The 115,343-nt window shown below is 39.8% G+C and carries 82 protein-coding genes; 33 read left to right on the top strand and 49 right to left on the bottom strand.

All coding sequences use genetic code 11. The features are described from left to right. The first annotated feature begins 328 nt into the window (after positions 1-328). The 6 genes from ACRRSQ_RS02705 to ACRRSQ_RS02680 all read left to right on the top strand — a co-directional run bounded on the left by ACRRSQ_RS02705 (position 329) and on the right by ACRRSQ_RS02680 (position 7,558). Entirely contained in the window at positions 329-1,516 is a 1,188-nt protein-coding gene (locus ACRRSQ_RS02705) for a glycoside hydrolase family 26 protein (protein WP_440874150.1), read from the top strand. A gap of 62 nt (positions 1,517-1,578) precedes the next feature. After that, entirely contained in the window at positions 1,579-3,204 is a 1,626-nt protein-coding gene (locus ACRRSQ_RS02700; protein ID WP_440874149.1) for a glycoside hydrolase family 43 protein, read from the top strand. 8 nt (positions 3,205-3,212) lie between these two features. After that, positions 3,213-4,007 (top strand): SDR family oxidoreductase, encoded by a 795-nt coding sequence (locus tag ACRRSQ_RS02695; protein ID WP_440874148.1) that lies wholly within the window; start codon positions 3,213-3,215, stop codon positions 4,005-4,007. A gap of 132 nt (positions 4,008-4,139) precedes the next feature. Further along, on the top strand, positions 4,140-5,747 hold the full coding sequence (locus tag ACRRSQ_RS02690) for an FAD-dependent oxidoreductase (RefSeq protein WP_440874147.1): 1,608 nt from the start codon (positions 4,140-4,142) through the stop codon (positions 5,745-5,747). Positions 5,748-5,805: 58 nt separating this feature from the next. Continuing rightward, entirely contained in the window at positions 5,806-6,864 is a 1,059-nt protein-coding gene (locus tag ACRRSQ_RS02685; protein WP_440874146.1) for an alkene reductase, read from the top strand. 37 nt (positions 6,865-6,901) lie between these two features. Then, on the top strand, positions 6,902-7,558 hold the full coding sequence (locus ACRRSQ_RS02680) for a ThuA domain-containing protein (protein WP_440874145.1): 657 nt from the start codon (positions 6,902-6,904) through the stop codon (positions 7,556-7,558). 82 nt (positions 7,559-7,640) lie between these two features. Here ACRRSQ_RS02680 and ACRRSQ_RS02675 read toward each other — a convergent pair whose 3' ends face one another. Next, a complete protein-coding gene (locus tag ACRRSQ_RS02675) occupies positions 7,641-8,813 on the bottom strand; it encodes an endo-1,4-beta-xylanase (protein WP_440874144.1) in 1,173 nt (390 codons plus the stop codon). A gap of 233 nt (positions 8,814-9,046) precedes the next feature. After that, entirely contained in the window at positions 9,047-10,255 is a 1,209-nt protein-coding gene (locus ACRRSQ_RS02670; protein WP_440874143.1) for an endo-1,4-beta-xylanase, read from the bottom strand. A gap of 194 nt (positions 10,256-10,449) precedes the next feature. Between ACRRSQ_RS02670 and ACRRSQ_RS02665 the strand changes: the two genes are divergently transcribed. Then, complete coding sequence (locus ACRRSQ_RS02665; protein ID WP_440874142.1) at positions 10,450-11,385, top strand: SMP-30/gluconolactonase/LRE family protein; 936 nt, start codon at positions 10,450-10,452, stop codon at positions 11,383-11,385. A gap of 86 nt (positions 11,386-11,471) precedes the next feature. Here ACRRSQ_RS02665 and ACRRSQ_RS02660 read toward each other — a convergent pair whose 3' ends face one another. The 10 genes from ACRRSQ_RS02660 to ACRRSQ_RS02615 form a co-directional block, all read right to left on the bottom strand. Continuing rightward, complete coding sequence (locus tag ACRRSQ_RS02660) at positions 11,472-12,344, bottom strand: ThuA domain-containing protein (RefSeq protein ID WP_440874141.1); 873 nt, start codon at positions 12,342-12,344, stop codon at positions 11,472-11,474. 30 nt (positions 12,345-12,374) lie between these two features. Next, on the bottom strand, positions 12,375-13,082 hold the full coding sequence (locus tag ACRRSQ_RS02655) for a DUF6445 family protein (protein WP_440874140.1): 708 nt from the start codon (positions 13,080-13,082) through the stop codon (positions 12,375-12,377). Continuing rightward, on the bottom strand, positions 13,082-14,602 hold the full coding sequence (locus ACRRSQ_RS02650; RefSeq protein ID WP_440874139.1) for a tryptophan halogenase family protein: 1,521 nt from the start codon (positions 14,600-14,602) through the stop codon (positions 13,082-13,084). Before ACRRSQ_RS02650 ends, ACRRSQ_RS02655 begins: the two co-directional genes overlap by 1 nt. 28 nt (positions 14,603-14,630) lie before the next feature. Beyond that, positions 14,631-15,650, bottom strand: a complete 1,020-nt coding sequence (locus tag ACRRSQ_RS02645; RefSeq protein WP_440874138.1) for a cupin-like domain-containing protein — start codon at positions 15,648-15,650, stop codon at positions 14,631-14,633. A gap of 9 nt (positions 15,651-15,659) precedes the next feature. After that, entirely contained in the window at positions 15,660-16,394 is a 735-nt protein-coding gene (locus ACRRSQ_RS02640) for a SapC family protein (protein WP_440874137.1), read from the bottom strand. Between the two features lie 29 nt (positions 16,395-16,423). Further along, entirely contained in the window at positions 16,424-18,046 is a 1,623-nt protein-coding gene (locus ACRRSQ_RS02635; protein ID WP_440874136.1) for a tryptophan halogenase family protein, read from the bottom strand. Between the two features lie 132 nt (positions 18,047-18,178). Beyond that, a complete protein-coding gene (locus ACRRSQ_RS02630) occupies positions 18,179-21,205 on the bottom strand; it encodes a TonB-dependent receptor (protein ID WP_440874135.1) in 3,027 nt (1,008 codons plus the stop codon). Positions 21,206-21,546: 341 nt separating this feature from the next. After that, positions 21,547-22,608, bottom strand: coding sequence for a glycoside hydrolase family 43 protein (locus ACRRSQ_RS02625; RefSeq protein WP_440874134.1), 1,062 nt, complete (start codon positions 22,606-22,608; stop codon positions 21,547-21,549). Positions 22,609-22,679: 71 nt separating this feature from the next. Next, positions 22,680-24,020, bottom strand: a complete 1,341-nt coding sequence (locus ACRRSQ_RS02620; RefSeq protein WP_440874133.1) for an MFS transporter — start codon at positions 24,018-24,020, stop codon at positions 22,680-22,682. A gap of 153 nt (positions 24,021-24,173) precedes the next feature. Beyond that, positions 24,174-24,905 (bottom strand): NUDIX hydrolase, encoded by a 732-nt coding sequence (locus tag ACRRSQ_RS02615; protein ID WP_440874256.1) that lies wholly within the window; start codon positions 24,903-24,905, stop codon positions 24,174-24,176. A 249-nt stretch (positions 24,906-25,154) separates the two neighbouring features. On the opposite strand from ACRRSQ_RS02615, the gene ACRRSQ_RS02610 reads away from it, so the two are divergent. Beyond that, a complete protein-coding gene (locus ACRRSQ_RS02610) occupies positions 25,155-25,928 on the top strand; it encodes an IclR family transcriptional regulator (RefSeq protein WP_440874132.1) in 774 nt (257 codons plus the stop codon). On the opposite strand, the gene ACRRSQ_RS02605 is transcribed toward ACRRSQ_RS02610, so the two are convergent. From ACRRSQ_RS02605 to ACRRSQ_RS02595, 3 genes are all read right to left on the bottom strand, one after another. Continuing rightward, entirely contained in the window at positions 25,925-26,056 is a 132-nt protein-coding gene (locus tag ACRRSQ_RS02605) for a hypothetical protein (RefSeq protein ID WP_440874131.1), read from the bottom strand. The two genes, ACRRSQ_RS02610 and ACRRSQ_RS02605, sit on opposite strands and share 4 nt — an antisense overlap. A gap of 160 nt (positions 26,057-26,216) precedes the next feature. Further along, a complete protein-coding gene (locus ACRRSQ_RS02600; protein ID WP_440874130.1) occupies positions 26,217-28,004 on the bottom strand; it encodes a glycoside hydrolase family 9 protein in 1,788 nt (595 codons plus the stop codon). A 15-nt stretch (positions 28,005-28,019) separates the two neighbouring features. Then, complete coding sequence (locus ACRRSQ_RS02595; protein WP_440874129.1) at positions 28,020-30,539, bottom strand: glycoside hydrolase family 3 N-terminal domain-containing protein; 2,520 nt, start codon at positions 30,537-30,539, stop codon at positions 28,020-28,022. A 211-nt stretch (positions 30,540-30,750) separates the two neighbouring features. Between ACRRSQ_RS02595 and ACRRSQ_RS02590 the strand changes: the two genes are divergently transcribed. Continuing rightward, positions 30,751-31,959 carry a helix-turn-helix domain-containing protein gene (locus ACRRSQ_RS02590; RefSeq protein WP_440874128.1) on the top strand — a complete coding sequence of 403 codons (1,209 nt, stop codon included), beginning with the start codon at positions 30,751-30,753 and terminating at the stop codon, positions 31,957-31,959. Positions 31,960-32,071: 112 nt separating this feature from the next. Here ACRRSQ_RS02590 and ACRRSQ_RS02585 read toward each other — a convergent pair whose 3' ends face one another. Both ACRRSQ_RS02585 and ACRRSQ_RS02580 read right to left on the bottom strand, forming a co-directional pair. Beyond that, on the bottom strand, positions 32,072-33,583 hold the full coding sequence (locus ACRRSQ_RS02585; RefSeq protein WP_440874255.1) for a tryptophan halogenase family protein: 1,512 nt from the start codon (positions 33,581-33,583) through the stop codon (positions 32,072-32,074). A gap of 61 nt (positions 33,584-33,644) precedes the next feature. Further along, positions 33,645-36,668: a TonB-dependent receptor gene (locus ACRRSQ_RS02580; protein WP_440874127.1), complete on the bottom strand. Its 3,024-nt coding sequence runs from the start codon at positions 36,666-36,668 to the stop codon at positions 33,645-33,647. Between the two features lie 557 nt (positions 36,669-37,225). On the opposite strand from ACRRSQ_RS02580, the gene ACRRSQ_RS02575 reads away from it, so the two are divergent. Both ACRRSQ_RS02575 and ACRRSQ_RS02570 read left to right on the top strand, forming a co-directional pair. Continuing rightward, positions 37,226-39,919, top strand: coding sequence for a glycoside hydrolase family 3 C-terminal domain-containing protein (locus tag ACRRSQ_RS02575; protein WP_440874126.1), 2,694 nt, complete (start codon positions 37,226-37,228; stop codon positions 39,917-39,919). A gap of 54 nt (positions 39,920-39,973) precedes the next feature. Beyond that, positions 39,974-41,425: a sugar porter family MFS transporter gene (locus ACRRSQ_RS02570; protein ID WP_440874125.1), complete on the top strand. Its 1,452-nt coding sequence runs from the start codon at positions 39,974-39,976 to the stop codon at positions 41,423-41,425. A 76-nt stretch (positions 41,426-41,501) separates the two neighbouring features. Here the strand turns inward: ACRRSQ_RS02570 and galE are convergent, their stop codons facing one another. The 5 genes from galE to ACRRSQ_RS02545 all read right to left on the bottom strand — a co-directional run bounded on the left by galE (position 41,502) and on the right by ACRRSQ_RS02545 (position 46,944). Continuing rightward, on the bottom strand, positions 41,502-42,521 hold the full coding sequence (galE, locus tag ACRRSQ_RS02565) for a UDP-glucose 4-epimerase GalE (RefSeq protein WP_440874124.1): 1,020 nt from the start codon (positions 42,519-42,521) through the stop codon (positions 41,502-41,504). Between the two features lie 32 nt (positions 42,522-42,553). Continuing rightward, positions 42,554-43,702, bottom strand: a complete 1,149-nt coding sequence (galK, locus tag ACRRSQ_RS02560) for a galactokinase (RefSeq protein WP_440874123.1) — start codon at positions 43,700-43,702, stop codon at positions 42,554-42,556. 8 nt (positions 43,703-43,710) lie between these two features. Then, positions 43,711-44,793, bottom strand: a complete 1,083-nt coding sequence (locus ACRRSQ_RS02555) for a UDP-glucose--hexose-1-phosphate uridylyltransferase (protein ID WP_440874122.1) — start codon at positions 44,791-44,793, stop codon at positions 43,711-43,713. Between the two features lie 106 nt (positions 44,794-44,899). Continuing rightward, positions 44,900-45,979, bottom strand: coding sequence for a glycoside hydrolase family 117 protein (locus ACRRSQ_RS02550; protein ID WP_440874121.1), 1,080 nt, complete (start codon positions 45,977-45,979; stop codon positions 44,900-44,902). Between the two features lie 17 nt (positions 45,980-45,996). Beyond that, positions 45,997-46,944, bottom strand: coding sequence for a sugar kinase (locus tag ACRRSQ_RS02545; RefSeq protein WP_440874120.1), 948 nt, complete (start codon positions 46,942-46,944; stop codon positions 45,997-45,999). A gap of 269 nt (positions 46,945-47,213) precedes the next feature. Here ACRRSQ_RS02545 and ACRRSQ_RS02540 point away from each other — a divergent pair, with 269 nt between their 5' ends. The 3 genes from ACRRSQ_RS02540 (at position 47,214) to ACRRSQ_RS02530 (ending at position 53,045) form a co-directional block, all read left to right on the top strand. Next, positions 47,214-49,553, top strand: a complete 2,340-nt coding sequence (locus ACRRSQ_RS02540; RefSeq protein ID WP_440874119.1) for an agarase — start codon at positions 47,214-47,216, stop codon at positions 49,551-49,553. Positions 49,554-49,786: 233 nt separating this feature from the next. Further along, positions 49,787-50,398 carry a GntR family transcriptional regulator gene (locus ACRRSQ_RS02535; RefSeq protein WP_440874118.1) on the top strand — a complete coding sequence of 204 codons (612 nt, stop codon included), beginning with the start codon at positions 49,787-49,789 and terminating at the stop codon, positions 50,396-50,398. A 286-nt stretch (positions 50,399-50,684) separates the two neighbouring features. Further along, on the top strand, positions 50,685-53,045 hold the full coding sequence (locus ACRRSQ_RS02530) for an alkaline phosphatase D family protein (RefSeq protein WP_440874117.1): 2,361 nt from the start codon (positions 50,685-50,687) through the stop codon (positions 53,043-53,045). Positions 53,046-53,049: 4 nt separating this feature from the next. Here the strand turns inward: ACRRSQ_RS02530 and ACRRSQ_RS02525 are convergent, their stop codons facing one another. The 5 genes from ACRRSQ_RS02525 to ACRRSQ_RS02505 form a co-directional block, all read right to left on the bottom strand. Beyond that, entirely contained in the window at positions 53,050-53,466 is a 417-nt protein-coding gene (locus tag ACRRSQ_RS02525) for a hypothetical protein (protein WP_440874116.1), read from the bottom strand. Between the two features lie 314 nt (positions 53,467-53,780). Beyond that, the gene (locus ACRRSQ_RS02520) at positions 53,781-56,855 is read right to left on the bottom strand and encodes an error-prone DNA polymerase (RefSeq protein WP_440874115.1); all 3,075 of its coding nucleotides are present in this window, start codon (positions 56,853-56,855) and stop codon (positions 53,781-53,783) included. 18 nt (positions 56,856-56,873) lie between these two features. Further along, entirely contained in the window at positions 56,874-58,280 is a 1,407-nt protein-coding gene (locus tag ACRRSQ_RS02515) for a Y-family DNA polymerase (RefSeq protein ID WP_440874114.1), read from the bottom strand. 1 nt (position 58,281) lies between these two features. Continuing rightward, a complete protein-coding gene (imuA, locus tag ACRRSQ_RS02510) occupies positions 58,282-58,962 on the bottom strand; it encodes a translesion DNA synthesis-associated protein ImuA (protein ID WP_440874113.1) in 681 nt (226 codons plus the stop codon). Between the two features lie 448 nt (positions 58,963-59,410). Next, positions 59,411-59,848 carry a DUF6491 family protein gene (locus tag ACRRSQ_RS02505; RefSeq protein ID WP_440874112.1) on the bottom strand — a complete coding sequence of 146 codons (438 nt, stop codon included), beginning with the start codon at positions 59,846-59,848 and terminating at the stop codon, positions 59,411-59,413. Positions 59,849-60,241: 393 nt separating this feature from the next. On the opposite strand from ACRRSQ_RS02505, the gene ACRRSQ_RS02500 reads away from it, so the two are divergent. Further along, complete coding sequence (locus ACRRSQ_RS02500; protein ID WP_440874111.1) at positions 60,242-61,504, top strand: ABC transporter substrate-binding protein; 1,263 nt, start codon at positions 60,242-60,244, stop codon at positions 61,502-61,504. A gap of 81 nt (positions 61,505-61,585) precedes the next feature. On the opposite strand, the gene ACRRSQ_RS02495 is transcribed toward ACRRSQ_RS02500, so the two are convergent. From ACRRSQ_RS02495 to ACRRSQ_RS02485, 3 genes are all read right to left on the bottom strand, one after another. Continuing rightward, positions 61,586-63,127, bottom strand: coding sequence for a glycosyl hydrolase (locus ACRRSQ_RS02495; RefSeq protein WP_440874110.1), 1,542 nt, complete (start codon positions 63,125-63,127; stop codon positions 61,586-61,588). A 393-nt stretch (positions 63,128-63,520) separates the two neighbouring features. After that, positions 63,521-64,888, bottom strand: coding sequence for a sulfatase-like hydrolase/transferase (locus ACRRSQ_RS02490; protein ID WP_440874109.1), 1,368 nt, complete (start codon positions 64,886-64,888; stop codon positions 63,521-63,523). A 144-nt stretch (positions 64,889-65,032) separates the two neighbouring features. Next, a complete protein-coding gene (locus ACRRSQ_RS02485) occupies positions 65,033-68,359 on the bottom strand; it encodes a glycoside hydrolase family 2 TIM barrel-domain containing protein (RefSeq protein ID WP_440874108.1) in 3,327 nt (1,108 codons plus the stop codon). Positions 68,360-68,603: 244 nt separating this feature from the next. Between ACRRSQ_RS02485 and ACRRSQ_RS02480 the strand changes: the two genes are divergently transcribed. Together ACRRSQ_RS02480 and ACRRSQ_RS02475 are read left to right on the top strand one after the other, a co-directional pair. Next, positions 68,604-70,073 carry a sulfatase family protein gene (locus ACRRSQ_RS02480; protein ID WP_440874107.1) on the top strand — a complete coding sequence of 490 codons (1,470 nt, stop codon included), beginning with the start codon at positions 68,604-68,606 and terminating at the stop codon, positions 70,071-70,073. Positions 70,074-70,273: 200 nt separating this feature from the next. After that, positions 70,274-71,143: a hypothetical protein gene (locus ACRRSQ_RS02475; protein ID WP_440874106.1), complete on the top strand. Its 870-nt coding sequence runs from the start codon at positions 70,274-70,276 to the stop codon at positions 71,141-71,143. 31 nt (positions 71,144-71,174) lie between these two features. Here the strand turns inward: ACRRSQ_RS02475 and ACRRSQ_RS02470 are convergent, their stop codons facing one another. Continuing rightward, positions 71,175-72,056: an aldose 1-epimerase gene (locus ACRRSQ_RS02470; protein ID WP_440874105.1), complete on the bottom strand. Its 882-nt coding sequence runs from the start codon at positions 72,054-72,056 to the stop codon at positions 71,175-71,177. 315 nt (positions 72,057-72,371) lie between these two features. Here ACRRSQ_RS02470 and ACRRSQ_RS02465 point away from each other — a divergent pair, with 315 nt between their 5' ends. Then, entirely contained in the window at positions 72,372-73,862 is a 1,491-nt protein-coding gene (locus ACRRSQ_RS02465; RefSeq protein WP_440874104.1) for a sulfatase, read from the top strand. Here ACRRSQ_RS02465 and ACRRSQ_RS02460 read toward each other — a convergent pair. The 4 genes from ACRRSQ_RS02460 to ACRRSQ_RS02445 form a co-directional block, all read right to left on the bottom strand. Continuing rightward, positions 73,852-74,781 carry an SMP-30/gluconolactonase/LRE family protein gene (locus tag ACRRSQ_RS02460; protein ID WP_440874103.1) on the bottom strand — a complete coding sequence of 310 codons (930 nt, stop codon included), beginning with the start codon at positions 74,779-74,781 and terminating at the stop codon, positions 73,852-73,854. The genes ACRRSQ_RS02465 and ACRRSQ_RS02460 overlap by 11 nt on opposite strands. Before the next feature lie 27 nt (positions 74,782-74,808). Beyond that, positions 74,809-76,380, bottom strand: a complete 1,572-nt coding sequence (locus ACRRSQ_RS02455) for a sodium/sugar symporter (protein ID WP_440874102.1) — start codon at positions 76,378-76,380, stop codon at positions 74,809-74,811. Between the two features lie 495 nt (positions 76,381-76,875). After that, positions 76,876-77,808 (bottom strand): 2-dehydro-3-deoxygalactonokinase, encoded by a 933-nt coding sequence (locus ACRRSQ_RS02450; protein ID WP_440874101.1) that lies wholly within the window; start codon positions 77,806-77,808, stop codon positions 76,876-76,878. Positions 77,809-77,816: 8 nt separating this feature from the next. Next, on the bottom strand, positions 77,817-78,572 hold the full coding sequence (locus ACRRSQ_RS02445; RefSeq protein ID WP_440874100.1) for an SDR family NAD(P)-dependent oxidoreductase: 756 nt from the start codon (positions 78,570-78,572) through the stop codon (positions 77,817-77,819). Positions 78,573-78,890: 318 nt separating this feature from the next. Between ACRRSQ_RS02445 and ACRRSQ_RS02440 the strand changes: the two genes are divergently transcribed. Next, complete coding sequence (locus ACRRSQ_RS02440; RefSeq protein WP_440874099.1) at positions 78,891-79,586, top strand: FadR/GntR family transcriptional regulator; 696 nt, start codon at positions 78,891-78,893, stop codon at positions 79,584-79,586. A gap of 122 nt (positions 79,587-79,708) precedes the next feature. On the opposite strand, the gene ACRRSQ_RS02435 is transcribed toward ACRRSQ_RS02440, so the two are convergent. The 5 genes from ACRRSQ_RS02435 to ACRRSQ_RS02415 form a co-directional block, all read right to left on the bottom strand. Next, positions 79,709-80,500: a DUF2189 domain-containing protein gene (locus ACRRSQ_RS02435; protein WP_440874098.1), complete on the bottom strand. Its 792-nt coding sequence runs from the start codon at positions 80,498-80,500 to the stop codon at positions 79,709-79,711. A 180-nt stretch (positions 80,501-80,680) separates the two neighbouring features. Continuing rightward, on the bottom strand, positions 80,681-81,190 hold the full coding sequence (locus ACRRSQ_RS02430) for a TlpA family protein disulfide reductase (RefSeq protein ID WP_440874097.1): 510 nt from the start codon (positions 81,188-81,190) through the stop codon (positions 80,681-80,683). A gap of 61 nt (positions 81,191-81,251) precedes the next feature. Then, positions 81,252-83,387, bottom strand: coding sequence for a TonB-dependent receptor plug domain-containing protein (locus ACRRSQ_RS02425; protein WP_440874096.1), 2,136 nt, complete (start codon positions 83,385-83,387; stop codon positions 81,252-81,254). A 145-nt stretch (positions 83,388-83,532) separates the two neighbouring features. Continuing rightward, positions 83,533-83,946 (bottom strand): hypothetical protein, encoded by a 414-nt coding sequence (locus tag ACRRSQ_RS02420; RefSeq protein ID WP_440874095.1) that lies wholly within the window; start codon positions 83,944-83,946, stop codon positions 83,533-83,535. A gap of 50 nt (positions 83,947-83,996) precedes the next feature. Next, positions 83,997-86,387: a reprolysin-like metallopeptidase gene (locus ACRRSQ_RS02415; RefSeq protein WP_440874094.1), complete on the bottom strand. Its 2,391-nt coding sequence runs from the start codon at positions 86,385-86,387 to the stop codon at positions 83,997-83,999. A 211-nt stretch (positions 86,388-86,598) separates the two neighbouring features. Between ACRRSQ_RS02415 and ACRRSQ_RS02410 the strand changes: the two genes are divergently transcribed. The 6 genes from ACRRSQ_RS02410 (at position 86,599) to ACRRSQ_RS02385 (ending at position 93,494) form a co-directional block, all read left to right on the top strand. Next, complete coding sequence (locus ACRRSQ_RS02410; protein WP_440874093.1) at positions 86,599-87,906, top strand: pepsin-like aspartic protease; 1,308 nt, start codon at positions 86,599-86,601, stop codon at positions 87,904-87,906. A gap of 6 nt (positions 87,907-87,912) precedes the next feature. After that, positions 87,913-88,461: a GNAT family N-acetyltransferase gene (locus ACRRSQ_RS02405; protein WP_440874092.1), complete on the top strand. Its 549-nt coding sequence runs from the start codon at positions 87,913-87,915 to the stop codon at positions 88,459-88,461. Positions 88,462-88,603: 142 nt separating this feature from the next. Further along, positions 88,604-89,425, top strand: a complete 822-nt coding sequence (locus ACRRSQ_RS02400; RefSeq protein ID WP_440874091.1) for an SAM-dependent methyltransferase — start codon at positions 88,604-88,606, stop codon at positions 89,423-89,425. Between the two features lie 49 nt (positions 89,426-89,474). Further along, a complete protein-coding gene (locus tag ACRRSQ_RS02395) occupies positions 89,475-89,735 on the top strand; it encodes a hypothetical protein (RefSeq protein ID WP_440874090.1) in 261 nt (86 codons plus the stop codon). Then, complete coding sequence (locus tag ACRRSQ_RS02390) at positions 89,736-91,514, top strand: GGDEF domain-containing protein (protein ID WP_440874089.1); 1,779 nt, start codon at positions 89,736-89,738, stop codon at positions 91,512-91,514. Between the two features lie 252 nt (positions 91,515-91,766). Beyond that, positions 91,767-93,494: a diguanylate cyclase gene (locus ACRRSQ_RS02385; RefSeq protein WP_440874088.1), complete on the top strand. Its 1,728-nt coding sequence runs from the start codon at positions 91,767-91,769 to the stop codon at positions 93,492-93,494. A 74-nt stretch (positions 93,495-93,568) separates the two neighbouring features. On the opposite strand, the gene ACRRSQ_RS02380 is transcribed toward ACRRSQ_RS02385, so the two are convergent. Together ACRRSQ_RS02380 and ACRRSQ_RS02375 are read right to left on the bottom strand one after the other, a co-directional pair. Continuing rightward, on the bottom strand, positions 93,569-95,428 hold the full coding sequence (locus ACRRSQ_RS02380) for a M1 family metallopeptidase (protein ID WP_440874087.1): 1,860 nt from the start codon (positions 95,426-95,428) through the stop codon (positions 93,569-93,571). Between the two features lie 171 nt (positions 95,429-95,599). After that, complete coding sequence (locus ACRRSQ_RS02375) at positions 95,600-96,463, bottom strand: flagellar protein MotY (protein WP_440874086.1); 864 nt, start codon at positions 96,461-96,463, stop codon at positions 95,600-95,602. Positions 96,464-96,642: 179 nt separating this feature from the next. Between ACRRSQ_RS02375 and rnt the strand changes: the two genes are divergently transcribed. After that, positions 96,643-97,329, top strand: a complete 687-nt coding sequence (gene rnt / locus ACRRSQ_RS02370) for a ribonuclease T (RefSeq protein ID WP_440874254.1) — start codon at positions 96,643-96,645, stop codon at positions 97,327-97,329. A 10-nt stretch (positions 97,330-97,339) separates the two neighbouring features. On the opposite strand, the gene ACRRSQ_RS02365 is transcribed toward rnt, so the two are convergent. The 3 genes from ACRRSQ_RS02365 to ACRRSQ_RS02355 all read right to left on the bottom strand — a co-directional run bounded on the left by ACRRSQ_RS02365 (position 97,340) and on the right by ACRRSQ_RS02355 (position 99,030). Continuing rightward, positions 97,340-97,720 carry a hypothetical protein gene (locus ACRRSQ_RS02365; RefSeq protein ID WP_440874085.1) on the bottom strand — a complete coding sequence of 127 codons (381 nt, stop codon included), beginning with the start codon at positions 97,718-97,720 and terminating at the stop codon, positions 97,340-97,342. A gap of 195 nt (positions 97,721-97,915) precedes the next feature. Beyond that, positions 97,916-98,521: a peroxiredoxin gene (locus ACRRSQ_RS02360; protein ID WP_440874084.1), complete on the bottom strand. Its 606-nt coding sequence runs from the start codon at positions 98,519-98,521 to the stop codon at positions 97,916-97,918. A gap of 170 nt (positions 98,522-98,691) precedes the next feature. Further along, entirely contained in the window at positions 98,692-99,030 is a 339-nt protein-coding gene (locus tag ACRRSQ_RS02355) for a Grx4 family monothiol glutaredoxin (RefSeq protein WP_440874083.1), read from the bottom strand. Positions 99,031-99,294: 264 nt separating this feature from the next. On the opposite strand from ACRRSQ_RS02355, the gene sodB reads away from it, so the two are divergent. From sodB to ACRRSQ_RS02330, 5 genes are all read left to right on the top strand, one after another. Beyond that, a complete protein-coding gene (sodB, locus tag ACRRSQ_RS02350; RefSeq protein ID WP_440874082.1) occupies positions 99,295-99,873 on the top strand; it encodes a superoxide dismutase [Fe] in 579 nt (192 codons plus the stop codon). A 212-nt stretch (positions 99,874-100,085) separates the two neighbouring features. Then, positions 100,086-101,339 (top strand): hypothetical protein, encoded by a 1,254-nt coding sequence (locus ACRRSQ_RS02345; RefSeq protein ID WP_440874081.1) that lies wholly within the window; start codon positions 100,086-100,088, stop codon positions 101,337-101,339. Between the two features lie 359 nt (positions 101,340-101,698). Next, positions 101,699-103,633, top strand: coding sequence for a PrkA family serine protein kinase (locus ACRRSQ_RS02340; protein ID WP_440874080.1), 1,935 nt, complete (start codon positions 101,699-101,701; stop codon positions 103,631-103,633). Positions 103,634-103,651: 18 nt separating this feature from the next. Beyond that, a complete protein-coding gene (locus tag ACRRSQ_RS02335; protein WP_440874079.1) occupies positions 103,652-104,929 on the top strand; it encodes a YeaH/YhbH family protein in 1,278 nt (425 codons plus the stop codon). A gap of 33 nt (positions 104,930-104,962) precedes the next feature. After that, positions 104,963-106,474 carry a SpoVR family protein gene (locus ACRRSQ_RS02330; protein ID WP_440874078.1) on the top strand — a complete coding sequence of 504 codons (1,512 nt, stop codon included), beginning with the start codon at positions 104,963-104,965 and terminating at the stop codon, positions 106,472-106,474. A gap of 41 nt (positions 106,475-106,515) precedes the next feature. On the opposite strand, the gene fadR is transcribed toward ACRRSQ_RS02330, so the two are convergent. Further along, the gene (gene fadR, locus ACRRSQ_RS02325) at positions 106,516-107,226 is read right to left on the bottom strand and encodes a fatty acid metabolism transcriptional regulator FadR (RefSeq protein ID WP_440874077.1); all 711 of its coding nucleotides are present in this window, start codon (positions 107,224-107,226) and stop codon (positions 106,516-106,518) included. A 214-nt stretch (positions 107,227-107,440) separates the two neighbouring features. On the opposite strand from fadR, the gene nhaB reads away from it, so the two are divergent. Both nhaB and dsbB read left to right on the top strand, forming a co-directional pair. Continuing rightward, positions 107,441-109,033: a sodium/proton antiporter NhaB gene (nhaB, locus tag ACRRSQ_RS02320; protein WP_440874076.1), complete on the top strand. Its 1,593-nt coding sequence runs from the start codon at positions 107,441-107,443 to the stop codon at positions 109,031-109,033. A 117-nt stretch (positions 109,034-109,150) separates the two neighbouring features. Next, positions 109,151-109,678: a disulfide bond formation protein DsbB gene (gene dsbB, locus ACRRSQ_RS02315; protein WP_440874075.1), complete on the top strand. Its 528-nt coding sequence runs from the start codon at positions 109,151-109,153 to the stop codon at positions 109,676-109,678. Between the two features lie 159 nt (positions 109,679-109,837). Here dsbB and ACRRSQ_RS02310 read toward each other — a convergent pair whose 3' ends face one another. The 3 genes from ACRRSQ_RS02310 to gltX all read right to left on the bottom strand — a co-directional run bounded on the left by ACRRSQ_RS02310 (position 109,838) and on the right by gltX (position 115,069). Continuing rightward, entirely contained in the window at positions 109,838-111,190 is a 1,353-nt protein-coding gene (locus ACRRSQ_RS02310) for a DEAD/DEAH box helicase (protein WP_440874074.1), read from the bottom strand. Positions 111,191-111,371: 181 nt separating this feature from the next. Then, a complete protein-coding gene (locus ACRRSQ_RS02305; RefSeq protein WP_440874073.1) occupies positions 111,372-113,393 on the bottom strand; it encodes a methyl-accepting chemotaxis protein in 2,022 nt (673 codons plus the stop codon). A 263-nt stretch (positions 113,394-113,656) separates the two neighbouring features. Beyond that, entirely contained in the window at positions 113,657-115,069 is a 1,413-nt protein-coding gene (gltX, locus tag ACRRSQ_RS02300) for a glutamate--tRNA ligase (protein ID WP_440874072.1), read from the bottom strand. Positions 115,070-115,343: the final 274 nt, after the last annotated feature.

The following is a 115,343-nucleotide window of genomic DNA, read 5'->3' as shown; positions in this document are numbered from 1 at the left end:
CTATCATTTAGCTTTTTTAAAAACAAGCAAATTAAACAATAAAACTTTTAAGCATGATAAATAAAACAGAAAACAAAAGTAAAAATATACATAAAATACAGCCACCTAGCGCACAAAAAAACAATATCATAAATTGTAAAAAGAATATCAAACCACGGTAAATATTCAGTAATAAATAAAGTATTTGCTTAACGTTCAATAATAGTCACAATTACACTATCTATTCTTATCTTTTGTTAATACTTTTAGTTTTTATCATTGACAAACGTTTTTTTTAATACGAATATGTTAGCGCTACCAAGAAGGATGTTTTATACAGGTGAAAATAATGAGATTGATATCAAATCTAACAATGCTTAGCCTTGCGGCCACACTCATTGCTTGCAATGGCTCATCATCAAATACTAACCAATTGACCGAGCAACCTAGCTCTACGAAAAAAATTATCAAGGGCAAGTTTACCCCTGACGGTGACAAAACCTTGCTTTTTATAGGTCAAGACTCTGACACTATCTCCGCCTATATTAATGAAGTCCCAGAAGACAGTATTGAAGGTGTTACGTTGTACACGCAACTTAAAAGCAATGACATCAATAAAACCTTGTTTGCTGTATTGTCGCCAGCTGACTGGCAATCGGGAGAAATGAATTTTCCAAAGACTTTGGCTGAATCTCCCAGAGCTTCCCTAGCCGTTGGTTTAGCACTAGATAACTGCAAACAAGAAAATCACGAAAGTAATATTGCCAATGGCGCATATGACGACACATTAAACTTTATGGTTGAACACTTTAAGTCATTGGCACCTCGTAAGGTATTTTTACGTATTGGTTATGAGTTTGACGGTCCTTGGAATTGTTATACGCCAGCCACATACAAGAAAGCATTTCGTAAAATAGCACTCGCGATAAAGGCACAACATGCCGACAATATAGTTACAGTTTGGCAAAGTGCGACTTGGCCTGACGGCTACGGTAATGCAATTTATGACTTTAACCAAACTAATCATTTAGAAAATTGGTATCCAGGCGATGACGTTGTTGACTGGGTAGCCATGTCAATATTCTATCGTGATTTATCCCAATGGAATTATGTGCCTCCAACAACACCAGCTCAATCACAAGAAAAGGTACTAAATTTTGCTATAAAGCATAATAAACCCGTGATGGTAGCTGAGTCAGCTCCCCAAGGTTACCGTACCGGAGCCCTTACCCATAGCTTTATTCAAGTAAACCAACAAACGCCTGTAACCGCTAAAGAAATATGGGAAAACTGGTACCAACCTTATTTTGGCTTTATTAATGAAAATAAAAATGTCATTCGCGCCGTCGCCTACATCAACACCCATTGGGAAACGCAAGCCATGTGGGAATGTCAGCCCGGTATACCAGCAGGTCAGGAAGGCTGTAACGGTGGTAATTGGGGCGACAGTCGCATACAAGCCAACGAATACATAAAAAACAAATGGTTGGAACAAGTAAATAATACTGAGCGCTGGTTGCAATCTAGCGACTATTAAAAAGCCAAACAATAAATCTTGCAACTAAATACACTTAAAAAGAACCAACAACAGAGCATATTATGAGTAAAATAATTAACCCAATTTTGAGAGGTTTTAATCCAGATCCAAGTATTTTAAGGGTTGAAGACGATTATTACATTGTAACCTCAACTTTTGAATGGTTTCCTGGTTATCAAATTCATCATTCAAGAGATTTAATTAATTGGCAGTTAATTAATCGCCCGCTAGATCGCGTCTCGCAACTCGATATGAAAGGTGTGCCCGACTCATGTGGCGTTTGGGCACCCTGTATTACGCACCATGATGGTATTTTTTATCTACTTTATACCAATGTAAAAAGCTTTGATGGTGAGTGGAAAGATACGCCTAATTATTTAGTAACCGCAACTGACATTAACGGCCCTTGGTCAGATCCCGTGTTTTTAAACGCCAGTGGCTTTGATTCTTCATTATTTCATGACGACGACGGTAAATCGTATTATGTGAATATGTTAATGGATCACCGCGACCGTAAATTTTTTGGTGGTGTTGTATTACAAGAGTTTGATAAAAAAACTAAAAAGCTAGTTGGGAAAATTCATTATATATTTGAAGGTACTGAGCACGGAAGAACTGAAGGACCACATATTTATAAACGCAATGGTTATTATTATTTAATGACCGCAGAAGGCGGTACTAGTTATGAGCACTGCATGACCTTAGCACGTTCAAAATCTATATTAGGTCCTTACGAAGTACACCCTGAAAACCCGATTATTACAGCTAAATATGACAGTGACAATTATCTTCAGAAAACCGGGCATGGCGACATTGTTGAAACACAAACTGGTGAATGGTATGCCGTATTTCTAACAGGTAGACCTTTAACCAAGTTAGGTCGATGTATTACAGGGCGTGAATCCGCCATTGAAAAAGTAGAATGGCGAGATGACGATTGGCTATATTTAGCCTGTGGCGGTAAAACAGCTCGAAAAGAAGTTGAAGCCCCGAGCTTACCTGAGCACACGTTTACCAAGACGCCCCAGCGTATTAAGTTTGATAGCGAAAAAATAGATATCAACTTTCAAGCATTACGTATTCCAATGAGCCAAGATTGGGTTAACCAAACTGACCGTCCGGGTAATTTACGTTTATACGGACGTGACTCTTTAAGCTCTTGTTTTAACCAAAGCATGGTTGCAAGGCGTGTACAAGCTCACCACACGACCGCCCATACAGTCATTGAGTTTTCACCTGAAAACTTCCAACAAATGGCGGGATTAGTGTGTTACTACAATACGATTCATTACCATTATCTTCATATTACTGGTGACGATTTTGGTGCCTATTCCGGTAAAAAGTTTATTAACATTCTGACCTGTGATGATCATAAAACAACTTGCCCAATTGGCAAACCGATTGAACTACCTAATGTTGATAGGATTTATTTAAAAGCTGACTTTAACGGTGCTGATTTGCAATTTTACTTTGCAACCGAGCACACTAATGGTGAGCCTAACTGGCAAGCACTAGGACCGGTTTTAAACGGTTCAATTTTATCTGATGATTATGTTGAGCATGCAGAACGCCATTTTCATCCATGTTTTACCGGCGCTTTTTATGGCTTAGCTTGTCAAGACTTGTCGGGCCAAAACTTACATGCTGATTTTGGCTACTTTGACTATCAAGAATTTGATCAAGACTAGGAATTGATATGCGCGGATTAAACAATAAAAAAGCGATAGTTACTGGTGGCGGTCAAGGCATTGGGAGGGCTACGGTTGAAGCACTATTAGCACAAGGTTGCAGTGTTACCTTTTGTGATATGGACGATATTGGCTTGGAATGCTTTACAGAGCTAAAAGCTAAGGGGGCGGATGTTCACTTTATCAAAGGAGACATGTCAGAAGAAAGCTTTTGTATTGAGCTTTGTCGCTTTGCAGTTAAACAAATGGGTGGTATAGATTTACTGGTTAATAACGCTTTTTCATTTATTGCAGAAGGCGTAAATGCCTCCAGAGAACAATGGCAGCGTTCACTTATTGTTGGCCCTGTCGCCTTTGCTACTATGATCCAACACAGCCAAAAACATATGGCAAAAAATGGCGGTAGCGTGGTTAATATCAGTAGTATTTCTGCGCATATTGCCCAACCCAATCGTTGGACCTACAACGCAGCTAAAGGCGCAGTGAACCAATTAACCAAGTGTGCCGCTTTAGATTTAGCTATTAATAATATTCGTATTAATAGTGTCAGCCCCGGTTGGATTTGGACAAACGCGGTTGATCAAGCCGCTGATTATAATAGAGAAAAATACGATCCTATTTGGGGAAAATACCACATGTTGCGCCGCTGCGGTCAGCCAGAAGAAGTAGCAAACGCCGTTGTCTTTCTATTAAGCGACGAAGCCAGCTTTATTACTGGTACTGATTTACCGGTTGATGGCGGTTACTTAGGGCTAGGCGGCGAAGGTTTAGGTGAGCAGTCAAATATCCCAAATATTGATTAATCGTTTAGTTCCACCCCGTTTACGTCTATGTGGCAGCATTGTTTGTTTGGTCTAACATATACCAGCTCATCATTGTCCCCGTGGCCACATAGACCTTTTTATTCATGCAAACTTCAATGTTGATTTAAAAAAATGAATGCTGTAACTAAAAGTGAAGTGCTTATTATTGGCGCAGGTTTAGCAGGTATTTGTGCCGCGTTAGAATTATTAAATGCCGGCAAAAGCGTGACCATGGTCGATGCTAATCCAAAAGAAAAATTTGGTGGGCTCGCCAACAATGCTTTTGGCGGCATGTTATTAAACCAAACTGCTGAGCAAAAGCGTTTATTTGTTAACGACTCACCGGAGTTAATGCTTAATGATTGGCTAAGAGCCGCAGAATTCTCCAAGCAACATGTTTGGCAAAAAGCTTGGGCGAAAGCCTATGTTGAACGCAGTAATGAAGAAGTCTATCTTTGGTTGAAGTCACTCGGCATTAGTTTTTTCCCTATTGTGCACTGGGTTGAACGCGGCGATTTTCAACCAGGAAATTCTGTGCCTCGCTATCATGTTGCTTGGGGCTGCGGCCAAGGGGTTGTGCAAACATTAATTGATAAACTTCAACATCACCAATACGCAAAAAATTTAACCCTATATTTTGACCATCGAGTTAATGAACTTACTAAAACAAACAACCATATTACCGGTTGCTCAGGTACAAATATCGGTGGAGAGTTTCAATTTCAAGCAGAGCACACCGTAGTTGCCTGTGGTGGTATTAATGGCAACCTAGCGCGTGTTCGCCAAGAGTGGGACCCAGTATATGGTACGCCACCTAACAATATGCTTAACGGCAGCGATCCAATTTGCGACGGAAGATTACATGACCAAGTTGATGAAGTCGGCGGCAAAGTGACTAACTTAAAATGGATGTGGAATTACGCCGCCGGCATTGCAAAACCCAATGCGCAATTTGACAATGAAGGCTTAGCGCTTATTCCGCCCCGCTCAGCATTATGGCTTGACTGTTACGGACGACGGGTTGGCCCAGATCCGATGATGGGCGCTTTTGATACCCATAGACTATGCAAACGCATGGGACATTTAGACCATCAATATGGTTGGATAGTACTTAATTGGCATGTTGCAATTCGTGAAATGGCCATTTCCGGTTCAGATATGAACGTTAACTTTCGCGATAAAAAGTTTCTTAAGGTTTTACTTGGCGTTATTCAAGGCTCGGGCAAACAAGTCCAATGGATGATAGACGAATGTCCTGACGTTGTATCTGCGCCAACGCTGGAATTATTGGCTAGGAAAATGGATGACGTGGTTGGTTGTCAACGTATTAATATACATGGCATGCGAGCTGATATTGAAAAATATGATCAGCTGATCGTCAAAGGTAAAACCTATTACGCTGATGACCAACTTAGGCGCATAAGCCAAGCCAAACGCTGGATTGGTGATTATGTTCGAACTGCAAGCTTTCGCCCAATATTAGATAAAAAATCCTTACCGCTTATCGCGATTAGGCTAAGGTTTTTAAGCCGAAAAAGCATGGGAGGAATCGAAACCAACCTAAGCTGCAAGGTATTAGATAAAAACAACAAAACCATTAATGGCTTATATGCGATAGGCGAAGCCGCAGGTTTTGGTGGTGGTGGCATTTGTGGCAAACGCTCACTCGAAGGCACCTTCCTTTCGAACTGCATTTTTAACGGACGCATTGTCGCCGATACAATCATTCAAGGTGCTTAGTTAACAATTCTCTGTGCAATTTACGCAACAAACGGTTTAAAAATTTATTGGAGTTCGCATGACAAATTTACTCTTTCAACCGATAACCTTAGGTCAAACAGTGCTGAAAAACCGTATCGTCATGGCACCGTTAACACGCTCATTTGCTGACGAACACTTAGTACCAACTAAACTAATGGCTGACTACTATGGCCGACGAGCCGATGCGGGCTTAATTATTTCTGAAGCAATACTCGTAAGTAAAGGTGGCCAAGGCTACCCTAATTCACCCGGGATTTATAACCAAGCTCAAATAGAGGGTTGGCAAAAAGTTACCAAAGAAGTACATAACAATGATGGGAAAATTTTTGCTCAGCTTTGGCATACGGGGCGATTATCACATTCAATCTACCGAGAGGGGCAGCCTCCTATTGCACCCTCTAATGTTGGTTGGACAGGGCGCGTACCACAAACCCAAGAGCTGTATTATCATGATGAAACACCAATACCTATGGACCAATTGGAAATCAATCGCGTAATAAATGCCTTTGCCCAAGCCGCTAAAAATGCAAGGCAAGCAGGTTTTGATGGTATAGAGGTTCATGGCGCCAATGGTTATTTAATTGATCAATTCTTACATTGTACGAGCAATACTCGTACCGATAACTATGGTGGAAACGCACAAAACATGTGCCGATTTCTATTTGAGATTATTGACGCTATCCAATTAAAAGTACCGAATTTTGACATAGCATTGCGATTATCTGTGCATACGGGTATCAATGAAGAGTGGCAAGTAATGAAACATGATGATCGTGATAGGCAGGTGTTTGAATATTTACTGTCCAAATTAAATAGCTATAACCTAGCCTATGTTCATAAAGGTATGTATGACGACTACTTTGTCGCTGAGCTGGGCGCAACATCAACAGAATTTATTGGTAAGCATTATCACGGAAAAGTAATGGCATGTGGTGGCTATTCACCAGAAAGCGCTAATGAGAGCATCAAACAAGGAACAGCTGATTTAGTTGCCTTTGGTCGTCCTTTTATCGCCAATCACGACTTTGTTAGTAGGGTTAAACAACAGCAAGCAATAAAGCCTTATGCTGTAGAGCAACTAGCCACACTGTATTAATTAAACACTTTGCATTATCTGGATAACTGGAGCAAAAATGAATGTTTTAGTATTGTCAGGCGACATATGGCACCCAAGTGAGATAATTAAAAAAAACTTTACCGATTTATTTGGCGCAGATGACTTTAAAAACAAAAACATAAAGGTTGATTATTTATCAAACCTAACAAATATCGCTTGGCAAGACATTGCCAAATATAAGCTGATTATATTAGCAAAATCTAATCACTGCTCAGAAACCAATCAGCAGCCTTGGCTAGAAAAAAACACTGCAATGCAATTAGTTAATCATATCAAACAAGGCAATAACTTGTTTGTAGTGCACTCGGGATTAGACGGCTATGATCAGCATGCTAATTTATCTAGCTTAATTGGTGCAAGCTTTGTACAACACCCTGAGCAATGTGAAGTTGAATTTAAGGTGACAAAGCAGCATGGTTTAGGTAAGAAAATTAAAAATTTCACAAGTACAGACGAGCACTACTTTCTTAATATTACCAATGATGATCTGTCGGTATTAGCTTATACCATTTCAACACATGGTAAACAATTAGGCGCGTGGACACGTAAACAAGGGCAAGGCAAAGTTGCGGTAATGGTGCCAAGCCATAATCAGCAAGCTTGGCACCAAGTAGCCTATCAGCAGAATTTAGCTCAGTTAATTCTCTGGCTTATGCAAACAAACGTTCACTAAGTTAGCGCCACGCGCTAATAGCTTTATCAAACACACCATAAGGCATGATGTGTTAAACGACTATAAGACTTAGCTAGAAGGGTTAAAGCTCGGTAACAAAACTTTTAACCTTCAACTCACGATCAAGTAATAAAGGGTAGTCAGTTCGACCTGTCATTGGCCAGTCGTTACGCCATGTTTGGCGATCTGAAACACCCCAAAATGTTACTCTCGAAAGTTTGTCGCTGTGTTGCTTTAAAATGGTAAATAGCTGTTTATATCGATCGGCTAATTGCTGTTCAACGGCTAACGGTAAGCCATTAACATAGGGGTTATATTTGGCTTGTAATTCGACATTTAACCCAACATCAGCGCCCTGCTCGCTATCTTCTGGAAACGGTAATACCGAAATATCAAGCTCGGTTATCATTACTTCAACACCCGTTTGTGCAAAAGCGATAATCGAGTCTTCCATTTGTGATAAATCGGGATAATCAAGTGCGTAATGCCCTTGCATGCCAATGCCGTCAATTCGCACACCGTTAGCTTTTAAATCATTAACCAGCTTGATAACGCCGGCTCTTTTTTCAGGTTTAAACAAGTTATAGTCATTGTAATAAAGCTTGGCATTAGGCGCTGCCTTTTGAGCCATGGTAAAAGCTTGCGCTAAAAAATCTGGGCCGATAATCTCTAACCATTTAGATTCACGCAACGTACCATCTTCATTAAATGCTTCGTTGACCACATCCCATGCAAAAATTTTATCTTTGTATCGGCCGGCAACTTTATTAATATGTTGCTCCATACGAGCCAATAACTGCTCGCGGGTTAACGGCTCGCCCGCGTCATTTTCAAATACCCAATCAGGTGTTTGAGAATGCCATACTAAGGTATGCCCAACTAATTCTTGATTATTTTCTTGTGCAAAAGCAACAAGCGCATCAGAGGCTAAAAAGTCATAAACTTCAGGCTCAGGATGAATTCGTTCCCATTTCATAGAATTTTCAGGCGTAAAAGTAGAAAAATGTGCTTTAGCCGCGACCAACTCTTGTGGGAATTCTTTCAAGATTTGTGCTCTGCTGAGCGCAGTACCTATTTTAAAATGCTCGGCAAAATGCTGTTGCAAGCTAACAATATCTTTGGTTTGGCTAATATTGGCAGCGCCAGTTGTAACCTTGCTTTTAGCTGCAGGCTCAGAAAGCAAAGCACTGTTATTACAACCTAAAAGCATTGCTGAAACTGATAATAAAGCTGATGTGGTAATTTTTTTATTCATGTTGTCTATCTATTCCTACTCGGTGTTTTTTCTACAATATCAAAAAAACACTAATTGTCAACTTGACTATTTCATATTTTATACGTTAAATTATAAAAACCTAATGGTGAAGTAACAAAGTGATTGCAAGTTTTGGTATCGAGAGCAGTTACGTCCCCCGATGAAACGATACGCTTTTTGATCCAACCAAGGCACATTTAATGTGCCTTTTTTTTCATTGTTAACATTCAGTATCAGTTAGCTACTTCACTAATTGCTTTAAGTGCCGGTTTTGGATGAAAATCTCTGTTCCAAAGCAAAGGGTAGTTGGTACGATTAGGAATAGGATAATTGTTTTTCCACGACATACTGTCTTCAACACCCCAAAAAGTCACACGGTCAATTTTTTCACGCAGCTGATAAAACAACGTAAATAATTCACGATACCTATCGCTTAGCTGTTGCTCTACATCTTGAGGAAGTTTTACTGGGTACGGGTCTAAGAACTTCTTAAATTCAGGCAGTTGAAACTGGCTATGCATAAAACCTTGTCCAATCACCTGTGCTTCTTTGGTAAGAGGTAAAACATCAACATCAAGTTCGGTGATCATCACTTTAATGCCCAGTGCACTGTAGGCATTAATAGCATCTGTAATATCTTGATTTGACGGAAAATTAAGTCCCCAGTGCGCTTGTATACCTACGCCATCAATACGAATTCCTGCTGCTTGTAACATTTTTACCATACGAACAATTCCATCACGTTTTTCGGGTCGCCAGGCATTAAAATCGTTGTAATAAAGTTCAGTATTCGGGGCATATTGCTGCGCATATTTAAAGGCCGCTTTTACTAAGGTATCTCCATCCCCTACCGCATTAACCCAATTGGTACTTCGATAGTTGCCGTCTTCTCCTATCACTTCGTTGACGACATCCCACGCATCAACTTTGCCAGCATAACGGCTTGCAACCACGTTAATATGTGCTTGTAAACGCGCTAATTGTTGCACTTTAGTGTTCGGCTTACCTTCGCTATTGACAAAAAACCAGTCTGGGGTTTGGTTATGCCATATGAGTGTATGACCGACAATAAACATGTTCTTTGCTTGGCCAAACGCTACAAAATCGTCAGCCGCTTGAAAATTAAATACATTTGGCGCTGGGTTCACTAACTCCGCTTTCATCGAATTTTCCAAGGTAATACTGTTAAAATGATGTTCGGTGATCGCTTTACCTTGTCGGCTTTTGCCGCTAACAATATCATCGTTTACCGCTACCCCCATTTTAAATGCAGCCTTAAAATGTGACTTTAGCGCAGTAGCGGAGGACGCTTTGGCGGTCGCATTGCTGCTAGCAGTTAACACGCCCAGCATCAGTAGCGTCAACATTGACAATGCAAACTGTAACCTGTTGCTTTTTATTTGATCAGATAAGCGTTTTTTCTTTATTTGAATCGTTTTCATAACTTCCCTCGTTTTATTGCTAGGCACTTTTATACCGAGACCAAACAAAATAGTCAAATTGACTATTACAATTTAATGTTCTACTATAGTCAACGTTAATCCCAATTAGCTCAAATAGGTCAGATAGCTCACAAAACTAATTAAACCCAGACAACAAACGGCAATAGTGAAATAACAATATGACTCACCTAAAAATGTCCTTAATAAAAACGTCTTTCGCACTAGGTACTCTTTGCGCTGCCTCACCAATATTAGCAAAGAATATTAGCTGTGATGCCTCGCTTACGCCGATAGTAGCTCAGGAAAAACCGCAGTTACTTAGTCAAGCATTCAAGTTTTTAGAAGGACCAACCTGGTCAGAGACTCAGCAAGCGTTTTACTTTTCTGAGATGGACTTTAGTGGACCACAAACGTTTGGACCCAAAGCAAATATTTATCAATTACAACTACCCAATGAAATTTCACTGATTTTCGAAAACAGCGGTAGTAATGGCTTGATAGCAACAGGTGATCAGTTAATCGCCATGACACACGATAACCGCGCCATTAGCACATTTAATTTACGCACTAAACAGCGAACCACCTTAGCGACTCACTTCAATAAAGTACCCTTTAATTCGCCAAACGATGTTGCTCTAGACAGTAATAACACACTTTATTTTACCGACCCTACATGGCAACTCGGCGCGAGAAAACAACAGTCTCCTTATACTGGGCTGTATCGGTATAACAACCAAGATAAAGTGACTTTATTAGACGCTAGCTTAGATAACCCAAATGGCGTGATATTTTCAAACGACTATAAAACCTTATTTGTCGGTGATTATAGCAATCGTGTTTTTTCTTATCAGGTCAGCAAAGAAGGTAAGCTAAGTAACAAAAGGGTTTTTGCTAATATTAATGTGCCTGATGGTATGGCCATTGATTGTGCCGACAACCTTTATGTTGCCAGCCATGGCGACGGCAAAGTGCTGATATTTAATCAGCAGGGTAAAAAACTAAGCAGTATCGATGTTGCGCCAAAAGTCACTAATATCGCTTTTGGCGGAGAGCAGCTAACCACATTGCTCATTACCACCGCCAATGGCTTGTATCGTTTAACAACGCAACTGCCGGGCAAAGCCTATTAATTTGATAGCAGTTACGTTTGAATGGGTGATTTCGTTACCTATTCAGGTACTGATTCAGGTACTTATTTAGGTACTTATTTAGGTACTTATTTAGATAAAAGCTCAGTAAAATTTTTCCCCGTAGCTGCCCAAAATATACCGCCATAGACATGTGCTAAAAATGCTTCATCTTGATAGACCGCAGGTAAATGCCCTAACGCCGTATAAAATGAACGACCACCAGCAAAGTTTTGATACCAAGCAATAGGGTGAAATTCGCCCATGCCCTTCCCGTTAACCTTGCCCCAATCAGATTTTGTATTGTAACTGCGCTCATCGACCGATAATAAATAGGTGAGATTTTCATTATGATTGGGTGAAAAGTCATACCATTCATCTGTCCATAGCATAGACTTTTTAAACGCTGACATACCGGGGAACTTATCGGTTTCAACCGTTAATAATGCAGTTTGCACTTCGGGGTGGATGACAAATGTATGCCCCACTAACTGCTGAAACCAAGGCCAGTTTTTTTCGGTATCCGACGCACTATGAATACCAACAAAGCCCCTACCTTTACTCATAAAACGTTGCAATGCTTGTTGTTCAGGCTCTGCCAATACATCACCTGTTGTCGACAAAAATACTACCACATCAACCGCACTTAAATAGTCATCATTAAAGTATCGACTTTCTTCGTGCCACACTAAATTAAAATAATGTTTATCTGCTAATTTTTGCAATGCCTGAACTGCTGTTGGAATTGATTTATGGTGCCACTCATTGGTTTTGGTAAATAACAACACGTTAAATTGTTTATTTGGCATATGCTTAAAATCTATCGCATAGGCATGATGATTAACATTGACAATCGTTAACCATAATAACGCAAGTGTTAGTGGCACTTTCTGCGTCAATATAGGCGACATATTTAGCAATGATAAGAATGCCTTTAGGCGAGTGTAGATATTAACGAACATTATGTTATTCCCTTATTTCTCTTATTTCTCTTATTTCTCTTCGCTAAATTGAATAAACATGTTGGCAGTTAGACGTCCATGCAAGGGATCAGTACTGATATCGGTTGTAACATCGACTAGGCTAGAATGTAATAATTGCCCCGGAAATATCACTAAACGATTTGGCTTATAGGCAATTTCTTCATAACAATGAAAAAGCGGATGCTCTTTCTCGCAATAGCTTTTGGTCTGATTATTTTGCTGAAAATATCGTTGCGTATTTTGATAGAAGTAGTCTTTACTGCTGTGGTCTATTTTCTCTAACCCTGAGGGTTTATGCTGATAAAATCCTAAACCGCCATGCGCCCCTTGGCCGATATAATGAATAACAGCAATAAGGTGCGAACTTGGCGTATCAAAATGCGGAATAGTTTGTAGCGATGATAGCTGCTCGGGCTGATGAGTTAATAATGAAAAATAATTATCTTTGGGTAATGGCCGATAATGTTGGGGGATATTAAATATGCCATAAAGCCCTTTCATCAAAGGCTGTAAATAGTCAACCACTAAGGGTTTTGGTAGTTTAGATCTAAGCCCCGGATAGCTAGTAAAATTGTCGGGTTCAAACTGCCCTTCTTGCTTGGCAAGCTCGCTTAAGCGCTCAAAGTTTTCAAAATAGTCGTCAATAATCACCACTGGCGTTTTATTTGCGCCAATGGTTTTATATTGTGGTGAAATGTGCGGATTAACAGCAAACATTACATCGGTTTTGCTAAACAATATTGACGAATAAAATCTAAGTGATGCGGTAGACTATCAACCCGTTTAGCGATTGAATTTTTTATCGTATCAAGGAAGTTTTTCAATTCTTGATCTGACATATTATCAACAATAGGATGATAACTTTGCGGCATTAACCCTTGGCCAATCATTACTTGGATCCACGAGGTTTCGCCAAATAGTTCACCGTCGGTTTTAAATGCCTGCGCCGACTCTTCAAATAAATCGATACGTGATTTAAGTCCCTGTGGAATTGGCATGGTTTTACAGTAACGCCAAAAAGCACTGTCGGTACGTTCGGTCACTTTATAGTGCATAACAATAAAGTCGCGGATATTGTCAATTTCAAAGCGCATTTTGGCATTAAAATCATCCGCTAGGCTTTGCTCCATTGCTTTGCTTGGCAGGTGTTGTAATAAACGAATAATACTTTGTTGAATAAGGTGAATACTCGTTGACTCTAGCGGCTCTAGAAAACCACTTGATAAGCCAACAGCTACGCAGTTTTTGTTCCAATGCTTACGACGAGTCCCCGTGCGATATTTAATAATTTTTGGTTCGTTCAGTAACTTACCTTCGATATTACCTAACAAGGTTGCTTTTGCTTCTTCGTCAGAAACATGTTTACTGCAAAATACCATGCCGTTACCCATTCGATTTTGCAGCGGAATTTTCCATTGCCAGCCAAAGGGGTGGGCAATAGAGCGCGTATACGGCAGTGCAGGTTTAACTTGCTCTGTTTGAACGGCAATAGCGCTATCACACGGTAACCAGTGGCTCCAGTCTTCATAACCTGTATGCAGTGCTTTTTCGATAAGCAAACCTACAAAACCCGTACAATCAATAAACAAATCACCTGCAACCGTTTTACCATTTTCCAATGAAAGCGACTCAATAAAGCCGTTTTGTGGTTCAAGGTTTACCTGTTCAATCTTACCTTCAATGCGCGTTGCGCCATGTTGCTCGGCAAATTGGCGTAAAAATTTGGCATACAAACCTGCATCCAAATGAAAAGCGTGGTTACGGTCTTGGTTCGATACCACGGCAAATTTTTGCTTTCGACATGCAAGGTGCTCAGGGCAGTAATCACCAATTTCACTGGCGATGTTTTGCTGTTGCCCTTTTAACCAAAAATGTTGAAAACCTGCCGCCCAACAACCTTGCCCTAAATAACCAAATGAGTGAATGTAGTCTTTATTTTGATCACGCCAATTTTCAAACGAAATACCGAGTTTAAACGACGCATTGGTTGCGGCCATAAACTCAGACTCTTTTATTTTCAGTAAGTCATGAAAAATATGTAAGGTAGGAATTGTTGCTTCGCCGACACCAACCGTTGGTATTTGGTCAGACTCAACCAAGGTCACATTAATATTTTTGCCAACAAGCTTGGCAAATGCAGCTGCGGCCATCCAGCCAGCAGTGCCACCACCGGCAATAACGACATTGTTAATTGCACCTGTTTTAGCGGTATTGTTTTTGGTTGATTGAGTGTTCATTGTTATTCCTACTTCATTTTTAAAATAATTATCGTCGTAACATATTTTGTAGCTGCGAGCGCAATTGTTTTGCTTTGGCTGCATCTAATGGTGTTGATAAAATAGACTTGGCTGTTTCTGGTATGTGGTCAAAATTTTCATCGTTGTGTTCAAACACATAAAAATTAAACAAGTTTTGCCACGCTTTTCGTTGTTCTACCGGCAAGTCTCGAATGGCTAAAATAGCATGCAATAATGCTGAATTAGCTTGCCCAGCATAAGGTTGCCCTTGTTGCCACCAATAATTAAGCAGCACATTAAAGCGATGATTTCCTTGTACTTGGTGCCACCACATACTTGGAATAATTAACGCATCGCCTGGGGCTAAAGTAACGCGCTTGGCGTGAGCTAGCGCAGTTTTAAAACGAGGAAAACGCTCAAAATCAGGCGCAGACATATCAACCAAAGAAATCGGCTGACCACCGGGTGCTTTGTCTAATGGACCAATGTATAAATTATCAATTTGATCGGGCGGAAATAAAGTAAAGGTTCGACTCCCCACCGCTGAACATGCGAGGTTTTGCGCCGCGTCAAAATGTGCCGCGACATTGGTTTTTCCGCCCAACCAAATATTAAATAAGGCCTGTTGCGGAATACCGGTAACCGACAAAGGTTCAACCAAGGTAGGAAAAAAATGTTTCATACTGGTTGAGCCAACATAGATGGTAGATTGTGGTGATGAACTCGCCTCAACCGATAGCAACTTTTGCAGTACGTCGGTTAAATTTGCACTTTCGCTACTAAAATTAAAACCGGTAAAGTCTTGGTTATAAAACACCCTACCTTGCTCGGCTTCGTCAAGTAGACACGCATTTACCGGCGCACCTTGGTAATGAGTTGCTAAATAGTGCGCCGCGTCATCAGCTGAGCTTAAACCTTGCTTTACTAACGCCCACTCAAGCGCAAAGCCTTTTAATAAAATCGGCGACGTGGCATTTAATATATCAGGGCTAATATTGTTTGGCGTTATACCTGTTAACGTGCGAACTGTCGATGTTTGCGTGTCCATTTTAAATGCTTACGCTTGTTCAAACATTTGGTTATTTTTACGTGCGATTAGCGCGTGAACACAACTTTGCGACGCTAATACCATATCGATAGCGCGCAGGTATCCTGCTTTATGTAGCTGAACAATTTGCTGCTCTGACAGTTGTTCAAGCTGCGGTTCATTAATGGTATAAAAACCAAGTAATTGATGTTTACTTTTGTCTTTTAACTCAATATCAAGGGTGACTGATTCAATTAAGTCAAACGCCACTAAGGTTTCAATAAAAGCGCCATCGTCTAAAATGCCATGATGCAAAGATTCTAATATACCCGCAATGTTTTCTAAGTAGTCACTGTTGCCGCCATAAGGTAGAAAAACATCTACGCCTTGGTCAAAACTCACTTTAGGTGAATCTAAATCAACCGTTAGTACGCGCTGAACTTCTTTTACGCCCTGATTGTTAACTTCTTGCTGACCAATATAAAATGGCATTCGTTGCACCGACATTGGAATATAATGCGCGTCCCAACGGTTATCGACCAAAAATAAGTTCTCTTGTTGTTTGAAACCAAATAATGCCACTGAGCAAAACTGCCCGGTTTGGCTATCTTTATGAAAAAATATGGGGTAATGAGCTTGAACACTTCTAAACTCTGCAGGAAATGTAGGCGAAAACCACAAATTGTCGCCTAACTGTTCTGAATGTGCAGGATTAATCTTTAACGATTGGTGCTCAATATTGTTTAGTAACACATGATTTGCCATTGTTAGTACCACTCTCTTTTATATTATCGTTATATTTTCGACAAACCATATTCGGCAACTTGCGACAGCAAGGCTCGGTTTGTAGGCATATGTTTGCTTAATTGGGTTTGTTTTTGTTGTATTTCTTGTAAATAAGCCTGTAGTTGGGGGCTTAAATTTTGCTGATTTTGATAGTGTATTTGCTTAACATGGCTTTGCTTGGCATAACTTTGGCTACTGCAATAGGTGTTATTTGCCATGCCATAAAGCACATATTGATAACTGGCCGCTGGAAATAACGGCGCAGCCAATTCAATATCATAAAAGCTTGGCGCATTTTGCTGCCATAACGCCAGTTTATCTTGTAAATTCTCTGGAATGGTTGCCTCATTGCGGTTGGCTTGCCAATAATCGCTGTCTCGCTTTGATAAGACATAATGTAATTTAAGGAATTCGACAATCTGCTGCCAATGCTGTGTTAAGCGTTGATTAAAACGTTTCGCCACAACTGCCATCACACTATGCTCAACAGGTAAATATTGCGCGATCATATTGGCTGACTGTTCGATTAAGGTTAACGCCGACGCCTCTAATGGCTCAATAAAACCCGCAGCCATACCAACAGCAACACAGTTTTTATGCCAAAAGGTTTTTCGATAGCCCGGTGAAAATTGAATTTTTTTATAGTGCAGTTTGGTTAAACACGCCTTACTGGTTTCGCTAATATAACGCTCAAGTACTTGCTGCGCTCTGGTATCGTCTAGGTAATCGCTCGCATAAACATAACCAATGCCACGCCGCGACTGTAACCCAATATCCCAGACCCAGCCGACATCTTGTGCGGTTGATACCGTATTAGAGGCAATTTCTTGCTGCGTATCGTAAGGCACTTGCACGGCAATCGCACTGTCATTAAATAATATCGGTTTTAACGACTGGCTTTCTATTTGATAATGTTGGCCCAGTAAAATCGCTTTACTGCCAGAGCAATCAACAAATAAATCCCCAGTAATGGTTTGATTATCACTTAAAGTGACCGCTTGGATATGACCATTTTGATGATTGATCACCGAATCAATGTGTCCAACAATATGGTGTACATTCAATGATTGAGTGCAGTGATTTTTTAGCAGTTGGGCAAATTTCCCTGCATCAAGATGATAACCATAGTTAGCGATAAATTGATACTGTGGTGTCGATACTTGTTTAGGTGCTAGGTTTTGTGCGCACACTGCCCACTGAGTACAAAACTGTGCGGCAAATTTATTGTCAGCAAAATCCTGTTTGGTAAAACCTTGCTCACTAAAAACATTAACCGGATCTTTGCCATGAAAAGGCTGTGGCAATGAAAATGGATGGAAATAGCAGTGCTGCTCTATCGCTGTGGGCTCATGGCCCCAATCGACAAATTTCGACGCTTGCTTAAAGCTGGCATCGCAGGTCATTAAAAATTCGGTTTCACTAATACCAAGGGTTTTTAACGTTTCACGCATTGACGGCCATGTACCCTCACCTACGCCTACCCTTGGTACTTGATCAGACTCGATTAAGGTGACATTCACCAAGGGACTTTTATTTTTAGCCGCAATTAAGCCAGCCGTTAACCAACCGGCACTTCCGCCACCAACAATCACGATGTTTTTAATTTTTTGATCAGTATTTTCTGACTGCATTTATCGACACCCTTGACCATTAAGTAAAACCAAAAACACTTAATGTAATATTGACCATAACAAACTTTATCGATAATGAAAAGTAAAAAAGCCGCTAAAAAGCGGCTTTTTGATTCGTATCACGTTAATTTTTTAGAAAACGTAACGTGCACCTAAGTTATATCTGGCACCTGTTTCGGTAATTTTATAAATTAAACGTTCATCGCGACCAAATTCTTCCACGTATTCTTCAGTGATGTTAATCCCTTCTAAGAACACGGTTAACCCTTGTACTGCTGGCACTTCGTAACTTACGTTAAAGTCAATTTGGAAGTACTCATCAGTAAAGATTGGCGCAGTTAAATCACCATTGGTGCGACGTTCATTTAAGAACTTGTCACGCCAGTTATAAGCAATACGTGCTTGTAAACCGTCTTTATCATAAAATAAGACTAAGTTGGCGGTATCACTTAAGCCTACTAACGCTTCGGTATCATCTAAAGAATTAATGTCGTATTCAAGGTCAGTATCGACCATAGTGTAGTTAAATACACCACCAAAACCTGACTCGCCTAGTACATGTTGAATGTTAAACTCTAAACCGTCGATAGTATGTTCGGTATCACCATTAACCGGCACGTTTAATCTAAAATTTACGGTATTATCAGAGCTTGGGTCACCAACAATTGAACCACCATCTAGCTCGCCGTCTTCATCAAAATTAGGCGTTACATTTGGATCGTCAGCGTAATTTTCAAAGATGTAGTTACGAATATCTTGATTCGAAGCATTAGCACCTAACGCGGCAACTGCTGCGTCAAATTTTGCACCGTCTAACGGGTTGGCAAGGTTGAAAATATCAGAGTCAACAGTACCGGTAGTGATCCAGTTGGTAACGTCTTTTCTAAAGTAACCTAACGACACATAACTTGCTTCGTCATAATACCATTCAGCAGATAAGTCATAGTTAATCGCTTCAAGCGGTTCTAAACCTGGGTTACCTGAATTACCTGAATAACCACTCAAGCTACCGCCTGTCCCTATAGTCGTGCCACCTTGAAGATCGTTGTAATGTGCACGAGAAATAGTTTTACCTGCAGCAAAACGTACAATAATGTCGTCAGTTGCTTCAAGGTTAACATTTAAACTAGGCAAGAATTGATCGTAACTCGCTGTCTGTCTTAAAGTTTCAATACCTGTTACACCCGTAACTGAAGTTGATGTATCTTCATTCCACTCAACTCTGCTGTAACCTGGCGCCGATGCTGTAGAGGTTACGTCAGTATCTTCATAACGTAGCCCTAAATGCACACTTAACGGCATTTCACCAATTTCACCTGTGTAGTTAATTTTGAAAAATGCTGCGCTAGTTTCTTCTTCGGTAAAGCGGTTAGTGTCTGAATCCCACTGCGTTGAAGCACAGAATTGACCTTCACCATTTGGACCTGCAGCAGCACCCGATGCGGCTTGACAATCACCCCATAAGCTATCAACAGAAGCGACAGGATCTGCTAATTCAGCTGCATGAACGATTTGGTCAAAATCAGCAAAGAAAATACGGTTAAATAAATCGTAATCGCCTTGTGTTTCTGTGCCCTCAAAGTTACCTGCGCTGCCAGAGAACTTATCTAAAATAGTATCTTCTTTCCAATCAATATCAGAAAAATCACCAACTTCACCAACACCGCCCCAATCAGAACGTTGAACTTGGGTATGACGATAATGGTTATTTACCGTATTAACCGATACACCAAAGTCGATGCTTACATCATCACTAATAAAGTATTCACCGCTGAACTGTGTTTGCGATACTTCTGATGTATACATATCGTTAGCAAACCAGCTGCCCGATAAACGCATAGTATCTGGGTTAAAGTTTTCAATATTACCTGTTGCAATCCCCGGTAAATCACCGGTTAAATCTAAACCAGTACGGGTACGAGTATACGACGGTAATTGCAGGTTATTTCGTGTACCATGGCGCGGATCTGACGCTTTCATCTCTGCTTCAGAGCTATGGTGGTCAAATTCAAATGATAAGTTATCATTAACTTGCCATGCGATATTAAGACCGATTGAGTCAGTAGTTTCTTCACGACCCCAAGCACCGACAGTTAGCGATGTATCACGCATATCGCCGTCACTGTTGATGTCATATATTTCTGAATAAATAAGCGGTACGGCATTTGGCTCGCCTGTCCAAACTGACTCACTGCGATCACCCGCGTAGTTAAACCACACCGACGCGTCGGTATGTTGCTCTTCGACATTGTTTGTGAAAGTGGTGTAATCAAGCGTTGCAGTAATATCTTCATGTGGACGATATTGTAGAACTAACTGACCATTAATACGTTCACGTTGACGCTCTTCAAAAATATAACGTGGTTGTTGTGGATTTGAATAAATACCACTGGTTGGTCTGTTAGTACCACCTTCTGCACCTGCCGGTACACCACCCCAACCTGTGTTGGTATGTTCGCTCGCACGATAACCTTGGTCTTGTAAAAACTGACGCATGCCACTTTCGCGCTCTTGATAACTACCAGAGATCGAAATACCAAAAGTTTCATCAGCAAAAGTTTGCGAATACAAACCGCTAATTTCAGGCGTAGTTCCACCCTCTTCGCTTGACTGGTCATTAACAACTTTTGCGCCAATGGTTGCTTTTAACCCTGGCGAATTAAACGGCTTATGAGTTTCTAAATCAATCGTTGCACCGATACCACCAGAGGTAACGCTCGCATCTGCTGTTTTAAAAACACGAACACCTGAAACACTTTCCGAGGCAACATTGGCAAAATCGAAGGTACGATCACCTGTTGTATTGGGTAATTGACGACCATTTAGCGTAATTAAGTTATTGGCCGCGCCAAAACCACGTACGGTAACTCGGCTACCTTCACCCGCTGAGCGATCAATAGATACACCCGTAATACGTTGTAGTGATTCAGCTAAGTTGGTATCTGGAAACTTACCAATATCTTCTGCAGAAATCGCATCAACGATACCTTCAGAATCTTTTTTGATATCCATGGCGCGTTGTAAACCACCACGAATACCCGTTACTGTGATCACTTCTACCGCATCGCTTTTTGCTTCTTCGGCAAAGCTATAACTGCTCACTGCAGTTGAACTTAAACCAGCAATAATCGCTGTGGTCAGTAATTTTTTATTAAACATTTATACTTCCCCTTCTCTCTTGTTTTTTATTATTGTCATTTTGACAATTACTTTTTTATCACGTTATATTCAAAATGACAAGAAGCTTATTTATTATTTTTCGATCAATTTGTTTGATTTTTGCCCGGTCAAATAATCAGCAGGTTACTCCAAGTAAACGCTAAAACCATTACTTAAAAAGCCAACACACTTTTCGACTAATCGCCTATTGATGTTCTGTTATTGCTTTCAAAAAAACACTGTTTGTCTTATTGACCATATCTGTTTTTAGCAAAAATAAAAAGCCCTAAGGCGCTAAAAACAATTACTATTTTTTGTCACTTTCTTAGCAAAGTGCACACTTATTCGTACGCATTTACTGTTTCAATTTTACCATCTTCATCATGAATAAATTCGGTCATTTTGACACAGCGTAAATGTGTTTGGCCGCCCGACAAGGTGCAATCATGATAAAAGAGGTACCATTTTCCTTGATAATTAGCGATGGAGTGATGATTGGTCCAACCTAATACAGGGTTTAAAATAACGCCTTGATAGGTAAATGGCCCGTAAGGTGAATCACCAACGGCATAAGCAATTTTATGGGTATCGCCCGTAGAGTACGAAAAATAATACTTACCGTTATGTTTGTGTACCCATGGCGCCTCAAAAAATCGACGATGGTTATCATCTACCGTGATCGGCTGACCATTTTCATCAAGAATAACGATATCTTGAACTTGTTCATCAAACTCAAGCATATTGTCAGATAACTTAGCCATTTTTGCAGGTAATGCCGCTTGGCCGTTGTCAGGATACTTTTCTTCGCTATTAAATTGACCTTGGTACCAATTTTGTAACTGCCCACCCCACAAGCCACCAAAGTATAAATAATAGCTGCCGTCATCGTCTTCAAATACGGCAGGATCAATACTAAAGCTGCCTTCAATATAACTTTCTTGCGCTTTAAATGGTCCCGTTGGCGAATCGCTACTGGCAACACCTATGCGAAAAATACCGTCGTTGTCGCGCGCTGGAAAATAAAAATAGTACTGCCCATCTTTATGCGCTGCATCTGGTGCCCACATTTGCTTGCTCGCCCATGGCACATCGTCAATCGACAACGCCACACCATGGTCTATTGCAGTGCCACTTTCTTTGTCTACCGACAACACGTGATAGTCTTCCATGGCAAAATGATCGCCATTGTCGTTAATAGGGTTGTCGGTTTCAATATCGTGTGACGGATAAATATAAATTGTGTCGTTAAATACGTGCGCTGATGGATCAGCCGTATAAATATGACTGACCAAGGGTTCACTTTTTGCTTTTAACGAGCTCGCGCGTTTGAGATCCTTACGCACTGTTTTTTCAGCATCACTTAATTGCTGATTCTCGTCTGTTTCCTTAGGACAACTAGCCACTGAGGTTTACCTCCGTATTCGGTTTTCGGTTATGTTTGTAGTTAAAAATTCGTTAATCTGGCTAAGGTTAGTTAATGACTGGGTAATTCGGCCTGTATGCTTTTCACCTCGATTTCGGTTAGGCGGTATCGCCAGACAAAAATAAGCGCCAAAATCGTACAAATAATAGGAACACCGGCAAAAGCGAATAAAATACCTGACAAGGTTTCTTCGCTTTGTTCAACATTCGGTTGATAGTTTGAAAATGCTAATAACCAACCTGCCAATGCACCACCAATTGCAAAACCAAATTTAATCGCTAACAGGTGTCCCGAAAAGGTGATTGCCGTTAGTTTTCTTCCCAATTTTTTAGTGCCATAGTCAACGGTGTCCGCCACCATAGAGAACATAATCGGCGTAATGATCATGTGAGCAAAGTTAGCGATAAAGTAGGTGATGAAAATCGCGGCCACTTGGTTACTGTCAAAAACATAAAATAAGCTATGCGATAAAATCACGACTACCAAAGCGATTTGAAACAGGATTTTTTTCTCAACAAACTTCGTTAAGAAGTTAGTCGATATTGCCCCTAACACAGAGCCAATTGCTGACAAGGTTAAAAAGCTCGATAACAATGAACTGTCACCGACATAGTATTTAATATAATGAGGCGCAACCGAGGCACGAATGCCGATCAGAATAAGAGTGACTAAGCTGATTAAGGAGACAATCAACCATTGATCATTTTTAAATAACACTAAAAAGTCCGCAAAAATGCCTTGTTGTGGCTTGCGCTCGACCGCTTGGCTTTCTTTGGTCATTTTAAAGCATAATAAGAAACACGCTGCCGCTAATGAACCCATAAAGACCATGGCTAATGGGTAACCTAGTTGGTTATTGTCTTTGCCAAAAAACTCTACCAATTTTGGAATTGACCAAACAATAACCACTAACGCCGCCATTGCCATAGCAAAACGGTATGATTGCAGTGAGGCGCGCTCTTTTGGGTCGTTAACCATAACAGCACCTAATGCACCGTATGGAATGTTGATTGCGGTGTAACAGGTCATTAATAATGCGTAGGTAATATAAGCGTAAATTAATTTACCGGTTTCATTAAAATCTGGGGTTATAAAGGCTAATACCGCAAATACACCATAAGGTACGGCAAGGAAAAGCAAATAGGGACGATACGAGCCCCACTTGGTACGGGTTCTATCGGCGATACCGCCCATTAATGGGTCAGTAAAACCATCGAATAATCTTACCGCAAGCAGCAAGGTACCTGCCGCTGCTGCCGAAATGCCATAAACATCGGTATAAAAAATTAGCATAAAGTTGGCGACCATTTGGAACACGATGTTACTTGCAGTATCACCTAAGCCGTAGCCAATTTTTTCTTTGATGGTTAATTTATTTTTATTATCTTGCACACATACTCCACTGTATTTTTTTGTATGACAATCTTTTATATAGTCACTTTTACCATATCCTATTTAAATAGCAAACCTTTTTCTTATGCAATAAAAAAGGCAACCTAAGGCTGCCTTTATTTTTTTCTTTATTATCAATAACTAATAAAACGGTTAGTATTCAAAAGTAAATCCAAACTCTTTTAATTTTTCATAAACATTCACATCAAACCGATACAGAGAAGCGGCGCGGTGAGCAACATTTTTCTGCTTTTCTTTACAGTCGATCAGCAAGTTCATTTTTAAAATTTTACGTCTAAAGTTTGGTTTATCAAGCGACTTATGCAAAATAGACTCGTAGATTTCTTGTAGTTGCAATAAGGTGAATTTTTCAGGTAGCAGATTAAATCCAACAGGCTCATGACGCACTTTGTATTGCAAATAATCTAAGCCATTTTGCAATATTTCACCATGGTCAAACATTAGCTCTGGCAGGGTTTTAACATCGAACCAACGACATTCAAAGTCGTCGTTCACTTGTACTACCTTAGTTTCATCAAAACGTACTAAAGAGTAATAAACTATGGTGATTATCCGGCGCAGCGGGTATCGGTCAATGTTGCCAAACGCACCCAACTGGTCTAAATACAAATTATCAACGCCAGTGATACTTTTAACAACACGAGAGGCGGCGGCATCAAGGTTTTCGTCATTTCTAACCCAGTGTCCAATTAAGCCCCACTTATCTGCCACTATGCCTTCGTTATATTTAACTAACAGCACTTTTAATTTCCCCTCATGCAAGGTGAAAATCAAATTATCCACGGTTAAGTTATTAATACAATCTTCAGGAATAGCATCTTCAGACGCTGCGGTATTCGAGATGTTTGAACTGTTATGATACATAGTATTTTTAATTTCGTTGTCTGGCTGGTGAATTATTAACATATTGTTTATTCGACTATATAGTCTAATGAACTGGCGCTTAAAATTCAAATGTGCATGAATTTTTAAATACACACTCATTCGATAAGAGCCCACAAAGCATTGGACTATTTTTCATTAACGAATTCGTATCAAATCAGCGCAAGCTATGGTTTAATTGCCAAGCGCTAAATTTAATTTACTAGCTAATAGTCTCTTCATAGGAAAATAATGACCACAGATAAAACCAACAAATATGCCGTTCCTGCGCTTGATAAAGGTTTAGACATTTTAGAATTCTTAGCTGCCTCCCCGATACCGTTATCTCAAACAGAAATAGCACATGCCATCGGGCGAGGAGCAAATGAGATTTATCGGGTTTTAATCGGTTTAGAAAACCGAGGTTACTTAACTAGAGATGAAAAATCTGGCAAATATAGTGTTTCGCTAAAGCTGTTTAGTTTGTCGCGAAAAATATCGCCCGTTGATCAATTACGTCAAACCGCTATACCTATTATGGAAGACTTTTCGGCGACTAGCGGTTATGCATCGCATTTAAGCTTGCTTTATCAAAGCAAAGTCATGGTTGTGGTGAATGCAAGAAGTCATGCCCCCATTTCGCTAGATATCGCTGAAGGTACCTTATTTCCAGCAGTACGCTCAACCGCAGGTAAACTGCTTATTGCCCATAGTAACGAAGCGGTTAAGCAGCTAATTTTAGCACGTGATGAAAATTACCAGCAATTTGATAAAAACGAAAAATCGGATTTTGAACAAGCGCTAAAAACAATGTTATCAAACGGCTACCTTGTGCAAGAAAATCAAATAACAGCAGGTGTTACCGATTGCGCAGCGATCATTGGTCAAGCAGAAGGCGCAATCATTGCGGTATTTGCAGTATCAACCTTAAGCTCGACACTTAACGATGAACACACCAAACAGCAGTTAACGGCTGCAGTAAAAGCAACTGCATTAAAAATTAGTGAACAGCTAAGCTTAACTTAGTGCTTACAGCCGCCGCTTTCCACTTGCAACTTGCCACTTGCCACTTGCCACTTGCCACTTGCAACTTTCCACTTGCAACTTTCCACTTGCAACTTTCCACTTACAACTTTCCACTTACAACTTTCCACTTACAACTTTCCACTTACAACTTGCCACTTTCAGCTTTTTACTTGCAGCTTTCCACTTGCAACTTGCCACTTTCAGCTTTTTACTTGCAACTATTCACTTGCAACTATTCACTTGCAACTATTCACTTGCAACTATTCACTTGCAGCTTGCCACTTTCAGCTAGTCACTTACCAAACTCGCTAATACATAAACTAACGGTGCATTCCAATTAATTGCCACTTCGTTTGATGCATAGCTACACCAATCGTCAAGGTAGGATTTAGCAGGCTCGTTGCTTAAGTACTGACATTGATCTTGTTGCTCAGCGTTTGGGCCGCCCACTAACATGCCGGGGATCGGCGCAGCAACATCATCACTTGCTGATATTCTATGATGCGGCGCAATCGGTGTCTTTGTGCCAAAACCGGTAACAAAGCTGTAATCGGTTGGGTTTTTGCCCAAGACGTAATCAAGCAAACCTAACGCGATTTGTTTATATTTTTCATCGTTAAGTACATGGTATGCCTGCATAGAGACCATAGCTTTATTCATTGCCACAGCATTTGAGCCCCAGACAAAATCGGTTGCCGTCATCGCCGTTAAATAAGCACTGTTATTATGCTGCTCTAAATAACCGTCAGCTTGCTGTTGAAGTTGCGTTTTCAACGTTTGATACTGACTTTCGCTTAGCAGAGCTTGGCCTTTATGTAACAATGAACTAGTCGCTAAATAGCCGACACTTTGCCAAAAAGGCGTACCTGTTTCTTGAGCATAGTTTTGATAATGCTGAAAATATTGCGCGTTTTCACTGCTAATAAAAAGCTCAGCTGCCGCCCAAGCAAATTCATCTATGACTGAATTATCACCATATTCACCACTGCTAACGTCGTCTGGTTGTTGATAATACACAGTAGGGTTTTGTAACGCCCACTGCCATGCAGATATTGCCATCGTCAGCCATTGTTCGCTTTTACCACTTAATTGATTGGGGTATTGCGCCGCAATTCGACTGGCTTGTGCAAATACCGCGGCAAAATTAAGCGCCGCCGCAGTAGATTTGCCAATAACATATCTATCGCGATTATCGGCAACAGGCGTTTCTATACCCGGCCAATCAAGTGTCGTTAATTTGTGAAAAACACCACCATCACTGTCTTGCATGTTTTCAAGCCAAGATAAATTCCACAGTATTTCGTTTAACATATCAGGGAGTTGATCAAACGACTCAGGAATAGCTAAGTCAGTTTGTTGGTACAAGTTGGTAAAGTGCTCAAATGCCGCTAACAAGGTATAAGTAGTTATGCCAGAATTCACCACATATTTTCCGTAATCACCTGCGTCGTACCAGCCTCGGCTTGCCGTTACAAAAGAGCCGGTTAGTGTTTGCGTGCTTCCCGCAGAGCTATGTACTTTCACGCTTTCATCAAGGTGACCTGCCAGTCGCGGCCAATTGTCGGCATAAGGGGCGCTAATATCGGTACTAGCTCGGTTATAATAATAAGCTTTGATCACGCCTTTATGCAGCGCTTGATAAACCTCATTGCCAATATCAAATGACACTGAGTCTTCAACACCTTGAACTTGCAAAAAATAACGACCTTGTTCGGTAAAGTCGCTAAAATCTGCCCGTTTATGTAGCTCGCTACCGGCAACCGACCAATTTAACGCTGATGATAAATTCCCTTGAAAAGCCACCTCACCGCTGCTTTCTGCCACTAGGGTAAAAATATCAACGTCAATGTTTGGCACAATGGCAACTTTTGGCGCGTCAGGCAAAAAGCCCAGTTGGTTAATTTTTATTTTTTGATCGCTTTTTGGCGCAGGGTCAACCACTGCTGGTGGCGTTGTATTACCTGAATTAGTCGGTATATCAGCACTGCTTCTCGCTTCACTTGAGCCCCCCGAACCACCACAGCCCACTAACACAACAAGTGATAACGCCATTGATGTCTGTTTAAACAAATGCATGGAAAATAGTCCTTATTATTGTGAACATTGAATGTTGGCAGTTTTTGCTTGCGCCGGCGTGTATTGCACATTGGCTAAGCGTAATTTAACGCTGTCTTTAGCTGAAATAATAAAAGGCGCGCTACTGCGTTCAAACTCAACCCCTGCATTAGCAAAGCACAGCAAATCAATCGACACTTTTTGCCAGCTATGCAGCGGGAACTTTTTCAACTGCTCACTAATATCAATAGCGCCACACTTTTTCGCGCCACAGCCCATATTAATTAACACAGGACCCTTTGGTTTTTGTTCGGTGCGAATATCAAAGGTCAGCGCGCTTTGGTTAGCTAAGTAGCCCGATAAATCTTCCCGATACCAAGACGAGCTAATCACTAAATCAACCGCTTGATTGCCATGCCAGGTAAACTCTTTAGCATCCCCTTGAATTTGATGATCGGCTTCAATCATCGTAAAGCCCTTAGTGGTAACCATTGGCGTGTGCACATCTAAGGTTTCCTGATTTGTCCGTACTTGATAATGCCAACTTTCATGGGTGCGCCCTTTCATCACCACATACGGGCTGTTATTACTTTGTGCAAAGGTAAAATCGTTTTCTTGGCTTAATTGACCAAGATTAACCTTATCTTGATAGGTTAAGCCAAAGCCGTATGCAAATAAGGGATCGTAATTACTGTCGCCACGATTTAATACCACTTGTGACGCATATTTAGGCCAAGAAAAGGATAACTTGCCGGTAAAGTCGTATTGAACGTCGCCTTGTTTATTGGTGAAAATAACATCGCTAACGCCAACACCTTCACTGCCGGGCAGCCACGCGGCAACAAACGCATCTGAAGCGTTAATCACGCGATTCATCCACAGCGGTCGACCTGATAAAAACAGCGCCACGACAGGAATATTTTGCGATTTGAGTGATTCAAGTAATTTGGCGTCACGTTGTGAGTGCTGCTGATAAGCAATCGATTTAATATCGCCTATCCATTCTGCGTAAGGGTTTTCACCAAAAACAACAATTGCAACGTCGGGCTTTTCCGTAAAACTACCATTTGGGCTTAATTGGGTTTTACCGCCAGCACTTTCAACCGCGCTTTTAATACCATCGTAAATTGAGCTGCCACCGGGGAAGTCTGATTTTTTATTGCCCTCACCTGTCCAGTTAATAGTCCAGCCACCGGTTTGTTTACTCATATTATCGGCGCCATCTCCGGCCACTAATATGTTGGCGTTAGGTGATAACGGCAGCAAGTTATTGTTGTTTTTCAACAGCACTAATGATTCACGCACCGCTTGTCTGGCAATGGCTTTGTGTTTTGGCGCACCTAAATATTGAGATTGATTGGCGTATTTACGTGTTGATGGCAGTCCTTTATCAAATAAACCTGAGCGCATTTTTACGCGTAAAATGCGGCGAACGGCATCGTCAATGCGCGCCATAGACACTTCACCACTTTCCACTTGTGCAATGGTATTGGTTATAAATGCTTGCCAGTCTTCAACGACCATAAACATATCAAGCCCGGCATTGATCGCTTGCGCGCAACTGTCATTGCGACAACCTTTAACTTTGCCGTGTGAATTCCAATCACCAACGATAAAACCGTCAAAATTGAGTTTGCCTTTTAAAACATCATTCAATAAGTAGTGACTGCCGTGCAAACGATCGCCATGCCACATGTTATGTGACGCCATGATGCTTTGAATACCTGATTTAATTGCCGGAAAATAACCACTGGCGTGATGCGCAATCAAGTCTTTTTCACTATCAAGATTATCGCCTTGGTCGATACCTTTGTCGGTACCACCGTCACCAACCCAATGTTTTGCAGTGGCATAAATATGGTCATCATCTAAAAACTGTTTAGTGCCTGCTTTTCCTTGTAAACCTTCGATCATTTCTTTGGCATATAAGGCGACAATGTCAGGATCTTCAGAGTAACTTTCATAAGTGCGTCCCCACCTGTCGTCACGAGCAACAGCAAGTGTTGGTGCAAAGGTCCAATCAATACCGGCTAATAACACTTCTTTTGCAGTAGCCTCACCAATTTTATAAATAAGCTCGGGATTGCGCGCCGCACCTAAACCAATATTATGTGGAAAAATTGTCGCGCCAATAAATTTATTATTACCATGCACCGCGTCAATTCCGTAGGTGACTGGAATGGCTAAGCCACCGTCTGAGGTATCCATAGAGGCAAGATATAGCTCATCCATAAAGCTCACCCAATCGCTAACACTGGCATTTCTATCACCATGTAAAAATGTGCCGCCGCCATTTAATACCGAGCCTAAATGATATTTTTTAACATCTTTCGGTGTTACCCAAGTAATTTCTGCCTGCACCATTTGCCCGACTTTTTGCGCCAGCGACATTTTTGCCATTAACGTATCCAGCTTTTTTTCAAGCACTGGATCAACAGCAATCGCTGCAGGAATTTCAGGCCACAAGTCGATATCGGTTTTTATCGACTCTGCACTTACCTGAGTCGACAGTGCGATAGCACCTATTACATTGAACAATTTATTGATTTTTTTCATTTATACTCTGCTCTACGTTTAACTTGTGTGTTACTTTATGAAAATAATGAAAAAAATTCGTTCAAGTACCGACGAATTACGTACAACTTTTGTTAAATACGCAAATTTGAACGGCAAAAAAACGTATGCGCATTGATTAACTTTAAGACTCAAGTACTCTAAAGCTAGCGTAAATAATAATTAAAATATCGATCTCCAAGGTTGTTGTGCAGTGAAAGAAGTTTTATTTAATACCCATGACGTAGCACTTATTCTGACAATGTTTATCTGCATTTTTTTTGCTATTTTTTTAATGCTGATAAAAAAAGGCAAAAAGCTCAGTAACTTTTTACTGGCGGCGTTTTTACTTACCCAAGCAGCAATACCACTTGATAACCTCATTAATTTTGGCGAAGCATTTAAACAAGTTGCCTTAGGTATTTCCCCTAAACTTTTTTATAGCTTTGGCTTAGCGTTTTGGATTGAAGCCCCTTTATTACTGCTTTATGTACGTTCACTGATCTATAAAGATTTTAAGCTGTCGAAAAAAGACATCTGGTATTTTGTGCCTTTTATTTTGTATGCGACACACTTTACCAATGACTGGATTTTACTCGACTACCATATTCAAATGGCGGCGCTACAAGGTGACGGTATTGCCAGTGCCAACGTTTTTGATCGATTAATTCATACCACCCGAGAAATACTGCGTTTTGGCTTTGGTGTATTGTGCTTAATTGAACTGCATAAATATCAAAAACATATTAAAAACGAAGTAGCCGAACTAGAAAGTGTCGATTTAACCTGGTTAAAAGTACTCGTTGTTGGCTTTTTGGTTATTCGTATTAATGCCATTTTTGTCGCGCTAGCCATTATTTTTTCCTATGAAATTGGCGTAACTGTTGACCACGAAACCCTTGGCTTAACCTCCAATTATGCGGTACTACTGCTAGTAACGGGGCTGATATTTTTTAGTGCTGGGCATTCAACCATATTTAAAGGTATCGACCGTAAGCTACAACCTGAAAAAGATAAAAGCGAAGACAGTTACGACCCAGAAGAAATTCGCACGATTGAAGCCTATATGGAGCAAAACAAACCTTACTTAAACCATTTATTAACCTTAGAGAATTTGGCTAATCAACTGTCGTTGTCGCCTCGGTATTTATCGACCTTGATCAACCGACATTTTGAAAAAAACTTTTTTGAATTTATTAATTTTTATCGTATTGAAGAAAGTAAAAAGTTACTTATTTCTGTCAGCAATAAAAAAACGACGATGTTAGATATTATGGACCGCGCTGGCTTTAATTCTAAAGCGACCTTTAATACGTTTTTCAAAAAACTAGTCGGTGATACGCCAACACAATATCGAAAAAACTATTGGCAAAACCAAAAAGAGAATGAGCAAAGCCCTGAGCAAAGAGAACAAACGTCATAACGCTCTAGGTGCTTATCAATAAAGCAATCAAGCAATAAAAAACCGCCAACAACATTATGTGTTATTGGCGGTTTTTAGTTTGAGCTAAAACCTTAAATCTAAAACTTATACCTTAAGACGATAACAGTTGCTCAATATAGCTTTGGTGATCAGGCATTACCTCAGCCGAGCGTTTAATCACATTTTCAATATTGTCTAACCGTCGTTTAGTTTCATCCGCGCTGAGTCTATCCACTAAAGGGTGATAACCATTAGGGCGAATGCCTTGTCCATTTAATACCGCCAACCATGACGTTTCATTAAACAGTTCGTTGTTTTGTCGAAATATACGCCCATTTTCACGGTACATCGCCAGTTTTTCTTGCAAACTTGCCGGTATTGGCATGTTTTTACAGTAGCGCCAGAATTCGCTATCTTCACGCTCAGTCACTTTATAATGCAAAATAATAAAGTCACGGATCCGTAAAAACTCTTCTTCCGTTTGCTGATTAAACATATCAATATCACATTGGTTAAACGCTTTGGTTGGAAACAAGGTCATTAATTTTGCAATAGCCGACTGAATAAGATGTAAACCTGTTGACTCGAGTGGTTCAACAAAGCCTGCAGACAAGCCGATGGCAATACAGTTTTTATTCCAGCTTTTTTTACGCATGCCCGTTACCCAGCGCAATTTATTCACCTTTGCTAGCGGCTCAGACTCAAGCTGAGAAAGCAGTAGATCTTCTGCGCGGTTATCATCAATAAACTCACTGGCATAGACATAACCGTTACCGACACGACTTTGCAGCGGAATACGCCAACGCCAACCAACCGATTGCGCAATAGATTGTGTATAAGGTTTAAGTGTTTGTGTTTCGCTACAAGGTACTGCGATGGCGCGATTACATGGCAAATAATGGCTCCAATCATCAAAGCCGGTTTTTAAGGTTTGTTCAATCAATAAACCTTTAAAACCCGAGCAGTCGATAAATAAGTCGCCTTGAATTCGCTGACCACCTTCTAAAAGTAATTCTTGAATATGACCATTATCGGCACGCAAACCAACATCAACCACTTTGCCATTTATCTTTTCAACACCACGCTTAATCGCATAGTCAGCAAGAAATTTGGCGTACAAGGTTGCATCAAAATGATAAGCGTAATTAATGCCCGCAAGCGGAGAATTAGCTTGGTTTTGTGGGTGCATAAACTTGTTATGCTTTGCAGCGACTGCCGCTAATGAATAGTGTTCTAGTTCGCTAACTTTGCCTTGTTGCGCCATTTTCAACCAAAAATGGTGAAATGGTAACGCCTCCATATTGGTGCCATAACTACCAAACGGATGAAAGTAACTGTGGCCTTGGTTGCGCCAGTTATCAAATGAAATACCTAACTTAAAGGTCGCTTGGGTCGCTTTAAGAAACTCGTTTTCATCAATTTCTAAAATACGGTTAAAAAGCTGAACTTGCGGAATGGTGGCTTCACCCACTGAAACGGTATTTATCTGATCCGACTCGATTAAGGTGACTTGACATTGGTCGGTACCTAGCACTTTCGAAAGTGTTGCCGCAGTCATCCAGCCTGCCGAACCACCACCAACAATTACAATCGATTTAATTAACGCCGAGTTGTCTTCATGCATCATTTATTACCTTATTAAACGCACAACGCCAACTGATGTTGGCGTTGTTAATAATGTCTTGTTAGAAACTGCCCTTAAGCACTAGGCTATAACGGCGGTCGCTGACAAACCACGATCTTGCGGCTTGATTACCCACTTCATCAATTTGCATTGATGTTCGTGTGACCTCGTCGGTTAAGTTAGTACCTTGTAAACCAATTTTCAGGTTTTCAGTCAGATCATAAAATACTGAACCGTCGAGTTGTCCACCTGCCTCGTTATAGATAGGTAGTTGAGTAATAACATCTTTTGTTGTTAAAAGATACTCAGAACGCCAGTTATAAGCCAAGCGCGCCATAATGCCATTTTTCTCATACATCGCGACTAGGTTTAAGTTATCTTTTGATAAACCTTCAAGCGGTAAATTCTCAAACGCGACCTCTTCACCTTCTTCAGAGTTTGGCTTATCAGGCGATAATTGTGAGTTAGGTGAACCTTCTTCATCGATATAGGTATAGTTAAACTGCACGCCAAAGCCATTCCAGATGCCAGGTAAGAAGTCGAAAAATTGCTGATACGCTAATTCAAAACCTTGTACCTTACCTTTTTCACCATTGGTTGCGCCGTCAACTTGTACCACTTGTGATACGCCATTATTGGTAAAGACGCGGTCAACAGAACCATTAATAAAGTAATTGCTTAAGTCTTTGTAAAATAATGACGTCGTTAATGAACCAACCCCTTCATTAAAGTACCACTCTAACGCTAAATCATAGTTATATGATTCCATCGGTTTTAAATAAGGGTTACCCGATTTAGCGGTATAGCGTGAAAACCTTGCCCCAGTAATCGTGCGGTCGTCACCCTCGCCTTCGTAGTCAATCATCATATCGTTTGCTTGAATTTCTACGTAGTTACGCAAGTTACCCAATTCAGGCAAGGCAATCGCTTCTGAAAAACCAAAACGTAATAATAGCTCGTCGGTTAAATCAAGTTTGATGTTAAAACTTGGTAAGACATTCGAGTAATCGCTTTCCCCTACTTGCTCATATGAGCCTGCATCACCAAATAATTGCTGATCTTGGGGTAAATAATTCTCAGGATCAGACGGGTCGCTGGCATCACCTATGGTATCTGGGAAAGTGACAAAACCTGTGGTTTCATTTTCTATTTTGACATAACGCAAACCAATATTACCACTGTAGTCCATGTCACCAATAGTGCCTTCGAAATTCGCTTTAATAAACGCCGCGTTGCTTGTTTCTATGGTTTCATTAACTTCGTTTGGTACAAAGTGACCATGCTGATCTGAACGACTTGCTAAATTGTTCCAGCCTGGGCTTAACGATGAAAATGTAGAAACGGCATTAGCGTAATCAGCGACAATTTCATGGGTTGGAAATAAAAACGCACTTTCGCCAGCAGTATTTAATACGCCGCCACGAGCAAAATCATCAAAATTTACTTTTTCATAATGCTCGCTCATGCTTGCACCTAGCTCGTCGCCACTTGCGTCAAACCAAGCGTTACCATTACCGGCCCATGCTTCAGATAACCAGCCCCAGTTGTACGTTGACTGGCGTGTTGTTTGCTCACGTTTTGCGTGACGAACACCCACTTTAATGGAGGTAATTAGCCCATCATCAAAGGTATATTGGCTATCAGCGGCAGCGGCAAATTCCTCGCCTTCGTTATCTGAAATATGATCCATCGCGCTACGCCAAAAGTAGTTATGCGGATTGGTAAAATAATCAGCATCGCCGGTATTTTCAGGCGTATAACTTGGGTCGTACAGAGAAATATTTGGCAGTGAGTTACCGTTTTGATTAATGCCTACCACTGCACGTGTTGCGCCCATCACTGAAAAATCTAATACTTCAGAAGTCGAGTCTACATATTGCACGTCGGCGCTAAATGCCCACGAATCGTTAGGACGGTATTTAAGGTTAAAACTATAGTCGTTTACTTCAGCTTCTTGACTACGTGAGCGCGTTACCATGGCATGTTGCGCACCAAATTCGCCGCCCGGTTGACGCTCAGCGTCATTACCACGCCAGCCGGCATTCGAGGTAATTAAACCTGACTCAAACAAACCTTGATCGGTAATATCAAACTCAGTACCTGAAACAGGAATAAGATCGTTAATTACCGCATCATCAGCCATTTCAATCGCGTTTTCGGTCCAAGCTAATGACGAATCTGAGCGAATAAATTCTGCCGTTGCCACTAAGGTATCATCAGCGCTTTCCCACTGCAGACTACCGGCAATACCTTCACGTTTACGGTCATCTTTCTTTTGCGTTAAACGGGTTGTACGCGGCACCATGACCGCTTGATCGTTAATTAAATTGTTTTGTAATTCATATCGACCAATTTGCGTACCGTCTGACTGCGCTTTTAGATCTGAGTTAGAATAATTAAGCAATAGCCCTAAACGTGAGCCGTTAATATCAAAAATATCACTGTATAAACCTGAAAATGAAGGTGTCGTTTCTTCAGCAAGGTCGCTGTATGTACCATCAACAGTAAACGCAAATACGCGCCCTTCCGCATCAAACGGTTTACGCGTCACTAAGTTAACCGTGCCGGCAATGCCGCCTTCTATCATATCGGCTGATTGGTTTTTATAAACTTCTACCGCGCCCATTAATTCTGGTGGTACATCTTGAAAGCTTAAGCCACGACCCGAATCAGCAGTAAAAGTATCACGGCCATTAAATTCACTTCGAGTATGCGTTAAGCCACGAACGACGACACCACTACCTTCAACGCCATAGTGATCAGGATCGTTTGCGCCAGCAAAACGTTCGATTGAAACACCAGGTAAACGCACAATAGCTTCTAATACACTTCTATCTGGCAGTGAGCCAATATCTTTAGCAGAAATTGCATCAAGTACGGTTTCACCTTCACGCTTTAGGTTTTGTGCATTAATTAAATTTGAGCGTGTGCCACGTACTTCAATGACTTCTACATCGCCAGCTTCACTGTCTTTTATATTTTCTTCTGCTGCATGAAGATAATTAGGCACAGATAACGCCATAATCGTCGACGCTAACAGGCTTAATTTAAATTGAGGTTTATTATTCGTTTTATTCACCGTCATTATTTGTCCCCTTGGTACGTAGTTGCAAGCGGTGTTTTTATATATTTGGGTTGCTTGACTACATGGTTATTGTTGTTTGCTTTTTTCCTCAATCCTATCTTCTTGCAGACGGTCAATTTAATCGTCCTAGTATCGGTTAAAACAGTAACTTGAACGTTCAAACTTTAATTTTAACGTTTCAAACCTTAACAAGTAACACGTTAAACTATTAATAAATAAATAAAAAATTAAATATATAAAGGAAAACTAATAACGTTTAAATAGTCGTTTAAAAGTAAGCACAGTTCACTTGTTTGAACGTTTATTCAGTAAAATTTTGCTTGATGTCTACAGTGACGTTGCGATATTTGCGCTTATTGAACTTGCCAATTTTATGCTTTATTTTTATCAGCTGTTCTGTCAAATAATTGTCTGAATTTCATCAAAAACACAGGTTTAAATTTCGTCAATTACCGATAATTGAACGTTCAAATGTCGGTGTTGGTAATCAATTAGACGATAGCTTTTGTGTGCGGTGATAACTTGAAGCTTTTCCACCTATTAAGAAAGCGAATCCGATGAAAATAAGCGCTATTAACATAAAAAACAAACGCTCACTATTAAGCTTAACTGTGGCAACAGCATTGTTATCTTCTGGCTGTAGTGTAGACGTTGAAGAGCAAGGCAGTACTATTCAAAGCAGTACTAAGCAAGTCAGTACTAAGCAAGCAGCACATTCTGCAAAACTGCCAGCATTTAAAGATGAAAGCCTGCCGATTGAGCAACGTGTTGCCCATTTAATCAAGCAGATGACGTTGGAAGAAAAAGTCTCGCAACTTTTTGATAAAGCACCTGAGATAAAACGCTTAGGTGTTGATAAATATTATTGGTGGAATGAAGCTTTGCATGGCGTTGCACGTGCAGGCTCGGCAACCGTTTTTCCACAAGCCATTGGTTTAGCGGCCACTTTTGATGAAGCGCTAATATTAAAGGTCGGCACGGCAATATCAGATGAAGGCAGAGCCAAGCACCACGCATTTTTAACCGAAGGCAACCGTTCTATGTATACCGGGCTCACTTATTGGTCGCCTAATATCAATATTTTTAGAGATCCACGCTGGGGACGAGGCCAAGAAACCTACGGCGAAGACCCACTGCTTACCACACGCATTGCCACCAATTTCATTCATGGTTTACAAGGCGATGACGACAAATACTTAAAATCGGTAGCAACCTTAAAACATTACGCCGTACATAGCGGCCCTGAGGTTTCTCGCCATAGCGACGATTATACTGCGTCAGCAAAAGATCTGGCTGAAACCTATTTACCGGCATTTAAAGATACCATTGCCGCCACCAATGTAGCTTCAATAATGTGCGCTTATAATAGCGTAAATGGCGAACCCGCCTGTGGTAATAGTGAATTGATGGATACCAAGCTTCGCGGCGAATTTAACTTTAACGGTTATATCGTTTCTGACTGCGGCGCAATTGCTGATTTTTATGATAAAAACTCACACCACATTGTTAAAAATGAAGTAGAAGCTGCGGCAAAAGCGTTAAAAACCGGCACAGATTTAAACTGTGGTGATCATCATGGCAATACCTTTAGTTATTTAGTGCAAGCGGTTGAACAAGGCTTAGTGAGTGAAAACGACGTTGATTTAGCATTAACACGTTTGCTGTCAGCACGTTTTAAATTAGGTATGTTTGACTCCCCCGAAAATGTACCTTTTGCTCACTTAGGTCTTGACACCGTTGGCACTAAAGCCCATTTAGCATTAACCCAAGAAGCTGCGGAAAAATCGTTAGTCTTACTTAAAAACGATAATTTATTGCCGTTATCTGGTAAAGAAAAAGTCGCCTTAATTGGTCCTAACGCAGACAATTTAGCAGTACTTGTCGGTAATTATCATGGCACACCTGTTAACCCTATTACTGTTAAACAAGCCTTGGCAGAAAAACTTGGCGACAAGCTTGTTGGCTATCAAGTGGGTAGTAGTTTAACTGGCGATGTTTATAGCCATTATCAAAGCATTTCAGCTGATAACTTTTTCCATACAGATCACCAAGGAAATATTCAACCAGGATTAATTACTGAATACTTTGCAGATGCCCATTTTGGCAACCAACCTAGCTTTCGCCAAATTGAAAAAAACATTGATAAACATTGGTTACGCTCACCGATTGATGGCAGCGTTGAGCAAGAGTTTGCCATAAAATGGCGTGGCATATTAACGCCAGAACACAGTGGTAGTTACCGATTTAACAGCAAAAATGTTGAATTTACCCTTGACGGAAAAAGCGTACATGGTGCGATAACGTTAGAAGAAGGCAGACAATATCAGTTTAGCGCAGAGGCCAAACTGCACCATTATTGGCACAGCAATGTGATCGAGCCGCAAGTGCAACTTGCTTGGCTAAATGAAGCGCAAGATATAAACGGGCAAGCATTAGCGGCGAGTAAAGATGCTGATGTAATTATTTTTGTAGGCGGCATCACAGCAAATCTTGAAGGTGAAGAAATGCCACTTGAACTGGATGGTTTTTCTCACGGTGATAGAACTCATATTCAGCTACCAAAATCGCAAGAGCGCTTACTTAAACAATTGGCGGCAACAGGCAAGCCGATCGTTTTTGTTAATATGAGCGGCAGCGCGATGGCGTTAAATTGGCAAGAGCAAAATGTCGAGGCGATTATTCAAGGTTTTTATCCAGGCGAAGCAACCGGCAGCGCTTTAGCTCGTCTACTTTATGGTGAAGCAAATCCTTCTGGTAAGTTACCGATCACTTTTTATCAATCGGTGGCAGACTTACCAGACTTTAAAGACTATTCAATGAATAATCGTACCTATAAGTATTATCAAGGCGATGTGCTGTATCCATTTGGATATGGTTTAAGTTATGCCGATGTTAACTACAGCCAAGGTGAACACAGCTTTAACAAAACTAACAATAACTTAACGCTAGCGGCGACATTAACCAATCACAGTAAATTTGCCAGTGAAGAAGTGGTACAAGTGTATTTAACCTTAGTTGATACACCGATTACCACGCCGCAAAAACAACTTATCGATTTTAAACGTGTCCAGGTTGCCGCCAATGGCAGTGCTCAGGTGTCATTTACCATTGACCGCGAGCTATTAAGTTACATCGATGAACAAGGTCAACGCCAACAACATCAAGGTAAAGCTATTTTGACGCTTGGCGCAGGACAAGGTATAAAAATACCGCAGCATCAAGTCGTTACCTTTGATGTTAATGTGCCATAAACCACACCATGGTTTTTAATAACAATAAGAACTATCCATTACATGGAGTAAAACATGAAAGACTTAGTTGTCGATAATGACAATATTCAAGAGCGTCCTCCCCTTGAGCAAATAGGTAATGAAAATTTAGTATTAATCGTGCTGATCGCCTGCGTTGCTACTATAGGTGGTTTTTTATTTGGCTTTGACAGCGGCGTTATTAACGGCACCGTTGACGGCATTCAAAATGCGTTTAATTCTAACAGTATGGGCACAGGTTTTAATGTGGCTAGCATGTTGTTAGGTTGCGCGGTAGGTGCTTTTGCAGCAGGAAAATCGGCGGATATTTATGGTCGAAAAACGTTATTAATAATGTGCGCAGTATTATTTATTATTAGCGCTTGGGGCTCTGGAATTGCAACCAGCTCGACTGAGTTTGTCGTTTATCGACTTATTGGCGGTATTGCCGTTGGTGCCGCGTCTGTACTGGCACCCGCCTACATTAGCGAAATAGCACCTGCTCGCTTAAGAGGTCTACTAACATCAATTCAACAAGTAGCGATAATTTTAGGGCTATTTTGTTCGTTCTTAAGCAACTATTTATTAGCCAAATACGCCGGTTCATCAACCACAGAGCTATGGTTAGGGTTTTCTGCGTGGCGCTGGATGTTTTGGGTCGAGTTATTACCGGCTTGTTTATTTTTTATTACCTTATTATTTATCCCTGAAAGCCCACGTTTTCATGCGATAAAAAACAATAAAACCAAAGGCATTGCCGTGCTAAGTCGTTTGTTTGGCAGCAATACGGCACAAGCTTCTTGGCAACAAATACGTAATAGTTTAGATCAAAGCCATCAGCCAAAATTTAGCGATGTTTTTTATCACAACACCTTTAAATTCAAACCAATTATTTGGGTGGGTATTGGTTTAGCCACATTGCAGCAGTTAGTTGGCATTAATGTCGTCTTTTATTATGGCGCGGTGCTTTGGCAAGCCGTTGGTTTTTCAGAGTCGGATGCGTTACTCATTAATGTTATTAGCGGCGCGGTCAGTATTTTGGCCTGTTTTACCACCTTATTTTTAATTGATAAAGTCGGGCGAAAACCCTTTTTATTGATAGGCTCTCTTGGTATGAGTTTATCGCTGATGGGGTTAGTGTACGCTTTTGCGAATGGCACTATCGATACGAACGGACAATTGCAACTGGGCGAATATGGTTTTATGGCCTTAGTGCAAGCCAATATTTATGTGTTCTTTTTTAATTTGTCTTGGGGACCGGTAATGTGGGTGATGTTGGGTGAAATGTTTCCCAATCAAATTCGTGGCTCGGGGCTGGCAATTGCTGGGCTCGCGCAGTGGCTAGCCAATTTTGCAATTACCATGAGTTTTCCAATTATGCTGGCGGGTATTGGTTTAGCGATCACCTACTCGTTTTATGCGCTATGTGCCTTGTTATCGATTATCTTTATTTTAAAAGTTGTGCAAGAAACTAAAGGTAAGTCGTTAGAGCAAATGCAAGAAAGTTAGCGAAAATAGTTAATTCTGAAACGGTTAACGCTTGTGCCATGATTACTTATTCATGGTACAAGCGTTTTTCACCTGCCTAATAACCGTTCGGGTTTTTAGACTGCCAACGCCAAGTATCAACCATCATATCTTGTAAAGTTTTTACTGGTGTCCACTGCAACTGGCTGCGCGCTTTATCGCTATCGGCCCAAAATGCCGGTAAATCACCACTTCGACGTGGTGCTATTTCAAAGGCAATTTTTTGCTCAGAGTATTGTTCAAAACCACGTACAATGTCCAGTACTGACAAGGGGTCACCCGTGCCTAAATTAAACGCTTCACAACAACCCTCTTGCTGATTGAATAGCCAATTTAGCGCATCAACATGACCTTGTGCCAAATCACTAACGTGAATATAGTCGCGCAGGCACGTACCGTCTTTAGTTGGATAATCATCGCCAAATATGGCTAATTTTTCCCGTTTTCCAACCGCAACTTGCGCGACAAATGGCATAAGATTATTAGGGATGCCATTTGGATCTTCGCCAATATCGCCACTGATATCTGCGCCGATCGGGTTGAAATATCGTAAGTTAGTGATTTTAAACCGCTGATCACTTGCCGCCACATCCATTAATATTTGCTCAACCATGGCTTTGGTTTTGCCATAAGGGCTTGTCGGATTTCCCAATGGCTGGGTTTCAATATAAGGTGGCTGATTAGCTTCGCCATAAACGGTTGCCGACGAGCTAAAGACTAAGTGGTAACATTGATGCTGTTTCATCACTTCAACTAAGGTTAAAGTACCTTCGACATTGTTCTGATAATACGCCAGCGGCTTTTGCACCGACTCACCAACCGCTTTTAAACCAGCAAAATGTATTACTGCATCGACGCTTTCCTGTGCAAATACTTGGCTAAGCGCCGCTTTGTCACGAATATCAACTTCAGCAAATGTCAGTGATTTATTTGCTAACTTTTGTACACGAACAAGAGATTCATATGACGCATTAAATAAGTTATCAACCACAACAACCTGATGACCTTTATTTAACAGCGCTAACACTGTGTGACTGCCAATGTAGCCTGCACCACCTGTGACTAAAATTTTTGCCATTAACGTTTTCTCCTTTTAATGCGCAAATTAAGCTAAATAACAGCAACACCTTTAACCGGTTGGCTAATGTATACCGACTCTTTTAGCCCGGTTTCCGATTGGTAAGTATTTTCAACTTCACTAATAATCACGTCGACCAAATTATCTGGCACAAGGGCAACAATACAGCCACCAAAACCACCGCCCGTCATACGAACGCCACCTTTGTCGCCAAGCACTTTGGCAATGGTATCAACCATAAAGTCTATTTCAGGGCAGGTAATTTCAAATAACGTTTTCATTGACTGATGACTGCCGGCCATCAATTGGCTAATTTTGGTAATATCACTGGCATTAAATGCCTGCATTGCCGCTAGCGTGCGTTCATTTTCATACACTACATGTTCTGCGCGTTTAGCAACAAGCGCTGACAAGCCTTGCTTATCACGCTCAAAGGTTTCAATCGCAACATCACGTAAATGACTGACATTAAAATGCTTTGCAGCTGCTTCACATTGCTCGCGGCGAAGGTTGTATTCACTGTCTACCAAGCCACGCTTTACATTAGAATTGAACATTAAAATACGCATGCCATCAGGAATAGTCACTTCGGTTAAGTCAAGGCTTCGACAATCAATACCTAAGGCCATGTTATCTTTACCGCAAGCTGAGATCAGCTGATCCATAATGCCGCAAGCACAACCGACAAAGTTGTTTTCTGCCGCTTGGCTGATCAGCGCTATGTCTTGTTTGCTGATAGATAAATTGCACAGTTGGTCAAAAGCATAAGCAATACCAACTTCTAACGCCGCAGACGAACTAAGCCCTGCCCCTTGTGGTACATTGCCTGTAATGGCGATATTACAGCCACTCAGCACGTGACCTCTTTTTTGTAGCTCAACCACAACGCCGCGAACATAATTTGCCCATAATTTATTTTCAACAAAGCTGATTTCTTCATTTAAGCTAAATTGATCTTGCTGGCATTGGTAATCAAGTGATACCAAATGAACTTGCCCGTCATCTCGCGCAGAAACGGCGACTAAGGTGGCATAGTCGATAGCACATGGCATAACAAAACCGTCGTTATAATCCGTATGTTCACCAATAAGATTCACTCGGCCCGGTGCTTTTACAACAAAATCAGCTGCCGCAGAAAAGGTTTGTTCAAACCCTTGTTTTACTTTATTAACCAGTTCCATATCGTTCTCTACTTTTTGCTCTTAGCTACATTGTCGGCTTGGTTTTTAGCTTGGTTTTCTACTAGGTAATGTATCGTTGATAAATCCGCTAAACGCTGAGCCGCTTGCTCGGCGGTTAAATCGCGCTGAGCTTCTGCCATCATTTCATATCCGACCATAAATTTTTTCACCGTTGCAGATCGTAATAATGGCGGAAAAAAATGTGCATGTAATTGCCATTCATCATGTTCTTGCCCATCGTAAGGCGCGCCATGCCAGCCCATCGAATATGGAAATGAACATTGGAACAAGTTGTCGTATTTAGCAGTGATTTTGCGCAATATGTCCGCTAAAGACACCTTTTGCTCGGCGCTAAGTTCAGTCATGCGTTTCACTGAAAATTTAGGTAACAGCAAGGTTTCAAATGGCCAAGCCGCCCAAAATGGTACACAGACTAACCAGTCATCGTTTTCAACAACAACACGCGTTTGTTCTTGTTGTTCACGCGCAACATAATCAAGCAACATGTTGCTTTGATGGTTTTGTTGATATTCACTAAAGCTACGTTGTTTCTTTTCAACCAAACTCGGCAATTGATTTTGTGCCCAAATTTGCCCATGCGGGTGCGGGTTTGAACAGCCCATTACCGCGCCTTTATTTTCAAACACCTGTAACCATTGATACTTTTCACTTAGTTGTGCACATTCGCGTTGCCAAGTATTCACTACATCGGTGACTTCATTTAATGACAGTTCAGGCAGGGATTTACCGTGATCAGGTGAAAAACAAATCACCCGACTTTCACCTTGCTCAGCTGACAATTTAAACAAGGGATCGTTTTGCTCAAATTCTGGCGTGGTATCATTTAACGCCGCAAAGTCGTTAGTAAATACAAAAGTGCCGCTATAGTCAGGGTTAACTTCACCGTTAATACGAGTATTGCCTTTACATAGGTAACAGCTTTCATCGTAAGCAAGTTTTTCACTGGTATCGCTTGTTTCTTGTTGCCCTTGCCATGGTCGTTTAGCGCGGTGTGGCGAGACTAAAACCCACTCTTGAATTAAGGGGTTAAAACGACGATGAGGATGTTCAGTTGGGTCAAAATCAACCATAATATTCTCTCAAACACTAATCGTTAAATGTTAACAATTACTTTATAAAAAATGAAAAGGCGAATCTTTTCGCCCTTTAATTACAATACTGTTATCTAGCGCTTTACTAAGCAGTATTTTGAAATGTTCCTAAGTCCAACACCTGTTTTCTTGGTGTGAATCGACAGATGTAATTCCAATTCCAGCTGGCATCATATTTGTGACATAAACCCCAACCAATTCCCGGTTCTGGTAACTCTTTACCTTCTGGATCACGGAATAAACCTATCGCTTCTGGTCCGCCTTTAATATGAGCTTTAATTTCAAAGTTAATACCATCTGGCGCAAATTGAATGGTATTTTTTTCAGGGCCATCGGTAGTTAACATCGAAGCAATTCCGCCCTGATAATTCCAAACGACCACTTCGTGGCCACTATTAGAAATAGGGTTGTATTCCGATTTGATATACGGGCCTTCAACACTGTCAGCAATTGCGACGCCATGTTTTATTTCCCTGCCACCAAAGTTCATGCTCTCGCCCATAGTTTCACCTTTATAATAAAGATAAAATTTGTCATTAAAGACCAATAAACAAGGATCGTGTACTTTGTGGCTATCGAAACTGCCTTTGCTAAGCACATGGAAACGGTTATCTTCATCTCCGCGCCACTGTCCATCTTTTGATGGGCTTAGAATCGGCTCCGCACTTTTTTGCCAAGGGCCAAACGGGCTATCAGCAATTGCCAGTGCAATTTGCTCATATTGACGGTTGGTATACGGATATTGCACTGACTGATAAACCAAGTAGTATTTGCCATTGTGCGCTAATACTTCTGGCGTAAATACCGCTCTATCGTCATAAGCACCAGCTTCGCCACGACTAATGGCAACCCCCTGCTCTTGCCAATATTCGCCGTCGGTTGAGGTTGCGTGCCAAACTTCGGTTAAATCCCAAGGAAAGACTTTCTCGTCAGGGCTTGCTGCGCCAAAACCGACTGTTTCACCTTCCCCTTTGGTATACCAAACATGATAAACATTATCGACTTGAATAACAGAAGATGGATCTCGGCGAATAACGCCTTCTTCAAACGCGAAGTCACCTTTTAGTTCATGGACATCAAACTCGGTTAACCATCGGGCATCATTTTCATCATAGCCACGTTCAATGGCACGTTTGCTTGCCAAACTTAATTTTTTATTTGTCATTTTTACCTCAACATTGCTTATTCAACAGCGCTAAATTCAACAGCCGCTTGCTGATAAATAGGTTTTGCTAAAATAGCACCCTTGTGTTGTACAACTTTGCCGGCAATAAAGCAGGCTTTTTTAATGGATAACTCGATTGAATCACCTGATAACCGAGCAGCTAAATAAGTACCGGCAAACGAATCACCCGCAGCCGTACTGTCAACTTGCACCGGCGCAGGCTCAAAGGGTTGATGATGCTGTAACTGGCCATTTTTATAGCCATAAACGCCATTTTCACCACACTTTATCACCACTTCACAGTCGCCAAAACTGCAACAATAATCAAGAATGTCTTGCTGAGTTTTATGTCCTAATAATTGCTCGTGCTCTTCAATGCCCGGCATAATAATATCACTGACTTGATAAGCTGCCGCTAACCACTGTATCGCATGCGCACTATTGTTCCACATTTTAGGTCGGTAATTGGGATCAAAAGCAATTTTACAGCCGTTTTGTTTGAGCTTTGCCATTAACTCAATCAGTTTGCTTTTATCTTGATCCGTTAATATGGATAAAGAAATACCGCTAAAAAACACCAAATCTGCGTCGGCATTGAGTTGTGCAAGTTCATCAACCGATTTATAAGTCATCATCTGGCTAGCGGCAGAGCCTGCACGCCAGTAACTAAAACTGCGCTCACCTAAACTATCGGTAGAAATTGCATATAAACCAATTGTCGCTTGGTTGGTGATCAGCGTACTCGAGTTATCGATACCTTCTTGTGCCCAACGCGTTAACATTTCTTGGCTAGGAATATCGTCACCAACGGCGGTTAACATACTGGTGGTTAATGTTTGATTAAGCCGTTTTGCATATACCAAAGCATTATAGGTATCGCCGGCAAAGCCTTTAGCAAACATATCCTTGCTTGACGGTGTTAATTCCATCATACATTCGCCTACCGCTAAAAATTTACCTGTCATTATAAAAACTTACCTTATCGAGATTGTTTTTACTTCATTTTAAATTAGCGCTTAATTTAACAAACAAACAACATAGCGCTTTGTAATTAATTTTAATCATGTTAACTTATATCGATGGAATTGTTAACAATTAAATATATACATTTAAGAGCGGTTCACTATATAACAAATAAAAAGCAACGGTTAAAGTCACTTGGCTTGGTGTTAAGCATACCCATAGTTAGCCGTTATAAAGTAAACTTTGACGTATGTTGAGGGAAGGAGAAAAAATGAAAAAAATAAATAAACTGCTAATACTTTCAAGTGTTGCCTTAGCACTTGGTTGTCAATCAGAGTCAACGCCACCTAACATTGACCTACAAACTCAACAAGTGGTTAACCAAGCAAATAAAACCTTGGTTAATATTGCCAACTTTAATGACAGCAGCGATAACGTCAAGCTTTCATACGTCGATGCGCAAGGTGAAGTTAACAATGGTCAACTCAATGTCGTCTTTAATAACCAAGAAAGCACGTATGCTAGCTTAACCATTGAGCCAAAAACACATTGGGATTGGAGCCAGTTTTCTGATTTTAACTTAGCATTCGATATTGCCAATCATGGTCAGCGTTCTACGCAAATTTACTTAGACATTACCGATGGTAACGGCGACAACTATACCCGTTCAGTGAGTATTCCTACCGGTGGTTTTAATACCTATTACGCTAAAATGAAAGGACACGACTTAGCAACGCCAAAAGGTGAAGACGGCGTTGAGCTTAACTTTACCTCGGGTTTACGTTCAAACCCTGATACTTGGCAAAGTAACGAGGTGCAATTTATTTCATTATGGGGTAAGAAAAACCTCGACCTTTCCTCAATTAAACGCATCAATATTAGTGTGCAAAGCGCTTTATTTGATAAAGAAATTCAGCTTAAAAATGTTCGTTTAAGAGCAAACCCTAAAATGGATAAGCAGTTTTTAACAAATATTGTTGATAAATACGGACAAAACGCAAAACAAGACTTTGTTGGCAAAGCTCACAGCGATGAGCAAATTCAGCAAGAAAAACGCGCTGAAGCTAAGCTTTTTGCCAGCCAAACTATTGCAGATCGTTCTAAATTTAGTGGTTGGGCATCTGGGCCTAAATTTAAAGCCACCGGCTATTTTCGTACGGAAAAAACTAATGGCAAATGGTCGTTAATTGACCCTGAAGGTTATATTTATTTTGCCTCAGGCATTGCCAATATTCGCTTATCAAATACATCAACCATGACAGGTTATGACTTTCCTAAATCTGCAATTGAACAGCAAAGCGATAACGATGTAACTCCTGAAGATTCACAAGGGTTAAACCGCGCACCAAATTCAGCTGTTCCACAACGCTTTAACGCCTCTTCTGTTCGCAGTGATATGTTTACGTGGTTACCTGAATATAAAGAAACCTTAGGCAAACACTATGGGTATCGTCGCAGCGCACATTCAGGGCCGCTTAAAAAAGGTGAAACCTTTAGCTTTTATTCCGCTAACTTAGAGCGTAAATATAGCAACGACAATCCAGATTTTATGCAACAGTGGCAAGATGTTACCCTTAAGCGCATGAAAAACTGGGGCTTTACATCACTAGGCAATTGGGCCGATCCTGAATTTTATGACAATACTCAAGTACCTTATTTTGCCAACGGTTGGATCCGCGGTAATTATAAAACCGTATCAAGCGGTAATGATTTTTGGGCGCCAATGCCTGATGTGTTTGACCCTGTTTTTGCTGAGCGTGCTGATCATAGCGCCAAAGTTGTCGCACAAGAGGTTAACAATAGTCCTTGGTGCGTGGGGGTGTTTATTGATAACGAGAAAAGCTTTGGTCGCCCTGAAACGAAAGAGTCACAATATGGCATCGTATTACATACATTGCAGCGCGATGGCAAAACCGTACCAACTAAAGCTGAATTTACTCGTTTAATGAAAATTAAATACGGCAACATTAGTAAACTTAATAAGGCTTGGGATAAAAACATTGCCAGTTGGGCTGCATTTGATAAAGGCTTTGATTCTCGCTTTAACACCGAGCAACAAGTGAGCGACTATTCAGAGCTATTAACCGCTTATGCTGACAAATATTTTGAAATCGTTGACCAAGCCGTAGCAAAGCATTTACCGAATCATATGTATATGGGCGCACGTTTCCCTGACTGGGGCATGCCGTTGGAAGTGGTAAAAGCGTCAGCTAAATATGTGGATGTGGTTAGCTACAACGCGTACAAAGAAGGTTTACATAAGAAAAAATGGGGCTTTCTTGAAGAAATAGATATGCCAGCCATTATTGGTGAATACCATGTTGGCGCTAAAGACAGTGGCTTATTCCATCCTGGGTTAATTCATGCATCTGACCAGCAAGATCGCGCAAATATGTTTGAAGACTACATGAACTCAGTAATTGATAATCCCTACTTTGTTGGTGCACATTGGTTTCAATATATCGACTCACCTATAACAGGTCGAGCGTATGATGGCGAAAACTATAATGTTGGCTTTGTCTCAGTTACCGACCTGCCGTATCAACCACTTATCGAGTCGTCGCGTAAAATTAACAGCAGCTTATATCAGCGTCGTTATCAATCAAAATAGGTAATCTTTCGCTAGAGTAAGGCATTGCGTTTAACGGCAATATTGTTAACAATATTTGTCGTTAAATGCACATAATTCTCATTTTGATAAAGCATTTAGACAAAATTCGTCTACACCCCATTAAAATTGTCTAAACCCAGGTAAGATTCCCTGTATTTTGTAGACAATATTCTAATTGCAATCTAGCTTAAACAGGTTATCATAGTTGTAACATATTCATTTAAGGAGTCATTATGGTTGGCGCTAGAAAAAAAATCCTTACCATAAAAGATCAAATTGCTAACGAGTTACGCTCTGATATTATTTCAGGTGAATTAGCACCGGAAACAAAATTAAAAGAGCAAGAATTAGCAGCGCGTTTTGGTTTATCTCGCGGCCCTATTCGTGATGTGATATTACAACTAACCAAAGAAGGGTTGTTAGTATCGAAGAATAACTGCGGGGCCTCTGTTAATAGCGTATTAGACCCTAAAATGCAGAAGTTAATGATTAACTTACGTCGAAATATTGAAGCCTTTGCTATTGAGCAACTCAAAGGTAAGTTAAGCGATAAAGACTTTGCAGACCTAGAAGCTATTCTTGATGATTTGCAAACCGCCTTTGAAGCGGAAGATTTTACCGAAGTAACCACGATTGATATATCATTTCATAACTACCTCATTCATAAAGCTGGCGGTGATGAATTAGTCAACATTTGGTACCCGTACGTTATGCGTATGCGTCTTAATTACAAACGAATTCAGTCAAGTGAAGCCTGTGTTGACGAGCACAGAGAAATTTTGAATGCCTTAAAAGATGACGATACTGCAAAAGCTATTAAAGCCGTAAAAGCAAATATTAAATAGCTTGTTAACACCCATAAAAAAACACGAGATTTACTCGTGTTTTTTTTATACTCAACTAAAATTGTAAACAATTTAATATCTACAATAAAATCAAGTTTGATTAAATTGAAGTCTATTCAATAAACGTATAATTACTGCACAATAAAAATAAATTACCACTGTTATCTTGGTGACACTAACAAGTCAGTTCCCTCGATTAGAATTAGACTATGAAGGTGTTGATAAAACTGCAAAAGAAAGGCTTGTGGGCAATATCGAGTACAGCTAAATTAAAGCGAGCAAAATAATGAAACGTAGAGAATTTGTAAAATTAGTTGGCGGCGCAATTGGCTGCTCAACCCTGTCGCCTTTATCGGTATTGGCGGCGAGCAAAAGGCAAAACCTAGTTGCCGTGAAACCGTTATTGCCTTTACCACAAGATCAAACCAGTCATTGGTTAGGTAAAGAATTCTGGGGTAATCGCCTGCAAGATTGGCGCATGCACAAAGGCGCACTTGAATGTTTGCAAGGTGACAAATCGTTTGAAATGCGCACGGTGTCATTATTAACACGTACACTTGTTCAAAATCATCAACCGGGCAGGATCCAAGCGACTTTTGAAAATATCACTCCTAAAAAGTCGGGTTATTGCGGCTTTCTTTTAGGTATTGGACAAGGCCAACTTGATTATCGCGGCGCAGCCCTAGCGCAGCGAGCTGGTGGTAAATACGGCGGTTTTATGGCGGTAATGAACGAGCAAGGTGAGTTAAGTTTTCGTGACTTTTCAAATCAAGATCAGCCGCTAGCATTCGAATCACTTACCACCAAAAAACAGCCTATTAGCCAAAAAGTATTATCAACACCAATTTTATTGGATTGTCATTTTGATCCAACCACCAATAACCGCTTTGACATTCGCTTGTTTGCCTACCATGGAGAAACCGGCAAACAACTTGGTTTTGCCTTAAGAACAGGTGTTAACGCTGATGAATTAATCGGTGGCATTTCACTAATTTCTAGCCCGAACACCGGTGAAAGTGGCGCTAAATGGCGTATTAAAGATGTGGCAACAGGTGGTGAAAAAATTAGCGTACAGCCAACACACCAACTTGGCCCGGTAATGGGTTGCATGCATTCAGTCAACCAAACCTCGCTTAAAATGACCGCTCAATTTATGCCGGTTGATTTAGCACACTATTCAAGTGCTACGTTATCAGTTAAAGCACCAGGCAGTGAGCAATGGCAAGTCATGCAAACCAGTGATATTGAAGAAGGTTATGTCGCGTTATTTAGCATCAACAATTGGCAGTCAGCTAAAAGCCTTGAGTACCGTATATCTTCAAATAATCAGCCTAACGAAAGCTTGTACACCGGCATCATTAAAGCAGACCCTGGCACAAGTAAGCCACTTAATATCGCTCTTTATTCGTGCATTATCCCAACATCTAAATCCCTAGATGATATCAATTTTAAAAAGTTTATTCCTCAAGAGCGAATTTTATCCCGTTATGGTAAAGATAACATTCTCTTCCCGCACAATGAATTAGTCAAAAACTGCGATACACACCAGCCAGATTTATATGTATTTTGTGGTGATCAATACTACGAAACTTACCCAACTCGCTATGGTCGTGAAGGTAAATACGCGCAAATTGACACCTTGTATCGTTGGTATTTATGGTACTGGACCTTCAAAGAGTCGGTACGAAATACCCCTGCCATTGTGCTGGCTGATGACCACGACGTTTTACAAGGTAATTTATGGGGTGCCGCCGGCAAAAACTCAGAAAAACCAAAAGAAGAAGATGGTGGTTTTAAATGGGACAAAAAGTTAGTGCGTATGGTGTACCGCATTCAGCATGGTCATAACCCAGAGCCATACGACCCAACCCCGATCAAATTTGGTATTCCTGTTGCTTATGCAGAGTTTATTTATGGTGGAGTAAGTTTTGCCTTAGTAGAAGATAGAAAGTTTAAAACCCCACCAAATTATAAAACACCGCCAACTGAAACTCGTGGCGAATTATTAGGGAAACGCCAAGAAGCATTTTTAGCTAATTGGGCACAAACGAATACCCATTTACCAAAAATTTGTTTAACCGCATCCATTTGGGGTGGACCTCAAACAACAGAAAATTTTTCTGCGTTACGCGATTACGACTCTAATGGCTATCCGCCAGATGGTAGAACAAGAGCGGTAAACTTAGTATCGACTGCCAATGCCCTTGTATTAGCTGGCGATCAACACTTGGGTATGGTCACTCAACAAGGCATAGATGATTATGACGACGGCACTGTATTTTTTGCCGGTCCAGCGGCGGCGGCCTTTTGGCAACGTTGGTTTGAAGGAAATAACCAACTAGAAAAACAATTTAAAGGCAATAAAAACTCTGGAAATTTCATTGACTCTTTTGGTAATAAAATGCGTGTACTAGCGGTAGCAAACCCTAAAGTTAGCCATCAAGAGTTTCATGATGGCAATACCAGTTGGGGTAAATTTTTAGCTGACAATCGCATTAAAACCGAAGGTTACGGCATTGTTAAAGTTGACCATCACCAGAAAAAGTATCGTCTTGAATGTTGGTCTTGGGATACCAATCCAGCAACAGGTCAACAATTTGAAGGCTGGCCTATCGATGTTTCTTTTAAAGGCAAACTAATACCATAACCGCTCATGATAATATAACGGCAATCGAATCGATAAACCCTAAAGCATTACGATTGATTGCCTCTTCTCGCTCAGCTTCGGTCAGTATGCCAACAAACGGCGTATTGCGCCGTAAGCGCCTCATTTTTGGTGTATCTTCTATCATCGCCTTGGTAAAGACACTCGGTTGGTCGATAAGTTCTAAGATACTGTACCAATTAATAAATTGTCCGTAACCGATTTTCCCTTGCTCGCGCTGCGCTTCTAATCGCCTTTTTATTTGTTCAACTAAAGCTAAATCGGCGAGTAATTTCTCAGCAATAGCTTGATGAATGGCGATAATTTGCCGATCAATATTCTCATCTTTAATCGATGTTTTCTTAATAGAATAACGGCGACTTTTTTGCTGCCGATGTTGTGAGCCACGTTGTCGATGATACATTAGAGCGTGTTGACCTTTGGTGTATGTTTTTGCAGCGAATTATTTACCATTTATACAAGGCAGAGCGATTGTCGTGTAGTTATTCTACATAAATGAGTGATAAAGACTTTATGCTCCTGCAAAGTCACCTTACCCCACATCCATGTGGGGCAACGCAGTAGAAATGGCAAACAAACGCTGTCCCAAGGATCCATTTAAACGCTTCCTGCTCTTTGTTACTAACTTTAGACGTAGAACCACTATGCCTCAAGTTAGTGCCGCGATCAGAAAGCGTTTAAATTGGACTAAATTCATACCACAAAGATCAACACGCTCTAGTGAAAGTCTCTTGATTTTGTGTTTAGCGTCGCAAGCTGATCCGTTAAATCAATCAGCTTACCGGCAATGACATGGGTAACATCGCCTTCTCGCTCTAATATGCCGGTCACTTTTAATACTTTAGCGGTCATATAGGCTTGTTTTTGCGCTCTTGAAGTTGCCGCCCATACAACGACATTAATATTGCCGGTATCATCTTCTAAGGTCATAAAGGTAACTCCAGATGCAGTTCCTGGTGCTTGTTTACCGGTCACAATACCAACCACAGACACCAGCGATTTATGCGCGAGGTTTTTCAACGCCATCATACGGGTAAAGCCATTTAACTTGCCTGCTTCATCCATAATAGTTATAGGGTGTTTTCCTAAGCTTAGCCCAGTTGCGGCATAATCTTCGGTTAAATTTTCCATCTCGTTTGGCATAAATTCAAATGAGGTTTGTGTGCTCTGGTTATGTGGTGAAAATAACGGTAAGTCGTTTTCATTATTCATGATCTGCCAACGCGTCGCGTATCTATCACCTGATATGGCATGAAAGGCATCAGCACTGGCTAATTGCTCAATAACATAACGGTTTATTGCTAAACGTTTTACTTCACTAACCGATTGAAATCCGGCTTTAGGTCGATGTTTGACTAACAGCTCTGCCGCCTGTTTTGAGCAGCCTTTGATCAAACGAAAACCTAAACGTAATGCTAAGCCGCCCTGCACTTTGACTACCTGATGATCATAAACTGACTGATTAATGCAAATCGGTAATATGCTGATATGGTGCCGTTTAGCGTCTTGTATTAATTGCGATGGCGAATAAAAACCCATCGGTAAACTGTTTAAAATTGCCGTATAAAATAGCGTTGGATAATAATATTTAAGCCAAGCTGACACATAAGCGAGTACCGCAAAAGACGCCGAGTGACTTTCAGGAAAACCGTATTCACCAAAGCCAAGTATTTGGCTAAAAATTTGCTCGGCAAACGCTACCTTATAACCTCTTGCTTTCATGCCACTAATTAATTTAGCTTTAAACTGAAACAGCTTGCCGTTTTTTTTCCAACTCGCCATTGCTCGGCGTAATTGATCCGCCTCACCGCCGGTAAAACCCGCTGCAACCATGGCAAGTTTTATCACCTGCTCTTGAAAAATAGGCACACCTAAGGTGCGAGATAATACCTCTTTCACCGCTTGAGAGGGGTATTCAATTGGCTCAATACCGTCACGACGCTTTAAAAAAGGATGCACCATATCCCCTTGTATTGGCCCGGGTCGTACAATGGCAATTTGAATGACAAGATCGTAATAATTGGCAGGTTTTAGCCGAGGTAACATGCTCATTTGCGCCCGCGATTCAATTTGAAATAACCCCACGGTATCTGCCTGTTGTATCATCTGATAAACCTTAGCATCGTCTTGCTCTCGAGTAATACTGGCGATAGTTAATTCCCGTTGATGAAATTGTTTAACCAGCTGAAAACACTTACGAATAGCGCTAAGCATGCCTAACGCTAGCACATCAACTTTCAGTAAACCGAGTGATTCTAAATCGTCTTTATCCCATTGAATTACAGTACGTTCATCCATGCTGGCATTTTCAACCGGTACTAATTCGTATAACGGCCCGGCTGAGATAACAAAGCCACCAACGTGTTGCGATAAATGCCGCGGAAAACCTTTGATTTCATTCACCAACTGAATAAATTGTTGCCCTTTATTTGACTGCGGATCTAGCCCTAATTCAATCACCTGTGACTGCCAATCAAGTGAGCTGTCGCGTCGGTTAATATTTTTAATAAAAAATTCAAGTTGTGTCAGGTTAATACCAAGCGCTTTGCCAACTTCACGTATCGCACTTTTTAGCCGATAAGTGATCACCGTAGCGGCAATAGCAGTACGCTCTCGGCCATATTTTTGGTAAATATATTGAATAACTTCTTCACGGCGTTCATGTTCAAAGTCAACATCAATATCGGGCGGCTCGTCACGCTCTTTGCTAATAAAGCGTTCAAACAATACGTTAATTTGCCTTGGGTCTACCGAAGTTATTTCTAAGCAGTAACACACAATCGAATTTGCCGCAGAGCCTCGACCTTGAAATAAAATCCCGGCATGTTTGGCAAACATCACCACATCACGAATGGTTAAAAAATAATAAGGATAATTAAGCTCTTCAATTAATGTCAGCTCTTTTTCAATAGTTTGTGCAAGCTCGGTTTGAATACCTTCTGGAAAACGAAATTCAATGCCTTTAGCCACCAATTCACGCAGATGTGCCATTGGCGTTTTACCTTTAGGTACTAATTCTGCTGGATATTCATAGCGCAGCTCTTGCAAATTAAACTGGCAACGTTTGGCGATCACTTGCGACTCTGCCAACCATTGGGCTTCAAATAATTTACTGAGCTTAGTCACAGATCTCAGTGCCCGTTCAGCGTTCGATAAACGTTGGTGACCAAGCGAACTTACGCTAGTGCCCGCTTTAATAGCTGTTAAAGTATGTTGTAATTCAATGCGGTTAGCATTATGAAACAGTACGCCGCCACATGCGGTAATGGGCAATTCAAGGTGTTGCGCCAACAATTGGCAATGCTGCAAATAGTCTTGGTCATTACTTAATAAACGCCGCTGCGCGCCAAGCCAAAGTCGGCTTTGATGATATTGGCTCAGCCAATGCCCCCAATGTTGATCGCATGTTTTTCCTGTCGGGAGCCAAATCAGTAAACAATGCTTCACTGACATTAAATCCCATTCTTGTAGCTGATAACTGCCCTTTTCACTACGTCGCCGAGCATTGGTGATCACCCGACAAAGCTCGGCATACGCTTTACGATTGGGAGACAACAAGATCACTTGTAACTCGTCATTGAGCCAAAACATGCTGCCAACAATGAGCTTAATCGCCAATTGGTGTTCTTTAATCGCACTATAGGCACGCACAACTCCTGCCACTGAACATTCATCGGTGATCGCCAGCGCTTGATAACCTAAAAAATTCGCTTGAATAATCAACTCTTCAGGATGAGAAGCCCCTTGCAAAAAGGAAAAATTACTTTGGCAAAACAGTTCGTTATATGTCATTAACCACAAAGCTCCCCATTAACTAAAAACGCCGTGTACAAACCAACGTTGATGATTATCTCGAAATAACCATAACCAACGCCCCTGTTGACTACGGGCAATAAAATAATCGCGTGCTACTTGATGGTTATCCCACCAACCAGTGACGATGCGTTCAGGGTACGGAATAACCTGCACTTGTTCATTTAATGGCAGTGGTGATGGCAGTAAAACGCTGGGTCGCAGCTTTTGCTCAACGCGGCTGGTTATTTCAGTCGAAAAAGGCGTGCACAACTGATTAGCAAATTCTGGTCGATCGTCTTGTACGGTAGTAATGCCTTTTACGCGCTCTTCTCCGAGTTTTGCACTGAGTATCGAGATAAGTCCTTTCGCCGAAACGCTGCCTTGTGCTCCTTGAAATAAATCACGCCGCTGCGCGTATTTACTCATTAAGCGTTTCACTTTTAATGTTAAACCGGTCACAGGTGCAGTTAAGGTAACCGACTCTAATGCCAGTTGACTAAGCTGCAACCATTTTTCTGCTTGATATTCTCCTTCTGCGGCGCTAACCACCAGCACAAAGTCATCCGCATCACGTTGGTGAAAAACAATATCAAGCGCTGCCGCTAATTTATCTTTCAACCTTAAATATTGCTCTAATAATCGATACTGTTTCAACAACGGTTTTTCGATATGTTGCAGGTTAACCACTTCGTAATATAGCTCTAAATAGTGCTCAAAATGTTCAGGGGGTATATAAGCAGTAACGGGGTGCTGTATTTGCCCAGTTAAACGGCCAATATAATTAACCACCTCCACGTCAAAACGCGCCGCAAGCTCGGTAAATGACAACACCAGTAAATCTGCAAAGTGGCGCACACCCACTTTATGTAAACGTGTGATCACTTGACTGGCTAAGTCTGAACAAGCTAAAGGCTGCAGCTTAATTTGGCGCAGTAATGCTTGCTCATCGTCAGAAATGCCATTAAGCCCTTGTCTGGCTAAAATGCGCGCCGCATATGGCGAATACCCTGTCGCGTATTGATAGTGAAGATTTAACGGCTGTAAATGCTGTGATAACTGCTGCCAGTAATGGGCTAAATCTTGATATAAGGTCAGCATGCTAGTGACTTTAAGCAGTAAACCATTCGGTGGATATAAAGTAATATCTGCCGTAATTGAATATAACCAATGGGCGATGCGTTTTAGCGCGCGATTTTCTGTGCTTTGCTGATAAGGTTTAACCTGCAATGAGCGGCATAACGATGAGGCAGTGCCTAAACCCATGCCTAGTTTTACCCCTTCGCTTAATGCGGGGGCATTAAGTTGCACCACTTCATTTATTTTGTCATCAAAAATAACCAGTGGTTGCATTTCCTTCCCGGCTTGTTGGTACATAACATCAAGCTGCAAGGCTGGAAAATGAAGATAGAGCCACAAGGTCATGCTAACCTGCTTGCGCCTTAGAAAACTGCACGACATTATCAGGTAGAGGTGCTTGAGTAAGCCTCGGCCAATGTTTTGCCATATTGATAATAAAATGGTCTGTGCGCCAGCCGCGTTTGCGTTTATTAATGCTGGCAGAAACACCTTGGGCGTGCGGCTGTAATGACAGACTTAAATCAAAAGGGAGCGACAGCGATTCCGCTTTATTGGTGCGTAAAATAAACTGTCGGCTGTTGCCGGTTTCGCTGGCCACCTGCAGCCGTTTCACTTGGTGAACTTCAAGCGCTTGATGGGTCCACATGATAACGCTATGACAAGCACCACTGCGTAAACACTGCTCTGCCGCCCATAAGCTTTCTTGCTGCTTTTCAGGATACACCAATAAAACTTTACTTAAATCAAAACCTTGCGCCGACAACACTTGTGCACTAATAATGCCAAGTGGCGCGATAAACACAATCAAGCGTTGCTCTTCAATGGCGCGAGTTAACATCGGCAGCAGTAAGCGCAACTCGCCAATGCCAGCAGCGCTTTGTATTTCAGTAACGCCTTGTTGAAAGCCACCATCAAGATATTGATCAAGTTCAGCGTAACCTGTCGACTCACCTGTCGCTAAAGGGGCTTTGCTACGACCTTGCCAAACTAAATGTCGATGCTGGAGTTGTTCGATTAAATTATTCATAAAAACACCTGTATTTATATACAGTATAATTTAAAAATAATAATTTTCTAGTGCCTATGTTTAATAAATTTTAATTCAACGTATTAACAATTAGTTAGCAAAATTGACTGTTGGTAAAAGCGGTTCAAATTAAGCAGGATAAAAAAGTCCGAGGTTATTACTAACCTCGGACTTTAATTATTTATCTGGTTAATGGTGATTAAGGGCAATTGGCGCAGTGCATTTCCAGTTACCATGACCTAGCGATAGGGTTAACGCTCTTTTCAATAGGAAGCTATACGATAAAATTTGTTATAAAAAATAAAGGCCTAACCGATACATTCAGTTAAGCCTTTACAGTTAAAGTATATAATTTAAAAAACAGTTAAAACAATATTTAAAACAATACTCTAGCCTTGATATTAGTCACATGAAAGTGATGCTAATTTTAGTTTTAACGCAACAATAATTACTTGCTTTGCTCAGTTTCTTGTTGCTCTTTATTCATTTCTTCGAGCTTTTCAGGGTGCCATTCGTTGATGCTTGTGATCATACAGCTTAAACCGCGCATCGTGTCTGCGTCAGTTTTTACGCGGTCGCCACGTTGAATACACGATGAGCCAGTTTTACCGATAATAGCAATGCGGTACATCGCCCAGTTTGCATCACACGGGCCTGATAAATTCAGCTTAAACTGATTTCTTCGACTCAGTGTCACAATCAGCGCTTTGTCGTCGTTATCGACATTACTCCAGCCATTAATACTGCGAATAAAACAAGCCTGATTCACTTCTTCACCAATTCTAGGATCGTTTTCGACACTCACCATAGGTTCGTCAGCATCGGTAGATGCACAAGAAAATAGTGTTATTGAAGATAAAACTAAGATAGCTCTAAGCCATTGCATATTCATTTCCTTAAACTTGTAAAACTTAATAAATACTAGGGTCTGTTACTCTTCCAGTTTAGAACTGTGTTGCACTTAAAAATATGGTGATAACGGCACTTAATGTAAAATTTAGTTATTCCAAATGCACATTGAATACCGATTATTAGTTCCAAGCATAACCTAAGCACTTACCCCCTGTTGGCAACACCGAGAGACTATTTTTCAAGGCACCTTTTTGCCTTGTTATCTTTAAAATTAGTCTCTAGCAGAAAACAAAAGATCAACAGACCCTAACCAAAATAGATCGGGTGATTGTTCTCAATTGTAGCAATAATAAGCTATTTTTTATAATAAGCAGCATATAAATGGATTTTTTTGCCGTATTTTTCCCTTACATTTTAGGCAAATAATATGAATAAAATTAAGCGTTATATCATCGCTTTATTCACATACGCTTATTTGGTTTTATTTTCATTACTAGCACTTGCGCAGCCCTCAGATAATAGCGTTAACGACAACAATACGATTAGCCTTTCTGTTCATATTAGTCCTGCAGCAAAAGCAGCGTTCTTCCCACTTATTCAACAATTTGAACAACAATCAAGTATAAAAGTTAAAATCGTAAAATACACCAAAGATGATGAATTTGAGCAATTGAATAATCGCTGGCTTGTTGATGGTATCGACAGCCCTGATATTTTATACGCACACGCCTCACATCGCTTCCATCAGCAAATAAAAGCTGGCTATGCTCATTCCATTTCTCATTTATGGCAAAAACACCAATGGGAGGAACAATTTTCCACCAAATTGATTGATTGGGTTTCATACCAAGGACAAATTTATGGCTTGCCTTATGTGAAAGCAACTTGGGGATTTTTTTATAAAACATCATTAACTGAGCGTTTTGGTGAAGTGCCGCAGCAATGGCAGGAATTTATAACGTATTGCCAAACTCTCAAAGAAGCGGGCATTACCCCTTTTAATGCATCAAAAAAGCAACCTTGGATCGCAACCGCGTGGTTTGAATACTTTATTTTACGCCAGTACGGCATTGGCTTGTTTAATGAAATTATTGCAGGTGGAATTAATTATCACGACCCGCGTATTCAACATGTATTGAATTTATGGGCGGATTTAATTGCGCGTGGCTTTTTTAATTATGATTATAACAAAATGCGCTGGTCAGACAGTTTGCCGCTTTTTCATCGCCAACGGTTTGCGTTTTTCTTTATGAGCCAACGCTTATCAAGTGACTTAGTGTCACAAGCTTTAATCGATAATACCCAGTACATGGCATTTCCAAAAATGGCCGATATACCACGTTATGAAAGCACACCCACGCTGGTATTTTTTATTAGTAAGCACAGTAAAAACAAACTAAAGGCCGAGCGGTTTTTAACATTTTTAGCAACAAGCGAGGCACAAAAGCACATTGCCGAGCAATATCATATGTTGCCCGCCAATAATAAAAGTAGCGAGTTTAACAATAAGTTTTCAATAAAAGGTTTTGAAATTGCTAGCCATGCCGCCGATGTATCGCCCTTTTTTGATCGGGCAACAGCGCCTGAGTTTGAAAAAATCGCAGTTAAGGCGTTCGGACAGTTTTTACAAGACGGTAATGTTTATCAGCTAACGGAAACACTCGAACAAGCCAGAAAGTCTCTATTTTAGACAACTATATTTTAGACGAAAAAAAACGAGCATTGCTGGGGGAATGCTCGTTTTGATTAGGTAAGAAGAATAACTAGTTAATTATTCTGCGCCGCCCTCTTCTGTTTCATCAGTAACTTCCACTAACGAAACACTGTCTAAATAGAAATAGTGGGTTTCTTTACCATGCCAGAAACTCAATTTGTAATTACCCGTTAGGCTCGCCTCGAAAATAAATTCATTTTCACTCCACTCACCGTCAACTAATACAATTGGCGCTTTCAAAACATTGGCCGTTTTGCCGCTTTCGTTTTCTTTAACTACAACATTCATAGTATTTTTACCAACGCCACTATGAAATCTTGCATTAAAGTTAAGCTTGTACGATTTGCCTTCTTCTAGGTCGACCAATTGAAGAAAAGAACCATCTGAGTTGTTATTAATACGACCATAAAAAACACCGTCGGTTGCAGGAATGGCTTCCGTTCCTAAAACAACTTCACGTAAATAACCAAGCCAAGGTGCATCAGTTGCATTTTCAAAGTGACCATTAACAATTAAGTTGCCAGGAATTTCATCAATCAAAGCAGGCGTTTTACCAAAACCCGCATAACCATTAGGAGTGTGAAATGCATAAGCTTCTGCAACTATGGTTGGTGTTGTTTTACCGGTATCCATGTCACGTGCATCAAATAAACGCGAAGAAGAAAAATTAATAAAGTTTTCAGCTTCTGGCTCTACACTAAACCAGCTATAACGAAATACGTTAGTGTGTTCATCAAGAGCCGGTAATGCAGTCTTAATAAAGTCAACAACTTCTTGTTCTGTATATTTATTTTCAATCGCTGGAATAGCGTCAATGGCAGGCGTATCACCTTCGGCTTCAACACCTTCAACGGCTGGCATAGCGTCCATATCAGCAACGGCAAACTCTGTGATCCAAACCGGTTTTCCGTACGCTGCATAGGTTTCATCAACTTTTGCCATTAACGCGTCAACATCGGGAGCACCAAACCATTGTAATGCCACATAACTCACCGTATCACCTTGCTGTTGCATGAACTCGGTCATCCAAGGGTTTAGTGGGTCTTCTGTGGCAGGGCTCACCATAGGTGCACCAATTTCCACGAGCTTTTCCCAAGCTGCTAGCAAACCATCAATATTAACCGTTGCTTCGATGCCCTCTTCTAATGGGTTCACTACAACGTCTTCATGCTCGTACGAAGTTAACACATAATGAAATTTTTCTTCTGCCAAAATTTCTTCAACTTCATCACCATTTTCACCTACTTCTATCTCAGTAGGGATGTAATCGATGTAATATTTTTTGAGCTCAGCAACTTGCTCGTCGGTTAATACCGTATCCGTTGCAAAAGTTGGTACAAACTCAATACTGCTTGGTTGAAAAGTTTTATTACGCGTACTTGACCAGTCATGATTCCAATGGGGTTTGATCTCTGCTAGTTGATTTGACCAAATAAGATCTTGGTTGTTAAATACAGAGCCTTTTTTAACTTCAGGTATTTGGTGAGAATAATCGTCTTCATTTGAGATGATCTCCTCTTTTGAGCCATCACTATCACAGCCGGAGAGAAGTGCTGTTATTGCGAGCATGCTCAATGATGATATTGCCTTAATATTCATAGCGTCACGTCCTATCGATCTTGTCGTTTTTCAATTTATAATATTTATAAGACCCATCATATTAAAATATAATACAGATAGATAACATCAATATACTTAATTAGCTCATTTTTATCTAGTGAATTTAGGAAAAAAGTACAATTAAGTTACCTTATGTAACCAACAAGAACAGTGATGAGATGACCACCACAACCACTTGAATAATAAACACTTAAAATTCAACAGGTAACGCATTCAATATTGTAAAATAAATTAGAGTTTAACGAATGATTTTGTAAAGGTACGCTACATTATCTTATTGATTGTATTGCATTAACAAAATAACGTGATGAATTAACGAGGCGGATAAAAGAAAAAGCCACTATTGGCGAATGCTTATAGTGGCTTGGTAAATTACTTTTTATTGCTATGTGCTTTTAGCGGTTTAAAGATTGGGTCAATTAATTCCTTTTCCCATTCTTTAAGCTCTTGATAATATTTGTTATGCAATTTCTTATTTTCTTTATAAAGATTTGATTTTTCACTGATATCTTTATCTAAATTAAATAACAAGTTACCTTCTTTTTTCCCTGCGATAACTTTGGCGTTATGATGGCGAAGGGCCAAGGTCCCTTTATCAAAACTACGCCAATACAAAACATCGTGCGGTATTTCGTCAGTTTTACCGGTAATAAATGGCATTAAATTAACCCCATCTAACGGACGTTCTTTTGCGATAGGTGCTTGAGTAATACCTGCTAATGTACCTAAAATATCCATTGAACTTATTGGGTTATTGTAGTCAACGCCAGCAGGAATGCGGTTAGGCCAGCGTACTGCAAATGGCACACGCACACCGCCTTCAAAGTACTCACTTTTATGGCCTCTTAATTCACCATTTTCTGAAAAGCCTTTATTAACACCGCCATTGTCTGATAAAAAGAAAACCATGGTATTGTCATCAATACCTAATTCATCTAGCTTCGCTAAAATACGGCCAACACCATCGTCAACGGCGGTGATCATTGCTGCATAAGTGCGGCGCTTTTTATCTTTAATGTGTTTATTGCGATCTAAATACTCTTTGGTGGCTTGCAAAGGCGTATGTGGTGCGTTGTAAGCAAGGTATAAGAAAAAGGGATCGTCTTTTTTCTCTTCGATAAAGCCGATCGCTTCACGTGACAACTCATCGGTTAAATATTCAGTAATATCAACACGCTTGTCATTTCTTAATAATTTAGTGCGGTACCAATCAAACGGTTTCTTCCCTTCGGCGATACTGTTAAAGATTAAATCTTCAGGCATGTATTTATGCCCGCCAGATAAAAAGCCATAAAAGTGATCAAACCCACGATTATTAGGACGGAATTTTGGATGCGTCCCCATGTGCCATTTACCTATAATGCTCGAGCTATAACCGACCGGCTTTAACACTTCAGAGATCATTTGTTCAGATAAAGGTAAACCCGAATTTTCATCACTAGGGTCAATATAAGGGTTGCGACCAAAACCAAATCGCCCTTGATAACGACCTGTTAATAGCCCTGCTCTACTTGGGCCACATACCGCGTAAGTTACATAACCATTGGTAAAACGTGTACCTTCATTGGCTATGCGATCAATATTAGGGGTTTTAATATCGGTACTACCATTAAAACCTACGTCGCTATAACCTAAGTCGTCGGTTAAAATAACAATGAAATTAGGTTTTTCCGCCGCAGCATTGGCAAACCCAGTTACCAAGATTAAGGCAAAACAAACCAAACGATTAATGTACTTCATACATATTACCTATATTATCGACGCTGCTTAAAACAGCTGATTTCGTTATTTGATATGAGTTTCAACATAGAGTCACTCATCTTAGCCCACTCCCTTTCGATAAAATTAAAAGGAGGTGGGCATTTAAATAATTAAATATTGTTATTAACGACTTACCGGTTTAATTGAAAAGCTAAACTGATAATTGTTTGCTGGGATCATAAACTCTGGATAAGGAGTGGCCCCCCAACTGTCGTCACCACCTACACCCATTTGCTTATAATCAAGACGAAGTGATGTCGTGTTTTTAAATGGCGCATCTACGCTATGCCCAGGTACAGAGCCTATTTTATAAAAGTCATACTTTTCATAAGGCACTGCCGAGAAACCAAATAATTTATCTGAGGTCACTTCAAAGCCTAGACCGTTGTTATTGGTTAACGTTAACCAACGTACGTCAGTTTTATTACCGGTTTCTTGAGGTACAACATAATCATGTACTTGTTGATCAACACTGCTATGGTATTGACCAACAGCAGCACTTTCTTTACGGTCAACATAACTTTCATGTGGGCCACGACCAAACCAGGTTAGCTCACTAAATTCACCCGGTAATTGCATATGAATACCAACACGCGGCATGGTTGGTAATTTTCCACGTGATAAGTTTAACGACGAGTCAATATCAATATGTCCGTCACCTTTAACTGTATACGACATAGTAAAGTTTGCCGCTTTATTTGCTAACACATGCGTGGTAGTAATTTTTAATTGCTGCTCGTTAACTTTTTGCACATCAAAACTTGATAAGGTTTGTTTTAATGTGGCGTTATTCCATACACGCGTTTTATGTTTAATTCCCCAACCGTTGTCATTATCCGTTGGAATACGCCAGAAGTTACCGGTAAAGCCAGCTTCAACTAACTCTGTGCCTTGATATTGATAAGAGCTTAACTCGCCCGTTGTTTTATCAAACATCACCTTAAAGTCGTCACCCGAAATAAGTACACCTTGAGCACTTTCTTGGCTATTTAGCTCGCCAATTGTCTTGGATGTTGCCGCAGGCACTGGTTCAGTTAACGCAAACTGCTGCCATGCAATTTCATGCCCTGCTGGCAAAAGAACGTCACCACCCTCTTTTAAACGTGCGCTAATCGTAATGTGATACTCGGCATCAGACTTTTGCGTAAATGTTGGCAAGTTTATCGCTAGCTTTTTGCTTGAACCTGCAGCAAGATTAATATCGGCAAGCGGTGCATTAGCAATAACAACCCCGTTTTCGGTCACTGATACTGCAAAGTCTAAATGAGCAAGATCAATATAGTTGTAGTGATTGCTAATGGTGACTTGCGATGTGGCTACATCGAAATCATCAAAATATACCGGTTGATAAATTTTCTTCACTTCGGCTAAATGTGGATTTGGCGTGCGATCAGGTTGTATTAAACCATTGGCCAAGAAATGACGATTACTTTTGCCATCGTTAAAGTCGCCACCATACGCCCAGAATTTTTGTCCTTTATCGTTGGTTTCAATAAAGGTTTGGTCGACCCAATCCCAAATATAGCCACCTTGTAACTGCTCATGCGCATAAATGGTGTTCCAATACAGGTTTAAATTACCAACACTGTTGCCCATTGCATGTGCATATTCCGCTTGAATTAACGGCTGCTTACGTTTTTTCTTGGCGTAATCTTTAAGCTCAGACACGCTATCGTACATTGGCGTGTAAATATCAACATAATCCAATGGCGTATGACCATTTACCGTACCCCAGCCACCATAAGTTACCGGGCGGTTAGACGCATCGTTAGCTTTGATCCACTCGGTTGCACGTTCAAAAGACGTACCTAAGCCCGCTTCATTGCCTAACGACCAATAGATAATAGATGCATGGTTTTTATCACGCTCAACCATACGTGCAACACGGTCAACGTGGGCAGCTTCCCATTCAGGTTTGTAACCTAAATGATGTTTGCGCTGACTAGCCGGTCGGTCAAATTTCTTTTTCTGGTTTTGCTTTTTAATTACCTTAGCATCAGGATCGTCTTGTTGCTGACGCTTTTCTGGGCGGTTACCGGTTTGCATGTATTTATGGGTTTCAATATTCGCTTCATCCATAACATACAGGCCGTATTTGTCGGCTAACTCGTAAAAGTAAGAGTCATTCGGGAAATGCGCAGTACGTACCGAGTTGATGTTATTTTCTTTCATCATCAAGATGTCTTTTTCCATCGACTCACGTGTTAATGTACGACCGCCTTCTGGATGATGCTCTACACGGTTAACACCACGAATGGTAATAGCTTTGCCGTTAACTAAAAACAAACCGTTTTCCATTTTAATGTTTCTAAAACCAACGGTTTGGTTAATCGCCTCTAAAGTTTTACCTGAACTGTCTTTAACGATCATTTTTAAGGTGTATAAGTGAGGCGTTTCTGCACTCCACGCTTTTACATCGCTGACTTTTGCTTTAACGTTAACTTGCTTTTTACCATCAACAACAACAGCTTTGTCTTGTCTAAAAACTTGAGTTTCACCGTCGTACAATGTGGTGATAACAGTCAAGTCTTTCGCTTTATTTTGATTCTCTAAATCAATATTGACGCTTAACAAGCCGTCTTGATAATCATTGCTCAGATCAGATACAACAGTAAAGTCTTCAACACGCGTTTGTGGTGTGGCGTATAAATAGGCGTCGCGCTCAATACCACTTAAACTCCAACCGTCTTGGTCTTCTAAATAGCTACCGTCAGACCAACGATACACCTCAAGGGCAATTTTATTTTTACCCGCATGTAGATACTTGGTTAAATCAAATTCTGCTGGTAATTTTGAACCTTGGCTATAACCGACTTTTTCACCATTCACCCAAATAAACATGGCTGAATTTACCGCACCTAAATGAATAAAGACTTTTTTATCTTGCCAGTTTTTTGGTAAATCAATTTCTTTAATGTAAGAGCTTACTGGGTTGTAGTCATGCGGAATATACGGCTGATTTGCTGGAAATGGGTATTCAATATTTAAATAGTGCGGCACGCCGTAACCTTGACGTTCAACATTTCCAGGTACGGTAATTTTGTCCCACGTTGAGCTGTCGAAATCGGTCTTATAAAAATTGCTTGGGCGCTCAGCAGGTGTTTTTACCCAATTAAATTGCCAGCTGCCATTTAACGAAAGGAAATTCTCAGACGATGTTCTATCATTAATATCTGCAAGTGCTGACGACTCAAAAGAGAAAAAATGCGCTCTAGCCGGCATTTTATTCTCGGCAAACATTTCAGGGTTTTCCCAGTATGGGTTAGCAACTTTACCTGAAACGGTTTTTTGAGGCTTTGCTGTTTGTTCAACACCATTATTAGCACCACAAGATGCTACGGCTAATGACAACAAAGGAATGACTGCGAGCTTGGTTACTTGATTTAATTGAAACGACTGTCTTGTGTGGTTACAAGAAAACCTAGAGTAAGTGGCTGACATTTTTTTCATAAAATTTCCAAAGGTTGAATATAGCTATTACGATAACTCGAAATATAGTATTTATATTACAAATGTTCAATATATATAACAGAATAATAGGCTAGCGAAAAGTAAACAAGCTAAATGAAAGTAAAGCTATGTAAAGAAAAACAGTAATAGTTAGATTACGTAAACTTTACACTTATCTACATTGAATAATATTACAAGTATGATAAGTTAGCGGCAATTTTTAACGACTTCAATTAGGTAGCCTATGAAACTGACAATCAAGTTCATACTTTTACTCACCACTATTGTTGCTAGCCATAGTGTTTTTGCACAAGGTAGCAAAGATAGCCCCAATGTTATTGTTATCATCAGTGACGACCAAGGTTACGCGGATATCGGCGCAACGGGTTTAGCCAAAGACGACGTACATACGCCAAGTTTAGACCGTCTAGCTAAAAGTGGTACTCGCTTTACCGATGCTTATGTAACTGCACCAATTTGCAATGTTTCTCGTTTAGGTTTAATTACAGGTACTTATAACCAACGCCAAGGCGCATATTGGTATGGTAATAAAGCTGCAATTCATCCAAAACTAACCACAATTCCAGAATTACTAAAAACACGTGATTACAATACTGGCTATGTTGGTAAATTTCATTATGGATTTCATACAAAAGATGTACGCGATTTTCCCTTAAATCATGGCTTTGATTACTTTTATGGTTACGGTGGTAACGGTCGTCAGCATTTTATGATCCACAACGATGAATACGACCAAAACGAAAGAAAGAAATTAAGAGCCTATAACAAACGTGGCGGAAAACATGGTCAAGCACTTGAGTATGGCGCGTTTTGGGATGGCTACGAACGTGACGATCGCACCGGTTTTACAACTGAAATCTATGGTGAAAAAGCACGTGAATTTGTTAAAAAGAATAAAAATGACAAGTTCTACCTACAATTAGCTTTTAATGCGGTGCACAACTTTACGCACCAATTACCAGAAGATTATTTAGAAGCGAATAACTTAAAAGGCTACCATGATTGGGATCCAGATACCGAAGATTACTACACTTGGTACAAAAATGGTCGCTACCCAAACAACCCTGAAGGTCGTGCTCACTACTTAGCGCAACTAGAGTATATGGATACGGAAATTGGTAAGCTACTTGATACCTTGGAACAAGAAGGTTTAACCGAAAACACGGTAGTTATTTTCTTAAGTGACAATGGTGGCTCAACGCCAATTTACGCTGACAATGGACCATTTAGAGGTAGTAAGTATTTGTTATATGAAGGTGGTGTGCGTATTCCAATGATAGTTTCATGGCCTGGTACCTTTACTGAAGGTGTGGTTAGCGACAACGTGATAAGCACGATGGATATTTTGCCAACCCTAACAAACCTTGCTGGCGCTAACACGCCAGATCATGTTGACGGTATCGATATAACCAACCTATTAACCGGTAAAGACAAATCGTTAGAGCACAAAGTGCTTGTATGGGACACGGGTCACGAAACTGCAGTGCGTATGGGTAAATGGAAATTTAAAACCGCCACCACCGATAAATACGCAAAATATGAAATGGTTGATCTTGAGCTAGGTCGCTTTTTATATAACTTAGAAGACGATCCTTCTGAAACGACTAATGTCGCTAAACAGCATCCTGAAGTTGTTAAACAGTTAACGACTTATTATAAAAAGTGGAAAAAAGACATTAAAAAAGGTTTATAACGAATAACCTTCACTAGTACACTTTAGCCAAGGAGCCCTATGCTCCTTGGTTTTACCAATGATTCCTTTAGTCACTATTTGTCTTTACTTACTATCAGCTTTTACACATTGGTTACACAGTAAGCTCACCTTCCCTAGCACACTAGTTTATAATTTTTGTTTTTTATAATATTGTTATTTTCACTCCTTTAGGAAATCACGTGAAAAAATATTGGCTAATTCTTTCTAGCTTTGCCCTTTATCTTGTTTCATACAAAACCTTATCAACGCCTTTAATTATTAACGTCGGCATTAGTCACCATCAACAAGTTGAACAGCAACTGAAAAAAATAACGGAAAAGGTAAGCTGCGACGCCCTTGCAAATTATAAGTTCACTAACCCCTCGCGCTCGCTAATTGAAAGTATATTAGTGTGCCAAGCCCTAAGGTTAGGAGGTATTGAGCCTATTTTTAATTTTGTCGCCATTAGCAATATTCCACGCTTGTTAAGACTTGTCACTAATCGCCATATCGATTTAATGCTAGACAGTGTTTGGCTAAACTTAGCCGATCAAAATAAAGTTTATGTTTCTGCGCCACTGATCCGCGACGGAGAGTATTTTAAAGGCGTTTATACCAATCGACTCAACATTGCCTTGCTTAAGGCGAAATCGGCAAAAGATCTTAAAAATTTTCACGCAGTATCAAGCAAACACTGGCATGCAGATTGGCAAGCTTTACAGCGACTTAATATTGCCACACACAGTGTGCCTAGGTATCAATTCATGTTGAAAATGGTCCATGCCAAACGTGCCGATTTTTTATTGGATGACTTTAGCAATAATGACGACCTAAGCCATAACTATGAAAATATCCATTTAGTGCCAGTGCCCAATATGAAAGTCGCGATTAAAGGCTCAAGACACATATTGGTCAATAAAGAAAATGAACACGGAACGCGAATATTTACCGCATTACAAACGGGGCTAAAAAAGCTACGTGAACAAGGAAAAATAGTGCAAGCCTATCAAGAAGGTGGCTTTTTTAATGCGCAAGTCAATGACTGGCAAGTGATTTGCTGCAACGACTAAGTGTTGCAGCATAATTTGGCAGACGTTCAGCTTAGATTGAGCTAGGTTTTATTTTCATCCAAATGGTCATGGACTCTTTGGCTTTTATTATACGAAAACCTGTATTTTTTTGCCCTGTAGATACCCTATTAAATGCATCCGTGAGATGTGTTACTGGTTCAACACAGCTAAAGTTTTCCTCGTTAGGGCTATATACCACTAAAAAATCACAGTTATCTGAAGTGGTCATTTCAGCTTTAGCTTGCCATTCAGGCCATGTAATAACCGCTTTATGCGGGAAGTTAGCAAAAGCATTGTCAAGGTCTGAGCCTTCAAACTTCATGCCTTGCGCTGACATTAAACTTGCCGGCGCCTCGCTCTGATGTGTCGGCAAACATTGGCTATCAACTTGCCACATTTGTGTTATTTGGCTATGCAGTGCACTTTCTGCGGTACGGGTAAAATATGGATGAAAGCCCAAACCTGCCGGCATTTCCTGATCGCTATTATTTGTTAAGGTTAACGACATCATTAACATACCGTTATCTAAACTAATTTGCTGCTTAGCTGTGTATGCATAAGGCCATGCATCTGGTTGGTAATGATATGAAAGCGTTATCGACGTTTCTTGCACGTTGTCAACCTGCCATGAAGTTTGCCAACCATGACCGTGATGAGCGTGAACCTCAGGTAAGGCGTTTAATGGCAATGAAATGGCTTTATCGTGAAACAAAAACTTGCCATGTTTAATTCGATTCGAAAACGGTACCAATGGAAAGCAACAAGTATCTGTTACCTGCTCAGGATTGATTTCTGTACGAAATACTTCGCGTTTTTGCCCATTAATTTCGCTAGTATAAGCTAAAACGCTACCGCCAAGTTCAGGGGCGATGATAACTTCACTAAACGCATCTTTAATATAAAAAAGTTCCAACGTAGTTTACTGCCTATTCACAAAATATCTTCATTACAAGGTGCTATATAGCTCAAGTAAGTAAACAGTATTACTGTCTGTCACTCGTTTATTTCATAGCGGCTAATTTAATTAAACAGTATTATTTATCACATTTATTATCAAGAATTTATTGATTAATCTCCTAAATTCCGCTATGCATATAACTAATACACTAATAAAGCATTACTCATGCCTGTATCAACATTCACATAAGGTATTCACCAAAACGCTATGCCGCATTTACCGACATTATATTTACCTTTTTTTAAGGCTCGAATAAACAGTTTCAAGTCGTTGTCACAATTGCTTTTATTTACCATTATTTTAGTGAGCTTATCCGTTCAAGCTGTGGCGAAAGCAAAATCTAATGCTGCTAACAACGCGCCCTGGAACTTTTTAGTGATTATTGTCGATGATTTAGGTTTCATGGATATTACACCGAATAATCCCAACAGCTTTTACCAAACGCCTGCGCTTGAAAAGTTTGCTAAACAAAGCGTAAATTTCAGTAATAGTTATGCCGCTAATCCTGTCTGTAGCCCGTCACGCGCGGCATTAATGACGGGCATCAATCCTGCTAAATTACATGCGACGGATTGGTTTCATCATCAAAAAAGTAAACGTCGCAATGGGTCCTTTAAGCCCGCGAATAGCATTGATTATTTACCTGCCAGCACCCTAACCCTTGCCGAAGCATTGCCAAAACATTATCAAACAAGCTTCATTGGCAAATGGCATTTAGGTGAAGATCCAAAATATTGGCCTGAAAACCAAGGCTTTGATGTCAATATTGGTGGTTGGAGTGCCGGCTCACCAGCGGGCGGATATTTTGCCCCTTATAAAAACCCGCGATTAACGCAAGGCCCTGATGGTGAATATTTAACAGAGCGACTCACTAACGAAGCTATTGAATTACTAAAACAACAAACGCAAAAACAAACAGCTAACGCGCCTTTTTTGATGGTGCTGTCTTACTACTCTGTTCACAACCCATTGCAAGCACCTAAGGGCACCATTGCAAAGTATCAAAACCATAAAAAGCCGCTGTCAAGGCAAGAAGAATTTGCAACTGAGCAACAAATTTGGCCCTATGCCAAACAGGCACGCAAAGTACGAATACAGCAAAACCATCCAATTTATGCTGCGATGGTTGAAGAAATGGACCACAATATTGGCCGGATACTGCAACACCTTGAAGATTCCGGTTTAGCCGAAAATACGGTGGTGTTTTTTACCTCAGATAATGGTGGCGTATCAACATCAGAAGGTCACCCAACCAGTAATTTACCGTTAAGAGGCGGCAAAGGTTGGGCCTATGAAGGTGGTATAAAAGTGCCTCTACTCGTTAGAGCACCAGGTTTACATCAAGTAAATATCAAGCAATCAACACCTGTTATTGGTATGGATATTCCGGCAACCATTTATGAGCTAGCCAATGTCGACGTTAAAAATATCGATGGTGTGAGTTTATTACCGCTGTTAAAAAACACGCCGCAAATCCAAAATCGTGCCCTTTATTGGAATTACCCGCATTACAGTAATCAAGGCGGAATACCTGCTGCCGCTATTCGCTTAGGTGACTATAAATTAATTCAAAATTTAGAGGATGGCTCCGTGAGTTTGTACAACCTAAACAAGGATATTGGTGAACTACATGATGTTAGCAAGCAGTTACCTGAACGCACACAGAAAATGCTGAAAATGCTGAAAAAGTGGATGGTGGAAAATAAGGTACAATTTTTACAAGCGAAAAAAAATCAACAACCTTGGTCAATTAATCAATAACAGCAAAGTTGGTCTGACATTGAGACTCTTCAACGCCTTTAACGTGATTTAATTGATAAACAAACAGATTACCTGCTTGCGGCTCTTTGGCTAATTGTTTGGTTGTTAAACCTTGCTTGGCTGACGTCACTATTAACCAGTCCATATTAGGTCCGCCAATCGCGACACAGCTTGGTTGGCTTACTAGTAAGCTTTGAATAAGGTTTATCTCACCATTTGGCGCATAACGCACCACTTTTGAACCGCCCCATTGCGCATTCCATAAATAGCCGTCAGCGTCAATGCAAGAGCCATCAGGAAAGCTATTTTCAGACGTTTTAGCAAAGAGCTGCTTATCGGTTAACAAGCCAGAATCGCTCTTCATTTGATATTGATAAATACACTGCGTCGGTGAGTCCGCATGATATAAAATGTTGCCATCTAAACTCCAACACAAACCATTGGATATTTCGATATTAGCAAGCATGTTATGGCATTCTTGTTGATGGTCTAGCATATATAAACTCGCTAACTCGCCCGTATTTGGCGCTTCACCTTCGTACAAGGTTCCTGCCCAAAAACGGCCTTGGCGATCGACTCGACCGTCATTAAAGCGATGATGTTGTAGATGTTTTTCCGGTTGAGCTAACCAAGAAAGTTGTTTGCTCGCCAGATGGTAAAGGGCGATACCAGAAGAAAAGGCGATAACCAACCGGTCATCGCCTTTAATAAATGCAAAGCAGCCAACACGCTCAGGCATTGCATACTTTGTTAATGGATTGCTTGAATCTTTTGTTAAGGTTGAATAACGCCACAAACACGATGACTCTATATCGGTCCACCAAATAGACTGAGTTTCTTTGTGCCATTGCACGCCTTCACCTAATTGGTTACTAACATCAACAGAAAAAAGCAACTCACCTACTTGTGCGTTATTCATTTAATTACCTAGACAAAATGTTCGCTATTACCACCAAGTAATATAAAAGGCAGTTAAAATTAATACAATCGCAACAGTTGAAATATTAAAGCCTTTCGATGTAGCAAAAGAAATACCTTTAACGTCAACAGCATTTTCATCGTCTCCTTTGTTTTCCATTAACGAAACAACTACCGCTACTAGAACACATAAAATAAAGACAATACCAACACGGTCCATAAATGGGATCTCAGGGTATAAGAACTTAAAGGCTACAGAGAATACCGCCGAACCTAATGCTGCATATAAACCTGCATTTGCTGTCGTTCTTTTCCAGAACATACCTAAGAAGAATAATACCACGATACCCGGAGTAAAGAAGCCGGTAAATTCTTGAATGTATTGGAATGCTTGGTCGAATTGACCTAATAATGGCTTAGCAACAAACATGGCAACAATAAGCGCAACTAAACTAACAATACGACCCACTTTTACATAATGCTCTTCACTTTTTGGATTTTTATCATTTTTGTATAAATCCATCGTAAAAATAGTTGCAACACTGTTGGTCATTGACGCTAGTGACGAAACAATCGCTGCAACTAATGCTGCAAATACTAAACCTTTAAGGCCAGATGGCATTAAGTTCATAAGCTCTGGGTAAGCTTGGTCAGCTTTGCCTAAATCAGGCACTAATAACACCGCTGCAATACCTGGTAAAACAACGATAATTGGCATTAGAAGTTTTAAGAAGGCTGCAAATGCAATACCTTTTTGGCCTTCACGTAAGCTTTTAGCGGCAAGCGTACGTTGAATAATATATTGGTTAAAACCCCAGTAAGAAAGGTTCATGATCCACATACCACCAACCAGTACAGAAATACCCGGTAAGTCAGCATAATGCTCACTTTCTGGCGATAAAATCATGTCAAATTTTTCAGGCGCTTGAGTCGCTAGAATATTAAAACCATCAATAATGCCTTGACCACCGTTATTTACCGCAATTAAATCTAACGCGATATACGATAAGAATAAGCCACCAAAAGTTAACAATACAACTTGAATAATGTCAGTAAAAGCAACCGCTTTTAAACCGCCATATAAAGAGTAAGCAACTGAGAATAAGCCAAGGAAAATCATGCCGTAAACAATATCAACACCGGTAATGGTATTAATTGCCAACGCTCCCAACCATAAAATAGCGGTTAAGTTAACAAATACATATACACCTAACCAGAATATCGCCATTACCGTACGTACGCGGTGATCAAAACGATTTTCTAAAAACTGCGGCATAGTGTAGATTTTTTTCTCAAGGAAAATAGGTAAAAAGTATTTACCAACAATCATTAAGGTTAATGCTGCCATCCACTCGTATGATGCGATTGCTAAACCAATTTTATAGCCAGCACCCGACATACCAATAATTTGCTCTGCTGAAATATTGGCAGCAATTAACGATGCACCAATTGCCCACCAAGGTAAGCTATTACCAGCAAGGAAATAATCGCCCGCGTCTTTTTCGTGACCGGCTTTTTCTCGCGATACAAAATATGCAATGCCAATAAGTGCAATTACATAAATGACAAAGACAGAAATGTCTAGTGTCGATAAACTCATAATGTTCCCCATAGTCACTTGAGTGTGACTTTTTTTGGTTTATAACAATGCAGTAAAATTACTGCGTTTACTTATTAATTAGCATAACAAACACAGTTAAAAACAATGTTTGCTACTTGCGTCAGTTTTTCCAAACCCGCTAATGAATTTCTTAAAGTAACATGAGTGAAGACAATAAACTGAAAATAAAAATATTTTCCACTCGAACTAACATGCGCATTACTTTAAAAGTAAAATATTAGTGCCAGCTGAAAATACTTCATTTATTTTCATTGGTTTATTTTTAGCTCAATCACGTATTAAGGAATAAATCAGACTGGAGTTCCTCATAGGTCAAACCTGAAGCAGTTTTGCAAAATCATTGCTGCGAGTCTATCTAAATTTGACCTAACTACATTTATAATACATATAGGATTTATTATAAAGCATTATTTTTACAATTAACTACATTTTCCAAGTAAAAAAAAGCAATAAAAAAGCAGGCTCAAGCCGAGTTTAGTTGATGGATTGTCGGTACACAGCGTAAAAACCGGCCAAAGTGGTTTCACATTCGCCAAAACACTTGCTATTTATGCTTTGCAAAGCAAAAACATCAGCAAAATTCTGACTTAACCTTTTATCGCCAATAATATTGACTAAGCTATTACGCGTTAATGACCATTGCTTAGCATGAATTGCAGCACGAACATCGCTACCGATTAAAAAGCCTGAAAGATAAGAGCGCCCTTGCTCGTTAGAAATGTCGCCAAATAACTGCTGACTACGTACAGCGATTAAACCATGTGAAAAGTTGTCATGCTCACTGTCTAAGGTAAATTTAGCACCTTTGATAAACGCACTTTTATCGATAGTAGATTTTTGTTGTTGTACCAAAACACTTTGACTACTTAACAAGTCAAACAGCTCGCCGGTAATGGCGGTTTTAAATAAAACCACTTTGCCATCTTCGATCAGTACCCATTTTGTATGTGTGCCCGGTAAGCACAATAAATGTTGACCTTGGCGATGAGCACTATCAAGCGATAACCAGCCCAATATTTGAATTTCTTCACCGCGCATTACGTCATAATATTGCTGTTCAAGAAAACAACTAAGGCCAGGAACAACCGATATTTGATGTTGTTGACTATTAAATTTAACGCAGGAATGAGCAATGTTATTGAGAGTTGTCGGACATGGTAAATATTGCGTTTCTTTCCAGCCGATACTTGAGCCAATTTGACCCGCAAGGTAAATTGGCAACTTACCAAATATATCAACCCAAGGCTGTATGCGAGTCATTAACTCTTGTTGAAAATTTGGGCCACACTTACTTACACCTAAACCATATATTGATGAAATATGCTCAAATTCATCTTGGTCAGTATATTGACACAAATAGGCTCTTAGTTGGCTTGTTCCCCAATCGACAAAAATTATATGACTCATTAATTCCCTTATGTTTTCCCACCATCTATGGCAATGCTTTGCCCGGTGATCATAGCGCTATCGCTTGAGGCCAAAAATAGTGCTAATTTCGCGACATCACTTGGCTGGATGCGTTTTTTAATCGCCATCGTTTGCGTCCATTGCTTTTCTTCCTTAGCTGTTAACCAAGTCTCTAATTGACGGTCTGTCGCTATCCAACCAGGAACAATCGCATTTACACGAATGTTATCATCGCCAAAGTCATGAGCTAATGCCTTTGTCATGCCAATAAGGCCAGCTTTTGCAGTGATGTATGGTGCTAACTTTTCTAAACCAAATAACACGCTTAGCGAGCTAAAATTAATAATGCTGCCAGTATCGTTGCCTTTCATTAGCTGATGCGCTGTTTGCGAAGCAAAAAATGCTGGATCTAAGTTCACTTTCATATTTTGTCGCCAGGTATCGACCGAGATATCTTCTGGTCGATAACGCATATCGTCGGCAACATTGTTGATTAATATATCTAAGCTACCAAGCTCTGCTGCTGCATCAACAATTGACTGCTGCAAAGCATTTATATCGGTAACATCGACTTTGCGATACCAGACGTTTATATGGCTTTGAGCTAAAAGTTTATTTGAGGCGGTTTCATCAATATCAATAAAAGCGACTTTTGCCTGTTGTTGGAGAAACAGCTCAACCATCGCGGCACCAATACCGCTTGCCCCGCCAGTAATAAAAACGACTTTGTCTTTAAGATCTGAATATTGAGTAGAAGAATGCATCTAAAAGTCTCCAAAAAAATACGAAGGTGACAAAATACTAATCAACTTACCTATTGCCACCCAACTAATTGTGGAAGAACTTTCACATTTTTCGATCAATTTAGCAAACTCACAAATTCAAAATAATATAATATATATATGACTTTAATCACATATACGAAATATACAACAAAATAAGCTTGTAATAAAGCAACAAATTCATCAAAATAATTTACGTATCGTTACCAAACATTGCATTTATGCGGTTTTGTCGAAATTTAACTGGCTTTTCATTAGGAAGTTATTCGATAAGCAACAAATGCTACGGGGAAATAAAACATGAATCCAAGCCCAAAACACAATTTAACTTACCAGCTAGCTCACGATTTGGGCACCGCCATTGTTATTGGAAAATACAAAATTGGTGACAGCTTACCCACAGAAGCCGAACTATGTATCGAGTACGATGTAAGCCGAAGCGCAACCCGTGAAGCGGTAAAAATGCTCTCGGCCAAAGGATTAATCGCCTCACGACCAAAAAAAGGTATTCGTGTTTTACCTGAAAGCAATTGGAACATGTTTGATACTGACGTACTGGGCTGGATTTTAAGCAGTAACCCTTCTCTTTCGTTACTAAAATCGTTCACCGAAGTGCGCGCAGCCATTGAACCGCAAGCAGCAGCATTAGCCGCAGTAAATGCAACTTATGATGACTTAGAAGCTATTGAGCATGCCTTGTCTCGAATGGAAGCCGCAGAAAAAGGTTTAGATGATTCGCTCGACTCAGATATTGCATTTCACACCAGTATTTTACAAGCCAGTGGCAATCCATTTATTGTACAGCTAACTGACTTTATCAGTACTGCCCTGCGCGTCAGTATTCGCTACACCAATAAAACCAAAGGCGTAGAAGGCGATGTACAAAAACATGCTGATATTTTAAATACGATAAAATCAAGAAATCCTGAAAAAGCGCGCGAAGCGGTTAAAGAAATTCTTGATGAAGCACTTGAGCTAATTAATAGTAATTTGTAAATAGCTAACTTACGCTGCTCAATTTGTGTTTGTTGATTTAAGCAAAAAACAAAAAGCAAGTTGAGCACGCGTTAAAACATATTCCCACCCGCAATGTTTGCCCTTCATTATTGCCTTTAATTTTAGTTTTCTTGGCTTTTTTGAGCTTGGTTTTCTTGAGCTTGGTTTTCTCGAACTTGTACTTTGACAATTAAGTCATGATATACCGCGTAACTTGCATAGCCTAAAACGGGTAAGACAATTACCAACAGCGGCACCGCAACCACTAAAGTCAATGACGTTAATATCACCAAAGTACTCGCCCACTTAGTCATCAACCATTTATTGGCCATCACGGTTTTAATACTAATATGAATAGCGGCAACAAAATCGACATTTTGGTGAATGATGAGTGGTATTGCAAATACGCCTAATAAGAAACCAATAATTGCAGTAACAAGCCCCATCAAGCCACTATAAAAAATATATAAAAATAATGACTCTCTCAGGGTTTCGTCGGTAATTAATTTACTGTCGAACGCTAACGGCTCTATACCAAAATATAAACCGTAGATAACTAACGCATCGGTTAGCCAAATAAAATAACAAAAACACAAAATAAAAACTAAAAACCAAATACCTCTATTGCTGTGATGGGTTTTATTTTTATACAAATCTGAAAAAGTGACTGGCTGACCATGGTAAATTTTAGCGGCAACACGTTGATAACCAATAATAAGTAAAGGAGCGACCAAGAAAAAACCCGCAATAAATGGGTACAATATTAGCTCAGCATCGAGTTTCACAAATAGCGCATAAAGCACCACCGCAAACACACAAAACGCTAAACTAAATAACATACTCATTGCTTTGGTGGCCGTAAACATTTGCCAGCCGAATTTTAACCAGCTGCGTACTGAAACAGATCCAGACATTATACTCACTTTATTTACATCGATTATTCTTAGAACAAGTATATCGTTTCATTTACCAAATATTGACCGCTAAGCGCCACTAACTCGCCTTTTATTGATTTAGGTTAGCAAAACACAGCCAAAGTATTTGCTCGCTATTCGCTTTGGTATGGCAAATAGCTAAACACAGCTTAGTTAGCGTTAAATTTGCCATTGGCATTGCTGCTCAGTAAGTTGACTTAATGCCGCTTGCAATACTTCAGGGGTAATATAGCCTCTTTTTTTAGCCAGTAATTGACCTTGTTTATCATAAAAGAGTGTCGTTGGTGACGCTTTAACGCCGCCTATTTGGCGTAAAAAGCTCTGCCGAGCTTTATACGCTGGTAAGCTTTTATCAAAATGTTTTAGTTCGCGCTTTAATGCTGCAGTACTGCCTTTATAGCCTAACAAGGACAAATTAACGCGTTGCTGGCATTGGCTTTTAACCGATGCCAGCAATTTGCCTTGTTTTTTACACCACGCACAATCAGGTTGAAAAATCATCACGACACTGGCGACATTAGTATTGGCAACTAATTGCTCGTGTTTACCTGTCGCTAAGTTCTTAAACTCGCTCGACAGCGGAACAACACTATTGGTTGATTTAGCATTCGCTGTATTAACGCCGACAAGGCTTAGCATCAATAAGCTCACTATTAAAAAGGTCAACATAAAAAAGGAAGCTGCCCTATTCACACACATTGGCATCACTAATATCACCTGCTTCTTCATTTTATAACCCTATTTCAATACCCGCGTAGAATTCACGCCCGTGCAGTGGGCCAAAAATGTAGGCAACATCGTAGCCACCGTCTTGGTCAAAAAATAGTGGCGACTCACCTTCTTCAATTTGCGTGTATTCGAAGATATTAGAAATACCCGCGTATAGTTTGGTATTGCTTGAAAGTTTATATTGAATTTTTAGATCTGAACTTGAAAATGCCGGTGCATTCGTTGGCTTTATCGAGCTTAAATCACCTTTAATATTGTAGCCCTCATAACCGTATTCCGTTAAGTCACGCGCGCCAAACCAGGTAGTAGACCAAAATACTTTTAAGTCGTCGAGCTGCCACTCAATATCAAAACTTGCACGGGTTTCTACCGGTACAATTGCGTATGAAGACTTAAACTGAACGTCGTATAAAAACTGTTCCGCGCTCACATTAATCAGTAAATTTTCAGTAATGTTATAACCCGATGAAATATCAATAGTAGTTACTGCTGCTGTTTCATCTAACTGAGTTAATACAGGTACGCCTTCACTGGTTTCTTCTAAGCTTGCTAAGTTATCGACACGTGAGTGAGCAAGTGAGAGCGTTGCTGCTAATTTATCGGTATCGTAGTTAAGTGAGTAGCTTGCTGAAATCGACTCTTCTAATGAGTCAATGTCAATTTGGTAACCTTTTTCTGAGTCTAAAATACCGTGATCGGTCTCAAAAAATGACAATGGTGCACGATACCCACGACCTGTTGAAAAGCGCGATGTTAACTGCTCATTGTGGAAATAACGTAAGTCTAAACGCGGGGCAAAAAAAGTTTCATCAATTTCAGTGCCGACTTTAGCCGGGTCGATAAAATCCGCGGTTACTTTGTCAATTCTAAGCGCTAAAGCAACTTCAAGTTTATCTGAGGGTACCCAAGTGTCTTGAATAAAAATACCGAGCGTATCGTAATCAAAAGCATCACTTTCGTATGCTTCGACCCCCTCTAATGCTTTAGTGCTAGAACGCATTTCTTCCGTGCGAGCATCAACACCATAAGTAATAAAATGTTCATCAGTTAATTCGGTATCAAACTTCGCACGAAAATAATTCATCACATCGTCAGCTTGATAGTCAATACCTTCATAAAATGAGTCTTGCACATGTTTGGCATAACTTACCGCAAATTCTGCCGTGGTATAATCACTAAGCTCTGTTAATAATTTTACGTAAGCTTCATCACGCGAGGTATCGATCCATTCGGTGGTTTCCCACGCTTTACCAATAAACTGGTTACGAACATCATCACCTTCAAATAATTGTGGTGAATCAATACCATCATAACCAGAAATCGCTTCACCAATGGAATAAGTATTATGGCCAATAACAGGGCCGCCAAATACTTCTGATTGCACTTTTGAAATACGTACTTGCAAGTTATACGTATCATTAATATCTTGGCTAATTAACGCGGTTATTGATTGATTTTCTTGAAATGGTGCTTCACTGACGCCATTGTCGTCGTGATCTTCTTGATCTTGCTTATCGTATTGGGCAATTAAGGTAATGCCAGTTTTACCATCTTCAGATACGCCTGTAGCCATGCCTTTCATCGCAGTAAAGTCATGCGAGCCTTTTGCTACATCAAAAGAAACTTCATTTTCGTACGCCTGTTTAGTAACAATATTAACAGTGCCACCAATTGCCTCTGGTGCAATTAACGATGCACCAGCACCACGTGCAACTTCAATGCGATCGACTCCTGTGGTTGCAATTGCATCAACTGCGTAAAAACCCGATATCAAGGTATGTGTAGGTAAACCGTCAACTAAAATGGTGGTATGTTCACCTTTCATACCGTTAAGCATTATGCGTTTAACGCCACACATAGAACATTCATTCGAAACATTAACGCCAGGTTCGTTGTTAATTGCGTCAGATAAACTCAAGGCATTTTTATTATCGATCATCACTTTATCAAGCACTTCGGTTTGCTGAATAACGTCTTTTAAACGACCAGCTTGTTCGAGCTTTTGACGAATACTTCTAACTTCAATAATTTCAATATCATCTGATTGTTGTGCGCTCGATACTTGCGCTTGAACAACAGCAGGAAGGAAAAGGTTGCTAGTGCAAAACATAGCAAAATACAGCGGAGTCAATTTCATCAATGGTTAGCCTTTAATTATTTAATTGGCGCCATTCTATACAAATGAAAACAAATAAATACAAATGATAACGATTATCATTTGTATTTTTGATTTAGATCATTTTTTGATTACACTTAGTTACAATGTGTGATTTTTGTCACGGTTAAAGTTTGATATTTCGCTTACAAATCAACAGCATTTTTTCATTATACAAGCGCATATATTCAATTTGCTGCACACGTTGATTACGTTGTTTGGTTGAGGTAATCGCATCACCTGTGGTTGACATAAACTTTCGGCCGCAATATTTATGGACCCAATCGTACTTTTCAAGGGCAATGCCTGGATAGGTTACGCGTCTGCCTGAAGTGGCAAGAATACGGTAGTCTTTATTTTCTTCTGCCAGTAAAACATCGTTATTTGCTTCACTTGGTGATTTTATTACCGAGGGAGATGTTTTAACTTGAACCACTTGCTCTGTATTTTTTATTTGATTTTCAGTATCTAAGCGGACATTACTTTGTTGGCTACAACCACTTACTGCAAGTAGTAACACAAGGCATGGAAAATATTTCATTTTAGCTAAAATCTCCTTCAAGTATTGGCAATATTGTTAAACAACACGCTCTAAATATTCCTATCGAACTTTCGCACGATTACCGCACACGATAACAATAAAAACAACCACATACCAGCCCCAGAAGAGCTTTCGTTTGTTGTGGTATTTGCGGTGGTATTAGTTTGAGTAACCGTTGGGGTCGGCGTCGTTGGCGTGGTTGTTACAGGCGCTTCGGTAACGCTTATTTGCGCGACAAATACGTCGCTTTGATCACTGCCATTTACGCCAACAACAGCTACCGATAACGTACCGCTAAAACTTGCATCAGGTGTTACGGTTGTATTTGATACGGTATAATTATCACCTGCTGATACCAATAAACTGAGCGCGGATAAATCTTGGTAGCTAAACATTGCTGGCGTTAATGTAATGCTTTCGCCTTGCTCTATTGAAAGCGTTTCTTGGCTGGTAATGGCTAAAATAGCGGCAACATCAATACTAAATGCACCATTGTTAACAGCAAAAAAGATATTGTCGCTACAACTTATTTTTACGCGTGCTTGACTGGTGGTGACTCCTGAAAGACTTATTTCGTGACTACCGTCGTTGGGCGTTTGCAGTGCTAAACTATGCGTAAAATTATCGCCATTATCGCTTGATAACCTAATATCAACAAAACCGCAGTCAATGGTATTGCCGTCAGTACCGGCAACATTCCAAGTAATCGTTTGCTCATTCGTTTGCCAATTACTGCCGACACTTGGCTCAGTAAGTTCAAATACCTCATTGGTATTGACAACATTTACCGCCATATCATCGTAATTTACACCGCCCTCGCTGTCTCGTACTAGCAGGCGAAAATTTAACGTACGATCAGTAGTGGCATAGCTTTCACCTTTAGTGGTTGTTCCTGCTAATACGTCAGTCAATTTTGGCAATGTACGCGTAGGTTCAGACACTGGATTAAAAGCACGAAATATCGGTCGCGTACCATCATCAATCATAGAGTTCGCAGAAAAGCTCGCCAAACCTAAATCATATTGCTCCCAACTGTACGATAAATTGCTAGAGTCACTATCTGTTGCACTGCCGGTTAAGGTAAACGCGCTATTAGCAGGAATTGTATAGTTATCGCCGGCTTCAACTACTGGGTGGTTATTCGTTTCACTACCAACAGTGCCACAATTAGCGCCCCTGCCCGACTCAATAAATGTTTCAATAACACTAATCGAGCTTGAATGAAAATATTCATCCGAGCTAGTTTGCAAGTTTTCGCTACCACAAATGCCGGCATAAGCCATTATCGTCGACCCACTACCGGGTTCGTATGCATGGCTAGAAATTCTATTGCCGCTACAACCACCGCCAGTACCGTTAAAGCTGTGATTAGCGTTAAATTGGTGACCAACTTCATGGGCAACATAGTCAATATAAAAGCTATCGTTTGTTGGTGATGCCGAGCCCGTTACGCCGTTTCCCTTACGGCTATCTAAACATACACCACCAACAGTCGCTAAACCGCCACCACCTGTACCAACAACATGACCAATGTCGTAACTATCAACACCAATAATATCGCTGATAACTTCAGTATTAATAGCTTCATCGTTGTCACTGTTGCTAAATGGGTCAGTCATTGCATCAACAAATATAAGTTCGTCGTTATCAGCAACCAGCTGTAGATTAACCGATAGATCACGCTCAAAAATTTGATTTAAACGATTAACCATAGTCACAATTTCAGCCAAGGCGCTGCTTTTTGTACCGCCATGAAATTGGGTATATTCCGCGGCTGCCGATACGGCAAAACGATAGGTTCGAATACCTGTTTGAGCGGATTTTTTTGCCGTGTTTTCTATTTGCGCTAATACGTCATCAGGAATACTTTTAGGTGCTTTTTCAATGAGGTTTTTATTCGTTATATTCGCTTGGGCGTTTGAACGGAAATAACTGATGTATTGATGATCTTCACCGTCAGGCGAAGGTTCAACAAATGCCGTATCGCCTTGGTAAGAGAACATGCCATGAAAGCCATTTGGCGTAATATCAAAACGCCCAGTGATCAGCTCATTATTGTCGTTTGAATTTAAGGCAATGCCTTGGAAGGTTTTAATCGCAGGGTATTTTTGCGCCAACGCAGGCGCCATGCTATTAGAGTTTGATAATTCAAAATCAAGTAAGCTAGCGTCAGGCAACGGCAAACTTATGACTATGCTTTGCTCAACACCAAGTAACAAGGCTCTTAGTTCAGCCAAATCAACGCTAAAATGAGTGGCAATATCAACAATACTTGCTTCACTTGTTTGCCTCGTAACAGCCAAGACGTCTTGTGTATTTTTTTCAGCGCTTAACTGCCAAGCACTGAACTCACTCTCTTGATTTGCTTGCAGCTTAGCGACTAAACCTATCGCGAAACAACTGAATAAACAAATGCGAAACAACAAGATATTTCTTTTCATATTCATCAACACAAACTCAATTTGAGCAATGGTAAAATTAAGTATAAGCCAATAAAACCCAGCTTGCTTTTGAGCCAGTGTCTTTCTGCGCACGTCTAATTCAGTTAGCCATAAAACCAAATAATCACCAACACAAAAAAACTGAATTGACTCAATAATTAAAGCAACTGTATGCTATTAAAAATTAAAGGAATAAATAATTAAAAAACATATGCAGCAGGAAAAGATTCTAAAAATCCCTATCACCAACGTTTATGCCAAAGGCGATTACAGCGCAGAAATTTTTATTGGTGAGAATAAACAAGCAGTTAACTTAATACTAGACACGGGTAGCAGCACATTAGTGGTTGAACCGCCTGCGTATAACGCATCATCGGATAAGGCATTAAATGTAACAAGCTATGCACAAGAGGTAAATTATGGCATTGGTGGTTGGGACGGACCCGTAGTTTTAACAAAAGTACTTATTGGTAATGACGGTGAAAACGAACAGCAATTGCTTTTAGAACAATGCCACGTCGCAATTGCCCAAAATGAGAAAGGAAAAAGCACCTTTGGTGATGCTGATGGCATATTAGGTTTAGCGTATCACCACCTAAATAAAGGCTTCGATCTTCGTCAGTATTTAACGGCTGCTAACATTTCGCCTGCGGTAACCTTTCCGTGGCCTTTTGACCAAGCAAGCAAACAGCAATTAATCGATTCAACCGACCTACCCAGTTTTAAACATTTTTTGTGGCAACAACCCGAACAGGATATTGAACCCTATTTTACGCAATTAGAAACCCAAGGTTTAGCTGCCAATAAATTTGCTTTTTATAGCCATCGTTCAAGCACTTTTGTTGATGATGAAAAAAGTACAACTAAAGAGCTTAGCCAATTAAGTCAAAACCAAGGTTTTATTGTACTCGGTGGCGGCGAAGAGCAAACAGAGTATTATCAAGGTGACTTTAAAACGGTTGCTATTAGCCACGACATTTATTACAACGCAAAGCTAATCTCGATTCAAATCGCAAATAACAACGCCATTGTTGCAGAGCCACTTGCTAAAAAAGATGAAAAAGCTTATTTAACCAACGCAATAATCGACACAGGTGCAAGTGCATTGGTATTAACCAAGCCATTATTTACTCAAATGGTTGAGCAGTTAAATAACATTAACTCGAAGTTTGCTGAGCTCATTAAACCTTTTGCCGACATTCAATTTCAAGCAACCGGCATCGATAAGCACTTGTTAATGTTAGACCAATGGCCAGATATTCACTTTAACTTTATTAGCGAGTCAGGCGCTCCGATTCAATTAACTTGTCCGCCGCAATGTTACTGGCAAGTGAACAGCCCAACGCCTGATAAAGCCGTATTTAAAATTTTAAGCCAGTTACCACAATGGCCAAATCAGTCAATTATTGGCTTGCCATTACTGAATAATTATTACGTGATATTTGACCGTTCAGAAAGTAAAACTGGTGTGATTAAGTTTGCAGAAAAATTAAATAACTCAGTTACTCAAGTTACATAAGACAAGATGCATACATTCACTACCAAAAGACTCATTATTCGACCGCTTGATCAACAAGACAAACGTATTTATTGTGAACTCTATACAAATGCTAAAACAATGATGTATATAAGTAAGCCTTTTAACTTACAGCAAGCAAAAAATGCTTTTGCAATAATGCTAAAAAAAACTCAAATTAAAGATAAGAACTTTATAACTTGGGTTATTACAGACCGGTACAATCAAACCCCTTTAGGAATAGCTTCTCTATACAAAAAATACGCTAATGAACTATTAGCAATTAATGAAGTAGGTATAATGCTATTGCCAAGTTTTATAGGAAAAAACTACGCCAAAGAGACATTAGAAGCAACTATAATGTACTCTTTTAATTGCTTATCTTTGGAAAGTATAAACTTTCGTTACAATAGAAATAATGCTGCTATGGCAGCACTTTGCAAAAAATTTAACGCCCAAAACGATCCTACTTCTCATCGCAATAGTGAGCATGAGATTAAAAACATCACGAACCATGCCTTTTTGACATACCTTAACCAACATTACGCTAACAATTAATTAACATAGACTTAACAACTCACTCAAAAAAACAGTTAACTAACATTAAATAATTTCTATAAAATCAATAGTTTTTATAGAAATAATTTAACTAACCTAGTATAAAATATAACTTAAATAATAACGGCAAAGAGTTAGTTGAATGTCAGGAAGTTTAGTTTGCGTCGGCACAGGTATGACATTAGGCGCGCACATCAGTCCTATATGTAGAAGCTATATTGAGAATGCCGATATTGTGTTCTCTTTAATGTCGAATGGCATAGTTGAACGTTGGGTTGAAGAAATGCACCAAGACGTTCGAAGCCTACAACCCTATTACTGTGAAGGTACCAATCGTAATAGTACCTACAACGACATGGTAAAAGCTATTTTAACTGAGGTACGCGCTGGTAAAAAAGTTGTAGCTGCATTTTATGGGCACCCTGGTGTATTCGCTTGTGTTGCTCACCGAGCCATTAAAAAAGCTGACAATGAAGGTTATCACGCTCATATGGAACCTGGCATATCCGCAGAAGATTGTTTGTATGCAGATCTGGCTATCGACCCAGGAAAAACCGGATGCATGCACTTTGAAGCCAGCCAGTTTATGTTTTATCAACGCAATGTTGACCCTGCCGCTCATTTAATTTTATGGCAAGTTGGGTTAGCCGGCGATAAATCGTTAGCAAAGTTTTCTACTGGCAAAGCATACAAACAGGTATTAGTTGATTTGCTTAGCGAAACCTACCCGCTCGATCATGAAGTGATTTTATATCAAGCCAAGGTTCTACCAATAGATGCTAAGCGTATTGAAAAAATAATATTAAAAAAACTCATAGAGGCCGAAATTTTTCAGCACACTACTTTGGTCATTCCGCCAAGTAAAAAAATGAAAGCTAATCAAAGTATATTAGATCGTTTAGCTAAATTAGATAAACAAATTACTACGGATAAACCGCAGCCAAAACTGTATTTGGTTGAATAGTTACAATAAGTCAAATAACAAAGTTTTCATAACAATATGGAGTAAACCAATGAACCAAGTCATAAAACTTTTAGAGCAAATAGGAAAAGATTCAACATTACAAGACCAAGAGTTAGTGATTGAAAAAATCAATGAGCTAAAGCTATCTAATCCAATAAAGTCATCAATCTTAGAAAAGAACATTGATGACTTAGAGACCTTATTGGACGTACGATCCGAAATGTTTTGTGGTGTATTTCCGGCAGAAGATGACGAACCAGCTGATGACGAACAAGAAAACGAAGAAACAAATGCAGTAATAAATATTTAAATGTTAAATGTAACCACTACTCCTAACACATTATCTCTATATAGAAATAATGTGTTATTTTTCATGCTAATAATATTGATTTTGACATTTTCATCAAAAACTCTAGCTGAGAATATGGAAAGCCTTGATTTCGGTAAACTGTTAAGACAAGCCGATTCGATAAGAAGTAGTGAACCTCAAAAATTAGACAACTATCTTGATTACCTAGCTCAACATCTTACTGATCTTTCTACCGAAGAGAAAAACCATTATATCTACTTGCGTATTTATCAAGCAACTTTCAAAGGGCAGTATAAAAAAGCTTTGGACCTTGCACATGAACTTGACAAGCTGAAAGTGAGTTTTGAATTAAAGTATAGAACTGACTTAACAATAGTAAATATTTACGCCCTCGATCAAAACTGGACTAAAGGCTTAAGTTTATTGTCTAGTATTTTATCAAGACTAGGTTCAGTAAATAAAGATTTAAAACAAAGAACATATTTTGTTGCTGCTATATTATACAGTCAATTAGGTCAATATAGTTTAACCCTTCACTATGCAAATTTAATAGAGCCGCAAACAGACAGAAGAAATTGTTTCAAGTCTCAATTAATTTTACTTGCAAAAACTGAGTTGAAAGAATTATCACCAAACAATTCTAGCATACATGAAGGTATCCAAACCTGCATACAAGCTAATGAATTTGCAATGAGTAGCCTTATCTACACATATCTAGCAAATTTATATATAAAAGACGAAAAACCTTTGCAAGCGATAGAGGTTTTAAATGAAAACTTTAATTTATCAGAAAAAAGTCAGTATCCTAAAGTCATGGCTGACATCGCATCTATCTTGGCGAAATCTTACTTGTTAATTAATGACCATTCTAATGCGAAACACTTTGCATTAGAGTCATTAAATATAGAAAAGGATTTAGTTAACACGCCTGCATTTATTACAACTTATAAAGTTTTATACCAAATTGCTGAATATGAAAAAAATTATTATAACGCTTTAATTTATCATAAAAAATACGCCGAAGCCGACAAGGCGTACTTAGATGAAACCAAAGCCAAGCATTTAGCCTTTCAGTTAGCAAAACACCATGAATTTGAAAATAAAACGCAAATAAAAATGCTCGATGAGCAAAATCAACGGCTATTATTGGCAAAAGAGTTATCTGACAAGCAACAAGAAAATAACTATTTATTTATCGCTTTATTAATGACGTTAATGACGTTACTTGCCGGCTGGGCGTATAAGTCGTGGATGACGCAAAGACATTTAAAAGAGCTGGCAGAATTTGACTCGCTTACCGGTATATATAACCGCGGACATTTTGTCCAGCTTGCGCAAAGTGCATTGAAACATCATCAAAAATCACAACAAGAAATTAGTTGCGTCTTATTCGACTTAGATCATTTTAAACAAATTAACGATGTTTATGGTCATGGCGTTGGCGATATAGTGCTGAAACAAGTAGTAGACAGCTGTCAGAAAATTGGTCGCCATAACGATATTTTTGGTCGTTTAGGTGGCGAAGAGTTTAGTTTTATTTTACCAGGCTGTAGTATTTTAATCGCTGAAGATATTGCCAATAGATGCCGAAATGCTATTTACGAAATAGATTATTTGTCACTAGGGCTGAGCTCACCTATCACCGCCAGCTTTGGTATAACAGATGGCTCACGTTCTGGCTTTGAATTAGATGATTTATTAGCTGATGCCGACTCCGCCATGTATGCCTCAAAACACCACGGCAGAAATACGGTAAGTGTCTATAAAAAGCCGAATTAAAAGCGTTTTATGCAATAAATACATAAATTTGCTTGCCAAGTTGCACTTTTAGGTTAGCCTTAATACTTATTATAGATAGTGTGTTCAAGGTGGCTTTTGGGTATTTATCAGTTCAGATTTTATCATATCTGTTGTTTTGCTTTATTTGCCACGAGAGTAAACAGGCGGACTTGCGTCGTTTGCCCTAAAGTCTCAGCCATAAAGTCTTTGATAAAAGTCCCGCTACTTTTTCCCATTGCCATTCTTTTATGCATGTCTTGCTTTAGTTTAGCTAATGAGCAAGACATCAATACCAACATCAAGGCAACAGCTCTTTCAACTATGCTGGCAACAGCTGATAAAGTTAGAAGTCGAGATCCAGCAAAATTTAACCAATTACTCAGTCAACTACAAACGTATCAGCATCAGTTTAATGCTAATCAAAACAACAGTTTTCAATATTTAAAAGCGTATCAAGCCGTATTCTCTGGTAAATTTTCTCAAGGGATTGCTTTAGCGAGTCAATTAATAAATGATAGCAATGATCACGCATTAAAAGTGCGTTCTAATATGCTTATTGTTAATGCGCATGCGGTATCGTTAAATTGGAGTCAAGGATTACGGCAACTTGCACTTTTACTTAGAGAACTACCAAAAGTTAAAGATAATGAGCTTAAAAGTGATGCCTTAATTGTCGCTGCCCTTTTTTATAATCAAGTTGGACAACATAACTTGGCTTTAAACTACGCCCAAAAAGTGGAGCTTGAGGAGAAACAAGTAAGAAGTGCATGCATTCAACAACAATTAATTTTAGAGTCAAAATTTAAACTTAATCTGCTTAATGAAAACTCCAATGAATTTAAACAAACTATAGCGGCTTGTATAAAAGCCAATGAACCGTTAACCGTCTCTTTGAGTCGCGCATATTTGGCGCGTTACTACATTGATACTGAACAATTTGATAAAGCTTATCAACACCTACAACAGCACATTGGAGAAGCTGAACAAACCAAGTATTTTCGTGTTATCGCTGAATTCTATGCCTTGCTTGCTCAAGTTTACTGGCACAAACAAAACGATCAGCAGTCGCTTCACTTTGCATTAAAAACTATTGCTTTGGCTGAAGAGTTAAATACGACGCAAGCGGATATCGAAAGTTATTATTTACTGCATCAGCTATATTTCAAACAAGGTAATTTAGCCAAAGCGCTTGAATACCATATTCTCTACACACAAGCGAATGAAACTTATATTGATGACACTAAAGCTAAACATTGGGCGTTTCAATTAGCGGCCCATAAAGAGTTTGAAAATAAAGCGCAAATACGTTTTCTTGACGAACAAAATAAACGTTTGGTGCTCGCAAAAGAATTAACAGAAAAAAATCAAGAAAATTTTATTCTGCTCATTAGTTTACTTCTTACCTTGCTTACTCTTGTCATTATATGGGCTTACCGAGCTTGGCGTAATCAAGAGCGCTTAAAACAACTTGCAGAATACGACAGCTTAACTAAAACCTTTAATCGTCGACATTTTGTAGAAGTTGCAAAAACGACAATGAAGCACTGCCAAGAACACCAACAAGCGGTGAGTTGTATTATGTTTGATGTCGATAACTTTAAAAAAGTAAATGACAGTTATGGCCATGCTGCAGGCGACGAAGTGCTTAAGCAAATTGCACAAACTTGCCTTAAAATTTGCCGGCATAATGATATATTTGGCCGTATAGGCGGTGAAGAATTTGGCTTAGTACTACCAGGTTGTAGTTTAGTGATAGCGCAAGATATTGCCAATAAATTGCGCTCTGCTATTCAAAGTATTGATTACCAGACTCTCGGTATTGCACAACCCATTACGGCAAGTTTTGGCGTAACCGATGCAACCCGTTCAGGTTTTGAATTAGAGCAGATTCTTGCTGATGCAGACTCTGCCATGTATTCGTCAAAGCATCATGGCAGAAACAGTGTCAATATATTTAAAAGTAACCCGGCAAACGTTTAACCGTCGGCGAAAAAAATCAACAAAAAAGGAGCCGAAGCTCCTTTTAAAATATTATCTAAGGTATTAATTACGCTTTATTTTAACAAGATAGCGTCTACTGTACCTTGCGCTAATGGGTGATACCCAGGGCGTGCTTGTTGATACACTTTAGTTGCCCACGCTTTACCACTTTCTGACTCAGCAAGCTTTTTGTATAACGGCACAATCAGCTTTCTTCTACCAATATCAATTAAATATTCCTTCATTACAGGCAATACATGGTCGTAACCTGCACGCAGTGATAATAAATACCAAGCATGGGTGATTTCAGCATTGGTACTATTGGTTAAGTTAAAAGCAGTATCAAGTGCTTTCATGCGTTCAAGCGAAAGGTCTGTTGGTAAGTTATTGATGAAATGCAACCACTCATGCAAAGTCCAAGCTGACGTTGGCAGTTGCGCCAACGTGGTCTTGTTGTTTAACCACTCATCAATTTGATTATCTATGGTGGTAAATGCATTTGACGTTGGTTTTGGTACAAAACTTGGCAAGCCTTGTTCAAAAATCCATTCATTAATTTCTTTATCAGAAACAATATTTGGGTACTTATCCGTTAGGTGCTTTTTCAAATAAACAATAAAGTTTTCAGTACCTAAACTTTCAAAGGCGTGATTATTGAAATAGGCTAGAATAAATTCGTCGAACGTTTCACGTCCAAACTTTTCTTCTAGGTACATTAAGAATAACTGGCCTTTAACATAAGGCACGCCAGAGAAGGCATCATCAGGATCTCGGCCTTTTAAGTCGATATACAATTGCGTATCGCCCGGTGGTAATTCAGCAATTTCGTAATTTAGATCTTGTGCGCCAAGCGCTTGTTCCATTACCGCACGGTCAACACCAAATACTTCTTCCATAATGCGGTTTTCAACGTAGCTAGTAAATCCTTCGTTTAACCACAAATCTCGCCAGCTTTCATTCGTCACTAAATTACCCGACCAAGAATGGGCGAGTTCATGAGCAATTAAATTAACTAAGCTTTTATCGCCAGCAATAACGGTTGGAGTAATAAATGATAAACGTGGGTTTTCCATGCCACCAAAAGGAAAACTAGGGGGTAAAATAAGTAAGTCGTAGCGACCCCAACGATAAGCGCCAAATAACTTTTCTGAGGCGTCGATCATCGCTTGTGTGTCGTCAAATTCAGCAACAGCAGCGTCTAAAATATATTTTTCAGCATAAACACCTGTTTGTTTGCTCATCGCTTTAAATTCTAAATCACCAACACCAATTGCGATCAAATAAGAAGGAATAGCTTGTGGCATTGAGAAAAAGTAGTCGCCATCGCGAGCAGTATCAGGGGTATTGTTTGCGCTCATTACCGCCAATAATGCTGGGTCGGTTTTAATACGTGCAGTGTAGGTAATGCGAACGCTTGGCGTGTCTTGAATAGGGATCCATGAACGCGCATGAATAGCTTGGTTTTGACTGAACATAAACGGCAGTTTTTTACCTGCAGTTTGTTCAGGTGCTAGCCACTGTAATCCTGATGCCTGCGGCAGTGAGTGATAATAAATGCGTAATTTTTTTGCTTGAAATTGTGCGTTTACCGTTAACTTAGCACCGAGTACATCGTCACGTTTGGCAAGCTTGTAACCGACCTTGTGCCATTGCCCAGCATTGTTTTGTGCTAACACTTTGTTAATAACCAAATCACGCGTGTCTAAATACACCGGCACTGTGTTGTCGGTTAACCATTCTAGAGAAAGTTCAGCAAAACCTGATAACGATTTTTTGTCAAAATCTACGGCTAAATCAAGGTAGATGTGTTTAGTGATCACCTGATCATAATTAGCATAAGTATACGCATCGTTAACTTTTGCGTTAGCAGTGATACCAAACATAGCGGAAATAAAAACGACAATAAAGGATACAAGTCGATAGTAATTGGTCATACAGTATTAATCCCATAAAAAAATAGGCTAGTAGGTTAAGTGAACCTGCTAGCCTATTCAACTGTTCGACTAAAATAGTGTTTATAATTAGCGAATAAAAACGGGGAAAAGTGTAAAGCTAACTAATACAAGTTAAGGTTGCTCTTTCACCTTATGTTGATTACCTCTGTATTAAGGTTGCTCCATGCGAATGACAACACGTCTGTTTTCACCACGGCCTAATACCGTATTATTTGAGGCGATATGACGTTTTTCGCCATAACCTTTTGCTTCGATGCGTTTAGGATCAATACCACTTTTAACAAAGTATTCGCGAATGGTTGCCGCGCGTTTTTCTGATAATTGTTGGTTAGGCCATCTGCCGCCATAACTGTCGGTATAGGCATCGATAAGTACGAGCTCTAGCGTCTGGTCAAGCGCTAAATATTCAGTGATCATTGCCATGCGTTTTTTAGACGCTTTAGTTAAGCTGTCGCTATTACTTTGGTAGTTAAGTACGGTATAAGCAATATCATCAAAATTGTAGTTTAAAAGGTTGCCCACACAACTAACAAATTCTTGATAAGCCGCGCGAAACTTTGCGGTAGACAAGCCAACCGCGATTTTATCGGTGTCGCTGTACCAGTCGTTATAATAAAAAGTTGGGCTCATGCCCTGCTCTAGTTCACTTAACATAGTCCAAGCAACTTTTTTGGGTAAACTTGGTGCAAACTGCTTATGTAATTTCATTTTTGCCAGCGTATGACCATTAACACCAGGGCGCCATTTTGGAGCTTCAGAGCGCACTTCCGCCAAGGCATAGTTGTCAGGCAAGCGCAGCATATCAAGCTCGAATTCCATATTCATATTTCGGCTTGCACGGCTATAAAATTTTGCTTCACCGTAATTAGGAATTTGGTGAGTTAAGGTGCACTGCAAGCGAGAATTATCAGATAAATCCCATTGAGAAGTCGCAAGTGTTGCGCTGTATTGGCGAATACTTGCCTGTGCAGACATTGAAAAGCAAATAAGCAGTAAAACAATTATTTTATTCATAACTTACACAAATTAATTTGAGCGATTATCTAGCTATCGACATTTTATTAAATAACTTTAGTACTTTTTCGGTAATTATTGGCAAATTCAGAGGAAAAAAATCACAAACCACTAACTCTGCTCAACGATTTTCTGCGATAATTCGGCAAATTTTTTTATCAACTAGCTTATTTCTTATTATGTCAGACGCATCAACATCACAAAATTCAGAAGACACTTCAACTAAGTCACTATTTGCGCAACGTTTTCGTGGCTATTTTCCGGTTGTGGTTGATGTTGAAACTGCAGGTTTTAATGCGAAAACCGATGCTTTGCTCGAAATTGCTGCGTCAATGCTAACCATTAATGAGCAAGACGGTACCTTTTCACTCGATGAAACGATTCACTTTAATGTAGACCCGTTTGAAGGTGCAAATTTAGAACCCGCAGCATTAGCGTTTACAGGTATCGATCCAACTAACCCACTTCGCGGTGCGGTAAGTGAAGATAAAGCCCTTAAAGATATATTTAAGTTGATAAGAAAAAAAATGAAAGCCGCAGGTTGTCAACGTGCGATTATGGTCGCACACAATGCCGCTTTCGATTTAGGTTTTGTTAACGCCGCCACTGAGCGCTGTAAGATCAAGCGCTCGCCTTTTCATCCTTTTGTAAGTTTTGATACCACAACACTAGCTGGCCTTGCACTAGGCCAAACGGTACTTGCCAAAGCGTGTGAAGCCGCCAATATCGACTTTAGTAATAAAGAAGCACATTCGGCGTTATACGATACAGAAAAAACAGCTGAGTTATTTTGTCATATCGTTAATAAATGGCAGCAACTGGGCGGTTGGCCGTTACCTGAGCCAGAGAAAGCGCCACAAGATTAATGTAAAGACTTTAGAACTTCGAAGGTTCTTTACAGCGATTATTATGACGAAGAATTAGATTACGCACTGCGATTATCGCCAATAATAAGGCGATAAATTGCACCCAAGGTTTGTCAAAGTAAACCAATAAGAAAATAGCGGTTGCGCCATACCAATAAGGCATATATTCATACAATATTTCTGGTAGGTGATGGCGTATTTTTCGATGACTTTTAATGTCGAGACGGTGTGCCGCCGAACGGCTAACCAATAACACGCAGCCTATGCCATAAAACATCGCCGCCGACACCATTAATCGCCAATCATCATGGAAAATTATTAAATAGCCACTCAGTGTGAAAACTATATAAGGTAAGTTTTCAGAAAACATTGATATAAGTATTTTAAACATTGCTACTCGTCCAAAAGGTTATATTTACTATTGTAGCTTGTTTTTTGAACGCTAAATCTAAAAGCCTCAAACTCTGCGTTGAAAGCCTAATTTTCTGATAATAAAATGAGTCAGATCAAAATCCCCAACATAATTCACACATAAAAAAACCGGCTAATGCCGGTTTTTATACAAACTGTAATTAACTCACTACGCTTATAATTTGTCAGCGTTATCAGTTAGGTAAGAAGCAACGCCGTCTGGAGAAGCCGTCATACCTTTGTCACCTTTGTTCCAACCAGCAGGACATACTTCACCGTGCTCTTGGTGGAATTGAAGTGCGTCAACCATACGTAACATTTCATCAACGTTACGACCAAGTGGTAAGTCATTAACTACTTGGTGACGAACATTACCTTCTTCGTCAATTAAGAATGAACCACGAAATGCAACGCCAGCTTCCGGATGCTCAACATCGTATGCTTGACAAATTTCATGCTTAACATCAGCAACAAGCGTGTATTGAACTGGACCAATACCACCTTCATTTACTGGAGTGTTACGCCATGCGTTGTGTGAAAATTGAGAATCGATAGAAACACCAATTACTTCTACGCCACGGCTTTTGAATTCTTCCATACGGTGGTCAAAAGCTAAAAGTTCAGAAGGACAAACGAAGGTGAAATCTAATGGGTAAAAGAAAACAACCGCTTTTTTGCCTTTAATTGCTGCACTTAAGTTAAATGCATCAACAATTTCACCACTGCCTAAAACAGCTGCTGCAGTAAAATCTGGGGCAGGACGTCCAACAAGTACACTCATTTTTTTCTCCAAAATAAAAAGTAAGTTAAGTTAAATAATGTTCAAGCTTTTCCAAGCTTATTTGGTCTGTAACACTAGTATGGTGACAGTCCGATATATTTCAATAACAAAGTCTAAAATAATGTGACAAATGTCGCTATTTTTTACAATATTGAAACAGACTCTAGTCGTTAAGCACTTTCTTGAGAGTTATTTTTCTCAGCAGATTCTTTAATTAACGTTTGTAATTCACCTTGCTGGTACATTTCCATAATAATGTCACAACCGCCAACTAATTCACCGTCAACCCAAAGTTGTGGGAATGTTGGCCAATCCGCATATTTTGGAAGTTCAGCACGAATATCTGGGTTTTGTAAAATATCAACATAAGCAAATTTTTCACCACAAGCCATAATTGCTTGCGATGCTTGCGAAGAAAAACCACAGCTAGGTAATTTAGGAGAACCTTTCATGTATAAAAGAATTGAGTTCTCTTCGATTTGTTGTTTAATGCGATCAATAGTTTCCATTGTTACCTCTTTACTAAATTGCAATTAGATTATTTTCTTATTTATTACACAATCAAAAATAAATAATCTAATGTTAACTTACACTTTATTTACGTATTTTCTTAGCTATCATCTTGATATAAAACATATAGAGCCCTATTTAACTATTAGGATCTAGCCTGTTTTTAGAAAACTTGACTATTTTACTAGGTTTTTGCAAAAAACAAACTATTTCTTTATATTAAAATGGTAAAAAAACCTAACGATAATTCTTTGGAGATTAAAATGGCATTTACATTACCTGCACTACCTTATGAAAAGAACGCACTGGAACCGCATATTTCCGCTGAGACCCTAGAGTATCATTACGGCAAGCATCACAATACGTATGTGGTAAAGCTTAATGGTTTAGTTGAAGGTACAGAGTTTGAAGGAAAGTCTTTAGAAGACGTCGTAAAATCTTCAAGTGGTGGCGTATTTAACAACGCTGCTCAAATTTGGAATCATACTTTTTATTGGAACAGCTTAAGCCCAACAGGCGGTGGCGAGCCAAGTGGTGCATTGGCAGACGCAATCAACGCAAGCTTCGGCTCTTTCGCAGAGTTTAAAGCGAAATTTACTGACAGTGCCATCAATAACTTTGGTTCAAGTTGGACTTGGTTAGTAAAAAATGCTGATGGCTCGCTTGCGATTGTCAATACGTCAAATGCGGCAACACCATTAACCGACGAAGGTGTAACACCATTAATTACTGTCGATTTATGGGAGCATGCATACTATATCGACTACCGTAATTTACGTCCTAGTTATATGGAAGCATTCTGGGCATTGGCTAACTGGGAATTTGCTAGCGCAAACTTGTAATTTTCAAGTAGCTATTCCTTATTAAAGTAAAGCTATTTTAGACTGTTAAAACACGTTTAATCGCGTATCAAGCAGCTAAAATAGCTTTTTTGTGTTGGATTCCTAAAACCAAACATTAGATGCAACAATTCGTAAATCACCTACTTATCTTAATCAATTCACGTTAGAATTATGTTTTACACAATAATGTGGTTGTTAGATTGCGCTATCGCTTGTTCAGTTATTTCGTCTCAGTAAGTCTTTTACTTTGCACTATTACCCAAAGTCTTGCTTCTGATAAAGAAGAACTTATTGTCGTAGACACCGAAAATAAAACCGAAGCTGAGTTTGTCGGGCTGCCTTTTGCTTTTTCAACTGAAACTATGTCAACTGCTATTGGCGCGGCAGGTTTAATTAAAAGCGCAGGTCAACCACAGGCGTCAATCTTAGGCATTGCCGCCTACTCTTCCAATAAATCACATGTTGCGTTTATTGCAGCAAACTCTTATCAATTACCTAAAACCAATCGATGGTTGTTTTCAGCTGAATATTACGGCGCTGTTTTCCCTGAAGGTATTTATTTTCTTGATGACCAAGACCCAGCAACACAACTTGCTGGTTTAAATAACTCAGAAGAAAGCACACAAATTACCACGCATGGCGTTCAAAAAGACCTGCGCTTGCACTTTCGCTATTACTTACCTTTTGGCCAAGGCAAAGATGGTGCACTAGCAACATTAGCCACTGATAAAGAAGTGTCTTCACTGTGGGATATAACAAAATCAGGTGTTAGTAGTATTAATTTCTCCCCTTTTTTTGAAGAGTTAGATTTAGCCGAATATAATGATTTACAGCGCTCAACAACAGCTGCAGGTTTAACAGTAGAATTTACGTGGGACAATCGCAACTCTGCAAGCAATGCACTTGAAGGAAATTACGCCCAGCTCAGCTTTAAATATGGTCAAGACAATGACGAAATTCCTTCATGGTTAACATGGAAGTTTGATTACGCACACTTTTTGCAATTGCCTAACAACTCGCTAACCAATAACCATGTTATCGCATTAAATATGGTAGTTGCAGATACACCTACTTGGGATCAGGTCGACAACGGTAGTTATCGACGCCCACCCGTTTTTGCAGGAAACTCCCTTGGCGGATTTAATTCATTACGAGGTTATCCGAGTCGAAGATTCCACGGCCGGTCATCGCTGCTATACAGTGCGGAATATCGCGTTCAACCTAAGTGGCAACCGCTAGGTGATATTTTTGAAGGCTATTACAAGGTACCTTGGTGGCAATGGGTGGCGTATGTAGAAGCAGGACGTGTTAGTAATAACTTTGATATTGAAGAGCTTCACCAAGACATGCACCTAAGTGTAGGCATTGGAGCGCGCTTTCAAGTTGAAGGTATCGTAGTGCGCACTGAGTATGCAAAAAGCAAAGAAGGTGGACAACTTTGGGTAATGGTTAATCAACCTTTCTAGTGCCTGATGATCTTTTCAACATAAGTTTTATTCTGATGATAAAACATACAACAAAGATCAACGCACGCTAATCGCTTGCCTATTATTTATAGAAATCTGTCATCAAAAAACTTCTACTTTCCGTTAAGGTAACGTAAATCTCCGCCTCGCCGCTAGGCTAATTAATACGGCTTTTCATTTAAACTTTCAAACTTAAAAATCTCATTTTTTTCTTGTAAGTCATATAGGTTAGCGCGCTAATCATGACAAAAAAGTTACAATTTTTTCCGGCAACTTCCTTTAAAGCAGCTAATCTTAAATTAAGCACCTTTAATTATTTTATCGCTTGATATTTAAATTGTTATTTTTCGGAGGTTGTTATGAGTATTTTTAAGCATTATCAATCGCGTTACGATGAAGCTCAGGAAGAACGTTACAGTATTCAAGAATTTCTAGATATATGTCGTGAAGACAGATTTGCCTACGCTAGTGCCGCAGAAAGACTATTACGTGCCATTGGTGAAGCAGAAATGATCGACACCTCCACAGAACCGACATTAAGTCGTATCTTTTCAAACCGCGTTATTGCGCGCTACCCTGCTTTTGCCGAGTTTTACGGCATGGAAGACGCGATTGAACAAATCGTGGCCTACTTAACCCACGCTTCTCAAGGCTTGGAAGAGCAAAAACAAATACTCTATTTATTAGGTCCTGTAGGTGGTGGTAAGTCATCGTTAGCCGAAAAGCTAAAAGCGTTAATGCAGCAAGAGCCGATTTATGTATTAAGCGCCAATGGCGAACGAAGCCCCGTTAATGACCACCCCTTTTGTTTATTTGATAAAAGCGCCGACGGTAAAATTCTGCAAGACGAATACAATGTACCGTCACGTTATTTAAATACCATTATTTCACCGTGGGCGGCAAAACGACTACACGAATTTAAAGGTGATATTGCCAAATTTGAAGTGGTTAAAGTCTACCCGTCAATTCTTGACCAAATTGCCATCGCAAAAACAGAACCCGGTGATGATAACAACCAAGACATTTCTGCATTAGTAGGTAAAGTTGATATTAGACAGCTTGAACATTTTGCGCAAAACGACCCTGATGCATACAGTTATTCTGGGGCACTTTGTCGTGCCAACCAAGGGGTAATGGAATTTGTTGAAATGTTTAAAGCGCCGATTAAAGTATTACACCCATTATTAACCGCAACACAAGAAGGTAACTATAATCCAACCGAAGGTCTATCTGCCCTACCCTTTAGTGGCATTTTGTTAGCCCACTCAAATGAGTCGGAATGGCAAACCTTTAGAAATAACAAAAACAATGAGGCCTTTTTAGACCGTGTTTATATTGTCAAAGTCCCTTACTGTATGCGTGTTTCTGAAGAGGTGAAGATTTATGAAAAACTGCTGGCAAACAGTGAGCTAAAAGATGCGCAATGCGCGCCTGACACCTTAGAAACTCTGGCGCAATTCTCAGTACTTTCTCGCTTAAAAGAGCCTGAAAATTCAAGCATTTATTCAAAAATGCGCGTTTACGACGGTGAAAGTTTAAAAGATACCGACCCCAAAGCTAAGTCTTACCAAGAATACAAAGATTACGCTGGTATTGATGAAGGCATGTCTGGGCTTTCAACACGCTTTGCCTTTAAAATTTTGTCACGGGTATTTAACTTTGACCATTTAGAAGTGGCCGCCAATCCGGTGCATTTGTTTTATGTACTCGAGCAACAAATAGAACGCGAACAACTTCCACAAGATGTTGCCGAGCGTTACCTAGAATTTATTAAAGGCTACTTATCTCAGCAGTATATTGAATTTATTGGCAAAGAAATTCAAACCGCCTATTTAGAGTCGTACTCTGAGTACGGTCAAAATATTTTTGATCGTTATGTCACTTATGCCGATTTTTGGATTCAAGACCAAGAATATCGTGATGCAGAAACCGGCCAGTTATTCGATCGTGAAGCATTAAATAATGAGTTAGAAAAAATCGAGAAACCTGCCGGCATTAGCAATCCAAAAGATTTTCGCAACGAAATCGTTAACTTTGTACTAAGAGCAAAAGCAAATAATAACGGTAAAAATCCAAGTTGGACCAGTTATGAAAAACTGCGCACAGTAATCGAGAAGAAAATGTTCTCAAATACTGAAGATTTATTGCCGGTTATTTCGTTTAATGCAAAAACATCAACTGATGATCAACAAAAACATGATGATTTTGTCGAGCGAATGATGGAAAAAGGCTACACCAAAAAACAAGTCAGACTCTTATCTGAATGGTATTTGCGTGTAAGAAAATCTTCATAGCATGATGCGAGGTATTCTATGGCCAATTTTATCGATAGACGACTTAACAGTAAAAATAAAAGCACGGTTAACCGCCAGCGCTTTATTCGTCGCTATAAAAACCAGATCAAGAAATCGGTTTCTGACGCGGTAAATAAACGCGGTGTTACCGATGTTGATAAAGGCGAAAGTATCACCATTACCCGTAAAGACTTAAGCGAGCCGGTCTTTCATCAAGGTAATGGTGGTGTTAGAGACCGCGTACACCCAGGCAATGATCAATACACTGCTGGCGATAAAATTGCTCGCCCGCCACAACAGCAAGGGCAAGGCAGCGGCCAAGGTGAAGCCAGTGACAGCGGCGAAGGAGAAGACGATTTTGTTTTTTCAATTTCAAAAGACGAATACCTTAATTTGTTATTTGAAGATTTAGAGTTGCCAAACCTTGAAAGAAACCAGCTAGATAAGCTGGTTGAATACAAAACTGTTCGTTCAGGCTTTTGTGCCGAAGGTGTGCCTGCCAATATTGATATTGTTAAATCACTGCAAGGTTCAATTGCTCGTCGCATTGCCATGACTTCAGGTAAACGTAAAGACTTGAAGACATTAAAAAAAGAACTTGAAGAACTACTTAACGACAAACATGACCACGTCGCAAAAGTAAACGCGTTAAAAGCACAAATAAAACGATTGGAAGACAAAATTACTAAGGTACCTTTTATTGATACCTTCGATCTTAGGTTTAGAAATTATGCCCAACAAGCTATTCCTACCTCTAGAGCGGTTATGTTTTGCCTAATGGATGTATCTGGCTCAATGGATCAAGCCACAAAAGATATTGCTAAGCGTTTTTATATCTTGTTGTATTTGTTTTTAACCCGTACTTACAAATCAATCGATGTCGTTTATATTCGCCACCACACCCAAGCGAAAGAAGTAGACGAGCAAGAGTTTTTCTACTCGCAAGAAACTGGCGGCACAATTGCATCGAGTGCGTTAGAACTGATGGATAAAATCATCAGTGAACGGTATAGCGAAACCAGTTGGAATATTTACGGCGCACAAGCATCAGACGGTGATAACTGGGCAGACGATTCGCCGTACTGTAAAAGTGTTCTACTCGATAAAATTTTGCCTAGAGTACGTTATTTCAGTTATATCGAAATTACCCAGCGTGCCCACCAAACCTTGTGGCAACAATATGACGAAGTTGCCAAAATAAATGAACATTTTGCCATGCAACACATAAAAAGTGTTGAAGATATTTATCCGGTATTTAGAGAGCTTTTTCGCAGAAACACCGAAAAAGTTGCTTAGTGAATTTCGCTACTATAGCGATTAAGGAGTCTCATGACAAAACGTACTCCCCTTGATGATAGCCCTGATTGGACTTTTGATAAGCTAGGTTTATACCAAGCTGAAATTGCACGTGTTGCCGAGCACTACCGACTTGACACTTATACCAATCAAATCGAAGTGATCACAGCTGAACAAATGATGGACGCTTACGCAAGTGTCGGCATGCCGATTGGCTATAACCACTGGACCTTCGGCAAAAAATTCATTCAAACCGAACAAAATTATAAACGTGGTCAAATGGGCTTGGCCTATGAAATCGTGATTAACTCAGATCCGTGTATTTCCTATTTAATGGAAGAAAACACCATGACCATGCAAGCCTTGGTAATGGCACACGCCTGTTACGGGCATAATTCCTTTTTTAAAGGCAATTATCTCTTTAAATCATGGACTGACGCAGGCTCAATTATCGACTACTTACTGTTTGCTAAACAGTATATTGCAGAGTGTGAACATAAACACGGCATTAGCGAAGTTGAAGCTTGTTTAGATGCTTGTCATGCTTTAATGAACCACGGCGTCGACCGTTATAAACGCCCGCAAAAAATATCGCTAGATGAGGAACTAAGACGCCAAAAAGATCGCGAAGAATACCTACAATCACAAGTGAATGATTTATGGCGCACAGTACCTTTTACTAAAGACGATGAGCCTCATCAAAAAGCTAGATTTCCATCAGAGCCGCAAGAAAACATTCTCTATTTCATTGAAAAAAATGCGCCGCTATTAAAACCATGGCAACGAGAATTGGTACGTATTGTTAGAAAGATATCTCAATATTTTTATCCTCAAAAGCAAACCCAGGTCATGAACGAAGGCTGGGCTTGTTTTTGGCACTACACCATTTTAAACCACTTATACGATGAAGGCTTAGTGACTGATAAATTTATGATTGAGTTTTTACAAAGCCACACCAATGTCGTTGCCCAACCCGACTATAATAGCCCGTATTATTCAGGTATCAATCCTTATGCGCTTGGCTTTAATATGTTTATCGATATCAGACGTATATGCGAAAACCCAACCGAAGAAGACAAAGAATGGTTTCCTGAAATTGCAGGCTCTAATTGGTTAGACACCCTGCACTTTGCGATGGAAAACTTTAAAGACGAAAGTTTTATCAGTCAGTTCTTGTCACCAAAATTAATGCGAGACTTTAAACTATTTCACATCCATGATGATGATAAAGAAAACTTTATTGAAATTGGCGCAATACACAATGAAAGTGGTTATAAAAAAATACGAGCGGCTTTATCTGAGCAATACAACCTCAGTAATTTAGAAGCCAATATTCAAGTGGTTGATGCCGATATTTCCGGTGAGCGTGGTTTAACGCTAAAATTTACGCCACACAAAGGAGTACCACTTGCCGACTCGAAAGATGAAGTGATTAAACATTTATATTATCTGTGGCAATTTGATGTAACGCTTGTTCAAGAAAATAGTAAAGGGGATGAGGAAACTATCGCTCAATGCTTGAAAGAAAAAAAAGCGGCCAGCTAACTGCTGACCGCTTATATATTGAAAATCAATAAAAGAGCTTGTTATTCAGCAAGCTCTTTTAATACTTCATCTTTTAATTCTAGCCATAACTTGCCTGACTCAATACCAAATTTACGCACACAATAAACCGACTCATCGAATTTCCCAGCTTTTGCCAACTCAATTAAATCATTGTAAAAGTCTCGAGAAATTTCACGTCCTCGCGGGTGACTAAAGTACAAGCGTCCAATACGTGAATATAAGCCTTTAAAGCCATTTAAAATTAGTAAATAAATTGAATTGCCAGAAGCAACCACTAGCTCTTTATTTAACTGATAATCAAAATCAGCAAATGCTTCACCCGTATCTTCAACATCAACGTATGAACTTAATAATTCAATCGTTTTCTCAGGATTATTTTTAATCGCGCCACGCACATAAATTGCGCTGATATTGGTTCGGGCAGACATTAGGTTATCAACTAAGTCAGGAATGCCTTCTTGATCAAGTTGAGCTAAGGTTTCTAAAATATTTAAGCTTGAGGTATCCCAAAAGTTATTCACCTTTGTTGGTTTACCATGTTTTATCGTTAGCCAACCGTCACGAGCTAAACGTTGTAGCACTTCTCTTAACGTGGTTCGAGTTACGCCAATTAATTCTGACAACTCTCGTTCGGCAGGTAAAATAGAACCCGGAGGGAAGCCACCATTCCAGATCGACTCAACAATATATTGTTCTGCAAATCCAGCTGGACTCTGTGCTTTAATAACCATAGGTTAAAGTATTCCCCAAGAATTTTTATGTAATTATTAACTGATTGTACCAGAACAATCGTTTGGCACAAGCGCCTTAAAAAATTCCAGAATGAAAAATGATTGAAAATAATTTTCACATTGCAATGTTTTTCAATTTCATCATCGATTACAATACTGTTACGCCACAACACAAACGTTAATGATAATCATTTCATTAGAGATATAAAACAGTATGCAACAATCATTTCTAAACGCCTTTTATAAAAATTTCTTAGGTCATTCTCCCGAATGGTATAAAACCGCCATCATTAGTTTCTTAGTGATCAACCCCATTTTATTTTTCTTTGTAAGCCCTTATATTGCTGGTTGGGCGTTAGTCATCGAATTTATTTTTACATTGGCAATGGCGTTAAAATGTTATCCATTACAGCCTGGTGGTCTTTTGGCTATCGAAGCTGTTTTTATCGGCATGACGTCCCCTAATCAAGTTATGCACGAAATTGAAGCGAATATCGAAGTATTGTTACTACTGATTTTTATGGTGGCTGGTATTTACTTCATGAAAAATCTACTGCTGTTTTTATTCACTAAAATTATTACTAAAGTACGCTCAAAAATAATGGTGTCTTTATTATTTTGTTTTGCCAGTGCTTTTCTTTCAGCTTTCTTAGACGCTTTAACCGTTATTGCGGTGATCATAAGTGTCGCTGTTGGTTTTTACTCGGTTTATCATAAGGTTGCCTCGGGTGCTGATGCTAACAAAGAGCATGACCACACTTCAGATCAAAACGTTGCTGAATTTTCCCGCGAAGAACTACAACAATTTCGTGCTTACTTAAGAAACTTACTAATGCATGCTGGTGTCGGTACTGCCTTAGGCGGTGTATGTACTATTGTTGGTGAACCACAAAACTTAATAATTGGTGACCAAGCAGGCTGGGATTTTGTTGAGTTTGCTATTCGTATGTCTCCAGTAACTGTCCCAGTATTTATCGCAGGGTTACTAACCTGTGCCTTAGTTGAAAAGCTCAAGTGGTTTAGCTACGGTGTTGAATTACCAACAAATGTTCGCCAAATTCTTATTGATTTTGATGTTAACGAAACCAAAAACCGTAACAAAATGGAAAACGTTAAGCTTATCATGCAAGGTGTTATTGCCGTCTGGTTGATCGTTGGTCTTGCCCTTCACCTTGCTGCGGTTGGTTTAATTGGTTTAACGATTATCATTTTTGCAACGTCTTTCACCGGTATTACTGATGAAAGCCAAATTGGTCACGCATTTGAAGAAGCGCTACCTTTTACCGCGCTACTAGCGGTATTTTTTGCCGTGGTTGCCGTTATTATTGATCAACAGTTATTTACGCCAGTGATCAACTGGGTACTAACTTATGAAGGTAATATGCAGCTAGTGATGTTTTATCTTGCTAATGGTTTCTTATCGATGGTAAGTGACAATGTATTTGTTGGTACTGTTTATATCACTGAAGTAAAAGCCGCTTTAGTTAACGGTCAAATCACACGCGATCAGTTTGACTTACTTGCTGTTGCAATTAACACAGGTACTAACTTACCAAGTGTTGCAACACCAAATGGACAAGCAGCCTTCTTATTCTTATTAACTTCTGCTCTTGCACCGCTCATTAGGCTTTCATATAGCCGCATGGTATTTATGGCACTTCCATACACCATAGTTTTAACCATTGTAGGTATGCTGGCTATCGCTTCTGGCACCTTAGAGTCAGCGACACAGAGTTATTATGACCAAGGGTTAATCGAACACCATTACGGTAAATCTACCGAAATGGACGGATCTGACGGCCATTAATTTTTTATTACAAAACTATAAATACTTAGCTGAGTTATTTTAACTAAATCAATAAATTCTCAGCTAAGATATGGTGTTATATATTTTGTAATTTGAAATGAATGAAAAGGAATAGCTTTGAAGTTTTTAAGCGACTTAACAACAAATTCACGTGCTTGGCAATTACTCGCTGTAATCGCGATAGCACTTGAATGCTCTGCTCTATTTTTTCAATACGGTTTAGATTTAGCGCCTTGTATTATGTGCATTTATCAACGTGTTGCCATTTGGTCAATATTTATTGCTGGTGTTATTGGTAGTGTCGGCTGTCAGTTTGTTTTGGCGCGAATTGTTGCCTATATTTTGTGGGCGACAGGCGGTATATGGGGTTTGTTCATTGCGCTTGAGCATATTGACATGCAAGAAGCTGCAGGCTCACCAATGTCGTTTTTATACAGTTGCGATTTTATCCCTAACTTCCCTTCTTGGGCACCCTTACATGAATGGATACCGTTTTTGTTTGAAGCAAGTGGCGATTGTGGTGAAATATCTTGGCAATTCCTAGGCTATAGCATGCCACAGTGGATGCTAGTGATTTATGCTTGTTTTAGTATTGCCTTTATTGCCGTATTTTTAGCACGCCTTATCGACAAAAAAATGTTCTAAGCAATAATCAAAAAGTAAATAAGCATTAAAAATGAAAAAGCCAATATTGAAAAATATTGGCTTTTTTTATTCAAACATTTGGCAACTTGTATTTAAACTTAGTTCGCGAACATTAACTTAAACTTATTTAGTATCTTACTTTTAACCATACTTTGAATCTTAGCTAGCTTCGTCGTCTTGCTTATCAATGTCTTTAATAGCAACAGATTGTTTTTTCTTTAAAATTGGCATATCACCGACATCTTTGGTAAGGAATGTTGGTTTTTTCTTAACTTTATTTGATTTTGCTTTTTGCTTTAAAGCACTCTTATCAACGTTAGTTTTATTAACTTTAGCTACTGCTTTTGGTTTTTTCGGTTTTAAACCTTTAAATTTACCTTTAAGCTGCTTCACTTGATCAAAGCTTATCTCTGTTTGTAAGAAAGCTTCAACATTTTTAAAACTTATCCAATCTTTTGGACCAACAAAAGAAATCGCTTCACCCTTACTACCTGCACGCCCTGTGCGACCAATACGATGCACATACTCTTCGGTGTGCTTTGGCATATCAAAATTAATAACATGTGAAACATTAACCAAATCTAAGCCACGAGAGGCAAGATCTGTAGTCACTAATATTTTTTGCTGACCTTTACTAAAGCCGTCCATAATTTGATTACGTTGACTTTGGTTTAATTCACCACTTAGTGCGACAGTACTTAACCCCTGCGCAGATAACACTCCCGCTAAGCGCTCTGTATCAGCTCGTGTTGCCGTAAAAATGATCACTTGTTGATAATCTTCACTGCTAAGAAAATGCTCTAACAAAGCTTGTTTGTGGTCTAAGTGGTCAGCAAGATAGAAACGCTTATTAATATCTTTATGTTCAGTATTTGCGCTACCAATGGCAATGCGTTTGGGCTTTTTCAGTAACTCTAATGCAAACTCATTCACTTGTGCGTGATCTAAGGTTGCTGAAAATAATAAAGTCTGGCGCTTACGATGATCTGCCGCTTTATTGATTTGCGATAATTGCTTAGAAAAGCCTAAATCGAGCATGCGATCTGCTTCATCTAAAATTAATAATTCTAAGCCGTTTAAATAAAAATGCCCTTGGCTTAAATGATCAGCAAGTCGACCTGGTGTGGCAACAATAAAATGGGGGTCTTTTTCTAATACTTTAACTTGGTCATTAAAGTTTTCACCGCCGAGAATAAGCACGGCTTTGTATTGCGTACTGCCGGTAAATAACCGAAGTTGCGAAAACACCTGTTTCGCCAGTTCACGCGTTGGAGTTAAAATAACAACCCTAGGGTCGCGCTTACTCAATGCGCGGTTTTTCATTAACCTTTGCAACGCAGGTACGATAAAAGCAAGCGTTTTTCCTGAGCCTGTTTTTGACGAGGCAATTAAGTCTTGCCCGGTCATCGCAGCTGGGATCGCTTGTTGTTGAATTTCTGTAGGAGTGGCAAAACCTAAATGTTCTACCGTTGACATTAATCGTTTATCTAATCCAAAATCACTAAATTGCAAAGTATCTTCCACCAAATGTTTATTACCCGCCTATTATAGCCTGAACATTACAGATGATCTGTTGATAATTTACTTTTTAATGGTAAAGCTTTGAAAACCGCACACGAGGGTTGTTGATCTGTCGTTTTGCTCTCTGCTATTAACTACTACAAAATAAACAACAAAGATCAACAGGGTCTAATTAAACTTTAAATTCATCAACGGATTTATCGAGTTTTTTCGCCAGTGACGAAACTTGCTTACTATGAGTAAGTGTCGAGGCCGACTTGTCACTACTTTCTTGACTCATCGCAACAATTTCACCAATACGTTCATTTATATCGGCGCTTAAAGTATTTTGTTGCGTTGCCGACATCGCAACTTCTGCACTCATCGCATACATTTCTTCAATCGCTTGGTTGATGTGCGTTAGTGTGGTCAGTAATTCAGTGGTATGTTGCTGACACTGGCTAGCTTCGTTTTTACCTTCGCTAATATCTTGTACCGCTTTACGGGTTTGTGTTTGTAAAGACTCGATCATTTGGTGAATTTCAGCCGTTGACTCTTGCGTTCTGCCTGCCAATAAACGTACTTCATCCGCAACTACCGAGAAACCACGCCCCGCTTCGCCTGCTCTTGCCGCCTCAATAGCAGCATTTAACGCCAATAAGTTGGTTTGATCAGCAATGCTTTGAATAGTTTCTAATATGCTACCTATGTTATTCGACTCACTTTGCAATATCGACATAACATCGGTAGTGCGATCAAGCATATTGGCTAACGTATTAATACCTTCGTTGGTAGTATTAGCAATACCCGCTAACTCATTACTTTGTTCTAATGCATCGCTCATTTTAGCTTCAGCATTGCTCGCTTTATCTAATACCTGATCGGCATTTTGATTAAGCTCGCTAGTAATGTTGGTAACCTGTTCAACCGTTTGTTTTTGACTGTCTAACGATTGTATGACTAAGTCAATTTCGTCGCTTGATTGTTTAGCTGCTTTATTTAATAAATGACTATTGCTACCAATTTCAGATATTAGCGTACGTAAATCTTCGGCAACCACGTTCACATTACTGGCTAATTCACCGTATTCATCGTTAGTAACTATTTTTAGCTGCCTTGATAAGTCACCTTTGGCCATAAAATCGAGGTATTTATTAATGCGCGCTAATGGAATTAACATCGCACGAATGGTGGCAAATGCGATAAGGAATGAAGCAATAAAAACGATAATTAAAATCACTAATGTGGTCGTTTGTCCTTGTTCAACATCCTCAAATACGGCACTTTGTAATTGCTTTAAGTTGCTTTCCACTTTAGTTAGCAGCTGATCTAATTGGGCAACCGATAAGTTGGCATATTGTTCAGAGTCTGCAAACGCTTGCGATAACGCCATAGCATGTTCAAGCTGACTTTGTTTCGCGGCAAAAAGGCCTTGGTCACTAAATAGCATTTGCTCAGATTTTTTATATTCTTCCACAAACTGTTCAATTAAGCCGTCGGTATTATAATCTTCACCCAGTTGCACTAAAAACTTTAATAAATGCTCAATATTGGAAGTCGCAAGTTTAATGGTATCTTTTGAATTATTTAGCTCAGTCATGTCGTTGAGTGACATAATCGCTTTTGCTGAATCGGTTAGGTTGATGATGTAACCTTCAACTTGCCCTGCTGAACCTGCGATACGGTCAATTTGTGCTTGTTTGTCTTCATCTTCTAGGTAAGTTAAGTCAACCAAAATAGCGCCGGCTTCATCAAGGTAAGCGTCTAAATTCTGTTGTTTACTGATAATGTCATCAGACAAACCTAAATACGCTTTTTGATTGGTAAACATCAGTGCTACTGAACTTAAGTATTGCTTGTATTGCTGATTAAAGTCTTTTACAAACTTTTCTAACGGCTGCCCGGCAATAAGTACGGATAATAATTTAACTTCTTTTGCGAGCTTTTCGCCTTGTTCAGCAAAACTTGCTTCTAAACTTTTAAGTTGTTCAAAGGTAGTTACTGTTGGGATTAATGCTGACGTTTTTGCTTGTTTTAATAAAAGAATTTGCACGCTATTGCTATGCTTTTGAACGGGAATAGCTATGGTGTCTACTTGCTCTGTCGCGGTCTGAATGCCTCCGAGCATACTAAGAGAACTTACACTGGCAAAAACTAAAAACACTAAAATAACACCAAATCCTAGCATTACTTTGTGGGCAACTTTAAGCGTCATATATCACCTATATATTTTCAAAGGGACCAAACAACCACGCAATTATTAATAATAGTTAGTTTAACGTGTTGACTGCTATAAAATTAAATATAGTAGAACGACATCATTTGGACAGTAATTTAAGCAATGAAAACAATAGAGAAATAAGTGAGATAGGTCAATAACATCTAATTCATTGTTTTGACAAAAATTAGCGGAAAATGGAAAGAAACTGGTAGATATGTTGGTGAGAGCGAGTAACGCTCTCACCTTAGTGGATATGCTTAAGCGTTTTGAATACGCTGTTCAACCACTTCAAGGGCTAAATCGATTCTTGAAAGTACTTTTTCTTTATCTAACAAAGCTAACGTGATATCTAGTGATGGCGAATTACCTCCACCTGTCGCTGCTACGCGAAGTGGCATGCCAACTTTACCCATACCAACTTCAAGTTCAGTGGCAGTGTCGTTAATCGCTGCGTGAATAGCTTCAGGCACCCAGTCAGTTAAAGCTGCAAGTTTAGCTTTAATCAACAGAAGTGGCTCTTTGGTTACCGGACGTAAGTGCTTTTTAACGGCAGTTGCATCAAATTCAGAAAAATCTTCATAGAAATAACGAGAAATTTGCGCCATTTCTTTTAAGGTTTTAACGCGATCCGCTTGTACTTTAACAACTTCAGCTAATGTTGGACCATTACTTGTATCAATACCTTGGTCGTTCATATGCCAAGCTAAATGGCTAGCAACATATTCAGGGTCCATTGTTTTCATGTAATGCTGATTTACCCAAATAAGCTTGTCAGTATTAAAAGCTGAAGGTGCACGGTTACAACCCGTTAAATCAAATAGTTCGATCATTTCTTCACGAGAGAAAATTTCTTGGTCGCCATGAGACCAACCTAAACGCACCAAGTAGTTTAATAAAGCTTCTGGTAAGTATCCGTCATCACGGTATTGCATAACACTTACTGCGCCATGACGTTTAGATAAACGTTTACCATCGTCACCTAAAATCATTGGAATATGTGCATATTCAGGGATCGTAGCACCTAAGGCGGCTAGAATATTAATTTGTTTCGGCGTATTTGAAATATGGTCATCGCCACGAACAACATGAGAGACCTTCATGTCCCAATCATCAACAACCACAGTTAGGTTATACGTTGGTGTGCCGTCAGAGCGAGCAATAATTAAATCATCAAGTTGGTTATTGCTTATCGTAATATCACCTTTCACAATATCTTTGATAACCACATCGCCTTCTAACGGGTTTTTAAAGCGAATAACAAACGGCTTATCTTCAGGATAGTCAGTACGGTCACGCCATAAACCGTTGTATTTTTCAATTTCACCCTTCGCTTTAGCTTCTTCACGCATCGCCTCAACTTCTTCAGGCGTACTGTAACAACGATAAGCATTGCCTGATTCAAGTAATTGGTCGATGACCTCTTTATAGCGGTCAAAACGTTTAGTTTGATAATAAGGGCCGTGAGTCCATTCAAGGTTTAACCAATTCATGCCGTCCATTATTGCGTCAACTGACGCTTGGGTTGAACGTTCTAAATCGGTATCTTCGATACGTAAGATAAAATCACCACCATTTTTCTTAGCGTATAGCCAGCTATAAAGAGCAGTTCGAGCGCCACCAACGTGTAAATACCCGGTTGGGCTTGGTGCAAATCGAGTTGTTAAAGTCATAAATGTCTCACTGTAATCACATTGCGCTTATCTATAAGATAAAGATAAACACAGGAAATAAATATCAATTGAAAAAATTGCGCGTATTTTATCAGGCAATAACGAACAATACACTTTTTATAAAATGATCTGAAAATAAAAGTCGATAAAACAACCGGCATGATTAAATAAAAGGCAAACGAACTGATATCTTAATAAAAAGTGTTTTTTTTACTTTCTTTGGCTTGACAGCTTTTTCGATCTCCCTATAATACGCCCCCACAGAGACGGACGA

The organism is Thalassotalea sp. PLHSN55 (assembly GCF_052030545.1).
Lineage (GTDB): Bacteria > Pseudomonadota > Gammaproteobacteria > Enterobacterales > Alteromonadaceae > CANMXU01.
Note: the sequence above shows the minus strand (reverse complement) of the source record. Positions and strands in the feature narration are given on the sequence as shown.

Bases quoted from the DNA above. Each gene is read 5' to 3' on its own strand.
- ACRRSQ_RS02555 (WP_440874122.1), bottom strand. From the start codon at position 44,793: ATGGTTGATTTTGACCCAACTGAACATCCTCATCGTCGTTTTAACCCC.
- ACRRSQ_RS02385 (WP_440874088.1), top strand. From the start codon at position 91,767: ATGTCTTGCTTTAGTTTAGCTAATGAGCAAGACATCAATACCAACATC.
- ACRRSQ_RS02490 (WP_440874109.1), bottom strand. From the start codon at position 64,888: ATGAAGTACATTAATCGTTTGGTTTGTTTTGCCTTAATCTTGGTAACT.
- ACRRSQ_RS02425 (WP_440874096.1), bottom strand. From the start codon at position 83,387: ATGAAATTGACTCCGCTGTATTTTGCTATGTTTTGCACTAGCAACCTT.
- ACRRSQ_RS02520 (WP_440874115.1), bottom strand. From the start codon at position 56,855: ATGACATATAACGAACTGTTTTGCCAAAGTAATTTTTCCTTTTTGCAA.
- ACRRSQ_RS02655 (WP_440874140.1), bottom strand. From the start codon at position 13,082: ATGTTTGCTGTTAATCCGCACATTTCACCACAATATAAAACCATTGGC.
- ACRRSQ_RS02355 (WP_440874083.1), bottom strand. From the start codon at position 99,030: ATGGAAACTATTGATCGCATTAAACAACAAATCGAAGAGAACTCAATT.
- ACRRSQ_RS02460 (WP_440874103.1), bottom strand. From the start codon at position 74,781: ATGAATAACGCACAAGTAGGTGAGTTGCTTTTTTCTGTTGATGTTAGT.
- imuA (WP_440874113.1), bottom strand. From the start codon at position 58,962: ATGAATAATTTAATCGAACAACTCCAGCATCGACATTTAGTTTGGCAA.
- ACRRSQ_RS02340 (WP_440874080.1), top strand. From the start codon at position 101,699: ATGAGTATTTTTAAGCATTATCAATCGCGTTACGATGAAGCTCAGGAA.
- galK (WP_440874123.1), bottom strand. From the start codon at position 43,702: ATGGAACTGGTTAATAAAGTAAAACAAGGGTTTGAACAAACCTTTTCT.
- ACRRSQ_RS02525 (WP_440874116.1), bottom strand. From the start codon at position 53,466: ATGTATCATCGACAACGTGGCTCACAACATCGGCAGCAAAAAAGTCGC.
- ACRRSQ_RS02640 (WP_440874137.1), bottom strand. From the start codon at position 16,394: ATGGCAAATCATGTGTTACTAAACAATATTGAGCACCAATCGTTAAAG.
- ACRRSQ_RS02630 (WP_440874135.1), bottom strand. From the start codon at position 21,205: ATGTTTAATAAAAAATTACTGACCACAGCGATTATTGCTGGTTTAAGT.
- ACRRSQ_RS02500 (WP_440874111.1), top strand. From the start codon at position 60,242: ATGAATAAAATTAAGCGTTATATCATCGCTTTATTCACATACGCTTAT.
- sodB (WP_440874082.1), top strand. From the start codon at position 99,295: ATGGCATTTACATTACCTGCACTACCTTATGAAAAGAACGCACTGGAA.
- ACRRSQ_RS02670 (WP_440874143.1), bottom strand. From the start codon at position 10,255: ATGAAAACGATTCAAATAAAGAAAAAACGCTTATCTGATCAAATAAAA.
- ACRRSQ_RS02680 (WP_440874145.1), top strand. From the start codon at position 6,902: ATGAATGTTTTAGTATTGTCAGGCGACATATGGCACCCAAGTGAGATA.
- ACRRSQ_RS02440 (WP_440874099.1), top strand. From the start codon at position 78,891: ATGAATCCAAGCCCAAAACACAATTTAACTTACCAGCTAGCTCACGAT.
- ACRRSQ_RS02570 (WP_440874125.1), top strand. From the start codon at position 39,974: ATGAAAGACTTAGTTGTCGATAATGACAATATTCAAGAGCGTCCTCCC.
- ACRRSQ_RS02330 (WP_440874078.1), top strand. From the start codon at position 104,963: ATGACAAAACGTACTCCCCTTGATGATAGCCCTGATTGGACTTTTGAT.
- ACRRSQ_RS02635 (WP_440874136.1), bottom strand. From the start codon at position 18,046: ATGCAGTCAGAAAATACTGATCAAAAAATTAAAAACATCGTGATTGTT.
- ACRRSQ_RS02395 (WP_440874090.1), top strand. From the start codon at position 89,475: ATGAACCAAGTCATAAAACTTTTAGAGCAAATAGGAAAAGATTCAACA.
- ACRRSQ_RS02450 (WP_440874101.1), bottom strand. From the start codon at position 77,808: ATGAGTCATATAATTTTTGTCGATTGGGGAACAAGCCAACTAAGAGCC.
- ACRRSQ_RS02360 (WP_440874084.1), bottom strand. From the start codon at position 98,521: ATGAGTGTACTTGTTGGACGTCCTGCCCCAGATTTTACTGCAGCAGCT.
- ACRRSQ_RS02495 (WP_440874110.1), bottom strand. From the start codon at position 63,127: ATGAATATTAAGGCAATATCATCATTGAGCATGCTCGCAATAACAGCA.
- ACRRSQ_RS02410 (WP_440874093.1), top strand. From the start codon at position 86,599: ATGCAGCAGGAAAAGATTCTAAAAATCCCTATCACCAACGTTTATGCC.
- ACRRSQ_RS02550 (WP_440874121.1), bottom strand. From the start codon at position 45,979: ATGACAAATAAAAAATTAAGTTTGGCAAGCAAACGTGCCATTGAACGT.
- ACRRSQ_RS02695 (WP_440874148.1), top strand. From the start codon at position 3,213: ATGCGCGGATTAAACAATAAAAAAGCGATAGTTACTGGTGGCGGTCAA.
- ACRRSQ_RS02405 (WP_440874092.1), top strand. From the start codon at position 87,913: ATGCATACATTCACTACCAAAAGACTCATTATTCGACCGCTTGATCAA.
- ACRRSQ_RS02665 (WP_440874142.1), top strand. From the start codon at position 10,450: ATGTCCTTAATAAAAACGTCTTTCGCACTAGGTACTCTTTGCGCTGCC.
- nhaB (WP_440874076.1), top strand. From the start codon at position 107,441: ATGCAACAATCATTTCTAAACGCCTTTTATAAAAATTTCTTAGGTCAT.
- ACRRSQ_RS02375 (WP_440874086.1), bottom strand. From the start codon at position 96,463: ATGAATAAAATAATTGTTTTACTGCTTATTTGCTTTTCAATGTCTGCA.
- ACRRSQ_RS02545 (WP_440874120.1), bottom strand. From the start codon at position 46,944: ATGACAGGTAAATTTTTAGCGGTAGGCGAATGTATGATGGAATTAACA.
- ACRRSQ_RS02335 (WP_440874079.1), top strand. From the start codon at position 103,652: ATGGCCAATTTTATCGATAGACGACTTAACAGTAAAAATAAAAGCACG.
- ACRRSQ_RS02505 (WP_440874112.1), bottom strand. From the start codon at position 59,848: ATGCAATGGCTTAGAGCTATCTTAGTTTTATCTTCAATAACACTATTT.
- ACRRSQ_RS02645 (WP_440874138.1), bottom strand. From the start codon at position 15,650: ATGGACACGCAAACATCGACAGTTCGCACGTTAACAGGTATAACGCCA.
- rnt (WP_440874254.1), top strand. From the start codon at position 96,643: ATGTCAGACGCATCAACATCACAAAATTCAGAAGACACTTCAACTAAG.
- ACRRSQ_RS02540 (WP_440874119.1), top strand. From the start codon at position 47,214: ATGAAAAAAATAAATAAACTGCTAATACTTTCAAGTGTTGCCTTAGCA.
- ACRRSQ_RS02485 (WP_440874108.1), bottom strand. From the start codon at position 68,359: ATGAAAAAAATGTCAGCCACTTACTCTAGGTTTTCTTGTAACCACACA.
- ACRRSQ_RS02615 (WP_440874256.1), bottom strand. From the start codon at position 24,905: ATGTATCATAACAGTTCAAACATCTCGAATACCGCAGCGTCTGAAGAT.
- ACRRSQ_RS02575 (WP_440874126.1), top strand. From the start codon at position 37,226: ATGAAAATAAGCGCTATTAACATAAAAAACAAACGCTCACTATTAAGC.
- ACRRSQ_RS02530 (WP_440874117.1), top strand. From the start codon at position 50,685: ATGAAACGTAGAGAATTTGTAAAATTAGTTGGCGGCGCAATTGGCTGC.
- ACRRSQ_RS02600 (WP_440874130.1), bottom strand. From the start codon at position 28,004: ATGCATTTGTTTAAACAGACATCAATGGCGTTATCACTTGTTGTGTTA.
- ACRRSQ_RS02705 (WP_440874150.1), top strand. From the start codon at position 329: ATGAGATTGATATCAAATCTAACAATGCTTAGCCTTGCGGCCACACTC.
- gltX (WP_440874072.1), bottom strand. From the start codon at position 115,069: ATGACTTTAACAACTCGATTTGCACCAAGCCCAACCGGGTATTTACAC.
- ACRRSQ_RS02660 (WP_440874141.1), bottom strand. From the start codon at position 12,344: ATGTTCGTTAATATCTACACTCGCCTAAAGGCATTCTTATCATTGCTA.
- ACRRSQ_RS02415 (WP_440874094.1), bottom strand. From the start codon at position 86,387: ATGAAAAGAAATATCTTGTTGTTTCGCATTTGTTTATTCAGTTGTTTC.
- ACRRSQ_RS02690 (WP_440874147.1), top strand. From the start codon at position 4,140: ATGAATGCTGTAACTAAAAGTGAAGTGCTTATTATTGGCGCAGGTTTA.
- ACRRSQ_RS02515 (WP_440874114.1), bottom strand. From the start codon at position 58,280: ATGACCTTGTGGCTCTATCTTCATTTTCCAGCCTTGCAGCTTGATGTT.
- ACRRSQ_RS02420 (WP_440874095.1), bottom strand. From the start codon at position 83,946: ATGAAATATTTTCCATGCCTTGTGTTACTACTTGCAGTAAGTGGTTGT.
- ACRRSQ_RS02535 (WP_440874118.1), top strand. From the start codon at position 49,787: ATGGTTGGCGCTAGAAAAAAAATCCTTACCATAAAAGATCAAATTGCT.
- ACRRSQ_RS02365 (WP_440874085.1), bottom strand. From the start codon at position 97,720: ATGTTTAAAATACTTATATCAATGTTTTCTGAAAACTTACCTTATATA.
- ACRRSQ_RS02430 (WP_440874097.1), bottom strand. From the start codon at position 81,190: ATGTTGACCTTTTTAATAGTGAGCTTATTGATGCTAAGCCTTGTCGGC.
- fadR (WP_440874077.1), bottom strand. From the start codon at position 107,226: ATGGTTATTAAAGCACAGAGTCCAGCTGGATTTGCAGAACAATATATT.
- ACRRSQ_RS02675 (WP_440874144.1), bottom strand. From the start codon at position 8,813: ATGAATAAAAAAATTACCACATCAGCTTTATTATCAGTTTCAGCAATG.
- ACRRSQ_RS02595 (WP_440874129.1), bottom strand. From the start codon at position 30,539: ATGAAAAAAATCAATAAATTGTTCAATGTAATAGGTGCTATCGCACTG.
- ACRRSQ_RS02305 (WP_440874073.1), bottom strand. From the start codon at position 113,393: ATGACGCTTAAAGTTGCCCACAAAGTAATGCTAGGATTTGGTGTTATT.
- ACRRSQ_RS02390 (WP_440874089.1), top strand. From the start codon at position 89,736: ATGTTAAATGTAACCACTACTCCTAACACATTATCTCTATATAGAAAT.
- ACRRSQ_RS02435 (WP_440874098.1), bottom strand. From the start codon at position 80,500: ATGTCTGGATCTGTTTCAGTACGCAGCTGGTTAAAATTCGGCTGGCAA.
- ACRRSQ_RS02585 (WP_440874255.1), bottom strand. From the start codon at position 33,583: ATGCATGAAGACAACTCGGCGTTAATTAAATCGATTGTAATTGTTGGT.
- ACRRSQ_RS02455 (WP_440874102.1), bottom strand. From the start codon at position 76,380: ATGAGTTTATCGACACTAGACATTTCTGTCTTTGTCATTTATGTAATT.
- ACRRSQ_RS02445 (WP_440874100.1), bottom strand. From the start codon at position 78,572: ATGCATTCTTCTACTCAATATTCAGATCTTAAAGACAAAGTCGTTTTT.
- ACRRSQ_RS02400 (WP_440874091.1), top strand. From the start codon at position 88,604: ATGTCAGGAAGTTTAGTTTGCGTCGGCACAGGTATGACATTAGGCGCG.
- ACRRSQ_RS02650 (WP_440874139.1), bottom strand. From the start codon at position 14,602: ATGAACACTCAATCAACCAAAAACAATACCGCTAAAACAGGTGCAATT.
- ACRRSQ_RS02685 (WP_440874146.1), top strand. From the start codon at position 5,806: ATGACAAATTTACTCTTTCAACCGATAACCTTAGGTCAAACAGTGCTG.
- ACRRSQ_RS02610 (WP_440874132.1), top strand. From the start codon at position 25,155: ATGACCACAGATAAAACCAACAAATATGCCGTTCCTGCGCTTGATAAA.
- ACRRSQ_RS02580 (WP_440874127.1), bottom strand. From the start codon at position 36,668: ATGACGGTGAATAAAACGAATAATAAACCTCAATTTAAATTAAGCCTG.
- ACRRSQ_RS02480 (WP_440874107.1), top strand. From the start codon at position 68,604: ATGAAACTGACAATCAAGTTCATACTTTTACTCACCACTATTGTTGCT.
- ACRRSQ_RS02700 (WP_440874149.1), top strand. From the start codon at position 1,579: ATGAGTAAAATAATTAACCCAATTTTGAGAGGTTTTAATCCAGATCCA.
- galE (WP_440874124.1), bottom strand. From the start codon at position 42,521: ATGGCAAAAATTTTAGTCACAGGTGGTGCAGGCTACATTGGCAGTCAC.
- ACRRSQ_RS02380 (WP_440874087.1), bottom strand. From the start codon at position 95,428: ATGACCAATTACTATCGACTTGTATCCTTTATTGTCGTTTTTATTTCC.